Consider the following 115,343-nt stretch of genomic DNA (forward strand, 5'->3'; position numbering starts at 1 on the left):
GGCCACGGATCGCTGACTTCCAGCTGTTCTCCGCTCCAAGGATGGCGGAAGGACAATGCCTCGCCATGCAGGGCATGGCGGCCGGCAGCGCTGGAAGCCCAAACCGGACCGCCATATAGTTCATCCCCATACAAGGGATGACCCATATGGCTGAGATGAACGCGAATCTGATGCGTCCGTCCAGTCTCCAGCTGCACATGCACTAGGCTTCCGCCATGCAGTGCCTCGCGCTCGATGATTCGCGTCACGGCAGATTGTCCGCCGGGCGAGACCCGTCTGCGCGCAGCGTGATGCCGGTCGCGCCCAATCGGGGCATCGATCACCTTAAACGCAGGCGGCACGATGCCTTCAACGATCGCGGCGTAGTGCCGCGAGATGCTTTTTTCACGCATATTCTCGTCCAGGACTAACTGTGCGAACTCATTTTTCGCATACATCACCGGACCCGTTGTATCTTTGTCCAAGCGGTGAATATGGCGCACAGCCACATTTTCGCCGGAAGTGATATAATGCGCAGCTACGAGGTGATCCAGAGTTACACCAGTTCCACTGCCATCGGGATGTACCGCCAGCCCAGCTGGTTTATGAGCTACCAGGCAAAAATCATCCTCATACAGCACCTCAAGCTCTTCCCATATCGGTTCAAGCCCCGCTTCACGATCGGGAAAAAGCGCCAGCCGAAGCCGGTCGCCTTTCCACTGAATGCCTCCCTCGCGGCGTAACCGCAGATGAAGTTTCTCGGGCATGCCTACAGTTTCTAACAGCCACTTGTCAATCGTTGCTTGCGTATCCTCGGCTCCAGTAATGATTTTGCCGGGTGTTACCTCCAGCCACTCTCCACGCCGGGTCCAAGCGCCACCACCGGTTCTTTCTCCGGCTCCGATGCTCAAAGGGCCTTCAGGGCATTATAATGGCCCTCAATGGTATCATCAATATCTTGCTCACTATGTGCAGCCGATATGAACATCCCCTCAAACTGTGAAGGTGGCACACTGATGCCTTGGTTTACCATATGACCAAAATAACGACGGAAAAGATCCGTGTCACTGGACTTAGCCGTTTCAAAATTGATTACAGGTCCTTCAGTAAAGAATGGGCAAACCATCGATCCCACCCGGTTGATAGTGAGCGGAATGCCAGTCTCAATTGAATTCTTTTTCAAACCCGCTTCCAGACGTGCACCCAATTGTTCCAGACGATCATATACTTCCGGGGTCAACAGCTTGAGCGTAGTATATCCGGCTGCCATCGCCAATGGATTACCACTAAGTGTGCCCGCCTGATAAATCGGTCCAGTAGGAGCGATTTGCTCCATGATCTCTCTTTTGCCGCCATAAGCACCCACTGGAAGTCCGCCGCCGATAACTTTGCCAAAACAAGTTATATCCGGAGTAATCCCGAACAAGCCTTGAGCACAGCCACGATTAACACGGAAGCCTGTCATAACCTCATCAAAAATAAGCAGCGAACCATTGTCAGAAGTTAATTTACGAAGCCCTTCCAGGAAGCCTGGAAGCGGTGGAACCACGCCCATGTTGCCGGCAATCGGCTCTACGATCACTGCGGCAATCTCATTGCCAAAACGTTCGAAAGCAATCTGAGTGGACTCCAAATCATTGTAAGGAACCGTAATGGTATTCATTGCAACGCCTTCTGGGACACCCGGGCTATCCGGCAAGCCCAATGTAGCTACACCAGAGCCAGCCTTAATAAGCAGACTATCGGCGTGACCGTGGTAGGAGCCTTCAAATTTCAAGATTTTGCTGCGCCCAGTGTAACCACGTGCCAAACGAATCGCGCTCATCGTAGCTTCCGTTCCAGAGTTAACCATGCGCACGATATCTACAGATGCCACTCGTTCAACAACAGTTTTTGCCATTTCCGTTTCGAGTAGCGTTGGAGCGCCAAAGCTTGTCCCTTTTACCGCCGTCTCCTGCAATGCCTTCACAACCTCAGGATGCGCATGACCCATAATCAGCGGACCCCATGAGAGCACATAGTCGATAAAGCTGTTGCCGTCGATATCAAAAATTCGCGAACCTATCCCATGATCCACATAAATCGGAGTCAGACCTACGGATTTAAACGCCCGTACAGGGCTGTTCACCCCGCCGGGAATATATTGTTTTGCTTCATCAAAAGCCTTCCGGGACGCTTCCTCTTTACGCGCCATTGGCACATTACTCATGTATCTTCACTCCTATTCTCTTCTTGGTTACACAAGCTTGTACAAACATATATTAGCTGCCGCGATGTCGGTGTGATGAAGATTAGCCGCGCAGCCAGCGGGCTGCATCTTTTGCAAAATAAGTAATAATAATGTCCGCACCAGCACGTTTCATGCCCGTCAGCATTTCCAGCACAACGGCTTGCTCGTCGATCCAGCCTTGCAATGCCGCTGCTTTTACCATGGAATATTCTCCACTCACATTGTAAGCCACCAAAGGAAGATCAAACTGATCACGAATCGTACGAATCACATCTAGGTAAGCCAGAGCTGGCTTCACCATTAACATATCCGCGCCTTCCAGCACATCGGATTCTGCTTCACGGAGTGCTTCGCGCAGATTGGCAGGGTCCATTTGATATGTTTTGCGATTCCCGAACTGTGGTGCTGAATCCGCTGCTTCGCGGAAAGGGCCATAAAACGCCGAAGCATATTTGACCGAATACGACATAATCGGCACATGCTCAAAGCCGTTCTCATCAAGTCCCGCACGAATTGCGTGAACAAATCCATCCATCATGTTGGAAGGGGCGATAATATCTGCTCCAGCTTTTGCTTGGGATACCGCCGTACGAGTCAAAAGCTCCAGCGAGGCATCGTTGATAACATCGCCATGGACCACACCATTCACCGTATGCGTATGCACCATTCCACAATGTCCGTGATCCGTAAATTCACAAAGGCAGGTATCTGCAACGACCAACAGCTCTGGGTACCACTGCTTGATCAAGCGAGTAGCCTCTTGCACAATTCCATCCTCTGCAAAACCGGAAGAACCGATAGCATCCTTCGTCTCAGGAATCCCGAACAATAATACAGCCGGGATGCCTAGTGCGGCAATCTCGTCCACTTCTGCTTTTAACGTATCCAGCGAAAAATGATACACACCCGGCATCGAGCTAATCTCATTCTTCACACCTGTTCCATAAGTCACAAAAATAGGCTGTACCATATCCAGCACATTCAGTATCGTCTCCCGCACCATGCCACGAATTCCAGCAGAACCGCGCAAACGGCGGTGACGTGTAATTGGAAAGCTCATTTGTTCATCCTCCTGAAAAATAAAATATAAAACCAAATTATGTGTCTGGCAGCAAACTACAACTAGCCACAGCCAAGTCTAAATTAGCCGCAACCAAACCGCCGACCACTGGCTAACTACGTATAGTTGTAGTTTGTGCAACTATCTCGATGTTTTGTCCTAATTGTAAGCTTTAGTTGCATTCTCTACAGTTATTTATTACAAAAGTGCGAAGATTCCTCATTTAGCGGATATTTAATTGCACATACTACAACTAAACTCGGCTTTAGCTGATATATAGGAAATTTAATTGTATAAAGTACAACTAAACCTAAACCTCAAGCAGATCTGCTCACATTAACCTACTGCATATTCTCTACATACCAGTTAGTTTACAACCAAATATTATCCTCCGAACTCCATAAGTCACTACGTTCGGAGTTCAATTTATATGTTACTTGAAGGTAGCGATGTGGCACTTTTGAGCGTAGATATAACGGCGAGTAAACCAACAAATGTTAGTTAGTAAAAGTAACCGCGAACTCATTAATAACTACCCACTCACGTGTAACCACGAACTATTTAGTAACTATGAACAAACTCTAAACTCACATGTAACCACGAACTATTTAGTAACTACCAACACACATGTAACCACGAACTCACATGTACCTACGAACTATTTAATAACTACCAACTCACATGTAACCACGAACAAAACTCTAGCCTGTAATCTAACTAAATATAAGCTGAGCGCTATATTTCTACGCAGGCCCTGCCTTTCTCCTTTGAACAGCTACTACTCTCCCCGCAGAGTAATCAGCTTCTACCTTCCCACCAGAAAGTAAGCTAAGCACACCTGTAAACTATTGCTTCGTTCTATCCTCGATCCGAGCGCTACTGCAGCTGAGTCTCCGCATTCCAGCGGCAGAGCTCCTGCACCAAACCGTCTATGGTTGCCTCTTCAGGCAAGAGTCCCGGTGTCAGTCCCGCGTCTACCGCAGTCTGCTCCGTTAACGGGCCGATGCAGGCGATTTTCACATTTGCAAGCAGCGGGAGCGGATCTTCAAGCCCCATCCGTTTCAGGATGTGTATGAAATTACGCACGGTTGACGAGCTGGTGAAGGTTACCGCGTGAACGCGACCTTCCTCTAGCAGCTTCAGCAGCTCGACGTCATCCTCACCCGTGACAACCGTCTCATAGGTATCCACGTCTGTCACCTGAAGGCCAAGCTCTCTCAGCTTGTCCGGCAGCCAGTCCCGCGCCAGATCGCCGCGCGGCAATAGCACGTTCTGCCCCGGCAGCAGCTTGGGACCGAACGTCTCAATCAGACCTTCCGCCTGAAACTTCGCCGGAAGTTCCTCAGCAATCACCCCGCGCTGCGCCAGCGCGGCGGCTGTGCCTGGCCCCACCGCTGCAATACGCGCGCGGTGTAGCCCGCGAATGTCCGCCCCCAGCTCCGCCAAGTGGCGCCAAAAAAACTCCACGCCGTTCGGGCTAGTGAAGAATACCCAGTCGTACGATTCCAGCGCGCCAAACGCCGCTGCAATCTTCGCCTTCTTCTCTGCCCCTTCTGGCATGATCGTCTCGATCACCGGGAACTCGTAGGGTTCCCCGCCGAGTTCTTCAATTCTATCCACCAGCTCGCTTGCTTGGCTGCGAGCCCGTGTCACCACGATGCGTTTGCCGAATAACGGCATCGCCTCGACCCACTTCAGCTGCTCACGCTGCAGCACCACGTCACCGACGACGATGACTGCCGGCGGCTGAAAATCCGCCGCCTTCACCTTCGCCTCAATATCGGCGAGGGTTCCCGTCAGCGTCTCCTGATCCGCGCGGGTGCCCCAGCGCACAAGTGCCACTGGTGTTTCTGGCGGCCGCCCGTGCTTGATCAGCTGAGCGCTGATATAACCTATTTTAGCTACGCCCATCAGAAACACTAACGTTCCCGTGGCGTTCGTTACTTTATCCCAATGTATGGAATGATCCAGTTTATCCGGGCTCTCATGCCCGGTGATAATCGACAGGGAAGAGGCATGATCGCGGTGCGTAACAGGTATACCCGCATAGGCAGGTACACTGATCGCTGACGTGATGCCCGGTACGATTTCGTAATAGATCCCATTTTTGCGCAGCAGCTCCGCTTCTTCACCCACCCGGCCAAAAATCGTAGGGTCCCCACCCTTAAGCCGCACCACTGTTTTCCCCTGTAAAGCCAAATCAACTAACAATTGATTAATCTCTTCCTGCTTCATCGTGTGGCGATCCGGCAGCTTGCCTACATAGATCTTCTCCCCGCCGGGTTTCATGCATTTCAGCAATCTAGGACTTGCCAAGCGATCATACACCAGCACGTCGCTTTTTTGGATACACTCGAGGCCTTTCACAGTAATCAGCTTTGCGTCCCCGGGACCTGCACCTACCAAATAAACCTTCCCCGTCAATCCACTCATCCCCTAACGTCTGACAGTATCTTCTCCGCTCCTCTTGCAATCAGCTTTTTAGCGACTTCTTCGCCGAGCTGTACCGGGTCAATCCCCGTGCAAGTTTCTTTCAAAATCGTTGAACCGTCCGGTGTTCCCACCATCCCCGTTAACGAGATTACTTTGTGCTCAGCGGTAGCAGCTTTGGCGGCTGTGTCAAGCACCGCATGAGCACCAATCGGCACTTGGCAGCCGCCATTCAGCACGCCAAGGAACGTGCGCTCCGCCGCTACCGTCAATGCCGTATCGGCATCGTTGTATAATGCCAGCAGCTTCCGCAGGTCAGCGTCATCTGCGCGGCACTCGATGCCGAGTGCGCCCTGCCCTACAGCGGGCAGGCAAACCTCCGGCGGCAGGTAGGCGCTCACGCGATCCTGCCAGCCCATGCGCGACAGCCCCGCCGCTGCCAGCAGGATTGCGTCGTATTCGCCGCTCTCCAGCTTGCGCAGCCGCGAGTCAATGTTGCCGCGCACGGGCTCAATGACCAGATCAGGCCGCAGCGCAGCGAGCTGGCTGGATCGGCGTAGGCTGCTTGTGCCTACGCGTGCACCCTGAGGCAGCTCGTCTAGCGAGACGCCTCCGTTAGAGATCAAAACATCACGCGGATCGACTCGCTTCGGCACAGCACCATTGATCAACCCATCCGGTAGCTCGGATGGCATATCCTTCATGCTGTGCACCGCCATGTCGATTTCTTTTTCCAGCATCGCTTGCTCGATTTCTTTCACGAACAACCCTTTGCCGCCTACCTTGGATAAAGTAACGTCAAGAATGCGGTCACCTTTGGTGACGATCTTTTTCACTTCGAAAGTAAAACCAAAACCATGCTCCTCGCTAAGTCGCTCCAGATCAGCAATCACATGTCCCGTTTGCGTCAACGCAAGCGCGCTCTGTCTACTCCCCACTATAACCTTACGCATTTGTCCATTCCTCCTGGTAACGTTCGCCTCTTACTCTTCACCGCAGAACCTTGCACTAGAAATCCAAACCCAAACTAACCAATTAACTACTCTCACTCTAAAAAAGGCATTATTGCCTTTGAATTCGCTACTTCGGATAATTCCCGCCGAATTTGAGGCATTTTTGCCTTTCATAAGCTCCTTCGGCGATTGTTGCTCATTTATAGGGCATTTTTGCCTCTCTTTTTGCTAATTTGGCTGTTGTTGCTCAATTTAAAGGCATTTTTGCCTTTCTTTTAGCTCCTTCGACGACTGTTGCTTATTTTAAGGGCATTATTGCTTCTCTTTTAACTAACATGGTGGTTATTGCTCAATTTAAAGGCATTTTTGCCTTTCTTTTAGCTCCTTCGACGACTATTGCTCATTTAGAGGGCATTGTTACCGTACATTCCGCCATCCAAGCTACTTAAGCTCGATTCAACAGTATTTTTACCGTACATTCCGCCATCCCAGCCACTACGAGCCAACTCAGCCATTCATTATAGTTACTCAAAACCGCTCATCCACTTCATATCTTAATCTAACCCAATTTTCTAATCTTTACAGTGTCCACGCGCACTTTTACTCCACCCGTTGCTCAGCAATCCAAGCGTCCATATCCTCCGGGCTCCACGCTATGAAGGTACCCTTACTCATCTCGTTCAACACATCCAGCGTGCCAAGCTTCCGCAAAAGCCTTCCACGAACTTCAGCAGAAGGTTCTTTTTCCTTAATCCGGGTACGCATGGCATGCACAAAATCCAAATATGGCTCATACGCCGCATCCAGCGCTTTTTCAAGCACATTTTTGATCTTCGTTGCCGCAAGCGGGCCAGCACCCGAAGTAGATACAGCTACCGTCAAACGTCCCCTCCGAACCACTCCGGGCGTGATAAAGTTTCCCGCTTCCGCATGGCTGGCCACATTCACATGAATTCCAAGCCGTCTAGACTCCCGCGCAACCTCTTCATTAACCGCCCTATCGTTAGTGGCTGCATATACGAGAAAGGCCCCACGGAGATCTCCGGGAGCATAAGTACGGTCCATCCAGATCAGAAGACCTTTTTCAGCTAGAGAATCAAGCGGATCTGTCAAAGAAGGACTAATCACCTTAACCGCCGCTCCAGCTTCCAACAGCCCGCTCACCTTACGTTCAGCCACGACACCACCGCCAATAACCACACAGGGCAGCCCTTCACAATCCAGCATTATGGGTAAATAACGCGTCATGCCCTTCACTCCCCGCTCCAACCGTGAAAATCAGACCAAGAATTCAACAGAAAATTTAAGATAATAAAAGCATATCCTAAAATCGCCCAGCGAGCCATACTTACTCCACTTTTCCGCCCGGACTTCTTAAAGATAATATAAAATATGTAAATCCCAAGACCGATAAGAGTCGTTAATACTTTTAAATCCTTCAATAAAAGCGTCCGTCCCTCAGAAACTATAGATAAACCCGCCACCACCAGCGATATTCCCAGCAAAGGAGTGCCCACCAAAATAGCGGTATAAGAGTATTTATCTGTAGTCTCCAGGTTCGGCAAACGACGGATCCGGTCGCTCCATTTCTTGCTTTTGAGTCTAGTGTGCAGGAACAAGTACAATATTGCAAAAACCGTTCCTAACGTCAGTGCTGCAAAACTCAAATTTGCCAAAATCACATGCATCGTCAGCCAGCCATACACCGCACTCCAAGTCTCAAGCGTATGCCCACCCGCCGTCAGCCAGACCCGATTAAGCAGAAAAACACTAAAACCAGCCATACTGAGCAGCAAAATCGTAAACTCGCCTCCACGTGTAAAAGCCACCGCAAGCGAAGTCAGCACAATACTAAAAGCAAACCAAAACAAGAAATCATAAGGTGTAAAAATAGGCAGGCCTTTCTCCTGAGAGAAACGAATTCCAAGTCCTGCAACTTGCAAAAGACCCACAACAACAAGAAGCCCCGTGCCTAACCGCTTCCCACCCGGACTCCTTTTAAGGCAATCCGAGAAAACAAACAGCAGGCTCAGGGCATAGACCAGCAGAGCGGCATCATATATTCCGTTCAGCAGTTGCATATTATTCACCCACCCAGCAAGCCTGCCGGAGCAAGCGCCGTTTTAGGCACAGAGAAATCAGCGCTGCCAGCCGTACGTTCTCCAGAACTAGACTGCTTCACCGAGGCAATGTCTCCATCATCTGAATCGGATTTGAGCTGTTCCTGCAACGCAAAGATTTTGGAAAAATAATCAAGAGCTTCATTCCCTTGCTTACCGCCGGACAGCTCTTTAATTACATTGATCGGATCATGCATCATCTGGTTCACGATACTTTTAGTCAGGCGGCGGATCACTTTCCGCTGATGCTCGTCCAGCTCGGGCAGCTTGTTGAACAGACTCTCCATCGTTTCTTCATGAATCGTATTCGATTTATCCTGAAGCGCCCGGATCACCGGTCTTACCCCAAGCGTCTTGAGCCACAGCTGGAACTCATCCATTTCCTCGCTGATCATCACTTCAATCTTCGCAGCTTCACTTCGGCGCATTTCCAGATTATTCTCCACAATGCCCTCCAGATCGTCAATATCATACAAAAAAACATCCGGCACATTTGCCGCCGCAGGATCAATATCACGTGGTACAGCAATATCAATCATAAAAAGCGGCCGCGAAGGGCGGCGTTTCATAGCATGCGCTACCTTATCAGCCGTAAGCACATACCCGTCTGCTCCTGTCGAGCTGATCACGATATCTACTTCATTTAGAGTTGTTAACGCATCTTCAATCGTGCTCGGCTTACCCGAGAACTTCTCCGCCAATTCAATCGCACGCGACAGCGTACGGTTAGCGACAATCACTTCTGCCGCACCACTACTGTATAGATGCTTCACGGTAAGCTCGCTCATTTTGCCGGCACCGAGAATCAGCACTTTTTTCCCAGTAAACATGCCAAAAATCCGCTTGCCCAGCTCCACAGCCGCATAACTGACCGATACTGCGCTCTCGCCGATTGACGTTTCACTATGTGCTCTTTTGCCCAGCGTCACCGCTTGCTTGAACAACCGATTGAACCAAGTTCCAGTTACACCCTCAGCCTGAGCTGTGAGAAAAGAACTCCGCACCTGTCCCAGGATCTGCGTCTCCCCAATCACCATGGAATCCAGGCCGCAAGTCACGCGGAACAAATGCGCAATCGCCTGTTCGTCTTCATAAATATACATATGCTGAGCAAATTGCTCACTTTTCACACCAAACCATTGCTCCATAAAGCCGCGGATGAAATAACCAGCCATATGAAGGCGGTCCATCACCACATAAATTTCCGTACGGTTGCAGGTAGCTACTAAGACCCCTTCTAGCACACCCTTCGTCTTCATCAGTTGATGGAGCGCTGCCGGAAGATCACTTTCCGCAAAAGCAAACTGTTCCCGAACCTCCACGGGAGCCGTACGATAATTCAGGCCAACGACGACGATGTGCATCGATAGTTCACCATCCTAGTCTCTATAAGTTGCTGAAATCCAATTATATAAATTAATATCTTACATACCGTTCACTTTCACAACATCTCAAAACACTGTGTTAAGTATATCACACGAAAATAAGACTTTTTACAGATTTTTTGAACGCTTTATGAAATCCAGATAATAATTATTATAAATAAAAAACCGTAGGTTCGCTACGGTTAGGATGAGTTATTTTTAGCTAATTTATAAGGTTGTGATAGCAAAAAGGAAACATTAGGGCCTACTAGTTCTTAAAATCGTCAAAAATTCCGTTCTCCAAAAAAATAAGTCACTGCTCAGTGACTTAAAACTTCTCAGGTTTCTTAACTTTTATCGACGCTACTTCTCCACACTTTTTACAAAATGTGAAGATAACTGGTGAGCCAAAAGAGAAGGTTTTCCCAATAGGCATGACGTTAGCATATCCGTTGCTCATTTCGCCTTTAACGAATGTAGTTCAGAAGTCGCCGATGCTTAGACCAAACTTTAACCCAAACACGATTTTCATCATCCAGATAAAAACGAATATTCACTAATTTTAAAGGCGTCCATATCTCCTTAAAATAGTAATTTGGCATTTGGCGTCTCTCCCACGAGAATAATATTGATATAGTTATAAGTATAAAACTATTAAACAATATTGTTTGTCGTAATGCGCCTTAAGCCAAGATAAGAAAAAAACTGTTTTTGTCGGATTATAGTGTGAACGTTCTACAGCAGATTAGCGAAACCAGTTCTTAATCTGATCAAGAGTACTTTTTGCCTCCGGACCATTGTAACCAAAGGTGTTGCCGATCATTTTTACATACTCGTTGAACGTTGTTTCTCTACTCTTTCGGTCACTCCACCAGCGTTTAGCGTTATATCCTGATTCAGAACCCACATACGTCAGCTCAATCTCCGATTTTTTGTACACACGACCAAAAAGAAATTTCACCCTCCGCATGTGAAAGTCAGAGGAAACAACAATCGCAGATTTAAAACCGTATTCCTTCATTATAGGAAGAGTGTACTCGGCATTCTGATAAGTGCTATCCGCCGCGTTCTCGGTATAGATAACGTCCTGGGGTATGCCTAAAGCTAGGGCGGTTTGGACCATGTCACCCGATTTACTCGTTGCCTCTTTAGCATTGGAAAGAATTACATAAGGAGCATAGCCTGCTTTATATAACTCAGCTGCTTTTTCCACACGACCTTGGCCTCCGCTTAGGACAATGATGACATCGGCTTGCTTGGGAGATTCAGATAGAACTAAGAAACGGCCTGCACTGAATAAACCAGTAATTAACAATAGCAAGCATACGAAAAGGACAAATCTTTTATTCATTAAATTACCTTTTCTTTTCTTAACCGTTAAGTCGTGCATAAATCACTTATGCGATTCGTTACTAAGGATTTGTTGCCACCATTCAGCATTATCAATATACCATTGGATCGTCTGCGCAATTCCGGTCTCAAAAGTATAAGTTGGCTTCCAACCTAAATTCTCAAGTTTCGTTGGATCAATGGCGTAGCGTTTATCATGTCCTAATCTATCTGTTACAAATTCAATCAAATCTTCAGATTTTCCCAAGGTACTGATAATCGTCTTAACTACTTCAAGATTAGTTCTCTCATTATGACCACCCACATTATAAACTTCACCACTTACTCCTTCGTGCACGACAAGGTCAATGGCCGCACAGTGATCCCAGACATGGAGCCAGTCGCGAATATTTTTCCCGTCTCCGTATACAGGAACCTTCTCTTCATTTAATACTCTTGAGATGGTCAGTGGAATCAGTTTTTCAGGAAAATGATACGGTCCGTAATTATTCGAGCAGCGTGTTATGTTCATTGGTAAACCAAAGGTCTCATAATACGCACGGACTAGTAAATCAGACGCCGTTTTACTAGCACTATAAGGACTGTTAGGCTGCAAAGGTGTTTCTTCGGTAAAAAATACAGTAGGATCAAAATCGAGTTCACCATACACTTCATCCGTAGAGACATGGAGGAATTTAGTAATGCCGAATTTTTTAGCTGCATCCAGTAGTACCTGTGTCCCCATAACATTCGTACGAACGAATATCGCAGGATCACTAATTGAGCGATCCACATGACTCTCCGCAGCAAAATGAACAACATAATCAAATTTCTCCAACTCAAAAAGAGACAATATTGCCTCTCGGTCAGCAATATCAGCTTGAACAAACCGATAATTGGATTTGGACTCAATATCCTTATGTTTCGTTAGATCACCCGCATAAGTTAGCAAATCCAAATTCACAATATCATAATGCGGATATTTATCTACCATATACTGTACGAAGTTGCCTCCAATAAATCCGGCACCACCCGTAACCAGCATCTTTTGCTTACTCAATGAACGCACTCCCGATCTATTAGCTTTATTAGTTATTGTAAAAAAAATTCAAATTAGCATCTTTTAATAAAGGCGCCTTCTCATCCTTGGCAGATAATACAGGTGTAATATGAAGAGGCCATTCGATGCCAATAGAAGGATCATTCCACAGAATCCCCCCATCACATTCCGGGGCATAAAGCTCATCGCACTTATACTGAACCTCTACGTCTTCTGTTAGTGTCATGAATCCATGTGCGAATCCTTTTGGGATCAGCAGTTGCTTTTTGTTCTCAGCATTCAGTTCAATGCCGAACCATTTACTATAGGTAGGACTACCTTTTCTGATATCTACGGCTACATCAAAAATAGCACCACGTGTACAACGAACCAATTTCGTCTGTGCCTTGGGATGTAATTGATAGTGCAAACCACGTAATGTTCCTTTAGTCGCAGAGTAGGATTGGTTATCTTGTACAAACTCCATATCTATTCCATGCTCTTTAAACTTAGCTCCGCTATACGTCTCCATAAACCAACCGCGGTGGTCCCCAAAAACAGCCGGTTCAACGACTAATACGCCTTGCAATAAGGTTTCTGTAATTTTCATCACTGCCACACTTTCAGTTATTAGTATTGTATTTTACCTGTAGCTACTTTCATCAAATACTGACCATACCCCGTCTTACTTAACTTCTCCCCGCAATTCCACAAGTGTTCTTTAGTAATCCATCCATTAATATATGCAATTTCCTCCGGAGCGGCGATCTTGATTCCTTGATGATCTTCAATAGTCCGTACAAAGTTAGTTGCGTCGACAAGACTTTGATGAGTTCCTGTATCTAACCAGGTGAATCCCCGACCTAGAAGTTCCACATCAAGCTCACCAAGATTTAAGTAAGCTTCATTAATGGAGGTAATCTCCAATTCTCCACGTGAAGAGACCTCAACGTTCTTAGCAATCTCAATAACTCTGTTATCATAAAAATATAGACCAGTAATTGCGTAGTTAGATTTTGGCTGTGTTGGTTTTTCTTCTACGCTCAATACTTTACCTTCTTCATTAAATTCTACAACACCGAATCGCTCTGGATCTTGCACGTGATATCCGAACACCGTTGCTCCTTGTTGTTTTGAAGAAGCACGTTGCAACATCTTCCGCATTCCATTGCCATAGTAGATATTATCTCCAAGGATCATGGCAACTGAATCATCACCTATAAAAGATTCACCCAAAATAAAAGCCTGCGCTAAACCATCAGGACTTGGTTGAACTTTGTATTGTAATGAGATGCCAAATTGAGAACCGTCACCTAATAAGCTTTCAAATCTAGGCGTGTCCTCTGGAGTGGAAATAATAAGAATCTCTTTAATACCCGCTAGCATTAATGTGGATAGTGGATAGTAAATCATTGGTTTGTCGTAAATAGGTAAAAGCTGCTTACTTGTGACCATTGTTAATGGGTATAGGCGCGTACCGCTGCCACCTGCTAGGATAATGCCTTTCATAATAAGCCTCCACCTTTTATTCAATTTAGGAACGAAAGAATCATAAAATGTATTAATACACTAATCTATTATTAAATTTAAATCATCTAATTTACAAGTAGTATATTTATTTGAAATTCATTGATAATCGTTCAGAAACCCGAAAAATCACACAAATTTTTTCATTGTTGTAGTAATTATCTGCTTAAATAATTTAATTATCTTTCTATTAACAATAATTACTAACAGAAATAAAATTAACTCAATAAAAAATTCTTTAAACACAGTAAAATCAATAAACAATATAAATATTTGTATACTAATAAGCAATAAATTAAGCGTAATAATTCTGACATTAAGTTTCATATTGATATATTTTTTTGTATCATAATATCTTAAAACCCATACAACAAAAAAACTAATCATTGTTGAAATTCCGGCTCCGTTAGTACCCACTAAAGGTATGAAAATTATATTAGCAATTACATTCACTACTCCGCCAATCACTGAAGTTCTAAAGACTCCACCTGTTTGTTTAGCAGCTATATAATTCGTTCCTAAAAATCCCGAGAAACTAGAAAATATGATGCCAATTAATAAAAAAGGGACGAATTGCCAAGATTGATAGAACTCATTTGATACTAAAGTTGAAGTAATGAATTTTAAAACCAATAGAATTCCAGATGTTCCTAAAAATAATATCATTGAGAAATAACTAAATGTTTTAGAATAAAAATTCGATTTACCTTCATCGTTATATTCTTCGATAGCAGATAATTGCCAAGCTTGAAAAAAAACCGTATTCAATATAGAAAGTAGACTTGGTATTTTATTTGCAACTGCAAATAATCCATTTGCACTCGCTCCTACAAAAAAGAGAATGAAATATCGATTAGAAGCGTTTATTGTCCACCACATAAAAGCATTTGGTATGAGTGGTATACAGTAAACTAACATTTTTACAGTTATTTTTTTGTTTATTTTATCAAATCTAATATAACTTAATATTTTGGTGTAAAGTGTCAAATATAATATTGAAATTAGGTTTGCAATAATAATAGACAAAAAATATCCGTTAATACCCATGTTATATTTTACTAAGAAAATTATATTAAAGACTGCTGTAACCAATGTCATAATAATTCCATTCAAAGCGTACACTTTAATTTTACCAATTGCTCTAATGAATTGGGTCAGCAAAGTTTGAAAAGCTTGTATTATTAATATTGTATACATATATCCCAATAATCCACTTAGAACATTAAAATACATAAATATTGGATAAAATAATAAAGCAATTATAGAACCTAAAATTGTAATTATTAAGGCGTTTGTAAATACAACATCATTTGGATATTTTTTATCCATTACAAATCTTAATACAGCGTCAAATATACTTAAAGAAATAATCGGTAACAACAAACTACTGGTTGTTGTAATTATATCTATCGTGCCGTACTCCACTGCAGTTAAGTAATATGTATAAAGTGGAACTAAGAAAATTAAAATCAATTTACTTCCAAGGTTTCCAACGGCAAATATAGCAGAATTCCCAATTAATTTTTTGTATTTATTCAAATAGATTCACCACTCTTCAAACCTATAAATTTATCTAATTCCCAAAATTGTCTTTCAGATTTATCTAGAATGCTTTTGTTAACACCTTTGTTGTTTTCAAATTCAAACTCTATTTCTTCAATAGTTAGTTTATCTATTTCTTCAATAAAGGTCATTGAATTAGACAGATTATAATCTGAAATTATGTCTGAGGTTTTTTTACTATATATGATAGGGTAAAATCTGCTATTTAAAATGTAAGCTAAAATTAGTGAATGAAACCTACAAGTGATTAACTTTTCAATGGAAGATATCTCTTGAAGAAAACTTTCTATGTTGCCTTTATAAAATAATGTATGAGTATCAGCTTTATTGATCCTATTCAATATATCATTAATAATTTCTTCGTCTCCTTCTATCTGACAGAAAGAAATTAGTGTAACCCGATTTTTTTTTTCATTATAATGATTAATTATTTCCACCATTTTTTCTATATAAATTTCTTTATAATTCATTAAATCCAATCTATTTTCCAAAGAAATTAGGGATATACCAATCGAATTCTCAATCTTCTTTTGCGTGCTTGCTTCTAAGCTAAATATAATATCTGGTTCATTTCTAACATTATTTAATTCTGGGAACAACGAATAGGAATAAGAATCTCTGAAACATATATCCTCTAATTCCTTGAAAAGTTCATTATAACTCAGAACGAAATTTTCATCTTTATAAGGTCCGAAATTTGATCCAAGAACAAAATTCTTTTTGCCATTTGATTTAAACTTACTCCAAAGAAACCTTCTTCTTTCATACAGTTTTTTCCACCCTTTTATTTCCATGAAAATGGATCCACCGATGCTTACTGTAGCAGATAGATTTAATTTTCCCATAATATAATAGTGATAACTATTTAACAAATTTGTTCGAAATAGAACTGTATAAATGATTTTCGGCAATCTGATAAGTCTGACATTCTTATATTTACTTAGAAAATTTTTTTTATAAGCTTTATTTTGACAGAAAATATACCAAGTCACATTTGGATATCGTTCTAATATCATCTTCAAAAATAAGTCATCACCTAGATTTTCTGCCAAATATATTTCAAGTAATATTTTCATTAATTTTCTCCCTAATCCCTAAGAATTTAAATTCATCCTATGTAATTGTATTTAATCTCAATATTAATTTTCAAGTCATAAAATCCACTTTTTTATTTTTATAGTAACGAGTAATTAGATATCTATACATAGATTTATTTACATAAAACAAAGAATAGGCGAGTAGTTTAGCTTTTGATATTTTTTTTTCATTTAATAACTTTTTAGTCACCAAATTAAGAAAAGATACAACTTTTTCATATTCGAATTTATATTTTTTTTCCATTCTATGATATATGAGTACATTAAGAACACTAAAATATGAGGTGAATGCATAAGCATACGCTTCATTGACACTGCTTGTTTTTTTCTTTTTAATCTCTTCAATAATCATATCAGTGAATTTTAACATTTGAAAAACTTTTTCGTTGAAACCTATTTTTGTCGCTGATCCAATGCGAATGTAATAATGATATTTTGCTTCTTTGCAGCAGACTATAGTTTTAGAGTTTAGACAAGCTTCAAAAAGAAAAAAAGCATCCTCACCAACAGATAACCCAAGATCAAATTTATGCTTTATAATTTTCTTGTTAAAAACTTTATTACACACTGAATTACCAAATGTTTTCCTTTCCAGAAAAAAATCTGCACAATCTCTATCAGAATAGACTACACTATCATTTATCTGATGCTCTAAAATTATTTCAGTAGTACTATTCATAAAATAATTACAACATGAAATATCCGCCTTATAGTTTTCAGCGTTTTCAATAAGTATTTCAAACATATCAGGCTCAATCCAGTCATCACTATCTACAAAACCAATATATGTTCCAATTGAAGCGTCTAAACCAGTATTACGAGCAGACGAAACACCATTATTTTCAGTACTAATAATTTTTATACGGTTATCAATTGTTGCATACTTCTCGCACATACTTAAAGAAGCATCATTTGAGCCGTCATTAACTAAAAGCAATTCAAAATTTGTATAAGTTTGATTTAGAATACTCTCAATACAACGACTAAGGTATTGTTCAGAGTTGTAAACTGGTACAATGATGGTAATCACTTTATCCAATCCTCTCTTTTCTCTATTATTACTTATTTCCACATGCAGCATATTTTCGTGAATTACCGTTTAAACAATTGATGGATTGTATAAATAGGTTGAGAAAAAAGTCCTACTATAATTAACACAGATTTAAAATAAGTATTTATCCATTTTAATCAAACTGTTTAACAAAGATAAATATTAAATTATTATATTAAATTGTTCTCATATATAAGTTAACTAGTCAACTTATTTGAATGTTGAATACTGCCAAAAAAAACTATAGGGAACAACACCTTCTGACCCACTATTAAGCATGTAATAATAATAAAGGGTCAATAAAAAAAACATAGGCAAATATAATACACCACCAATACCCTTTAGTTTTATTAGTATTTTCGGAATAAAAATAATCATAAAAACACCAAAATAGTATGCCATCCGGCTAAATATAAATATCTTAGTACCAATTAAACCAATCACAACAGAAAATACCATGAAAATTGATAAATAAAACAATTCATTTCGATCAATTATCTCTAACAGTTTTTTTTCTTTTGCTAAAAAATAAATTGAGATTATAGCTAAACACAATTGGGATATCCATATAATATAAGTACCTCTGACAGCTTTTCCCGCAAAAAATTGCGTTCCTTGATATACGTCATAATGACTTAATAAATTTAAAATAATATTATTTGAAAACATTAATAGAAAACACAAACTAAACGAAATAATTGTTATGTAAATGAAATTTTTAGGTTTAGGTTTAATAAGCTTCAATGGCAAAATCAGTATAAATAATATTGAAGATAAATGAAACATTGAGGAGAGTAAAATAATTGCTAAAAAACTTTTGATTTTACCTTTTTTAAAAAAATAAAAAGAATTACATAATAATGCAACAGAAATGAATTGCCTTGATGCATTTAATGAGATACAAAAGTAGAAGGTAGTCAGAAATAAAAATGTTGTAATATATACATTATCAGAGTTGTAATATACAAATACTGCAAAAGCATAAATAATAATTGCACTCGTTAAGATAGTAATAGCTTGTGGATCTACTGTAAATCTAGACAAAATTTTATTCAGTAATAAATAACCATGTTCAGACCTATATACTTTAAATAGATTTGTAATGTCTATATTAGCTACAGTTGAAAATATTTGTTGATACTGTTTAGTGTCAGTACCAACATTTATATTTCTAAATCCGGATACAAAAAAAATGGATGTAAATGCTATAATTACGAATATTCTTTCCTTTACTCTATTACTTCCTGTCATATAAAATAATAAGCCTAATATAATTACAAAGGCCAAATTCATGAAATAAATGCTCATATAACTACTCCTTAATTTTATCTCTATATAAAAGTTAAAGATGCTTAATAACATTAAGTGTATATATCATAACTTTAATAACTTTATTTTCGAATACAATTGTATTGGAATTTTCACTAAATTGATATGTATACACAACAAACTCATTACAAATTTACGATTTAATGGCATAGGAGATTTTAATAAAAAAATATATTCACTTCTTAATTTTTGTGTTAGTTCTATTACTGTTTTATCTTTAAAGGATCTTTTATCAGTAAAACCATAAAAAGAAATTTTTGACAATAAAGAGAAATAAGATCTTGCTTGCTTCATTTTAGCGAGTTTTATAATCTCTTGATCACCAACTGTTAATGCTAATTCCACCATTTGATCTCCTACAATCAAAATTTCCAAATCTTTATTTTGGAATCCTCTTCTAGTAATACTTGCACCATCTTGAAAGTAGAAATAAGAAATTTTATTACTTTTAACATATTTTCTCGCTCTTTTAAGCAACATGAAATTCGTCGCTCCATCTTCATATAATTGTCCTTCGGGAAATCTTATCTCGTTAAACAAATGCCGTTTGTACAATTTATTCCATACAGGGAAATCTGCAATTCTTTTAGACATTCCTTCAAATAAATAATTATGTAAACTATCATTCCCCTCATAACATTTAATTTCTATTTTTGATTGTTTTATATTTTCCTCACCTTTTGATAGAATATATGAAACTGACGATACATCACAATCATATTCTTCTATTAAATTTAATAGGTATTCAAACATGTCATAGGTAATCCAATCATCACTATCAACAAAACCTATATACTCTCCCTCCGCTACTTCAATCCCAGCATTTCTAGCCGAACTTAAACCACCATTTTCTTTATGGATAACTCTTATTCTCTTATCTTGAGCAGCGAAAGAATCACAAATAATACCGCAATTATCAGGAGTTCCATCATTCACCAATATTAATTCAAAATCCTGATATGTTTGTGCAAGTATTGAATCAACACATCGTTTTAAATATTTTTCTACTTTGTATACCGGTACAATTATACTAATTTTCGGCACTATGTAATTTCCTCCATAAATAATCAATAGTCTATATACATCAATTTCATTAATTTGAGTTTTAAATCATCAAGATTCAATTACCATTCACTGTGGAGTCTAATTTTACTCTCCCTAATAAATGAATCGCAAATCACACAGAAGAATACCTAACCCACTTTTTTGTAATATCGTTATATTTTTTAACTACTTTTGCAGGAGATCCGACTGCAATACAATTTTCAGGTATATCTTTATTAACAACTGAATTTGCACCTATGATACACCCATTCCCTATACTAACCCCCGGTAAAATACATACATTTTCACCAATCCATACATTATTACCAATCGATACAGGTCTTGAAAAAATAGGTCTTTCATCTGGAGGAACATCAGGTGTAGAACTCAAGGAAGAATCAGAGTAGTTGCCATGACTAATATCACTTATAAATATTTTAGAAGCAAGTAAACAATTATTTCCGATTAAAACTTTCTCACCAGATGCAATATGGACATAATCACCAAATTTACATTTATCTCCTATTATAATTTTTTTGTTGCTTCCTGACCCAGAATCAAACATCTCAAACCGACAATTATATCCCGTTGTAAAACCCTGACCATAATCCAAAAACCTCTTACCTCTTACATATATTGGTCTCCGAACCAAACGTGCACCTTTATAAAAAATTCTAGTATAAATAAGAGAAATCATATTCTTTAATATTTCCCCTAATCCATAATTATTTACCATTATTCATACAACTCCTTGATTACGACATTCATTTTTTCATTAAATGCCACAGAGGAAAAAAAATCCTTAAATACTTTTTTGGTGTTTTTCCTCATTTCAACAAACTGTTCCAAATCAATATTTGTAATCTCATAAACTAATTCCTGAATATTTGTATCTGTAAGATTAAATCCTATTTTATATAGTTCCACAATTCCAGCAGTATCTGCTTGAATATTATTTATAATTGGTAAACCATGCTGGAAGTAATCAATTGACTTCATAGTTAGTCCAACGCAAACATCTTGCTTCATTATATTCAATCCAAAATGACATTGATCGAATATCAGTTGTTTCTCTGCTGCATCATAAAGTTTACTATGATACTTCACTAGCGCACCTGTACTATTAATTTCTTCAATAAGGAGGTTTCTATTCTCACCATCTCCAATAATATGAAGAGTCGTAGGCTTTACCTCATGCAAGGCTTTTATAAATTTTTTAATTAGTTGAATGTCAATTATATTATTTATTGAGCCTAAATAACATAGGTGAAATTCTCTTTCATTGAGAACAGAGTTATTTACAATTTTGATTTCTTTCTTTGCCAGGTATACTGTATCTTTTTTTGAATTTTTTAATAAATCTTTCAAAATTGATTGGTATAGATTACATTCTGTAATAATAAAATCAGCAAATTTCAAGCTATTATCTCGCATCAACCTCCAAAAAGTAAAAGGTGGAAAATACTTCATACTTCCAATCGGCATAGTTTCTGGCCAAAGATCAACTAAATCAAAAACTAATTTTACATCATTGTTATTTTTTTTATATTCACCAGCAAACTTAGCAATTGAATTTGCTGGAATAACCGCATATAACAATTCGGGTTTAAGATTTTCAACTAATTTAAATGCTTTTTTTGCATAAGCATAATGAGACCTTAATCTTGCTATTGATAAATTTTTATTATAAGTTCTTGTATTGACAAATATATATCCAGGCTTCTCTTCAATACGTTTCGACTTCTTAAAGTGCCTGAAATCCGATTGTATGATCGTCACTTCATCCCCTCTCTTGCAGAAGTATTCATGAAGTAAATCTATTCGATCTTCGTAGGTATCGAAGCAGGTTACAATAACAACTTTCATATCTATTGATTCTCCAGTTCAGTTGCCATAATTGATTCGCGCAAATTTTTTTTTCTATAATTCACTTTATATTCACTGATACTCTGCTCATAAACTAAATTCCCGAATATTTTATTTAAAACTTTAACATATCTTCTTAGAAGAAATAAAAAAGGATTAAATCCTTTTACTAACTTAATCTTTTTCCCATTTGTTTCAGCTATTATTTTCACCATCTCACTTGTATTTACATACTCATCGTTTTGTGGAAAAAATAATCCTTTTTCCTTATTTTCGATCATTAGTCTAATAAACTCACAAAGGTTATCTATATGAAGCATGCTACGCTGGTTATCAACGTTAGGGAATATTGGTGAGATACGGGATATTTTCGCTAATTTTAAATAATTTCCTTTAGAGCCCTTACCATAAATCATTGGTGGTCTAATTATCACTACTTTAAAATCATCACTCTCTAGAAGAGAAATACCTTCCTCTGCCTGAAGCTTACTATTACCGTAAAAATTTGATGGCTGAGGTTTCGTATTTTTATCTATTATTCTTTTCTTGTTGATATGGCTACTGTCACCATAGACGATAATACTGCTTGTGAAAATAAACTGCTTAACGTGTTCCTTTTTTGCCTTTTCCGCAACTTCAATCGCCAAATCACGATTAACTTTATAATATTGTTGCTCCATACTTGGATCAGTAGATACATGAGCAATTCCAGCAACATGGAGTACTACATCATAAATTGAAAAATCATGTTCCTTCCATTCCGTACCTCTAACCGATAGCTCCACAACTTCGTGTTGATCTGGCCATTGTTCCAGCCACTTTATAAAATTTGTACCCACATAACTACCTTTACCAGTTATTAATACCTTTCGTCTACTCATCTTATAAAGTTACTCCTTTAGTAGAAGACACTTCCTGTTTTGTTGTTCCTTCTTTTACACCATCAGACTTCAAAACACTTAGAATCGTCATAAAAAATACCTTTATATCAAACTTAAAAGAAAGACTTGCAACATACTCCCCATCCAGACTCGCCTTCTTCTCAATAGGTAACTCATCTCTACCATTAATCTGAGCCCATCCAGTCAACCCAGGTTTGATATCATTAGCTCCATATTTATCACGTTCAGCAATCAAATCATATTGATTCCATAATGCAGGACGAGGTCCCACGATACTCATTTCCCCTTTTAGGATATTGATAATCTGAGGTAATTCATCCAAGCTTGTTTTTCTTAGGAACTTACCTACTTTAGTAATGAAGAAATCAGGATCTTCCAGTAGATGCGTCGGCATGTCTTGTGGTGTGTCTGTACGCATTGTTCTAAATTTTAGTATGTAGAATTCCGATTTATTTTTACCTAAACGTTTTTGTTTAAATAATATAGGGCCCTTGGAAGTTGTCTTAATTGCGATCGCAATGATTAAAAAGACTGGCCATAACACTAGCATCCCAATTAAAGCTAATAGAAAATCTATGGTTTGTTTTGTGTAAACATAAGGTCTCATAAGTTCACCTGATCCTTTTAGTTACTATTTCTCCATATATGTAGATCATCTCTATGCCAAATGAGCATAGAGATGATCTTCTTACTACTCTCTTAATTCGCCATCTTCTCGGCTATATCTTTACCCACCTGAAGCTGTGCCTCAAATTCACTTTTATATTGACTGATAATCTCCGTACTATAGCCATTGCTGTTCAGTTTTTGTTCAGTGTCAGCAACTATACTATTGAAGCTAGCAGTAAACGAGGCCAGTTGTTGCAACCCTTTTTCTTTAATACTTTTTTTACTCGCTTCATCTGTCGCTCCAAGATACTCAAACCCTATACTCATTAATGTCGATTGACTTTGATTTTTAAGCGCCGTGAGTTTAGCTTCTGTATCACTAGTGATAGTTTCATATGAAACCTTTCCAGTTCCTGCAGAACCACCACCTGTTGCACCTGTTGTATCCGTTGGCGCTGGTGTCGCTACTGGAGATGGATCCTTACCATTGTTTGCAGATCCATTAGTGGCTTGTTCCTGATAAGCCTTGGAAGCTGCAGTAATGGTCTTCGTCTTCTGATCCCAGCTAATGTTATGACCTACAAATTCCGATAAAAAACGTAGAGGCACATATAAGGAACCATTCAGAATAAAGCTAGATTGGCCTGTAGGCAAAGCCTTGGTTGCACCGTTAAATACATAACTTGCCTTAACTTGATTGAGGGCAATATTCTTCGCTGCTGCTGAAGTACTATTCCCGTTCGTTGCATTCATTAGGTATTCTTTAATCACAACTAGCTCTGAGCTGTTAGGCTCTGCAACTGTAACTTTAACGTTTTTAGCATCCCAAGCTACACTTTTTTGCAAAGCATATGACATAAACCGCAATGGAACATACGTTGTATTGTTGTACATGAATACATACTGACCTTCTGGTGGCTGAATACTCACGCCGTCAAAAATCAAATTCACGTTCATACTTTGCACTTTAATCGTATTAGTTGCAGCCTTAGTCGTTGCACTTGGTACCGCCGCAGCTGCCGATACAGATATAGGTGCGGATGCTGTTAAGGGTGCTAAACCAATTGAAGCAATTAATGATAAAGCCACGACTGATAGTGTTGCTTTAGACATATTTATTCACTTCCCTTTTCTTTCGCTTTTAGTCGTTCTTCTTCAGCAATAATTTGGTCACGTGTTTTTCCTTGACTAACTCCGTACTTTTTAGCAATTTGAGATAACTCATTGTATTGCTCATCAGATACTTTACCGAGAATGATACTGCGTGCTTCTCGCTTTTCTTCTACGGTTAAGCCACCTTTGGCTAATTCTTTTAGGCGGTTAATATCAGATACGCTAAGTTGACCAAGTACAATAGAAGCCACATCTGCTTTATCTTTAATCGTTACATTTTCTTGAATTTGCTTAGCTTTATCCGTGGAGACCTGTGCTGTATAACCATCTGAAGGAGCATCTTTTTGTCCTGATGATGGAGCTTTGGTCGGTTCACTAGTAGTAGAAGCTGTTGTTTCTCCACTAGGTTTAGCGTTATTTTCACTGCTTTGATTACTACTTCCCTCATCATTTGCTGGTGGAGTAGTAGGCACCGCGGACTCTACAGGATCGACATTACTATCATCAACTGTATCAGTCGGTGCCGTTCCTTGATCTTGACCACCAACATTATCCTCAGATTCCAGATCAAAACCATCTGCCATTGAATTCATCAGCTTATCGACAGCATAATTCGCGGCGAACAAGCCGCCAACACCCAGTACTACAATAACTGACAGCGTCCATAAAAGGATCTTTTTCCATCGTTTGTTGAACACTTTATATCCCCCTTCATGAAATAGTTAGCTAATAGCAACTTGGGCAACGGGCTGCATCGGTACAATCTGATTGATTATTTCGCGTATAACTTCTGGTTCCTCAGCGAGAACACGTTCCAAACGTTTAAACTCCAGCTCTAACTGGTTCAGACTTATTACATTAGGTCTACCAATGAAGATTCTTCCATGATCTGTAGAACCTAGATTTTCTTCATCTGTAAGCAACTCTTCATATAACTTCTCACCCTCACGAATACCGGAGAAATGAATATCAATATCCTTATAAGGTTCATATCCAGAGAGCGTAATTAAGTCTTCCGCCAACGTTAGAATCTTAACCGGCTCTCCCATATCCAGAATGAACACTTCTCCTCCTTTGGCGAAAGAACCAGATTGGATGACAAGCTGAACAGCTTCTGGAATCGTCATGAAATAACGCACCATTTCTGGATGAGTCACAGTCACTGGCCCCCCGGCAGCGATCTGCTGCTTAAAGGCTGGAATCACACTACCACGACTGCCAAGAACATTCCCAAAACGCACAGCAGAAAACTTCGTTTGACTTGTAGTGTGCAGGCTCTGCACATACATTTCCGCAATCCGTTTAGTAGCACCCATTACACTGGTTGGGTTAACCGCCTTATCAGAAGAGATCATTACGAATCTCTCGGCACCATATTTATCTGCACAATCCGCAACATTTTTGGTGCCAAAAACATTATTTTTAATGGCTTCCGAAGGATTACGCTCCATTAAAGGAACGTGTTTATGTGCTGCTGCGTGAAAGACCACATGCGGTCTATGGCCACTGAATACATCCATCATCCGACTGCGATCCTGCACATCTGCTATCACGGTTACAATGTTCAACTCCGGAAAACTCTTACGAAGCTCCATTTCAATTGTGTAAATACTGTTCTCACCGTGTCCAAGTAACATTAGCTTGTCCGGACCAAAAGGAGCAATCTGCCGGCATAACTCTGAACCAATAGAGCCCCCAGCCCCCGTAACTAACACCGTCTTATGATGTACATAACCTAAAATACTGTTCAAATCAGCTACGATCGGTTCACGACCTAATAAATCTTCTACGCTAACATCCCGAAGTTTCTTAACTGATATTTTTCCAGCGATCAGATCATTAAGAGCCGGTATAATCTTCAGCTTTGCTCCAGTCTTTTTGGCAAGATTAATAATTTCAGAAATCTCAGTACGTGAAACAGAGGGCATGGCGATGATAATCTCATGAATTTCTCTTTCTTTCACAATAGCTGGGATAGCATATCGATTACCTAATACAGGAACACCCAATATATACATATGGTATTTATTCGCATTATCATCAATGAAACCGATTAATTTGGTATGTGCAAAAGAGGGTCCCATCATTTCCCGAGCAATTAATAACCCACAATCACCAGCACCTACAATTAGTGTATGGGTCTTAGTGTCTTTGTAATTGATTCGGTCATTATGAAGTACTCTCCATAAAAATCGAACTCCACCTACTAATAAAAGAATAGTCTCCATGGACCGAACTTCTATGGCAAGAGGTACTCTATCCGGCAAAATTAGATACGCCAGTGCAAATGAAAATAAAGACCCTACTACAATAGCTTTAGAAACCGATATAATCTCACCGATACTGGCATATTGCCACATTCTTCGGTAAAGACCGAAGTATATCAGGCTTCCACCAAATGCAAATGTTGCAATCAAACCAAATTGCAGCATCTGTACAACATATTCCTGAAGAGCATGGTTAGGGTACCGAAACAAATAAGATGTCACAATACTGAACCAAATGATCGCAAGATCAATGAAGAATAAAAGAATCACTCTAGATTTCGCTGTCATTTTCAGTGCCTCCAAAAATAACATTTTTAATTATGAATAAATCAATTTCCATAGTAGTAGTAATAGTACCCTTCACTAGCTTTACGTTTTACATTATTGAGAACAACGCCGAGCATTTTTGCACCTACACGATCTAGATTAGCTTTAGCTTTTACTGCGATATCGCGTTTTACCTTACCATAGCTGACAACCATAATAACGCCATCACTCTTCGAGGCCACAATTTGTGCATCCGTAACCGCTAATAGTGGTGGAGTATCAATAAGAATGACATCATACCGCTGACGCAAATCCTGTAAAAGAGTGCTCATCCGATTAGATGCCATCATTTCCGCCGGGTTGGGCGGGATTGGTCCAGAGGTCATGATTGAAAGATTATTAACACCGGAGTCTTGGACAGTGTCCTCAAGAACTGCCTGTTGAGACAGTAGGGAGGATAAACCAAAACGGTTGCTTAGTGTAAAAGTCTTATGTGCCGTTGGCTTCCGCAAATCGGCGTCAATCAACAATACTCTTTTATCTGCTTGTGCGTAAGCTGCCGCCAGGTTAGCAGATACCGTAGATTTACCTTCTTCCGGCCCGGAGGAAGTGACCATAATCACTTGAATAGTCTGATCTACAGAAGAAAAATCAATATTCGTGCGCAATGCGCGAAACGCTTCAGAGACAGGAGAGCGTGGGTTCGTAACGGTGATCAGATGGCGTTGTTTATTTGGAAGCTGTGACATGTTCGAGGTCCCCCGCCTTTCTGGATGATTGTTTCTGAGTTTGTGCGGCACCTTGCTTGCTTTCATCTTGACCCAATCTTGTAATCATAGCTATGGTAGGCAAACCAAGATACTTCTCAATATCAGCTTCTGTCTTCAGAGTGTCATCCATATATTCCAGCAGGAAGGCAATCCCTAATCCAATCATCAAAGAGACGATAAAAGCAATAGCCATGTTCAGTAAAACATTCGGTTCTACCGGCCTTGGCTCAACAGTTGGATTCACTTTAGCTTCATTCAGAATCGATACATTTTCCACATTAAATAGACTTGGAATTTCTTCCTTGAACACAAGTGAAATGGCATTCACGATTTCAGCAGCCCGCTGATAAGAATTATCTCGAACGACAAGTGTCATCACCTGCGTATTATTTACGGAACTCACATTAACCTTTTTTAATAGCTCTTCCGCAGTAATATTGAATTGCGGATAATCCTTTGTAACAATATCAAGGATGGCCGGAGTCTTAATAATTTCCTTATACGTATTAATTAATTGAATATTGGTATTAATCTGGTTTAAATCAAGCTGCCCCACCGCTGACTGCGTCGGTGTTTGGTTAACGATAATCTTCGTGGATGCCTCATATACCGGGTTTTTAATATACAGACTATATACACCAGCAATACCGCACACCAATACAACTATGCTGAAAATGAGCCATAGTCTCTTCCTGACGATCTGAAAATAATCGCGAAGATCCAATTCTTGTGATGACAAGTGAAATTACCCCCAAGCTATTTCTGAAATATTTCGATGCCTGTTCAAATCTTCCCTATTTGCAAAAAAATCGCCTCCTCTCACCTACATGAGAGGAGGCTGTATACTATAAGTTTTATTTACTTGAAGTTAATAGTACGGTAGATAATTACTGCTGCTTCAGCACGGGTAGCTGTATCGTTCGGGTTGAACTTGCCAGCATTTCCGATAACCAGGTTGTGGCTTGCTGCAAACGCTACGCCATCTCTTAGGGATGCGCTGATCTTAGCAGCATCAGAGAATTTGCTGATTGCAGTAGAATCTGTTTTTGCATCAGGATTGATAGATTTCAACGCACGGGAGATCATTGTTGCCATTTCTGCACGTGTAATAGTTGCATTTGGATCAAATTTGGCCGCACTGCGTCCAGTAATAATCCCTTTTTCTGCTGCAACTGCTACATATGGTGCATACCAAGCAGTTGAACTTACATCGCTAAAGCTTTGTACAGCAGAGTTGTTTTCCAGGTTAAGCGCACGAATCAACATTTTGGAGAACTCAGCACGAGTTACGTTGCTCTTCGGTGCAAATTTACCTGCTCCGACTCCTTCAATCGCACCTTTAGCAGCTACGACTTGAATTTGTCTACCAGCCCATGCTTGTACAGCAGCAATATCATTAAAGGAGACTTTATTCTCAAGTACTGCGTAAGAAGAGAATGTATCACGTGGTTCTACGATGAAATCTCCATCAAGAACTCCACCTTGGAATTGCAGGTCGCCGTATACAAGCTTACCAACGGAAAGCAATTCTTTATCAAGACCATCAGTATTCTTAAGTGGCAGTTTGATAGTAATTGGTTGTTTAAATGTGCTTTGTACTACACCGTTCACACTAAGTGTGAATTCATACACATCCGAAGCCAATTTCAGCTTGGTAACGGAAGTTACAACTTCTGGTTTAGCTGTAGTTACTGTCAATGAAATCGCTGTGCTGAATTGGCTTACAGGAATCGTTACAGTTACACCGTTGAAAGTAACGGCGATATTCGCAATACCTTTAGCTTTTGCAGCTTCAATAATGGCTTGGGAAAGTGGAACTTCAACTGTAGTAGCGTTTACTGTTCCCAGATTCAGGGTCAAAGTAAGACCAGTTTTACCAGGGTTCGCTGCAACTAGTTTATCAAATTCTTTAATTACATCAGCATCAACCAATTTCAAGGTTGCTTTACCGTCAACAATGCTTACGAGCTTAGATACGTCATAGATTCCTGGAGTTTGAACAGGAGCTACAGGCGTTGTAACACTTCCATTCCCGCTTCCACCGCTACCAGGACCGACTCCGCCGCCAGTACTAAATCCATAAGCTTTAACGTAAGCAACAGCAAGTGATTTTGCCGCAGGTTTTGCGGATTTAATATTATTGTTCAGGTTTTTCAATGTTTGCTTAACATCATTAGCAGTAACTCCAAGCTTGTTCAAAGCCTGACTTACTGTAAGAGCTCCTGCACCTGTAGTGTGGTTCATCACTTTCGCAATGGCTTCATCCAACAAAGTCTCGTAACCAGATTCAGATGTAAGAATTGCCAACAAATCTGCTGATGACTTGTTACCTACCAGTTCACGAAGTTCTGTTTCAATACTGCTCAAGAATTCAGCAACACTATCAACAGTAAGTCCAGACACACCCGCTTTAGCTGCAATTTTGCTTACCAAAGCAATGTTTTTGTCATCGTTACGGATCACTTGGATTCCGGAGAAGTCATTTCCATAGACATCGTAGACTACACTAGTAACGCTTTGGAACAATTTAAGTGATGTTTTTGTTTCTTCTCCATCCAGTGAAAGCTTGTTCAGTACTGGAGCAAAAATTTCTGTAAATTCTTTCTCACTCAGTGCTGCAACCTCAGTCTTCAAATTGTAGAGATAAACTGCATCTGTTGCGGTCAATTGTTTGTAAACAGCAAGAACCTTATCCTTAACTGCTGCACTGCTACTAACTGTAGCCGCAGATGCTGTGCCTACTGCTCCAAGGCTTCCCAACGGAAGACCCGCTACGGATGCTGCTACCATACTTGCTGCTAATGTTGATACTACTAGTTTCTTTTTCAAAGTCACTAAATATCCACCTCTTCTTATGTATTAAAATACTGTACTACCATAGACCTAGAACAATTCGCCCAAATGCTACGCTATTACGTATAGCATTAAATCACCCAATAAAACCCATTCTACCACTATTAGGTAGATTAGTCAGCCCTTTCGGAAAAAAAATCCAAACAATTTTTGTCGGTTTCCCCTTGTTTGTACGTGTTTTCCATGAATAACCTCGCCATTGGTCATAATTTGCTGAGCATTGCCGCGAACATAGTCACGCATCTCAGGGCCTAATTCTTTCTCCATAACCACATAAGCAGCGTTTAATCCAAAAGGACGATGAACACTGTCATGTGCATCAGAGGCCAACACATGTACTGCATTTCTACGGCATAGCTCCAGCGACAATCTCTGTAGCTTATTCCCGAAAACGCCTGCAAGACTCTGTGCGGTTACCTGTCCAAGTGATCCTAACTCTATCAATCTCTCTAGTTTAGAAGGATCAGCAGCTATTTCAGCATTGCGCTCCGGATGGGCGATGACCGGAACGAACCCTTGAATGATCAGCTCGTGGCAGATTTCTTCCATGTTACGTGGTACTCGTGAAGAAGGCATTTCCAGTAAAATATACCGCGAATCTGCAAGACTCAGCAGTTCCCCCCGCTCCAGATCATTCAGCAGATCACCGTAGATACGGATCTCTTGACCTGGAAGAACAAGCAGTGGATTACCAGCCTGACGAAGTCTCTCATTCATCATCTCCACAGCTTCTTTAATCTTGGGGGCATTATTCATATATTGACCGTTGGCATGATGTGGCGTGGCGATGACTGAAGTAATCCCTTCTCTGTGGGCGTCTTGCGCCATGGCAAGAGCAGCTTCCCAATCAGAGGCTCCGTCATCCAAAAAGGGTAAGATGTGGCAATGAATATCTATCATATGTTATCTATCGGTCCTTTTCCATAGAAATTTTAGTTTTATCAACAAAAAAATACAACCATTCCCACCAGGAATGGTTGCTTGATTTTAAATGAGTTCATATCTTACGCTTCGGTTGACTCCTCTTGCTGAGATTCATTTGCTATCATTTCAGCATCCTCTGAATCCGGAGATTCATTCTCAGAAGGGCGAATATACCCATCGATTAAGCCCCAAAGCTCGTCTTTGCCGAGACCAATTTCCGAGGAGAATGGAATAAAATTATCCCCTGGCAGCACGCCCAGCTCCTGCTTCATGGTCTTGATATGCTTTTGCCAGCGTGTCTTAGGAATTTTATCCGCTTTGGTCGCTACAACGCACATAGGAAGATCATAATGCTTCAACCAGTCGAACATCATCTTATCATTGCTGGTAGGCGAATGCCGCAGGTCCACAATAAGCAGAACAAGCTTCAACGTATCGCGCTCAGAGAGGTATTTCTCAACCATTTTACCCCACACCGCGCGTTGTGTCTTGGAGACTTTGGCATACCCGTAACCTGGAAAGTCAACAAAATACATGCTGTCTTCATTGATACGGTAATAGTTCATGTGTTGTGTCTTACCAGGCGTGGAGCTTGTCCGAGCCAGATTCTTACGGTTAATCATTCGGTTAATGAGGGAAGACTTCCCCACATTGGAACGCCCTGCCAGAGCAACCTCTGGCAAGGAATCATCAGGGTACTGATCAGGGCCAACGGCACTGATAATAAATTCGGCAATATTAACTTTCATAGGACTTCCTTTCTAATGCACACTACTCGGTGGCTCACTGCTAATTTCATTATGATGCTCAACTAACGCATGATGCAAGACCTGATCCATATTAGATACAGGTACGAACTCAACATCATTACGTACGCTCTCAGGAATATCTTTCAAATCCCGTTCATTGTCTTTGGGAAGAAGGATCTTTTTATATCCAGCTCGGTGAGCCGCAAGGGATTTCTCTTTCAATCCACCAATGGGCAGTACACGTCCCCGCAAGGTGATTTCACCTGTCATCGCCACATCCTTCGAAACATAACGTTTCGTGAGCGCGGAGATCAATGCGGTTGCAATCGTAATCCCTGCAGACGGACCATCCTTCGGAATTGCACCTTCCGGGATATGGATATGAATATCAATCTTCTCATAAAAATCGGGCTGGAGCCCCAGCTCCTCCGCCTTCGAACGAGTATAGCTGAATGCTGCCTGTGCCGACTCCTTCATTACATCGCCAAGCTGTCCGGTAAGGGTTAGTTTACCTGTTCCCTGCACAACCGTAACTTCGATCAGCAGTGTATCTCCACCGACCTCAGTCCAAGCTAGCCCAGTGACCGTACCGATCTGATCTTCAAGCTCAGCCATACCGTAACGATATTTAGAAGCCCCAAGATAATCCTTGATGTCGTCAGGAAGAATGACCACTTTCTCTTTTTCCTCAGACACGATTTGTTTCGCAGCTTTGCGGCATAATGCTGCAATCTGCTGTTCCAAATTACGAACACCGGATTCACGGGTATATTCGCGGACAATGCGTAATAAGCTATCGTCTTCGATAATCAGTTGATCTTCTGCAAGACCGTGGTTTTTCTTCTGCTTAGGTAATAGATAACGGCTGCCGATTTGCAGTTTCTCCAGTTCCGTATATCCCGGAATGAACAACATTTCCATTCGATCCAGCAAAGGACGCGGAATATTATGCACTACGTTCGCTGTTGTTACAAACATTACGTTCGACAAGTCGAACGGCAGCTCTACAAAATGATCACTAAACGTGTTGTTTTGTTCTGGATCCAACACCTCAAGCAGCGCTGAAGATGGATCTCCACGGAAATCCGCAGCCATCTTATCGATTTCATCCAATAGGATAACCGGATTAATCGTACCCGCCGTCTTCATGCCTTGGATAATCCGGCCCGGCATCGCACCTACATAAGTCCGGCGATGTCCTCGAATCTCCGCCTCATCACGTACACCACCTAACGAGATACGGACGAACTTGCGGTTGAGCGAGCGGGCGATGGAACGAGCCAGTGAGGTTTTCCCCACCCCCGGAGGACCTACAAGACATAAAATCGGACCCTTAAGCTTCTTAACCAGCTGCTGAACGGCCAAATATTCCAATACCCGTTCCTTCGGTTTTTCCAAACCGTAGTGATCCTCATCAAGTACCTGCTCGGCCTTTTTGATGTCAAGATCATCCTCTGTCTGTTCACTCCAAGGGAGACTAAGCAGCCAATCTACATAGTTGCGAATGACGCCGCCTTCCGCAGAGCTGACTGGCATTTTTTCCAGCCGATCGATTTCTTTCTCCATCTTTTCTTTCACACGTTCTGGAACATTTTTCTCTTCCATTAGCGTCCGCAGCTCTTCCGCTTCTCCTACCCGGCCTTCCTTCTCGCCGAGTTCTTTCTGGATCGCTTTCATTTGCTCACGCAAATAATATTCCTTCTGCGTCTTTTCCATCTGCTTTTTGACACGTTGATTGATCTTACGTTCAAGCTCCAGCACTTCACGCTCATTATTAAGAATATCAAGAAGCTTCTCCAGCCGTTTACTAACATCAATCGTCTCGAGAATTTCTTGCTTATCCTTAATTTTTAGCGATAAATGACTCGTAATGACATCCGCAAGTCGACCAGGCTCTTCTATATCGGATACAGCAGCGAGGGTCTCTGGGGTCACTTTTTTGGATAACGTAATATAGTGTTCGAACTGATTGAGTACTGTACGCATCAGCGCGTCACATTCTTGATCGCTATCTTCATCTTCCGGCAGCTCACGCGCCATAACCTCATAGTACTCATCATTATCGATATAATTAATAATTTCGGCCCGTTCTACACCTTCAACCAGTACACGTATCGTACCGTTTGGAAGCTTCAGCATTTGCCGCACATTGGCGACAGTACCGACCCGAAAAATATCGTCCTGACCTGGCTCTTCAATATTCACTTCCGACTGGGAACAAAGAAGAATCAAATTATCTTCAACCATAGCTTTCTCTAGCGCCCGAACTGACTTCTCACGGCCCACATCCAAGTGAAGAACCATGCTTGGGTACACAAGAAGCCCTCTTAGCGGCAATAAAGGAAAACGACGACCTTTTGTTTTATTTGTCATCATCGCTTTCGCACCTCCCATGGCTCTCAATTAATCTCATATGCATTCATTCTAACAAAAGCAGCCCCAAAACACCAACAGAGTCCTTAGATTTCAAGAAGAACCGACTTGCTTTTCCATAAATAGAGACAACGTTTCTTGTAGCATTTAAAAAGGAAGCAGCAGAATTGCCTGCAGCCTCCTTTATTTTACAGCGACAAATCTCACCTTATTCTTCGAATTAGGGATCAATTTAGTTTAACCCTTTGCAGATTCACCAGCCGCATCGGCCTTCAGGAGTGAAGGTGCAGCGGAGAACAGCTCTCCAGCAACTGCAGGCAACCTTACATCTGCTGTATCGGCACCAAACAGATGACGGAACACCTCTTCTACTGTTTCCATTGGAATAACGCGTAATGGCGCGAGGTCAGCGAAGAGAGACTGCCAGTTTTCTTTTGGAATAAGCACTGTAGTGGCACCAGCTTGAAAAGCAGCTTCTACTTTGGCAATTACACCGCCCACTGGCTTAACTCGACCATGGATGCCTATCTCACCTGTGATCGCTACCGTGTTATCCACGGGAAGTCCACGAATAGCGGAGACAATTGCTACTGCCATCGCTACTCCAGCAGAAGGTCCGTCAATCGGTGTACCCCCTGGGAAATTCACATGTAGATCATAACGATCGGGCTCCAGATTCATCGTACGCAGTACGGTCAATACATTCTCAACTGAGCCCTTTGCCATACTTTTTCGCCGAATCGTGCGGGAGCCTCCACCGATCTCTTCTTCATCCACCACACCTGTCACGTTCAATCTGCCTTGGCCGTTCACAGCAGGCGCTGCGGAAACTTCGATTTCGAGCAAAGTCCCCATACCCGGTCCATACACAGCAAGACCGTTCACTAATCCAATCTGTGGTGCCGAAGGAATCTTGCGTTCCGTACGCAGCGGAAGCTGGCTGCTGCCTGCCACCCATTCCACATCAGCAGCATTTAGTGTATCTCTCTGCTCAGTTAAAGCTAACCCAGCAGCCAGCTGGATCATGTTAACTGCCTCCCGGCCGTTGGTTGCATACTGTTGCACCACAGTGACTGCTTCCGGACTTGGTTTAAGCCCAATTTTCTGTATCGCGTCACGCGCGATGACGGCAATCTCATCCGGCAGCAGCGGGCGGAAATAAATCTCCATGCAGCGCGAACGCAGCGCAGGTGAAATCTCATCCGGAGAGCGCGTAGTAGCGCCAACTAGCCGGAAATCAGCAGGCAATCCATTTTGAAAAATATCATGAATATAAGCCGGAGTATTATTATCCTCCGAATTATAATAAGCGCTCTCTAGCAGGACCTTCCGGTCTTCAAGCACTTTAAGCAGCTTATTCATCTGAATAGGGTGAAGCTCTCCTATCTCATCCAGAAAAAGAATCCCGCCATGCGCCTTAGTGACCGCGCCCGGTTTCGGCTGTGGCACACCCGCCACACCCATGGCCCCTGCACCTTGATAAATAGGATCATGCACAGAGCCGATCAACGGGTCAGCAATACCACGCTCATCAAAACGAGCGGTAGTGGCGTCAATCTCTGTGAATTTAGCGTCACTTTTAAAAGGAGAAAGCACATTCTTTTTCGCCTCTTCCATGACAACACGCGCTGCCGCAGTCTTGCCCACTCCCGGCGGACCATAAATAATCACATGCTGCGGATTAGCGCTGCAAAGTGCGGCTTTCAGGGCGCGCAGCCCATCTTTTTGCCCGACAATATCTCCAATAGAAGCCGGACGTGTTTTCTCCGACAATGGTTTAGTTAATGTAATCATCCGCATTTTCCGTAACTTGTCTAGTTCCTTGCGCGACTCTCGTTCCACCGCTGTCTTATTTGTCTTCTGACCCCGCAGCAGATTCCAAAAGTATACGCCGATAACCAGCGCGAAAAAGAGCTGCACGATCATCACAACTATACTTAATTCCATAGGTCATCCTCCTGTTTCGTTCAGTCTACCTTTCCACCCTTGGCTACTATTAGGTAGTATAGCCGTTTCGGTAATTAGTAAACGCGAATTTGAGGATTTGTTGAATTGTTGCAGTAGGATAGACTCTGATAATTAACTATAAGGGCATTAATGAGTATGGGGAGTACGAATGTAGCTTAGATAATTTTAAAAAAAGGAGATTGTTGAGGAGGTTGGAGAGGAAGTTGGAGAGGAAGGAATGCGGAGGAGTGAGGAGGAGTGCGGAAGTAAAGGAGGGATGAAGAGATGAAGAGGAATGAAGGAGGAATGCGGAGAAATGAGGGAGAGATTAGTGGAAAGGGAATTTGAGTAACTGTGGTGTTAAGGGGAATCGTCATACTTAGTAACTGAGTATCGTGATCGGTGCTACGTGGGGGTAAGGAACCTAGTTGTGCGTAGCGCAAAGGGTAAGGGCGTCTGGAGTTTCCTGTAGACGTTTATTTTGTTGAGTTCGAGGAGGTACTTTTAGAAGCTGAGTTAGCTGGGGACGGTGAGCTACTTCTAGAGGCTAAGTCAGCTGGGCACGGTGAGCTTCTTTTAGAAGTTGAGTTAGCTAGGGACGGTGGGTTACTTCTAGAAGTTACGTCAGTTTACCTCTAAGATGCAGACTTAACTTAATTTGCTGAACATATCCGTTTGTATCTCCTATGTTCTTAGAAACATCCTATTCAGTACAAAAATCTAAGTATCATTGGTACCCAGCCAAATAATTAGGGAAATCCTCCCTATTTATCAGTGATTCACGACCTCAAAGCTGCCAATTAGGGAAATCCCCCCTGATTATTGGACGAATCACACATAAATGGGAGAAATGCTCCTTTTATTAGGGAGTTTTTCCCTAATAAGCTTGATTTTGAGCCATATCTCGCTTATTTCAGGGAGGATTTCCCTAATTGTTGCGTTTTACTTCATAACGGACTTCACATCGAGCTCCTTCACATACCTTCTTTTCAAATTTCCGCCTTCAGCAAAAGTCATGGCCAACATTGTTACGCCTATATGATCAGCCCCATCAAACCACTTCTGCTACACCTGCTCCATCAACCACTTTTACAACTTTATCCACTTCAAAACATTAGCTACGTCATCTACACCAGTTACATCAGCTACAATAGCACCACCAACTCCATAAGTTTCACCAGATACATCAATTACATCTAAACTGTTATATTAATTACTCTATAATTACTCTACATAAACTACTTCAATAATATAGCCTCCATCAGCCACCAGCCACCAGCCTTTACAAATATCAATCCCAGTAATAAAGAACATCACGAGCCAGCTTATACTCAACATTTTTGACGCCGATTCCCCTCTTCACAGGAGTAAGCCAGCCTTTTTCACAGAGATTCTTTAGCATCATGCGTACTGTTTTGGGATCTAGCGTGAAATAATCAGCGACTTCTTTAGGGCGTATCACCCCAGCTTGACGCACCACTAAACGCATGATTTCCTTCTCAGCGATTAGCAGTCTGCCACGCGGTGCATCTACAATTTGGTAGCGGCTTAGCGCCAAACGCAGCAGTGTAACACATAACTCAGGGCGCTGTTCAACATCATCATAGGCAAATGAAATTACTTGATAACCCATTCCGTACAGAAAAGTTTCACGATTTAGCTCATTACAATACTTCAGCCTATCCATGTCTCTTACATGAGCTGCATACCCTTTGATCTCAAACAAAAGCTTGATCGGCCCCGGCAAAAAAGCAAAATCAGCAAAATAAGCTCGTCTTTGTAAATCCAGCACCTCATACTCCGGATGAAGATTATTGAAATCACCACAAAGCGGCCACCAGACATTCTGCAAAAATAATTTCTCGGCGTGGCCATGCCCTCTCTCCAGCCTCCCCCGACGTTCGCCCGTTCTGCTTGCAAGATGCTGCGCAATAAATTTTTCATGGGCTTGTTCATAGTTCATGTTTACTCATCCCTTCCTCCAAAATGGAAATAAACGCAAAAAAAACGCCCCATGAGCCCCGGATATACCGGAACTGCACAGGACGTTCTTCGCCACTTAGGTCACTACTTACCTAACGTCGCCCAAAATTACTATACGATGCTAAGAAGTGTTTATACTATTATGAGATTGAAAATTCTTATAAATACCATTCAGACCAAGTTACTTCGATTGCACCGGAGGTGCAAGGTTAGCGTGGGCGCGGCCTGGGATTTCGCCCGTTGCCTCGTAAGCCACCACGATCGCATCAATTTCCTTCTTCAGCTCGTTTACGAGTTCAGCTTCAGGCACTTTACGGATCATTTGTCCGTAGCGGAAAAGCAAACCTTCCCCACGAGCGCCAGCAATACCGATATCTGCTTCACGTGCTTCACCAGGACCGTTAACAGCACAGCCAAGGACGGAAACTTTAATAGGCACCTTAAGCTTCGAAATGTATTCTTCCACCTCATTAGCGATGGAAAAAAGATCGATATCCAGTCGTCCGCAAGTCGGACAAGAGATCAGCGTCGCCGCGTTAGAGATCAGACCAAACGTCTTCAGCAGCTCACGCGCCACCTTAACCTCTTCAACCGGATCGGCACTAAGCGAGATACGCAGTGTGCTGCCGATGCCCATAGAGAGCAGTGCACCAATACCTGCGGAGCTCTTCACTGTACCAGCAAATAATGTGCCAGATTCTGTAATCCCCAAGTGCAGTGGATAAGGGATAACTTCCGCAGCCTGACGGTAAGCTTCGATGGCCATTGGCACATCGGATGCTTTTAGAGAAACGATAATGTCGTGGAAATCCAGTTCCTCCAGAATCCCAATATGGTATAACGCACTTTCTACCATGGCTTCTGGGGTTGGATATCCGTATTTCTCCAAAAGGTGATTCTCCAAAGAACCAGCGTTTACACCAATCCGAATCGGAATTCCTTTTTCTTTACATGCTTTAACTACCGCTTCTACCTTTTCGCGACGACCAATGTTCCCCGGATTAATCCGTACTTTATCGATGCCGTTCTCGATAGCCATCAACGCTAGCTTATAGTTGAAATGAATATCCGCTACGAGTGGGATATGAATCTGTTTCTTGATCTCCTTGATTGCGGCAGCCGCCTCTTCATTGTTGACAGTTACGCGTACTAGCTGGCAGCCTGCTTCCTCAAGCCGCAATATTTCAGCTACAGTAGCCTCCACATCAGCGGTTTTGGTTGTACACATGCTTTGAATCGCAACCTCGTTGTTTCCCCCAATAATGAGCCCGCCAACATTGACCGGACGGGTTTGGTGTCTCAAGAACATGATTTTTCTCCCCCATAACGCCAAAGCTCCACCCCTTCGCTCCCGCTAATGTGAAGCGGGATAAGCGGAAGAAAGGTGGAGACTGTGACATGTATTGTTAAGGAAAAGCGGCTTACGCGCTTTCCTCTTTCTTCTTGTCTTTCTTAAGGTTGAGCTCAGGCAAAGCTTTCTCCTGAACGACCTGTTCCGTGATCACACAATCCTTAATATCATCGCGTGAAGGAACTTCATACATCACATCGAGCATGATGCTCTCAATAATCGCGCGCAGTCCACGGGCTCCCGTATTACGTTTGATCGCTTCCTTGGCAATTGCTTCGAGTGCCAATGGTTCGAACTTCAACGCTACGTTGTCCATTTCCAGCAGCTTGATATATTGTTTAGTGAGTGCATTTTTAGGCTCGGAAAGGATACGTACAAGCGTATTCTCATCAAGCGGCTCCAAAGTCGAGATGACTGGCAGACGGCCTACAAATTCAGGAATAAGACCGAATTTGAGCAAATCTTCAGGCAATACCATCGACAAATATTCGCCAGGCTTCAGATCCTTTTGTCCTTCAACTGCTGCGTTGAAGCCAATGATTTTTTTACCGATACGGCGTTTAATCATTTGCTCCAGACCGTCAAAGGCACCGCCAACGATGAACAGGATGTTCGTCGTGTCGATCTGAATAAACTCCTGATGAGGGTGCTTACGTCCGCCCTGCGGAGGCACAGAAGCAACAGTTCCTTCCAGAATCTTCAGAAGCGCTTGCTGTACACCTTCGCCGGAAACATCACGAGTAATGGACGGATTCTCGGATTTACGTGCTACTTTATCAATTTCATCAATATAGATAATGCCGCGTTCGGCTTTCTCCACATCGTAATCTGCAGCTTGAATGAGTTTGAGCAGAATGTTCTCAACATCCTCGCCAACATAACCAGCTTCCGTTAAGGAAGTAGCGTCTGCAATAGCAAAAGGAACGTTGATAATCTTCGCCATCGTTTGTGCTAACAAGGTTTTACCAGAACCTGTTGGACCGAGCAAAAGGATATTACTCTTAGTCAGCTCAACATCTTCGATCTTGCTTTGGCTGTTCACGCGCTTGTAGTGGTTATAAACCGCTACAGAAAGAGATTTCTTCGCTTGCTCTTGACCGATTACATATTGATCCAAAATATCACGAATTTCCTTTGGTTTTGGAATATCCTTCAGATCAAGCTCTTCCTCATGACCGAGCTCTTCTTCCACAATTTCCGTGCAAAGCTCGATACATTCGTCACATATATAAACGCCCGGTCCTGCTACAAGCTTACGAACCTGCTCTTGTGATTTACCGCAAAAAGAACATTTCAATTGCCCTTTTTCATCATTAAATTTAAACATCTAACCACCCCTTTAAGATTTCATCGGTGAAGAAAGAACCTGGTCAATAAGCCCATATTCCTTGGCTTCTTCCGCGCTCATGAAGTTATCGCGGTCTGTGTCCCGTTCGATTTTTTCAAGGGGCTGACCTGTGCGATCTACATAAATTTGATTCAGCTTCTGTCTCGTCTTGAGGATCCAGTCAGTGTGAATCCAAATATCAGACGCTTGACCTTGAACACCGCCGAGCGGTTGATGAATCATAACTTCGCTGTTGGTCAGCGCATATCTTTTGCCCGGCGCCCCAGCTGTTAGAAGGAGCGATCCCATGCTTGCTGCCATCCCTACACAAATGGTTGAAACATCCGGTTTGATATATTGCATCGTATCGTATATACCCATGCCGGCTGTTACTGAACCACCGGGTGAGTTGAGGTACAAGTGAATGTCCTTCTCGGGATCATCTGCTGCCAAAAACAGCAATTGAGCAATAACCAGATTGGCGACATCATCGTCAATCGCACTGCTTAAGAAAATGATGCGATCCTTGAGCAATCTGGAATAGATATCGTACGAACGTTCTCCACGACTTGTTGATTCCACAACCATTGGTACCAGACTCATGCCACCAACCTCTTTTCTCTGTACAGATTAGTCTTATCGTTTCAGAAATATTTTAACACGTTCACGGCGCGATGTCATTTTTTCACTACAGTGGACAGTCCGCTGCTTGTGAATTGTGACGTTACCGCCCCTATTACCTTATTGCCATACGTTCATACGGATACCTATGTAGTCACATATATTTGCGGCCGAGGATAAAAATAAGGCACGTAACGAAACTTACGTGCCTTATCATATCTGTATGGAGGCCGTGTAACTTGGCCGTTCTAGGTAGTGTCAAGCTAAAACGCCTTCGGCGTCCTTTTAAGGACGGTAAGCGTTTATGCGAGAATTATAAGAATAAAGTATAAAGTGAAACTTATACCTTCTTATAATTTTAAAATATCCTACTCAGCTTTAGTGTCTTCAGCAGCTGGTGCTTCTTCTACTGCTTCAACTTCTACACTATTGCTAACAAGGAAATCAATGGTTTTACGCAACGAAAGCTCTTCGTTCAAGCTGCCCAGTGAACCGTTAGCTGCCAAGATGCTGCGAATTTCTTCTGGAGTACGTTTGTAAGCTTCAGCCATAGTAGCCAACTCTTCGTTAACTTCTTCTTCGGAAACTTCAATGTTCTCTTGTTTTGCGATAACTTCCAATACCAGGTTGTTGCGAACGCGTTTTTCAGCATCGCCTTTCATTTGGTTCTGCAAGTCTTCACGAGTTTGGCCGGAGAAGCTAAGGAACATATCCATGTTCATACCTTGTTGACGAAGACGAGTGTCGAAGTCACGAACCATATTCTCAACTTCACTGTTGATCATAGCTTCAGGGATTTCAACTTCAGCGTTAGCTGCTGCTTTATCAACAACTGCATTCTCACGAAGGCCTTTCAGTTCTTCCTCTTTACGGGATTCGAGTTGAGCCTTCAAATCTGCTTTGTACTCATCCAAAGTTTCGAATTCACTTACATCTTTAGCGAACTCATCATCCAATGCAGGAAGTTGTTTGCGTTTGATTTCGTGCAGCTTCACTTTGAATACTGCTTTTTTACCCGCAAGGTTCTCTGCATGGTATTCATCAGGGAAAGTAACTTCAACATCTTTGAAATCTCCAGTAGCCATTCCTACCACTTGCTCTTCGAATCCTGGAATGAAGGAGTTGCTGCCAAGCTCAAGAGAGTGACGTTCAGCTTTTCCGCCTTCAAACGGTACATCATCAACATATCCGTCAAAATCGATTACAGCGATGTCGCCGTTAGCTGCTGCTTCTTCTTCAACTACTACAAGCTCAGCATGACGTTCTTGCAGACGAGCAAGTTCAGCACTCAACTCTTCTTCAGTCACTTCAGCTTTTTGTACTGGAACTTCCAGACCTTTGTAATCGCCGAGCTTCACTTCAGGTTTAACCGTGATCTTCGCTTTGAAGATAAAGGATTGGCCTTTAGCAAATTGCTCAATATCAACTTCAGGACGGTCTACAGGGAAGATGTCAGTTTGTTCAACTGCTTCACCGTAAGCTTCAGGAAGAAGAATGTCGATTGCATCTTGGTACAAGCTTTCTACACCAAAACGGGATTCAAAGATCGGCCGAGGTACTTTACCTTTACGGAAGCCTGGTACGTTAGCTTTTTTAACGACTTTGTTAAAAGCTTTATCAAGTGCTGCTGTTACGCGTTCTGCGTCTACTTCTACTTCAAGAACTCCAAGGTTCTTCTCTATTTTTTCCCATGTTGCTTTCATATTATACTTTTCCCTCCAAAATATAGGTTCACAAGTTTACTTCAAATAATGATACAATCCACGCACAGAATAACCATTATATTATATACAACATTACTTTATTTATCAAGTAGAGAAGTCTTTACAAAACCCTTGAGAGCACGATAAGCTCCCTCAAATTGAAAGCGCATGCCGTCTGTGATGCCATACATTCCACGTGTCTCTTCCTCTTGTCGGGAGCCGTTTAAACTCTCAGAAACAAATTGGTGCAACGCTCCTGCCCAAATATCCAGCAAAACGTCTTCGCCTTCCAGCAATTTCCGATATTCATCCGACCCATAAATCGACATGATGAACTGGCCCCAGAGCTCTTGTGCAAAATAATACAGCGTAGGCTCATGCACCTCAGCCTGCCCGGCTACCCGCTCCAGCACATGACTCACCTGCGGAGGAAAATCCTCCGTCTGCAGTGGCACGCTCTCGATCTCTACAAGTACCTTTTCATGGCCGCGAATCAGCTTCACTGTTCCCTGCATCCCACGCCGCTTAAGCGTCTGCAAGGTCCGAAATTGCAGCAGTGGATGAACATTATCCCCCTGTAGCCAAGTGGTCAGCTCCTCGTCAACGCCGCCACCTTCCAGATAGGATAGCTGCTCTAGTGCAAGTATTGTCGCCTCAGACAGAGGCTCGTTCATCACCCGCTGCAGCAGCTTTTTGGGATACCCCGTATCCTCGTTCATTTTGGATTTGGCCAAAAAGCGGGCCATATCCTCTTCCCTTAAATCTTCGTCTTCGGGGTGAACAGCTCCCTCCGCATCTCCATTCTGGGACGCGTAAGGAAATGCCGTTTCGAGCCATTCCAGCAGGGACCGCCATTCCTCGTAATTTCGCTCTTCCTGTCCTTGACACTGCAGCAAAAAACGAAGCAGCTCCATCGCTTCCCCGTAGCGTTCACTTTCCAGCATCACCGTCAGCTGGATTTGATAATAGTCCAGTGTCTTGGGGAAAAGGACGATATTCTCTTTGGTGGCGGGGGAATCCGAATGTTTAATGAGGGCACCTCCTTATGTCTACTTATGTGAATGGAATCCTAACCATTATAAAAGTTATTAATACCTTAAGCTTCTTCCGAAACTTAATAATTGTAGATTATAGCATACCCCGTACTCTTTTTAAAAAACAGCTTGAAAAAAAACACCCCATATGATATGATAATTCCTGCTTGCTTTTCTGCCAGCAACCATGTCCCGGTAGCTCAGCTGGATAGAGCATGCGCCTTCTAAGCGCACGGTCGGGGGTTCGAATCCCTTCCGGGACGTCATATAGAAACAGCCTTCCTTCGGGAAGGCTGTTTCTGTGTTCAGGGGAGGGGTTGGGCGGAGCTCAGGGAGTCACTGGGACGAATAGACGACTGAATGACTGAGCTTAAAGATTCGCGGCTCTAGATTAGCCGAGTCTCAGGGGTTCATGGAACTTGGATTCGAAGCTCAGAGCCTGATGAAAACTTAGCCTCGTCGGAGCTCAGGATCCGATAGAGCTTAGCATTCGAAACTTAGAATTCAGTGAAAACCCATGCCTCGTCGGGCAATGAGTCGATGGAGCTTAACTTTTGATGCTCGCTCGGACTTGGTCACACTTAGAACTCATTGGGGCTCAAGGTTCTGTGAAGCTTAGCAATCGTTGATCAGTTTTTATGAGTCAGTTCCACATCATCCCCCGCCGCATTAGAACATTACGGCTAATTTTCCGGAGAAACGCCGCTACATGCTATCTAATTGCATTTTCTGCAACTAAAAGTACCCTTTTACCTCCAAAACTCGCTTTAATTGCATTTCATACACTTATATTCTCAGATTTACGCCTAGAATGGCCTTTTCACCATTTTTAACTGCACAAAGTACAATTAAACCCAAACAAACCTATCCCCCTTAAAAATAAGTGCATAAAGTGCAATTAAAAACCACTCACTACTCATCGACTATTACTCTTCACATTCCCATTTCTGATTTTTAAATATGGGAATTTTTTCAGTTTTCTATAAGCTAAGCGTGGCCAATCCAATTACTCAAAAGACACGCGCATTAGCAATTTTATCGATGGATGGAGCACCTTGTTTATTTAATCGGGAATAAAAAAACTGTTCACGGCGATTTCTCGCCGAGAGACAGTTTTTTATGCATGTCTTCCTATATTAGCGGAATCAGCGCCCTTTGCGGCGATTTCCGAGCCAGAGCGGAAAACGGAAGGCAAAGTTAATAAACAGAACTACAAATACGAGTACTGCCGCTGATTTGTCAGCGATTTGCCGCGCATCTTCTACAATTGCTTCAGATTGTACATACCATAGATGCACTGCCAGGGTTTCTCCCGGCGAGAACAGATTAAAGTCCCACATTTCGCCCGAGGTACTGAGGCCAGCGGTAAGGATAATAACCGCGGACTCCCCGAAGGCGCGCCCAGCAACGAGACAAATCCCAGTAACAATGGCTGACATTGCAACGGGTAGAACTACTGTGCGGATCACATGGAATTTAGTCATGCCCAGTGCATATCCAGCTTCACGCATCTCACCAGGAACAGCACGAATCGCTTCCTCCGTCACACGTGCAAGCATAGGCAGATTCAAAAGCGCCAAGCTTACCCCACCGCCAAGAATCGTCAGGCCGATTCCAAAATATTCAGCAAATATCGCAAGTCCAAGCATACCAAATACAATTGAAGGAACCGAAGAGAGAGCTTCTACACATATACGCAGGCCGCCTGTAAAAGCATTATCCGGAGCATACTCCGCCATATAAATCCCCGCACCTAAACCGATAGGGACGGAAATAAGCAGCGAGATGAACAAAATATAAAAAGAGTTGAAAAGTACAGGACCGATCCCGCCACCTACGTCAATCTCTTCAGGCTGTTTAATCAGGAAGTCAGGCCGCAGCGCTGGCAGACCTTTACTAAGAATCGTGAAGAGCAGCCAGAAGATTAGCAGCATAACTAAAGCCCCAAGCGTATAAAACCCTATAGTCGCCATCTTATTGCGTCTCTGAGCACGCGCTGTATGCTTTGTACTTGCGAATCCGTTCACGCTGCATCCCTCCTTTTTCTACCCAGCACGCGGATGATCAGAATCAGTACAAAGGAAATCACCAGTAGAAGAAAGGCCATCATATGTAGGGCATAATTCCAGGTTGATTCAAACTCTACATTCGAGATTTGCATAACGATGTTACTAGTCAAGACCGAAGCAGGTGTAAATAAGGTTTTCGCCAACTGTGGTGTGTTTCCGATAACCATAACTACAGCCATTGTCTCCCCCACAGCACGAGTCATCCCGAGAATGACCGCGGAGATAATTCCTCTGCTAGCCGCAGGCAAAACAACACGCATAATAACTTGCAGACGGGTAGATCCAAGAGCGTACGCAGCATCCCGATATTTGCGTGGAACAGCGACAATTGCATCATCACTGATTCGGCAAATTGTTGGCAGGACCATTAATGCGAGCACGAGGGCCGCAGCCAGTAATCCATCGCCCAAGCTCTCCCCACTAATTCTACGAAGAAATGGAAGTAATACCGTTAAGCCTAAATAACCATATACTATAGAAGGAATACCAACGAGCAAATCGAGCACCGGGCGAATGAAGGTCTTCATCCACTTCGGAGCAATCTCCGCACAGAGCACGGCCATACCCACAGAAATAGGTACTGCGATCAGCAGGGTCAAAGCCGTCAGTGAAAGTGTATTTACAATGAAGGCAGCAGCCCCAAAGGAGTCCTCTTCAGGCGTCCAGTTAAAAGAAAAGAAAAAGTCCGCAGGCGAGAGATGACCAAACAGAAGCAGCGCCGTTTTGCCGATAAATAGAATTACAAGTCCAAGCACGAAGCAAAGTGCAAGAATGCTGAATAAGAAATAAAAGCGGAATAATCGGTTGCTAAACATATGTCTACTGTGACGTTTGGAGTTGGCGCTAACTTCTGTAACGCCCTCCTTAACCTTAGTTGCCAGGTTGTGGACTGGTGCCCCCATACTTTCCCTCCTGTAAGCGGCCAACCCCGTATCAAAATCGGGGCTGGCCGCTGTTACCGTTCAATATGATCTTCAGATGTTATTAACCCTTCATTGCTGCGATCGGAATGAATTTTAGCTTTTTCAGAGAACCTTGTTGGAACTTTTTGCTTTGTACGTATTCGATAAATTCTTTAGTTGCGCCAGTAGGTTGACCTTTAGTCATGTAGTAACCATAAGCCCAAATCTTATAAGAACCGTTAATTACGTTGTCTGTAGTAGCTGCGATACCGTTGTGTTTCACTGCTTTTACGTCGCCACTTACATAAACAAGGTCGATATAACCGATGGAGTTAGGAGTAGTTCCTACTGCTGTTTTCATGTCGCCGGATGAACCTGTTTCTTTGTAGTTCTTAGCTTTTTTAACGATATCTCCGCCATCCAAGGCTTTAGCTTGATAGTTAACGCGGGTACCAGAACCGAAAGAGCGAGTGATGACAACGATATCTGCATCTGCGCCGCCTACTTCTTTCCAGTTGGTGATTTTGCCAGCGAAAATGCCTTTAAGTTGTTCTGTTGTGAGGTTATCTACACCCACATTTTTGTTTACAATCGTTGCAAAAGGAATAACAGCTACTTTGTTCGCTACCTGTCCGTCAAAAGCTTTGAAGCCTGGTACGTCGATGCTAGCATCCCAGTCGCAAGCGCCGATATCAGCGATGCCTTTTTTCACAGCTTGTGGTCCAGTTACAGAACCTTTACCAGATGCTGCGATTTTTACTTTAGGGTGCAGCTTTTGGAATTCTTTTGCCGCTTGCAAGGTCAATGGAAGAAGTGCGGTTGAACCGTTAACGGTGATTTTGCCACTAAGTGAATCTGCTGCTGCTGCAATCCCTGCAAAAGATGCGGTTACCGCGATTACGGCTGTTAAAGCCGTTACTGTTAATTTCTTGAAGATTTTCATTGTACTATTTTCTCCTCTCGGCTCTAGGCCGTTAAAATATGTTTGGGATAATCATTATTTAGTCAGTTGCAGCCCTTTACCGCCTTGGATAACCCATACGCTGTCGCCGCTCACAATCGCAAGCTTGCTTCCATCTTTAGATACAGATACTTCAGATACATCTTCAGTCGTACGGAACAGTTCGGTCTTTGCACCACTACCATCGATAGAATAGATCACTGTGCTTCCGTCTGCCGTAGTACCTGCCACTACCAAACCATTGCTAACGCCAGTGGACCAATTCACTTCGATATCAAGTGCAATATTAGTGCTGGTTGCGTCCGCTTTTACAAGCTTCAGGGTATTCTTCGCATTGCCGTCTGCATCTGCGCTCAGGTATGCCACATTTCCATCAGCCAAAATCTCTGGGTAAAGCTTGTTATCCGCTGTGGTTGTTAATGCAGCTGGTTTAGCATCTTTTGTAGCCAGATCAAGCTTGTAAAGCTGCTCTCCTGCCGAGCTAAAGTCTACCGTAAGAGAATCTTCTGTGCTGTCTGCATCATTTTTAGCAACACCCGTCAAATTAACGATATAAACGGCACTTTTTTCGTCAGCAGAAATGCGCAGTTCAGATTTATTCTCAACCTTGTCAGCCAATACGGATTTAACATCACCAGTCTCTACTGAGATTTTAGCGATTTTTTCTTGCTTGTCTCCTTGGATGAAATAAATGCTTTTCCCATCTTTGGACCAAACCAGATCTGTCTTCACGCTATTGTCGGTGCCTAGTGTTTTAACAGCTCCGCTAGACAAGTTAATCAGATTCAGCAAACCTTTCTCATCATTAAAAGCTCCCCACTGTTGATCCGGCGATACTGCAAAGTCCACCGCACTGTCATTTGACGAAAACACTTCATAGTTACCTGGTTCTGTACTGAATTTGATAAGCTGAGTAGTTTCAGCATCACTTTTGTTCGCAATCAGGTTACCAGCTGCCGTCCAGTGCAAAGTATCAAACAATCCTTCCGGACGTGCAAAGCTCAAAATCGTGCTAGCATCAGCGTCCAGCTCTCCACCTAATGCAATAACTAACTTAGTCAGCTCTACATAAGTTTTACCGTTATAAAACACTGGAGCCACTGTGAACGATTCGGAATTACCATCTACTTGATAGCTCTTTGAGCCTGTTTTGAGTTGCACATTATGTAGTCCTTTGCTGTCGTTAAGTTCAAACCCGCTTGTTCCCAGTACTACCTTAGCCCCAATTTCACCAGCTACCTGAGTCAGCGAGTAAAGCTTGTAACCACTGCTGTTAATGGTGTTAAACACAATCGGCGTTCCGTTTACGTTCCAAGTAGTTGTACCTTCTTTAACTGCTGTAACAGCAGCGACTTGATTGGTAGCTACAGATTTTACATTACTGCCGGTGCTAGCTGCAGATACACTTCCAACGCCTACTGTTGCAAGAAGTGCTGAAGCCAACGTTGCGCTAATCCATTTACTGTTTTTCAATTAGATTCACCCTTTTCGTATAGGTAACTGCTAATGTCATTTTCGTCTACAATTGTCAATTCTGTTGCAGAGGAATGTAATGGAAATATTAACTAGTATTCTTTTTTTAAAAAAATCAGGTATATTAGCTCATTTAACAATTTTCTTGCTCTAAACCAAATGAACTAAACAGCAAAAACAGCCTTTTTTCGTAAAAAGGTGCTTGGTGTGGCTACCTTATTTAGTTGGAGAATTGTTTGGGATTTGGTGAGACGTAGGGACTAATTTGAGATTGTAGGCGGGTGGGGGGAGCTTGTTGCCGAGGTGGGCGGGTGGAGTATATTGCAGAGGCCGCTTGGGTGTGTGGGGAAGCTTGTCGAGGAGGTCGATGGGCACTTGGAGTATATTGCAGAGTTCGCTTGGCGCGTGGGGGAAACTTGTTACTGGGGTCGATGGGCACGTGGAGTATATGTGGAGTTCGCTTGGGTGCGTGGGGAAGCTTGTTGAGGAGGCCGCTGGGCACTTGGAGTATATTGCAGAGTTCGCTTGGCGCGTGGGGGAAGCTTGTTGCTGGGGTCGATGGGCACGTGGAGTATATGTGGAGTTCGCTTGGGCGCGTGGGGAAGCTTGTTGCTGGCGAGAGTCTGCTATCAATTATGTGGCTGCTGCTTACGATTTAAAAACTACCTGGTCTGTTGGGGCGGTTTCTGCGTAAGGTTAGGAGATTCGGCTCATTGTGCGGGATTTATACCGTTCTTTTACTGACTTCAGTCGGATTGAGCTCTTTGTGAGGGATTTATACCGTTCTTTTGCTAACTTTAGCGGGATTGGGTACATTGTACGGGATTTATACCGTTCTTTAGCTTGATTTATCTAAATCATGCCTATTTTGTGGCATTTATGCCCTTCTTTTGTCTGGTTTAGGTAAGTCCGTGCTATTTTGAGGCATTTATGCCTCTCTTTTAGCTGATTTAAGTGGATCGACGCCATTTAAGGGCATTTATGCCTTTCTATTACCTAGTTTAGGCGGACTGACGCTATTTAGTGGCACTTTTGCCTTTTATTCAAATCATCTCTATATACATAGTAAAAGGACATGTTGAATTAACAAACGTCAATCGGGATTAAGCTAATACTGTGGGATACCTTTGTATAAAATATATGGTTTACAATTCCTAACTTTTGATGCACAGTAATGAGTGAGTACTCACTCATTATATAATTAGAGTGTTTAACGCAATGCAGTTCAACATCAACATCAACATCAACAACATCAACACCTTCTACACTTCTACACTTCTACGCTTCTCCCTACTACCTTCTACACCATCTACACCTTCTACACCTTCTACACCAGCAACATCTTCAACTTAAGTAAGTATCCCAGAACATTCAGAATCGAGGAGATAAACATGGGTTCAGAGATTCCAGTTATTTCAGTGAGCCATGTCGGGAAAGCGTTTGGAGAGAAACAGGTGCTCGAGGATATTTCGCTTCAAGTGGAACGTGCGGAAACCTTTGGCATACTAGGACCATCGGGCTCAGGAAAAACAACATTAGTGAAGCTGCTCACTGGTATCAATGAGGTAACCTCCGGCGAGGTGAAAATACTTGGCGTAACGATGCCTAAGCTGACTATGCTGCAACAGATTGGGTACATGGCCCAGTCTGATGCCTTGTACACGGAGCTTAGCGCGAAGGAAAATCTGGAGTTTTTTGCAGCGCTATATGGACTAAAGGGGGAGCAACGCTCCAAACGCATCACAGCCGTAATGGAGATCGTTAATTTACAAGATCATTTGCGAAAAAGAGTAGACCAATACTCCGGCGGGATGAAACGCCGCTTATCATTGGCGATCGCGCTGCTGCATGAACCGCCGTTGCTTATTCTTGATGAACCTACAGTTGGCATAGATCCGGTATTGCGGCTATCCATCTGGAAAGAACTAAAAGCGCTGAACCAGAAAGGCACCACCATTGTGCTGACCACGCATGTCATGGATGAGGCTGAAAAATGTGACCGGCTCGGAATGATCCGTGATGGCAAGCTACTTGCCGCCGACACGCCTGCCGGACTGCTGCAAGCCACCGGTTCAGCTTCTATTGAAGAAGCCTTTTTATATTATGGAGGTGTGCGTTCATGAGAATCCGAGCGATCACCTTAAGGATTTTGCGACAATTCATTCATGATAAAAGAACAATGGCATTAATGTTCATTGCACCACTCCTCGTTCTAAGCTTAATGAGCTTGGTCTTCAACGGTGACGCCTATGAACCAAAAATCGGTGTGTCCGGTGTACCTCTAAATATGTCAGCTGCGTTAAAAGAACAAAATGCCACCATCAAAGAATATGCCAGCGCAGAGCTGGGAAAAGGCGCTTTAGTAGAAGGAAAAATTGACGCTTTGATCACTTTGAACGGAACCGCCGGAGATTCGCAAGTTACGCCTCAAGTGCTGTTAGAAGGTAGCAACCCTACAGCCAATAAGGCAGTAATCATGACGCTGCAACAAATCTCCCAGAAGCTTCTTCCAAGCACAAAGGAACAATTACAGCCGCAGATCAGCTATCTTTACGGTTCTGAGAATATGAAGACGATCGACCGTTTCGGTCCCATTATGATTGGCGTATTTGTTTTCTTTTTCGTATTCTTGATTGCAGGTGTATCCTTCTTAAGGGAACGAACCACAGGCACGCTTGAACGCCTACTTTCGACTCCATTGAAAAGATGGGAGATTGTGCTCGGGTATGTATGTGGTTTCGGCATATTTACCGTTTTTCAGGCGCTATTGATCTCATGGTATTCCATACAGATTCTTGGCATTATGATGACAGGCAGCTTTGGTTACGTATTGCTGATCACATTACTCCTATCGATGACAGCGCTGACGTTGGGCACACTGCTGTCGGCTTTTGCAGCCAATGAGTTGCAGATGATACAGTTCATTCCACTCATTATAGTGCCACAAATCTTCCTCAGTGGATTATTCCCGCTTGATACCCTTCCACTGTGGCTCCAGCGCGTTGGCCTCGCTACACCGATCTATTACGGATCAGAAGCTCTGATGGACATTATGGTCCGTGGCAAAGGATGGAGCGCAATTGCACTGGATGTCTATGTACTAATAGGATTTTCGCTGCTATTTATGCTGCTGAATGTATTGGCACTGCGCAAGCATCGCAAAATGTAACTTCACAAAAGCTGTTATCATTGAAACAAAATGAATCAAGCATGGAGGGTTATTGTAATGAAAGAGGAAGTTTCTACGGAACAAAATATAGAAGAGCAGTGGATAGAAGAGCTGCTGACCCTTGGCAAAGACGAGAAACTGACACCGAAGCAGATTTCTATTCTACAAGCGGCGATTGAGGTGTTTTCCGAAAAAGGATACTCTGCGACATCCACGAGTGAAATTTCTCAGAAGGCGGGCGTGGCGGAGGGAACGATTTTTCGCTATTACAAGACTAAAAATGATCTGCTGCTTGCCATAGTAGGTCCTACCATGAGTCGCATGCTTGCGCCTTTTGTGCTGCGGAATTTCAACGGCGTGCTTGATATGCCCTACGACAGCTTCGAGGAGTTCCTGCGGGCATTTATGATCAATCGGCTGGATTTCGCCCGCAAGAATTTTAAAATTCTTAAGATTCTTATTCAGGAGATTCCTTTTCAGCCAACAGTTAGAGCGCAGTTTGTAGAGAATATTCTTAGCAAAATACTGGAGCGCGTGATTGATATTGTTGAACATTTTAAGGAAAAGGGTGAAATCATCGAGGTGCCTACACCCACACTTATACGCTTCACACTCTCGTCTGTCGTAGGTTATTTGATGAATCGCTTGCTGCTGCAGCCAGATAAGGACTGGAACGACGAGGAAGAAATCAACCTGACGATCGCTTTTATCATGCATGGAATAAGTAAAACAACACCCCCTATTTGATGCGCACGCCCGTTCTGTTATCATAAGTACTATATTAAATTCGGACTTTTCGAGATCAAGTTATGAGGAAGGAATTATGTTATGGGCTTTAGTGTATCAGAACGGGTAATCAAACTGCTGTGCGGCAAGTCTATTTTTGAAAAAGGATTAGCTTATTACCAAACTGAAAGTGTCGATATAATTGAAGTTGAAGAATACAATGACTCCATTCCAGATTTGCCCCGCTCTCGATATGAAGCCATTGTTCAGGGGGCGATCGACTATGAAGTTATGGTGGTCATTGATATTGATGGGGATGTCCAGGCAGAGTGTAATTGTCCAGCCTACTCCCATGGGGGGCCATTCTGTAAACATATCGCGGCTGTGCTGATCAACGTTGACGCCCTTAAAACTGGCCGAGATCGTTCAGAGCCTACCGGAGCTTCGCACCTGTCCTCTATAGAAGATACTGAGATTCTAACCCCACGTATTTTTACAGATACTGCGCAAGACAACGGGGGAAAGTCCAGAGATCAACAGCTCGTGAGCAGCCTACTGGGGATGTTCAGCAACCATACACCGCGTCCTAGCGGTACGGGGGCTTTTGTAGATAACAGACTTCCTCTAAATATAGAGTTTACATGCAAGCCGTTCACTTATAGTTACAGCCACACCATGCTGGGTATAGAAATGAAAGTCGGTCCAAAACGTCTATATATTGTTCAGAAAATAAGGGGATTTCTAGAAAGCGTACACCGCGGAGAATCCTTTGAGTTCTCGAAACATTTTATCTATGATCCTGCCATTTACAGCTTTCGGAAGGAAGACAATGTTGTTCTACAGAAGCTGATTGATATTGTATTAAATGAAAAAATGTACCGCGATAACGTAACTCCTTACTCACCTTATGGGGGAAGTATTGGGGGAGATCGTTTGCTGGCCGTCCCTCCTTTTTTCTGGGAGTCGCTTCAGCCTGCGCTTTCAGAGGTCTCTTCGGTATTTTTGCAACAAGAAGAGGTGCTGTACGAAGGCATCCTTGTGTCTAATGAGGCGCCTCCACTCAGCTTTGAATTTGAACAGGCAGAAGAGGATGGATATCATCTGGATATTCAAGGACTTGAGCAGATTTCGGTCTTAGAAGATTACGGGATAGTACTATCGGAAGGTAAGTTGCTGAAGCTATCCCCTCAAGAATGCATACGCCTTGCTGAAATGAAAAAAATGCTGGATTCCTCCCGCCGAAATGGTATCGATATTGCCACCGAGCAAATGGAGTCTTTTATGGACAAGGTTATTCCTGGTCTGAAAAAGCTAGGCAACGTCCATATCGCCGATTCCATCGCGGATCGGATTGTCCAACATAGGCTTATCGCGAGACTTTATCTGGACCGTGTGAGAGATCGGCTGCTCGCCGGACTAGAGTTCCAATATGGTGACATTGTGATCAATCCCTTAGATGAAAAAGCCCATGTTCGCGGGACGAATTTGATTCTTTTGCGAGACGGGGAGGGAGAAGCCCGCATTCTGGAGCTGATGGAGCACGAATCCTTCGCTAAAACTGAGGGCGGATATATTATGACAGACGAAGAGGGCGAGTACGATTTTTTGTACCATACCATTCCGCTGCTGGAACCGCTGCTTTCGGTCTATGCGACCTCCGCAGTCAAAGCAAGACTGTTCACGAGCACTACACCCCCAAAGGTGAGCATTAGTTGGAATGAAAAGACGGACTGGCTTGATTTTAAATTCGATATGGGCGGGATTCCAGAAGCTGAGATTGTTATGGTTCTGAAATCCCTGCAGGAAAAACGCAGATACTACCGCTTGCCTGATGGGGCCCTGCTACCACTGGAGAGCGAGGAGCTTCAAGAAATCATTACCTTTATGAATGATATAGGCATCCGGGAAGGTGAGATCAAAGGGGTGGAATTTTCTCTGCCCGTTGTTCGCGGGTTACATTTGACCTCCACGGATGCTAAGAGTGACTCCATTAAGCTGGGCAGATCCTTTAAAAGGTTACTTGCGAACATGCGGAATCCTGAGAATCTTGATTTTCCTATACCTGACAATCTGGTTCCTGTGCTAAGGGATTATCAACAGTATGGGTTTCAGTGGCTGAAGACGTTGGCCCATTACCGTTTTGGTGGTATTTTGGCGGATGATATGGGGTTAGGCAAAACGCTGCAAAGTATCGCTTTTCTCCTGTCAGAACTTCCAGAGATCCGTCAGAATGGACTGCCTGCCCTAATTGTCGCTCCTGCGTCTCTCACTTATAACTGGCTTAATGAGCTTAAAAAATTCACACCAGAGATCAAAGCTGTCATTGCAGACGGTAGTCTAATTGAACGCGGGCGGATTTTAAAAAATACAGCAAAAGCTGATGTAATCATCACTTCTTATCCGTTGCTTCGCAGAGATGTTCAGCTGTATGCTAAAAAGTCTTTTCATACCCTGATTCTCGATGAAGCACAAACTATAAAAAACCATACTACACAGACAGCCCAAGCTGTAATGGCGCTTCAAGCCCGGCACCGTTTTGCACTTACGGGTACTCCCGTGGAGAATGCGTTGGAAGATTTATGGTCCATTTTCGGCACCGTGTTCCCTGGGTTGTTTCCAGGCAAAAAAGCTTTTCATGATTTACCAAGAGAAACGGTTGCGAAGCGGGCGCGTCCCTTTTTGCTGCGGCGCTTAAAGAGTGATGTGTTAAAGGAACTTCCGGACAAAATCGAATCCGTACAAGCATGTGAACTGCTGCCGGAGCAAAAAAAGTTATATGTAGCTTATCTCGCCCGTTTGAAAAAAGAGGCGCTTAAGCATTTGACCCAAGATAGCTTCGGCAATAATAATCGGATCAAAGTTCTGGCGGGACTAACTCGTCTGCGCCAGTTGTGCTGCCACCCTGCTCTTTTTGTCGATGGATATGAAGGAAGCTCTGCTAAATTCGAGCAGCTGCTCGAAATTATAGAAGAATGTCGCAGTTCGGGTAAACGTATGTTAGTATTCTCACAATTCACAGAGATGCTCGGCCTGATTGGACGTGAACTAGGATATCAGGGCATTCCATACTTTTATTTAGATGGTCAAACGCCTGTTTCTCAACGAGTAGATTTATGTAATAAATTTAATGAAGGAGAGCGTGATATTTTCTTAATCTCCTTAAAGGCCGGCGGGACCGGGCTCAACTTAACTGGGGCAGACACTGTAATCCTTTACGATCTTTGGTGGAACCCTGCCGTCGAGCAGCAAGCTGCGGATCGGGCTCACCGTATCGGGCAGAAAAATGTAGTGCAAGTAATTCGTCTCGTCACCCAAGGCACCGTAGAGGACAAGATGTATGAGCTGCAGCAGAAGAAAAAGAACTTGATCGATGAGGTCATCCAGCCAGGTCAAGAAAGCTTGTCTACCCTCACAGAGCAAGACATCCGGGAGATTCTAATGATCTAAATAACAACGTTGGAGAAAAAATCAGGATATCCTGCAGCCCATAGGGCTATCGGGATATCCCTTTTTCTTCAGATTATGCGATTGTAACTCCTGCACTAGCATAGCCAGCAACAGTTGTTGCAACGTCAATGCCAGCCGTGACCGTCGAAGTGAAGACCAACAACAAGCGTTCTCCCACAGTTACAGGGATGCTCAAACCTGTGGTATTACCACTGCTAATAGTTCCAAGAGCAATTAATCCTGTAAGCGGAGGACTTAACGTAACTAAAGCCCCAGGTACTGCTGTGAAGGTATTGTTAGGTGTAGTAGATCTGTATAATTGAGCCGTGATTGTTACCGTAGTCCCCACTAAACTAACGGAAGCTGTCGCACTGAAATAGGCTGCCATAGACGTAATCGTTCCAGTTCTAGGGACCGAGAACGCAAAGTTCAGCAAGGTTCCAGCCGCTCCGGTGAGATCTATAGTACCGCCTGTAATACTGATATTGGTTGCACTGCTACCAAAACCAACTGCACTTGAAGTATTCAAAAGCCCCCCTAATACAGTGGTCATTGCTACTGGAAGACCAGAAGAATATGGAATAATTGCACCTGAACCAGTAGCACCTGTTGCTCCAGTTACACCAGCACCTGTTGCTCCCGTTGCTCCAGTACTTCCTGTCGCTCCAGTTACACCAGCAGTTCCTGTCGCTCCAGTTACACCAGCGCTACCCGTCGCTCCCGTTGCTCCAGCACTTCCTGTCGCTCCAGTTACTCCAGCAGTTCCTGTTGCTCCCGTTGCTCCAGCAGTTCCTGTTGCTCCAGTTGCTCCAGCACTTCCTGTCGCTCCCGTTACGCCAGCACCTGTTGCTCCCGTTGCTCCAGCAGTTCCTGTTGCTCCGGTTACGCCAGCACCTGTTGCTCCCGTTGCTCCAGCACTTCCTGTCGCTCCCGTTGCTCCAGCAGTTCCTGTCGCTCCAGTTACACCAGCACTACCTGTCGCTCCCGTTGCTCCAGCACTTCCTGTCGCTCCCGTTACGCCAGCAGTTCCTGTCGCTCCCGTTGCTCCAGCACTTCCTGTTGCTCCCGTTGCTCCAGCAGTTCCTGTTGCTCCGGTTACGCCAGCACCTGTCGCTCCCGTTGCTCCAGTGCTTCCTGTTGCTCCCGTTGCTCCAGCAGTTCCTGTTGCTCCGGTTACGCCAGCACCTGTCGCTCCCGTTGCTCCAGTGCTTCCTGTTGCTCCCGTTGCTCCGACGCTTCCTGTCGCTCCAGTAGCTCCAGCACCTGTGGCTCCGGTTTCGCCAGTACTTCCTGTCGCCCCCGTTGCCCCTGCACTTCCTGTCGCTCCCGTGGCTCCAGCACCTGTGGCTCCGGTTACGCCAGCACCTGTCGCTCCCGTTGCACCAACGCTTCCTGTAGCTCCAGTAGCACCTGTAATTCCTATATTTTCTCCATATAATTCAGAGTAGACAAGGCGATGAGCAGTCACTAATTGACCTGTGCTACTCTTCCCCCAAACTGAAATTTGAATGGGATCATCAATCGTAATAGGTGTTGTGAATAGAAATTCAAATGAATCAAAGTTTGCATAATAATCCCTATTAACCACTTGATTAGGAGCTAAATTAACCTGTTCACTTACATATAAAGTTCTTGTCCCATTCATATAATAGCCTTCGACTTGAACCGTTGACGGAGTATCATCACTCTGATTGACAATTTTAAGAGTAACAAGCTGAGTAGGTCTTACACCGCCTACCAGATTATTTTCTATAGGACCAGTAGATAGTTGACTCAATTTTCAACACCTCATTTTTTATGAATTTTAAAATACGCTTATTATTTGAATTGCGAAAATCAAATCAACCGAACAAGATTCTCCTCAATAGCTTTGTAAAAAACGTGGTTTTATCTATAATCATTCCTCCTACCTACTCTAAGTTGATAATCTATGAGCCTAGAAAATTAGTTCCTATTTTTTGGCTCTTTATAGTATTATTCTTATTTTGAATTAAGGTGTGGACATCCATTTAAAAACTACTATTACACATATTTGATTTATTAAAATAAGCTAAAAATCTGTAATGGTTTAATAGAATAAGAATCTAATAAGCAACGTTCCAGTCGACTTATAACATATGCCAACAAAACAGAGGGTAACCCGAGAGCCACACTAACGGCTACCGAATTACCCCTGTTATAAACACTGAACTTGAAGATAAATAAGCTTAAGTTAATTCATGAACAGACCAGACGATACCTGCTGAGTTCGCTCCACCCAAATTCAAAGGAACCGTCAAACCATTTGCCACATAGAACAAGCCAATCACATCACCTGCGGTTAATGCAAATTCTCCAGCTAGCGTCACAGTACCACTTCCCAAAATTGCTCTCAAATCTAATATAAGCGCTACATTCACATCAAGTACTGGGAACAACCCACTTACCAGATTTGTTGCAGTAGGAGAAGTTCTCTGAACTACGAAAGCCGGATTAACTCCAGCACCAAGACTGATAGAAAGTGAGGCAGTTGTGGAATAATTGATAGTCGCTTCAATCGAATATCTACCAGTTGTCGGAATGGTATAATTTCCACCAACTTCGTCGAAAGACGGGCTATCATAAAAAGGTGTTGTCACAGTCCAGCCAGTTAATTGTGTAGATGTGGAAATTGCCAATGAGGGTTTGAAAGCAGAAAACCCTTCTTGTTGAATATTCGGACCTGTTGCTCCAGTTACTCCGGTAGCTCCGGTAGCTCCGGTAGCTCCGGTTACACCAGCTATTCCAGTCGCTCCTGTTACTCCAGCTACTCCTGTTGCTCCCGTTGCTCCTGCTACTCCCGTTGCTCCAGTCGCTCCAGCTTCACCCGTTGCTCCGGTTGCCCCAGCTACTCCTGTTGCTCCAGTTGCTCCGGTTACTCCTGTTTCACCCGTTGCTCCGGTTACACCAGCTACTCCTGTTGCTCCGGTTACACCAGCTACTCCTGTTGCTCCAGTTGCTCCTGCTACTCCAGTCGCTCCGGTCACTCCAGCTTCACCCGTTGCTCCGGTTACACCAGCTACTCCTGTTGCTCCGGTTACTCCTGTTTCACCCGTTGCTCCAGTTACACCAGCTACTCCTGTTGCTCCTGTTGCTCCTGCTACTCCAGTCGCTCCGGTTACTCCTGTTTCACCCGTTGCTCCGGTTGCTCCGGTCACTCCTGTTTCACCCGTTGCTCCGGTTACACCAGCTACTCCTGTTGCTCCTGTTGCTCCAGCTTCACCCGTTGCTCCGGTTGCTCCAGCTACTCCCGTTGCTCCGGTTGCTCCAGCTACTCCTGTCGCACCAGTCGCACCAGTCACTCCATCGGCTCCGGTCGCTCCTGTGGCACCCGTTGCTCCATCGGCTCCCGTTGCTCCAGTTGCACCAGTCACTCCATCGGCTCCGGTCGCACCAGTTACTCCGTCTGCTCCTGTAGCTCCAGTCTCTCCTGCTCCGGTAGCACCCGTTGCTCCAGTTGCTCCGTCTGCTCCCGTTGCTCCCGTTGCACCCGTAGCTCCAGTCTCTCCTGCTCCGGTCGCTCCCGTTGCTCCATCGGCTCCCGTTGCTCCTGTTGCACCTGTAGCTCCATCTGCTCCTGTCGCCCCTGTCTCTCCTGCTCCGGTCGCTCCTGTAGCACCCGTTGCTCCGTCTGCTCCCGTTGCTCCAGTTGCACCTGTAGCTCCATCTGCTCCTGTTGCCCCAGTCTCTCCTGCTCCGGTAGCACCCGTTGCTCCATCCGCTCCAGTTGCTCCCGTTGCACCAGTCGCACCAGTCACTCCATCTGCTCCTGTTGCCCCTGTCTCTCCTGCTCCGGTCGCTCCTGTGGCACCCGTTGCTCCATCGGCCCCCGTTGCTCCAGTCGCCCCAGTTACTCCGTCTGCTCCTGTTGCCCCTGTCTCTCCTGCTCCAGTCGCTCCCGTTGCTCCGTCTGCTCCCGTTGCTCCTGTTGCACCTGTAGCTCCATCTGCTCCTGTTGCCCCAGTCTCTCCTGCTCCGGTCGCTCCTGTTGCACCCGTTGCTCCGTCTGCTCCCGTTGCACCAGTCGCACCAGTTACTCCATCTGCTCCTGTTGCCCCAGTCTCTCCTGCTCCGGTCGCTCCTGTTGCACCCGTTGCTCCGTCAGCTCCCGTTGCACCAGTCGCACCATCTGCCCCTGTTGCACCTGTCGCCCCAGTCTCTCCTGCTCCGGTAGCACCCGTTACTCCATCCGCTCCGGTTGCACCAGTTGCACCTGTAGCTCCATCGGCACCTGTTGCCCCAGTCTCTCCTGCTCCGGTCGCTCCTGTTGCACCCGTTGCTCCATCCGCTCCCGTCGCCCCGGTTGCACCAGTTACTCCATCTGCACCTGTTGCCCCAGTCTCTCCTGCTCCGGTCGCTCCAGTTGCTCCGTCTGCTCCCGTTGCACCAGTCGCCCCAGTCACTCCATCTGCCCCTGTTGCACCTGTCGCTCCAGTCTCTCCTGCTCCGGTAGCACCCGTTGCTCCATCGGCTCCGGTCGCTCCCGTTGCACCAGTCGCACCGGTCGCACCAGTTATCCCTTGCGTTACACCAAGCAATTCTGCATGTACAAGTCGATGGGCAGTCACAATCTGGCCAACGCTATTTTTTCCCCATACTGAGATTTGAATCGGATCATCTACCAGACTTGTAGTTGTAAAAATAAATTCAAACGCATCAAAATCGGCATAATAATCACGTGTTATAACTTCATTAGGTGCTACATTTATCAGCTCGCTGACATATAAAGTTCTTGTCCCATCCATATAGTATCCTTGAACAAGAGCCATTGATGAATCAATGTCACTTCGGTTATCAATTTTGACAGTAACATGCTGAGTAGGTCTTACACCCCCTACCATACTATTGTCTATCGGTCCGGTAGATAAATAACTCAATTTCTCATCACTCCTTTAACGTTAACTGTGTCACAAAAATAATTATTAAATTAATACTGCCTGCTTCTCCCACGCAACTATGCGATGAGGATCTACCAATGCCCCCGAGTTCTGTTTTCCCCAGACTGAAATCCCAACCTCTGCTTCAACTGCTTCTACTGTTGTAAACATAAATTCAAATGCGTCCAAGTCGGCAAAATAGTTCTTAGTTAAAACTTGATTAGGTGCTAGATTTACTGTTTCATTCACATACATCGTTCTTGATCCGTTAAGAAGGAAACCTTGAATAACTAGATTATAAGGATTAAGAGAATCCCGATTAACTACTTTTACGGTTACCAGTTGCGACGGTCTGACCCCTAGGATTGGGCTGTTATCTATAGGTCCAGTAGAAAAGATAGCCATGTTTTATTCACTCCTCCCTTCCACTACAAATTGAAAGATTAGTGGCTCCGTATAGTAATATTCCTTGGCTTGAGTTAGCGTGTGGACTGTTGTGCAAAGGAACAGCTGGTCCTATAACAAGACAGCCTTCTTTTTCCAAATTTATAATCTACTAATCTGATAAGCTAACAACAAAGAGCAACCAAGATTGTTAAGAAGCTAACCACTATTGCTTTTTATGAAATATTAGGTATACTGGTAAAAATTAATTAAGCATCGATGAGCGGGAGAGTAATTAACGAGATCTAGTCCTCAGCGAGCCGGGAGAGTGTAAGCCGGTACAGATCCCTTTAATGAAGCGCACCCGTGAGATGGACTTCTGAACCTTAGTAGGAAGTCCCGGCTGAAGGCCGTTATCCCGTAAGGTGGCTGAACAACTTGTTCAGCAACGAGAGTGGTACCGCGAGCGCTAAAGCCCTCGTCTCTTTTGAGACGAGGGCTTTTTTGTATTTTCAAAGGAGGGTATACCATGTTAAATCAAATCATCAAAGACGGAATCGAGCACAGTGTACAACGTGTATTCAATACCTTAGGAGCTGACTATCCAGAGGACATTGCCATTCTGATCGAACAGCCAGCAAATCTAGAACATGGTGATTATTCATGCAATATCGCTATGCAGCTAGCCAAAACTCTACGTAAATCCCCAATGGTCATAGCAGAATTAGTGAAAGCAGAGCTTCAATTCCAAGGGCGCTTCGCCGGTCTTTTACAAAAAGTTGAAGTCGCTGCTCCCGGATTTATCAATTTGTATATGAATTGGCAAAGCTGGGCTGAACATTCCTTTGAACTGCCTGCCAGCACTGGGGAAAAAGTCATCATCGAGCACACTTCTATCAACCCCAACAAAGCCGCTCACGTAGGTCATCTAAGAAACGCCTGTATCGGCGATACTCTAGTCAGAATTATGAAAAGAACTGGGTATAACGTAGAGGTCCATAACTACATTGATGATCTCGGCAATCAGCTGGCGGATACAGTTGTTGGATTATTAAATATATCTTTAGAAGGGGAACACCAACGTTTCGGTGATTTTTGCTGGGATCTTTATGCCAAAGTGAACAAAGAATATGCGCTGAACCCTGAGATGACACATAAGCGCACAGATATACTGCACTCCCTTGAACAAGGGGGCGGTAACGAAGCCTGGCTGGGCAACCTTGTAGCTGAACGCATCGTTAGAGAGCATGTAGAGGAAATGAAACATTTTGGAATTTATTATGATTTGCTGGTATGGGAGAGCAGTATTTTAAAAGAGGGATTTTGGGCAGCCGCAGCTGAGCTGCTGAAGCAGACAGCCGTTTTTGTACAAGAGACTGAAGGTAAACTCGCAGGCTGCTGGGTGCTGAAGCAAGGAACAGAGGCTAACATTGGAGCGGATTCAGAGGAGCATCAGCTCGATAAGGTGCTGGTGCGTTCGAATGGGATTTTAACGTATACAGCCAAAGATATTGCCTATCATCTCTGGAAATTTGGTCTTTTGACCAAAGATTTCTCCTATAGCGAATTCTCGTCCGGTTTATGGACAACTGGATTAACTGGAACCCAAGAATCTTATGGGCAGGCGGACAGAGTCATCAATGTGATCGATTACAGACAGGAATATCCACAACAGATGGTTAAGCAAGCCTTAGGGGTACTAGGTTATAACGAGCAAGCAGACAAACTCCATCATGTGAGCTATGGTGTTGTATCTCTTAGTCCCGCTTCGGCGGCCGAGCTGGGTATAGATATTTCAGAAGGCAAATCTTCTTATGCTATGTCCGGACGTCAGGGAATCGGGATTAAGGTAAGCGATCTGGTGGAGCTTATGGAACAGAACATTGAGCACTCACGTTCCGATAAAGACGGCCTCTCCAGCCGATTGATTGCCACTGCTGCGATTCGCTACTATCTGCTGCGGTTTAATTTAGGAACGGAAATCGTGTTTGATTTCAAACAGGCTACCGAAATATCCGGCAATACCGGAGTTTATCTGATGTATACTTTTGCGCGTGCGACAAGCGTTTTGAGTAAAGCTACGATCCCAATCCTTACAGCTGCCGCACAGCTTCAGTTCCCTTCCGAATTGGAAAAAGCAGAGCTTGCGCTGCTAAGACAGCTAAGCCTCTGGCCCGAGATATTACATTCAGCAAGTATAGAGTTAACGCCAAATACGCTCTGCACTTACGCACATACCTTAGCTACACTGTTCAACAACTTCTATTCTGCATGTCCGATTCTAAAAGGCGATCCAGCTACGATCGAATTCCGCCTCTGGCTCACTTCAAGATTCAAAGACATCTTGGGAGATGTGCTCGAAGTGCTTGGGTTACCGACACCGAGCCGAATGTAAAAAACACAAAAAAGGCAATCTCCGCGCTTAACGCGGAGATTGCCCTTCTATATATATGTTACTTATAAATCTCTATCACATTTCCAGCTTCCGTGCTGAGACGATCAAAGTCCGCACGTTTGATGCGAACACCACCACTACGATAGCGGTTAGGTGTACCTTCTGTTTGCACTTCCGTACCGTTGATAGTAATTTGACTAATCTCACGACCTGTAAGGTGATAGATAAAGTCTACCTTAGTGCCTGCATATTCAAAACTAAAGTGCATTCCATCCAGCGAGTCCGGCAGAATAGGGTCAACAATTAAGTCTCCACCTTCCGTACGGATCCCCAGTGCATTCGAGATTAACTGGTTCATATAGATCCCAGGACCGCTGGAATAGATTCTCCAGCCACCTTTAACAGCTACGTCACCATTGCGCAGTTTATCGAAATTCTCCTGTGCCTCATAACGGGTGTTAAATTTACCATCCGAGCTACTGAAATAGGAGTTAGCTTGACGTAGTTCAGCGTTTGGCACCACATCGCGGATTCCGATCGGATTAATCGCTGCCAGACCCTTCCAGACCTGATCGGTTTTACCGAGCTTGGCCATAGCCTCTACATAACGGATATGTGCATGCACATACTGAAGTCCAATTTCCCGGCCAAAGTTAGCCGCTTGCTCCGCACGTTTGAAATGAGTGCTGACCCCGCCAACATATTGAGCTGGACGATTCATCAGACGCACACCGTCAGGGCAGAATAGTTTATCCTGAATGACATCATAGTGTGCTTCGGCCTGTTCCGGAGTAAGCAGCTCACTGATCATACTGCGCGTCATAGGCAGCAGACGGTACTGAATACCTGTTTCTGTGTCACTTGGGTGCACCATAAGCTTAATCTGCTCAGGGTCCTCCATATACAGGAAGCCAGGAATCACTTCGGATTGAAGCATATGAGTATGGAAATCCTTACGGATTCCTTCCACCATCGCCTTCAGTTCCTCTGCCTCAGCTTGATCAACTGAACGAAGCACCTCTGAGAACTGATTAAGTGTCTGATAGGTAAGTGCCACTGTCCAACTGCTGACCATATACTGCTTCAGCTGTGGATTTGCAGGCTGGAGCGTATCATCCCAGTCTCCATCACCGTAAGAAGACAGATGTGTGTCATGCAGGAAATGATCCTTAATATAAGCAATTTCCTTCCGTGCGTGATCCAGCAACGTCGCCTTTTCTTCTGTAAAGTCAAAGCTGTGCTTACGGGTATACGGTACTGTTGCTCCCAAGATGCTGTAATCCTGAGTTACTGCCAAGTAGTCTCCAAGCACCTTAAGCGGCCATACAATAATATCTCCATGACTTTCTTCTTGTTGTATCTTCGTGTATTTATCAAACATGAACCACTGTGGCCAGTTGCCATCATCTTCATATTGATGACTATACAGCGTCAGCAAAATTTCACGAACCTGTTCGTATTTTTGCGTAGCCATGAAATATTCCACAGGTCCCTGACATACATCCCGGGTTCCCCAAGCAGCGCCACCATATTGCTCTAAACCATGTGGAACCGAATAGTGAACCAGCATGTTATGTGTGTACCACCAAGTCAGAGCGTTAACCTTAAACAGTTCACCTTCTGTTCCGTCCCCAAGCGTCAGGCGGAAGCCATTCATCACACCAGCATAAAACGCGCGATAAGCAGAAATCTCTTCCTCAGCTGAACGATTTCTTGGAGCAAGTGACTTACCATCCAGAAGGCCTTGAATATTCAAGGTCCATTCACTGCTGGCAGACAGCTCCAGTACTGCTAACGGTGCTTCAGTTGGTTGAACCGGAGAGACAAGTCTACCTTCATCCTGCAGAGTTAACTCCGCACCCTGTACCTGTAATTTATACTGTAAGTCGGGATATTCACCAGCACTTAGTGCGCTTCTGTCAGCGGAGAAGATTACTGCTCCACCTTCTTGCTTAGATTGATATGGAAGCTCGTATTCATTAACGTTCATGGTGATTTGATTAGTGACTAAATAACGATAAGCTCGTCCGCTTTCCGAACGCACATTCAGGAATATCTCCGGCGAATCTTCGGTGGTGTAGTTCGTAATAATGAAGCATTCACCATCTGTTCTGTAATACCAACGAGCATAGTTGAAACCAACCTCAAATAGAGAAGGCATGGTCAGCAAACGATATTCACCGTTCCACTCTACATAAATGCGTTGTCCTGAAGCTTTTGGAATGTTAAGCGCATTTCTTGGATTGGACATTAGCTTGTTGAAATTGGTATTTCCAATTACCACTTGGGAGTTAAAGATCCCGTACATATAAGAAGTTGTTGTGATGACCTTATCATTAAGTCGAGCGTTATCCCCACTCATCAGGATATGGCCGTGTGGCCGTTCTACGCGCATTTCTTTCTCTTTTAATACTACGTGCTCATAATTCTCCGTGAAAAAGGAAAGTAGTGTGTCTCCTTCTCTCTCCTCCTGATAACGAATCGGAAACAAGACCTCGATCTCTTTCTCTGTCAGCGAATCTGCAGCCAGCGGTGCTCCCAGCTCCTTCGAGAAGAAAGAACGTTCAAGTGCTGCTTCAGCTTCTAAAGGTAAATCTTTAACAGCATCCCAAGCCGCAGCAATATCATTAGCAAATTCTAGCGCAGTGATCGCTTCTGGATGATCTTGCTTAAACAATCCGTAGAACACAAACCGTGTTTCCCCGCTCAGCTTCACCCGTTCCGATTGCAGCGCAGTATATGCGAATTCATATTGATAGATCTCATTACTTAATTGCTCACGACCCAAGCTCTCTGGTTGGTTGGTTTCTTTATAGGACAGTCCAAAGAATTGAAAACCGTCTGTTGAGAAGCTTGTTGCCTTGGTAAGTGAACCCTGTTGCAGATATGGGAATTTCCCGCCCTGCGGCTGATTCTGTCTAGAGCAAACAACGTACCCGTTGGATTGATCCTCAAATACCGCATGATCGATATACTGTGACAGGTAAGCTTCATTACTGCGGACAGCGGCGATATCAGCAATCCCTACATCCTGTCCGTACACGAGATCTACCTCTGCATTTTGTCCAGTAAGCTTCACATCCCAGAACCAAGCTCCTCCTGCAGTAGGGGTGAAAATAACTTGATATTCAATATTTTCCGCAGTACCTTCCCAAACCAAACGGTTTCCAGCCTTACGTACAGTGCTTGAAGAATGAATGCCCAGCAAAGGAATGGCTTGAATGTTTCCATCATTGTGCACTCGCAAATATAGATTGGATAATGAACCATCCACAATGCTTGGCAGCAATTGATTGATCATTGTCCGTTCGTGGAGGACTTGGAACAAGTCCCCGCTGTTTGTAAAAGTGAAGGATAGATCCCCGGCGTTTAAACGGATGTTAGTATTCAAATTAGTAGTCATATTATACACTTCCTCCATTACGGCGTTACTGCCGTATATATTCTACTTATGCTAATGTTAAGCAAAAATCCCGTTCTTTAACCTCATTGCTGTTCGAACCGACGAATAATTTAAATCGTCCCGGATCGCTGCTAAAGCTTAGATCGCTATGATAGTAACGAAGCTGCTGTTCGGTAAGTGTAAAGGTCACTTCACGACTTTCCCCTGGTGAGAGGTTGATTTTGGCAAAATCCTTCAGTTCCTTCATCGGTCTGACGACCTCTCCGGAAATGTCTCGGATATACAGCTGCACTACCTCTTCCCCATCTACTTCTCCAGTATTGGTCACCGTAACTTTTATTTCAATAGGCTGATTTTCAGTCATAATTTCACCGGACAGAATTGGTTCACTATAGCTAAATGACGTATAGCTCAGTCCAAAACCAAATGGCAAAAGCGGCTCATTAGGAATATCCAGGTATTGCGAGACATAACGTTTGTCGGCACCCGGAGCATGAAGTGGGCGTCCAGTGTTGAAATGATTGTAATAGACTGGAATCTGCCCAACGGATACCGGGAAAGACATCGTTAATCTTCCTGAAGGATTCTCATCTCCATAAAGTAGACTGGCAATTGCCGCTCCGCCTTCACTGCCCGGGAACCAAGCTTCCAGAATGGCATCTGCATGCTCGTACACACCGGCCAAGTCTAGTGGACGTCCATTAAACAACACCACCACGATAGGCTTATTCAGCTGTTTCAGACGTTGTAAAAGCTCAAGCTGCGCTTCCGGCAAACGGATATCTGAACGGCTGCCCGCTTCTCCACTCATCTCTGAATGTTCACCAAGCGCCAGTACAATCACATCAGCTTGCTTAGCAGCCGCTTCCGCCTCCAGCCACTGTTCCTCTGTAAAGCTATCGACTCCAGAACCTTCTGCAACAGTAATCTTACCCGCACCTGCGCGAGCTTGAAGTGCTGGTGCAAGACGGCTTGCCTCTTCCGTTGAACCCAACCACGACCACGGTCCAAGAATATCTCCGCTAGTAGCAAACGGTCCAATTAGCGCAATCCGTTGCTCTGCAGCAAGCGGCAGAACCTGATCATTCTTGAGCAGTACGCAGGATTTAGCCGCCAACTCACGCGCCGCATTTCGATGATCTTCACAGAAGATTACCTCACGCTCTTTCTCGACGTCAGCTCCGCGGAACGGATGCTCGAACAAGCCCAATCTTTGCTTCAATTTCAAAATACGAAGCACAGCTTCATCAATAATCTTCTCATCTACTTGTCCATCTGCAACAAGTGCCGGAAGCTGATGAACGTAACAAGCCGTCATCATCTCGATGTCTACACCAGCTTTGATGGCTTTAAGTGCTGCCTCAGCCTCATCCTCGGCGACACCATGTGGGATCAGTTCCTTCACTGCACCCCAATCCGAAATCAATACGCCATCAAACCCCCATTCCTCACGAAGCAGCTGGCGAAGCAGCTTGACGTTGCCGCTTATCGGAATCCCATCAATCGTATTAAATGAAGTCATGACCATTTCTGCACCTTCATCCAGTGCTGCACGATAGGCCGGCAGATAATATTCACGCAGCTGCCGTTCCGATAAATCCACCGTATTATAATCACGACCGCCTTCGGATAGACCATAGGCAGCAAAGTGCTTAATACAAGCCGCCAGACGATCCACATCACCAGTCAAGTCGCTTCCTTGAAATCCGCGCACAAACGCACGGGCAAACCTACCATTCAAATATGGATCTTCTCCTGTAGATTCCATTACTCTTCCCCAACGTGGGTCCCGTACAAGATCCGCCATTGGCGCATAAGTAACGTGCACACCGGAGACTGCCGCTTCTTTAGCCGCAATCTCGGCGCTCAGCTCTGCGCGATCCATATCCCAAGAGCAGCCAATTGCCAGCGGGACCGGAAAAATCGTCTTGAAGCCATGCACAATATCCGCCATCATCAGCAAGGGAATGCCCAATCTATTTTTGCGTAAATGGGCTTCCTGAACCGCGATGACTTGCGCTGCACCTGATAGACCAAGTACAGAGCCGCTGCTCTCGATCATGTGGTCCGTAATTCCCATGGATGCCATAGGGCCAGTGATTTGTCCTCCATCCTCTGCCCCTTCATAGAAATTAGCGGCTAGCTGCTGCAATTGTGCAATCTTTTCTTCAAGCGTCATCTGGTTCAACAAGGTAGTCAGTTGCTGCTCATTCATTTCAAATCCTCCATTGTTCAATTCTGCCGATGCCTATGAATGGAAAAACCCGTGTGCAAGAATTGCACGCGGGTCCTGTAGGTTCATTCCTACATGCATAGGGCGAAAGCTATTTTTTTAGATTGTTTAGTTCATCTAGAACCGGCTGAACGAGGGATTGTTTGCTCTTAACCCATTCTTTCCAGTTCGCCTCTAGATCGCCTGGTTTCAAAATCAGGTTAGTGTATTCTGTAGCATAGTCAAAGGAAGCCTGATTTTTAGCCTTGGAATCATACAACTGGTAGTCCCAGTCATATTCAGCCGTTGCTTTGTCTTTTAACGCAAGCTCAGCTTTTTCCTTGAACAGTTCTACAGAACGATCGCGATATTCTTTTTTGATCGCAGGGTTCACGACACTAAAGTCATCCGCCAAGACATACAGTCCTTCAAAACGGTTCGGATATTTCTTATCCAATGTTGTTCCTTCAGGGAGTAGGCTGATTAATTCGCCATTTTCGCCTTTTTTCCAGTCTGTTCCTTCAAAGCCCAAGTTAACAGTCAATTGACCTTCTTTACTTGTTGTATATTCCATGAAGTCCATAATCCGTTCAAATTTCTCTTTGCTAATATCTGGCGAGAAGATTACAGCAGACCAGAAGTTAACTTGATCAAGGTTACGATATTTACCGTCATCGCCAAGTACAATAGCTGTGTGTACTAGGTCATCACTATTTACACCTAGGTTATCTTTCATTTTAACGTCCATGTCTTTTCTGTAAGAAGCCAAACCACCTAGACTCGTAATACCGGAAACACCGTTAACTGTGAACTTTTGGCCAGATTCACCATTTTTCCAAGTATAAAACTCAGGGTGCAGTAATCCTTCTTTATAAGTAGTTTGAAGTTCTTTCAGTGCCGCTAACGTTTCATCGTTGGCTGGACCCCATTGGTATTTGCCATCTGCATCTTTATAGAATGCTGACTCTACTCTGGAATGCACGCTATTAGCCATTACAATATTAGTCAAAGCATCGTTGATGTCATAAGAAATAGGAATGAGTTTATCTCCTACCTTGCCAGGGTCTTTCTCTTTAAGCAATCTAGCAAATTCCATCAGTTCTGTAGTAGTGTAAGCATCCTTCAATTCAAAACCAACGGCTTTAGCCCAGTCAGAACGCAGAGCAATTACTCCGATTTGGTTAATGAGCGGATCTGCCGGCTTGTTCTCAAAGTATACCGGTCTTGGCAGAACATAAGTGCCACCTACCGCTTTCTCCAATTCATCGCCAAGTCCTGTCAGCTTATAAGCGGCTGCCACATTCGGCCAGCGTTCTTTCCAGTCATCTGGCAGCTTGTACAGCAGCCCTTGATCAATGTAATTAAGCGCATCACCGTGAACATAGTTCCAGCTTGCTACGTCAGGAAGATCACCAGAGTTAATCCATAGGCGAAGCTTCTCAGCCCATGAATCCCATTCAATATAGTTGTAATCCCATTTAATATTGAACTTATCCGTAAAATATTTATGATACACGTTATCAAAATCAGATTCTGTTGTCTTAATGGTACTGGCTAACGAAATCTTCAACTCATCTTTATATCCATCTGTTGGATTGCCTGAATTTCCGCTATTAGCATTGTTGTCTGAGCTTGAGCATGCTGCCAACATGATTGGAGTAAGACATAAAACACCGGCAAGGATTGACTTTACAGATTTTCTTTTTAAAATATTCATTTTGTCCTCCTTAAATTGTGTGACTGACCCTCTTTTATATGGATAAATCATAAACCACTAGGTCTTGATAGCCCCTGTAAGTACCCCTTTGGCAAAGTGCTTTTGGAGCATTGGGAAGAAACACATAATAGGAACCATGGTAACGAATACTGCCGCCATTTTCATACCCATGGAGAATGATTGTTTACCCACTGCGTCAACACTTGTGGCATTCGATGCATTCACTTGGGCTTCCATAATGATAGATCGCAACACGTTCTGCAGTGGCATCTGATCCGCTTTCCGCAGGAAGATCATGGCGTCATACCATCCATTCCAGAAGGCTACTCCGTAGAACAATGTGATGGTAGCTACGATTGGAGCAGATAATGGCAGGACTACAGAGAATAGGATTCTCCATTCCCCAGCACCATCAAGTCGCGCAGATTCCATCAGGGACTCAGGCAGACTGCTAAAATAGTTCGACATCAGAATCAGGTTAAACGCACTGAAGCTTCCAGCCAGAATAACTGACCAAAGGTTGCCTGTCAGATGCAGATCCTTCATCACCAGGTACAAAGGTACAATCCCGCCATTAAAAATCATTGTGAACAGGACAAGCATAAAAATCAGCTTTTTACCCGGGAATTTATTGCGGCTAAGGCCGTAAGCCATACTTGTCGTTAAGAACAAGCTAAGCGGGAGTCCTAAGATTAAGATCTTAAAGGTATTCCAATACCCTGTCCCGATCCGCCCATCAGCAAAGAGTGCCCGATAGGATTCCAGTGTTGGGTTCTTCGGAAATAACATCATAGGGTTATCAGCGTATTCTTTTTGCGTAGAAAAAGAAATCATAATGACATTCCAGAATGGAATAAGAATGGCCAAAGCGCCTACACTCAGAATTACGAAAATCACATAATCCATAGCGGTCATTTTTTTATGGTCTTGCATAATGGTCAGCTTTTTTTTACTCATACATTTGCACTCCTTTCTTACCGGAATAAACCGTCTCCGCCCATAAGTTTGGCAGCTCTGTCTGCCAGAATCAGCAGAATCATATTAACAAGTGAACGGAACAAACTGACTGCAGTGGAGAATGAAAAGTCTGTTGAAGACTGGAACGTGATTCGGTAGATATACACATCTAGTACTTCCGAGACGTTTTTCGTTGCAGCGTTGCTCAAGTTAAAGATTTGGTCAAATCCAGATGACATCAGGCCACCGACAGAAAGGATAAACATAATCGTAATCGTCGGAAGAATGTTAGGCAGAGTAATGCGGAACATTTGCTGCAAGCGTGTAGCACCATCAATCTGTGCGGATTCATATTGGTCTGTATCAATACCAGAGATAGCGGCCATAAAGATAATGGCTCCCCAACCTGCTGATTTCCAGATATCCGTAAGATACAACATCGGAACGAACATTTTTTCAGAACCCAGGAAGTTAATGCCTGTCCCGCCAAACATTTGAATGAGGCTGTTGACCAGACCATCATAGGAAAGCACATTGATAACAACCCCGGATACTACGATCCATGACAGGAAGTTCGGAAATGTGAACACCGTCTGTAAAGCTTTTTTGTAACGATTCATGCGCAGTTCATTCAGCAGCAATGCCAATATGATTGGAAAAGGGAACTGAATAATCAGCTTACCGATGTTAATGGTTAACGTTCTCCATACGGCGTCAATAAAAGCCGGGTCACGGAACACATAGGTGAAATTCTCGAATCCGCTCCATGGGCTGCCCCAAATTCCTAAATTCGCTTTAAAATCTTTAAAAGCCAGAGATAGACCACCCATCGGCAGATAAGCGAATAGGAAAAGCCACACTAGTCCAGGAAGCACCAGAGTATAGACCATTCTGTTCTTCCAGACTTCTCTTAGGAACAGTTGGAATCTGCTGTCGTTCATTTTTTTAGCCGGTATTGCAACTTCGGATTTCAATTTGCATCTCCTCACTCTGCTTATGTCTTTTAGTTGTACAAGAAATCAAAGGTTGTCTTCAGATGTTCCTCCCAGAATCGCCATTCATGAGTTCCAGGGGTCTCAACATACTGAAATTCATAAGGGGTCGTCTCCAGGTAAGCTGCGAATTCCCGATTCATCTCCACAAACGGATCTTCCGAACCACAGCAAGTCAGAATCGAAGGCAGATTACGTTTATCGTCGACCAATTTAGCGGCTAAAGCGTACAGATCCTGATCCGGTTTAATTTGTAAGCGTTTTCCAAAAGTACCCGCCATCTCCCTCGCCATGTCCTTGGACATTTGCGGATCGTTTAATCGTTTCTGGAGATCGGTAACTCCTGATAACGAAACCACTTTGCTGTAACGCTCGGGATAGGTAAGTGCACATTTCAGAGCGCCATACCCGCCCATCGATAAACCAGCGATATACGTCTTCTGCGGATTATCATCCAACCTCATCATTCGGCCACAAAGCTCGGGAAGCTCATGGGTCACATAGTGGAAGTAATCCAGTCCGTACTCCATGTCTGTATAATAGCTCCTGTTTACTTGGGGCATTATGACTGTACAACCATATTGACTTGCATACTGCTCAATAGTAGTCATCCTGTGCCATGTACTGGCGTTATCACCAGCACCATGCAGCAGGTAGAGCGTTCCTCCAGACATGTTGCCTGAATCGACGGGGGAGATAATACTGATGGTCGTTGTCATTCTCAAGGTAGGAGAGCCTGTCTCAACTGTTAATAATGCCATGAGTTATCTCCTTTTCGTTCTTATTCATTTGTTTATTTTCTTGCAAGATCCCCGCTTAACCAGTACAGATTCGAATACCATATGTTTGTTTTGCGAATCACCTGTGATCAGGTCAAACAAAATTTCAACACTGGCCTTCGCCATATCCACTCCGGGTTGGCTGATCGTATCCAGAGATGGATGATAATATTCTGCCATTTCAATCCCGTCGAATCCGATAATCGAAACATCATTTGGAATTGATAAGCCCAAGGACAATAACGCCTTAGCCGCCCCAATGGCAATCGTATCTGATGCAGCAAAAACAGCAGTGATATCTTTTTTCTTATTGAGCAGACGTTTGGTAGCTGTAAAGCCTGAGCTTGGACTATATTCACAGTCCTCTACCATTGAAGGGTCGTACTCAATTCCATGCTCCTCAAGCGCCTTGATATAACCCATAAGCCGCCGGTTACCTGTTGTATTTTGCACCAGAGGAAATCTGGCCAAAAAACAGATATTGCGATGTCCTAATGAGATTAAATAGCTGACAGCCTTATAAGATTCCTGAAGATCATCAATGATCACGCTTGAAAAAACAGCAGGATCGACTTCTTTTGTAGTCGTGATGGTAGTCAGAACAAATGGAATTTTTAATTGTTTGAATTTATCTTCGGAATGATCATACGTTCCGCCCATAAAAATTACGCCATATAGATTTTTTTCTTTTACAAGCTGTAGAGCGATATCGATCTCGTCTACTCCATCTTCTACATGCTGGATCATTAGCGGACATCCCCGTAGGTTCACCTGACGTTCAACTTCTTTGATCATGTCGGCAAAAAACGGGTTTGAGATCCCTTTTACCATTAGCGCTATGGTATTGGATCGCGTTTTTTTCAAGTTGCTCGCATTACCGTTTGGAATATAGTTATGTTCTCTAACAACCGCCATCACTTTAGCTCTAGTTGTATCGCTTACAACACCGCTATTATTGATTACTCTGGAGACTGTGGCGATACCCACGCCTGATAGCCTTGCAATATCTTTGATATTCATATTTACCTTGCTCCACTCCTATGATGAGTCCCCCCTTCACCCGATGAAAATCAGGTTGTGGAAACGCATGAAATGATGGGAAACGTTTCCCACGACATCATTTTGAGTCCTTAGCGCGTTTTTTTCGCTTACTTCGTCCATTATGAACAGGTAATTTTTATAAGTCAACTAAAAAGGCAAAAAAAATTGTGATTCATCACTTTTTATTTGGTTAAAATTACAATAAGTCTATAGTTATTCAATCTACAAATTAGAAATAATTGGTATTTATATATCAAACAATAGTTTTCCTTGTTTTATTGACTTTAAAATAAGAATGGAATACCATCAATTTAGCGATTTTTATCGCAATAACAGAAAACGTTTCCACTCATTTTTCTAGTTTTTCTTTTTGTCACTTCGCTATCCTAGCTAGGAATATCAAGAGAAAGAAGGACTCTTTTTATGTTGAACATGGCTCCATTCGCAGCTAAGGCTCGTGAACGAAACCTGAATATTTTCAATGTTCGTGTGCTTCAAAACGGAAACCTTGTGGGAAAACTGGATCTCACGGAGGATATTCGGCGCTTGCAGCATTCCGTCAGCAAGTCTTTTACTTGTATGGCAGTAGGTTTTGCCATTGATGAAGGGAAGCTGACACTGGAAACAACGCTTAAAGATGTTTTTCCGGAGTATGCCTCTCCTCTTAAACCAACACCTCCATCCATGCAGCCCGGGGATATAACTTTGTTCGATTTGCTGCGAATGAGTACAGGGCACGACTCCCCTCCATTTTGGGCTGAAGAGAGATTAGCCTTGAAGGATAAAAATTGGGTGCAGCATTATTTGGCTCTGACTTTAGACAGAGCTCCCGGAGAGAAATTTACATACAGCAGCGGAGATACCATTATGATCTCTGCAATGGTGCAAGCCCGCGTCGGGCAAACCGTAAAGGATTATCTGGTACCTCGTTTGTTTGCACCTCTGGGCATAAACAATGTCGATTGGGAAACAACACCTCAAGGGGTAACCCTTGGCTGTGCCGGACTTCAGATTAACACGGAAGAGTTAAGCCGGTTTGGACAGCTGCTTTTACAGCAAGGAAAGTGGCAGGGCCAGCAACTAATTCCCGCAGCATGGATCGATTTTGTTACACAAAAACAGATCGATAATGATGGAAACGGCGACTGGGGAGAAGGATACGGCTGTCAATTCTGGCTCTGCTCCCACGACGCTTACCGTGCCGATGGCGCTCATGGACAATTCTGTCTTGTGGTGCCGGACGCTCAAGCAGTCATTGCAATTAACAGCATGGAAGATAACATGCAGGGAATCCTGGATACCGTCTGGGAGGAAATCTGGCCGCTTCTTTAGGAGCGGTCTTTTTTTATGGCTTGAGGTTAGCGTGCGCATAATGGGTAATTTACATTCTTCGGCGATTAGTACTTAACACCGCCAAGTAACCAGCGCTGTCTCAGGCTGAGGAGGCTTGCGGACTCAGATGACGTTATTTACTCTTTTATCGCCTTTTGAGCAACGTTTCGGACTCCAGTGCAGCTATTCCTGAGAAAGCGACTCATTTGGGGCACGTTTGGCACCAATAGCGACGATGGAGTCCGATAAAATCGCAAATCCCGCACTTTTCAGCATTTAAGGTCCTCTGGGTCCGATAGCTGCTGCATATGTGCAAATGTGGGCTAGATGATGGAAGTTTGATGTTCAACGATGATAAGTAACTAAACACGCCCAAGCGTTCACACCAATAAATGCTCAAACCGTAAGTCCCCACCGCCTACAAATAGCTCAACCCACCAAGTAACCAGCAATACTTAGACTGAGGAGGCTTGCGGACTCAGATGACGTTATTTTCTCTTTTATCGCCTTACGAGCAACGTTTCGGACTCCAGCGCAGCTATTGCTGAGAAAGTGGCTCATTTGGGGCACGTTTGGCATCAATAGTGACGATGGAGTCCGATAACATCGCAAATTCCGCACTTTTCAGCATTTAAGGTCATCTGGGTCCGATAGTTGCTGCGTATGTACAAAATATAAGTAACTCATCACACCAAGTAACCAGCACTTTCTGAGACTGAGGAGGCACGCGGACTCAGATGACGTTATTTACTCTTTTATCGCCTTTTGAACAACGTTTCGGACTCCAGTGCAGCTATTGCTGAGAAAGTAGCTCATCTGGGGCACGTTTGGCATCAATAGTGACGATGGAGTCCGATGACATCGCAAATTCCGCACTTTTCAGCATTTAAGGTCATCTGGGTCCGATAGTTGCTGCGTATGTACAAAATATAAGTAACTCATCACACCAAGTAACCAGCACTTTCTGAGACTGAGGAGGCACGCGGACTCAGATGACGTTATTTACTCTTTTATCGCCTTACGAGCAACGTTTCGGACTACAGTGCAGCTATTGCTGAGAAAGTAGCTCATTTGGGGCACGTTTGGCATCAATAGTGACGATGGAGTCCGATGACATCGCAAATGTGGCACTTTTCAGCATTTAAGGTCATCTGGGTCCGATAGTTGTTGCGTATGTACAAATGTAGGCTAAGATGCTGGAAGCTTGATGTTCAATGATGGTTAGTAGCTAAACACGCCCAAGCGTTCACACCAAGAAGTACTCAAACCGTAAGTCCCCACCGCCAAACATGCCATGCAGTCAACACCAATAGATGTACAACACCAAGTAACCAGCATTACTCAGACCGAGGAAGCTCGCGGACTCAGGTGACGTTATTTACTCTTTTATCGCCTTTTGAGCAACGTTTCGAACTCCACAGCAGCTATTCTTGAGAAAGTAGCTCATTTGGGGCACGTTTGGCATCAATAGTGACGATGGAGTCTGATAACATCGCAAATTCCGCATTTCTCAGCATTTAAGGTCATCTGGGTCCGATAGTTGCTGCGTATGTACAAATGCGGGCTAGATGCTGGAAGTTTAATGTTCAACGATGACTCGAATTTCGACGTTTAGATCAAGAAGGAAGACAAAGCACCCCGTGTGTGACCTCGAACTAAAACTCGCGCACGCAAAAACAGCCTTCCCGAAGGAAGGCTGTTAATTGACGTCCCGGAAGGGATTCGAACCCCTGACCGTGCGCTTAGAAGGCGCATGCTCTATCCAGCTGAGCTACCGGGACATATAAGAAATAAATACTATGTATTGACGCAACGATATTTATTATACCTTATTCAGCGGATTTTTCAAGTCAAAACAACTTAGAAAAATAATAAAAGTGTTTCCGGTGCAGCTTTTTCACACATCAGCGTAACCACAGGAAATGAAAAAAACGGCATTTCTGCCGTCCTTTTCAGCCATTCCAGTGTGCGTTTTACAAACCTTCGCTATTTACTCCAGCTTTCGAAAACGCTTCTCCAGCTGCTTTTTTAAATCCCCAAAAGTGAGTAATTCTCGTTGAAACTTGGAATGCTCATCTTCTGGCGACATGAAGTTACTGCCTGTAAATGCACTTGAGGTCACATCTTGAAAAGCGTCATGCATATTGTTATCAAACCAATCGGTGGAGGTATCAGCATCATTAGTCAGAATACGGACAATCTCATATCCTTCTTCACGCCGATCCTCAACGATATACACCAAAAGCGCAGGATCACTAACAGCACCCGGCAAAACACCCACTTCTGCACAAGGCGCACCATCGTACTCCATCATTCTGCGAATTTTGGCGTCTTTAATATAATACACCTGTCATCCTTCCCTCCTGGCAAATTCCCCTCTCCCCTAGTGTTCGGATAAGGACATACATTTTATGCCTTCCTTCGGCATATATCTGTATTACTTGGCAAAAAAGTAAGGACAACAATCGCACAAAAGAGAGGATGAACCATCATGTGCGGAATAACCGGATTTATCCAGTGGCGCGGAGATCTCACTCAGCACTCGCAGCTGCTGGTCAAAATGACTGAAACTTTAGCAAACCGCGGCCCCGATGCAGCCGGAACCTGGATCTCAGGCCCCTGTGCTTTCGGTCACCGCAGACTTAGCGTTATCGATCCGGAGAACGGTGCCCAGCCCATGATCACCCGCCATGAGGAACAGGTATACGCGATTGTTTACAACGGCGAATTATATAACGCCCTCGAACTCAAACAGGAACTTAAGCAGCGAGGGCATCAATTCCGCACCCAGTGCGATACAGAAGTGCTGCTGCATTCCTATATCGAATGGGGGCCGGATTGCGCAGAGAAGCTCAATGGAATCTTTGCTTTTGCAGTATGGGACGGTCTTCGGGACCAAGTCTTTTTTGCACGTGACCGTTTAGGTGTGAAACCCCTGTTCTATAGCAAGGTTGATGACGTCCTAGTTTTTGGCTCAGAGCCTAAGGCGTTGCTGCAGCATCCCAAGGTACAACCAATCGTGGGTCCTGAAGGTCTCGCAGAAATCTTCATCATCGGTCCAGCGCGTACACCGGGTCATGGTGTTTATAAGGATATGCAAGAGCTTCGTCCAGGTCATGCTATGATCTATAGCCGTGAAGGTCTGCGCAGTTATGCCTATTGGAAGCTGGAGAGCGCAAAGCATACTGACAATGAAGCAGAGACAGCCGCTAAGGTGCGTGAACTGCTCCAAGATACACTCGAACGCCAACTGGTCTCAGACGTCCCTGTTTGCTCTCTTTTGTCGGGAGGGCTGGATTCCAGTGCGCTGACGGCACTTGCAGTGGATTACTACAACCGGAATGGTCAGGGACAAGTGGATACTTATTCCGTAGACTATGTAGATAACGACAAACATTTCAAAAGTCATACTTTCCAGCCGGGAGCAGATGGGCCGTGGATTAAACGAATGGTCGATGAATTGAATACAAACCACCACTACATCTCGTTCGATACCCCGGAGCTTGTAGAAGCGCTGGATAATGCATTGTACACTAGGGATTTACCAGGGATGACCGATGTGGACTCTTCTTTGTACTTATTTTGCCGGGAGATTAAAAAGAACGCGACAGTAGCTATTTCCGGTGAAGCGGCGGATGAGATTTTTGGGGGATACCCTTGGTTCCACCGTGAGGAAATGCTCTCCTCAGGCACTTTTCCTTGGTCAGTTGCTCCGAAAATGCGTGCAAGTCTACTTTCCCCAGAAATTAACGAGTGGATTCGTCCACTGGAATATTTGGGTGACAGATATAGTGATGCGGTGGCTGAAGTTCCGAAATTGGATGGAGAAACAGGAAAACAAGCACAAATGCGCGTAATGTCCTATCTGAATATCACCCGCTTCATGCCTACTCTGCTAGACCGTAAAGACCGAATGAGCATGGGCGCAGGGCTAGAGGTACGTGTTCCTTATTGTGATCACCGACTCGTTCAATATGTATTTAATATTCCGTGGGAAATCAAGAATCTGGGGGGCCGTGAAAAAGGGATTTTGCGTAAATCTCTTGAAGGCATTCTTCCAGACGATGTGCTCTACCGCAAAAAAAGCCCTTACCCCAAAACTCATAATCCTGCCTATTTAAATGCGGTACGAACTCAGGTATTAAACATTCTGGATGACTCCACTTCACCCCTACTTCCGCTAATTGATGCTGCCAAAATCCGTGAGATCGCCGCTTCCCCGGAATCCTCAACCAATCTGCCTTGGTTCGGCCAGCTCATGTCCGGTCCTCAGCTGTTTGCTTACCTCGCCCAAGTGGATCTCTGGCTGCGTAAATATAACGTCTCCATCCAATAAGCGCGTAGAGAACTGAGGTAATCGACAAGCCAAACAGCAAGTCCCCGTATCCGGTGGCTTGCTGTTTGGCTTGTATTTGCAATGATTACTCTACGATCTTATCTGAACGATCTTTAAAAGTTAAAGTTGTCCGGGTCCGGGCCAAATCGATGGTCTTTGTTCAAGCCCTCGATAGCTTTGACATCCTCGTCACTAAGCGTAAAGTCAAAGAATCCGGCATTCTCCTTGATTCGATCCGCATGTACGGATTTAGGAATCGTAATGACACCTTGCTGCAAATCCCAGCGAAGTACAATTTGAGCAGGGGTCTTGCCATACTTCTCAGCCAACTCTTTTAAGAGCGGTAGATCAAGATTCCCCTGCATTAATGGACTCCATGCTTCAAGCTGAATACCCTGTTCATTGGCATATTTCAGCAGCTCGCGCTGAGTCAACAGCGGATGGAATTCCACCTGATTCACCACAGGCACCACTCCGGTATCCTCGATGATATCTTTCAGATGATGAACCTGAAAATTGCTCACGCCGATAGATTTGATGAGGCCTTCTTTTTGCAGATGAATTAAGGCCTTCCATGTCTCACGATATTTCCCTGCCACCGGCCAGTGTATGAGATACAGATCTAGATAGTCCAGACCCAGCTTGCGCCGGCTATCCTCGAACGCTTTTAGCGTAGATTCATAACCTTGATCAGGATTCCGTACTTTAGTTGTAATAAACAACTCATCCCGGGCCACTCCACAATCACGAATAGCTTGTCCTACGCCTTCTTCGTTATTGTATCCGGCTGCCGTATCAATACTGCGATATCCTAATTCCACTGCGGTTTTGACCGCATGAATAACCTCTTCGCCATCTTTAGTCTTATACACGCCAAGACCCAGCCACGGCATGGTCACCCCGTCATTTAAAGTAGGACCACCCGAGAACGGTGCATTCAATTCACTCATCGCTTAACCCTCCAAGCTTATTGTTATTTCGTTAAACATACTTAACCTATTTATCCACTTAAGAAGCAAACGCTACCATAAAAAGTATAGCAGATGGCTTCATCATTCCCCAAATCCTTATAAAAAAACGGAGGCGTAAGCGCCCCCGCTCTTCTTTATTTCTCAATTAGTTTGAAATCATCAAAATGGAATTCAGGAGAAACAATACAGGATACCAGCGTCGGCTCTTTGCCTAACGAGCGCGCGGCCTGCCATACTCCCGCTGGAACAACCACTTGTGGCTGCTGGCCTGCAGCAATATCGAGACCCAGAATAACTTCCTGCACATCCTCAGGCTTATCTCCATTACCTCCGAGACTTAGCACGATTGGACTACCGGAATGCCACAACCAAACTTCATCGGACAATACAGTATGCCAATCAGATTGTTCGCCTTCGTGAAGTAAAAAATAAATTGAAGATGCCGAATGACGTGATCCAGAATAGCTATCGCCTAACACTTCCTGCGAAATTTCAAATTCCGAATTCCAAAGTCTTTTGTACCAACCACCCTCAACGTGAGGCTGTAATCCAAGCAGTTCAACTAGCGGTGAAATTTCTTTTTGCGTCACAGTAGCTTCTCTCCTTCAAAGTTAGCATGAACAACAATAGCTTCTTATGCATAAGGTTGTTTTTGCTTTTTACTTTAACGGAATAAGCTCGAATTGTAAAATCTATTTACTGTCCTTGCTCGCTTTGAAGACTTCTGCAATCGCTCCAAGACTTCCCAGCGTTTCAACAGCGCTTGTTGGCAAGAACACTTTATTAGCAGGACCTTTGGCAATCTCAGCCAGAGCCTCGAAGGAACGATAAGCCAGAACATGCTCATCCAGACCTGCCGAACGAATTAGCTCAATGCGTGATTTTTCTGCTTCTGCCACGGCTTGAATCGCTTTAGCCTCACCGTGTGCTTCCAGCTCTTGCGCCTGGCGAGAACCCTCCGCTTGACGGATACGCGCTTCTTTATCGCCTTCTGCTTTTAGAATCTTACTTTGTTTATCCCCTTCAGCGCGTAGGATCATATCCTGCTTGGCAGCTTCCGCCTCCAAAACAATGGCACGTTTGCTCCGCTCTGCTTTCATCTGCTTATCCATCGCTTCCTGAATATCCAATGGCGGTTTGATATCGATAACTTCCACACGCTCGATCCGTACGCCCCACTTCTCAGTAGCTTCATCGAGAGCAAGACGGATATCCGTCGAAATCTTTTCCCGTCCAGACAAGGTCTCATCCAATTCCAGCTTACCGATGATTTGCCGCATTGTTGCCGTCGAAATGTTTCTTACCCCATACACATAATCAGAAATACCATAAGTAGCTTCCTCTGGTCCAACCACCTGGTAGAAAATAATCGTATCAATCTGCACCTGCACGTTATCCTTTGTAATTACCGTTTGTGGAGGTACATTCGCTTGTTGAATCCGTAAATCATGGTACGTGCGCACCTGATCAATTACAGGAATCAGAATGTTCAACCCCGGTGTCAGCAGACGATTAAATTTACCGAGCCTTTCCACTACGCCTACCCGTTGCTGTGGTACGATTTTGACTGTTAATGCCACAAAAACTACGACCACTACAATAATAATTGCGATAATTGCCCATTGCATTAGTTCATTTCCCCCCATCGTTCTACTTCGATAATCGTCGTGCCTCTTTTCACTACTCTTACAACCTCATCCTTGCCCAGATTCTGATCAGAGCTCGCGCTCCACGTATCTCCGCCTACCTTCACTTGCCCGTAACGTCCCTGCTCTATCGGCTCAACAACTACTCCTTGCCTACCGATGATTTCTGTACCTGTATCCTTGAACCCACGTGAATGGCGAAATCTTGAAACCAGTGGTTTCGAGAATATAGTCAGACCAAGTGCGACCAGTGATCCGAGGACCACCTGAAACAAAATGGCTTCGGGAACAATCAGCGACACCAAACCTGCGGCCAAAGCACCAATACTAAGCCACAATAAATAAAAAGTAAGCGTCATCATCTCAACAACGAACAGGACACCGGCTGCGATCAGCCAAAACACCCACACAACCATCGGTGAGCCCACCACCTTCCGTATGATACTACTATAACGAAAAGAAACATCGATGCGTTGCATAGTTCCATAAATAAATATTTCAGGCATGTATATGATTTATATTCATTACATCGGTGGTTATGTGTTTCTTCATGAGTTTCTTGATAAAAGGCGACTATACAAATCCAAAAGGGTTCACTTTTTGAAGAGTCACTATAAATTAGAAAATTCTCCCCCTATATCACCTGATTTTATCCCTAGCGCAATTGCAAGCTATGCTTGAGAATAAGAGTTACCATCACCCATTTATATCTAATTCATCCTAATTATCCAACTTCCAAACAACCTCCTCTATTCATTCAAACCATACACAGCATGTTACATCTTTTAAAATCCAAGAAACAGCAGCACACAAAAAGCATAAAAGAAAGCGCTTACTGATTGGGTAAGGCTTGATTTGGACCGCTGCTTTTTTGCTGCTGAATCTACGAATTGAACTTCAATAGAATGATAGGGACGCCAAGGGTGATGGTGCACTACAACCGACGGGAGGTGAAGGTCAGGACATCTTGCCGAAAAGAATTTCGAACTACACTTTGAATCTAGGAGGTAGAAATTCAATGATCTTCACGAAAAAAGCTTCACGCAAAACCTTTGCAATTGCGATGATCGCCGCGCTTGTTCTGACACTCTTTTCCACCCTGGGCGGCAGTCCCAAAACAGCCAACGCCGCACAGGATTACAAACTGGTTGGTTATTACGCTTCATGGGCCGCTTACGGGCGTGCTTACAATGTAACTGATATCGATCCCACCAAAATGAATGTCATTAACTACGCTTTTGCGGATATTTGTTGGAATGGCATCCATGGCAATCCCGACCCCACCGGACCTAATCCGGTGACCTGGTCTTGCCAGAATGAGCAAGGCCAAGCCATCAGCGTTCCGAACGGTACGATTGTTCTTGGTGACCCGTGGATTGACACTGGAAAAAGCTTCGGGGATGACAAATGGGATGATCCCATCAAAGGTAACCTGAAGCAGCTATGGAAGCTGAAGGAAAAGAACCCGAACCTGAAGACCCTAATCTCCGTTGGGGGCTGGACCTGGTCGAACCGTTTCTCGGATGTAGCTGCGACAGCTGCGACCCGTGAGGTTTTTGCCAATTCCGCGGTTGATTTTATTCGAAAATACAAGATGGACGGCGTGGATCTCGACTGGGAATATCCAGTAAGTGGTGGACTCGCAGGCAATAGCTACCGTCCTGAAGATAAAGAAAACTATGTACTGCTGCTGCAAAAAGTTCGCGAAAAGCTGAATACAGCCGGCGCGGCGGATGGAAAAACCTATCTGCTGACCATTGCTTCCGGGGCAGGACCAACGTATATCAACAATAATAATCTGGCCGGCATTGCTTCCGTTGTCGACTGGATCAATATTATGACCTATGACTTTAATGGGAGCTGGAACACCACCACCGGACATAATGCTCCGTTGTACTATGATCCCGCAGCTTCCACTTCGGGCTTAACCGAACCGCAAAATTTTAACATTGATAAAGCGGTAACCTCCTATCTTGCGAATGGTGTACCTGCGAACAAGCTTGTACTTGGCATGGCTTTTTACGGTCGTGGTTGGGGCGGAGCTCCTGCTTCAGGAAACGGCCAATATCAGGTGTCCGCTGGCATCTCACCAACGGGTACATGGGAAAAAGGCAGCTATGATTTCTATGATCTCGAAGCCAATTATATCAACAAAAACGGTTATACCCGCTATTGGAATGATACATCCAAAGTGCCTTATCTCTATAATCCAACAAATCAAACCTTTATCAGCTATGACGACGTAGAATCCTTTGGCCACAAGATCAGCTACCTGAAGTCCAAAGGTCTTGCAGGTGCTATGTTCTGGGAAACAAGTGGTGACCGGAACAAAACACTAACCAATAAACTAAACGCCGATCTTGGTGGCGGAGTGGTGCAGCCGACACCGACACCATCCACATCACCAACACCTACACCAACTGCAACCGCTACACCTACTGCAACTCCAACTGCAACACCAACACCAACGCCAACTGCAACCGTGACGCCAACCCCAACGCCTACACCGGGACAATGTTCGGCAGCGACCTGGGGTGCAACAACCGTATACACTGGCGGACAGCGTGTCTCCTACAATGGCTCAGTCTATGAAGCCAAATGGTGGACGCAAGGGGATCGTCCTGATCTTAGCGGAACTGATGGGGTCTGGAAATTCATCAGCGTATGCGGAACAGCGACACCAACACCAACTGCAACTGTGGCCCCAACTTTAACACCTACGGTAGCACCAACGCCTACCGCAACCGTTGCACCTACGCCTACTTTAGCGCCAACGCCAACTGCAACCGTTGCACCTACACAAACTCCTTTACCTACCGCTACGCCTACTTCGGAAGGGTCTAGCTGGGGAACAGGCGTTGCGTACAAAACAGGTGATGTCGTCGCTTATAACGGAAAAACATATACCTGCTTGCAGCCCCACACTTCACTTCAGGGCTGGGAGCCAGCCACCACACCTGCGCTATGGAAGCTCAATTAAAGACTTGCAGGAAGCATCGTTCCTGAAATAACATTATCCCCCTTTGGAGGTATATTAAATATGATTGCAAAAGCACGTGCTAAGCGCAAAATATCCATAAGTTACCTTGCTGCGCTAATGAGCCTAATCGTTCTGGTTCCACTTTACACCGGGACAGGTGCATCCTTACCAGTGGCCCATGCCGCGGAAACAACACCTTCCGCTCCCGCTCCAGCAGCTGATCACCCTCGTAAAATCGTTGCTTACTTCCCAGAGTGGGGCGATCAGGAGAACAAAGGATTTTACACCGTAGACAAGATTCCGTGGGATAAAATTACCCATATTAACTACGCCTTCGCCAAGGTAAATCCTCAAACGAACAAGATTGATCTCATGGACCGTACAGCTGCAATCGAAAAAGACTATCCCGGTCAGCTGACCACCCTGCCTTTTAAGGGGCATTTTAACCAACTGGTTAAGTACAAACAGCTCTATCCTGATGTCCGCACCCTGATTTCTGTTGGCGGCTGGTCGGGTTCCGGAGGGTTCTTCAACATGGCGAATTCAGAAGCCGGGCGAGAAGCTTTTGCCAATAGTGTTGTGGATTTTCTGCGTACCTATCAGTTCAACGGAGTAGACATCGATTGGGAGTACCCTTCTGGCACTGGGCAGTCCGGTAATCCTAACGATTTTGCCGTGGCAGAACCGCTGCGTACCGTAAATTACAACAACTATGTTCTTCTTATGAAAAAACTTCGCGAAAAGCTCGATCTGGCAGGTTCACAAGACAATCAGAAATATGACCTGACCATTGCGGCCACCGCCTCTTCCTGGATTCTTGGGGGCATGAAGCTTGGGGAAGCCAATCAGTATTTAGACTGGGCGAACCTTATGACCTATGATTTCCATGGGGCTTGGAATGGATATGTTGGGCCGCATTCTGCACTGTACCCGGATTCCCGCGATACTGAAACTGCTGCGCTGGGTACTCCGGTTCTGAATACCGACTGGGCGGTCCGATACTATCTTGGAACGCTTCCTCCGGAAAAAATCGTGATCGGAGTTCCTTATTATTCACGAGGCTGGAAAAATGTGAATGGAGGCATCAACAATACCGGCCTTTACGGCACAGCTCCGACAACCGGTGGGGGAGCAGATGGCCAATACGGGATCTGGAATGATCCCGCACCAGAGCAGCCTGCTGGTGCAAATCCGATCTGGCATGTGCTAAATCTGCTCAAAGATCCAGCGAATAAGCGTTACTTCGATCCTGTTACCAAAACACCGTACTTATTCAATGCAGACAAGAAGATTTTTCTTACGTATGAAGATAAGGAATCTCTTGGCTACAAGCTGGATTACATCAAGCAAAAAGGCTTGGGAGGTATGATGTTCTGGGAACTAACGGGCGATTACTCTGAGCAGAGCGATGGCACTTATACGTATGGCAATTCTCTGACCGATTTTGCCTATGATCAGCTGAAGACAGCCTCGCCGCCGGGCGGAGCTCCTAAGCCGCAGTTGCCTGAACCTAAAAACTTCAACCTCAGCTTCAGCGGCGCCTATGATCATCCGAACTATACCTATTCATTAAAAATAACGAACAATACCGGCACCGATATTTCCGGTGGCTGGAAGCTGGAGTTCGACCTGCCAACAACTACAACCCTAACCTCGGCATGGGGAGCCGGTAGCGTTGAGCAAATCTCCACGGCCTGGGATTTCAACCGCTACCGTATTACAGGTACAGCTACTCAAACTATTGCGAATGGAGCTTCACTTGAAATTCCGGGTATGATGAAGCTGAACTTTTCAGGCGGTCCACAGCGAATCACCCTGAACGGAAACTCGTCCCAACAGGAATACGATAAACTGTACGGAGGCATTACACCTACGCCAACACCGTCTGCATCACCGACACCGACACCGACACCGACGACTACACCAACAGCAACACCAACGGCAACACCAACGGCAACACCTACAACAACACCGACTCCGACGGCAACCGTGACGCCAACGCCAACTGTAGCGCCAACACCTACTCCTACGCCGGGACAATGTTCGGCAGCGACCTGGAATGCGGCAACCGCATATACTGGCGGACAACGCGTTTCCTACAGCGGCTCACTCTATGAAGCCAAGTGGTGGACACAGGGAGACCGTCCCGATCTTAGCGGACCGGACGGTGTCTGGAAATACATCAGCGTGTGTGGAACAGCAACGTCAACACCAACGGCAACTGTAGCTCCAACAGTAACACCGACTTCGACACCTACGGTGGCACCGACGCCTACTGCAACCGTTACTCCAGCGCCTACGGTGGCACCAACGCCCACCGCAACCGTAACACCCACGCAAACTCCATTACCGACTGCTACACCTACTTCGGGAGGGTCTAGCTGGGTAACAGGAGTTGCCTATAAAGTAGGTGATGTCGTCGCCTACAGTGGAAAAACGTATTCCTGCTTGCAGCCTCACACTTCACTTCAGGGGTGGGAGCCAGCTTCCACCCCTGCTCTTTGGAAGCTGATATAATCCGGTACTTTCCTTGATTCCAACAAGGAGAACATCCCATTATTAGTGCAGAGGCATTCTCATCCTTTGGGGCTTACGTTACGGACCCAGTTGACGTTATTTACAAATTTCAAGCCTTTGGAGCTGTGTATCGGACTCCAGTGCTGCTATTCCCTATAAAATGCTTCTTTCGGGGTGTTTTTCGTGCCCATAGCGACTTTGGGGTCCGTTCGAATCTCAAATATCGGATAAAGCTGCGTTTAAGGTCAGCTGTGTCCGGGTAGCCGCTTCATACGGTTGAATGTGCTAGAATCGAACGAAGTTTGATGCTTTGTTTAAGGGGAAGGAATAAAAAACGGGGGTGCCCAGCAGCCATTTTGCGGCTTTTGGACACCCCCACTTTTATATAAAAATCTATTCCTGCGATAGGCCGCCTTCGGCTGCCAGTTTTTTCTCCAGCTTTGCCGTCAGCAGTCGCAGTGCAGTTCCTCGATGGCTAATCTGCTGCTTCTCTTCCAGCGTAAGCTCGGCCATAGTTTTTTCATGTTCAGACAGATAAAATAGCGGGTCGTAACCGAAACCGCCAGCACCTGATGGTTCTGAAGTAATCCAACCTTCGACCGCACCTTCTGCGGTTAGCTCCTGCTTGGAAACTGGATCGTACAGCGATAAAGTACAGACGAACCTAGCCGTGCTCAACAAAGGCTGATCTGTGTCTTCCCCCTGTTTCAATCTCTCTAGCTCGCTAAGCAGCTTCAGGTTATTTTCCCCATCCGTAGCGTCTTCACCGGCAAAACGTGCAGAGTACACACCCGGTCTGCCATCCAAAGCATCTACACAAAGACCCGAATCATCAGCGAGTACCGGAATTCCAAGTGCATCACCTACGGCTTTGGATTTTTTAAACGCATTCTCTGCAAAAGTAGCCCCGTCTTCCACCACATCGGGCAGATGCGGATAGTCATACATACTCTTAACTGTCAGGCCCAGCGGGGCAAAAGCGTGCTCGAATTCGCGCACCTTCCCCTTATTCTTCGTTGCGACAATGAGAATATTGCCCTTGGAATTCATGTTACACCTCTTGGCCCGGCTGGCCGGAAGGGATTTTCAGAGCAATCGCTCCGAGCGCTTCTTTTTGCGCCGCAATCAGTTCATAAATTCCCTTCTCACCTAGACCTAATAATAGGTCCAGCTCTTGACGCGAGAATGGTCTTTCTTCGCCAGTCCCTTGTACCTCAACAAAAGCACCGCCGCCGGTCATGACTACATTCATATCCACTTTGGCTTTAGAATCCTCTTCATAATTCAGATCGAGCAATGTTTTATCTCCTACAACACCTACACTAATTGCTCCCAAAAAGTCTGTTATAGGAAAAACAGCCAGCTTGTGCTGTAGTGCAATTTTATTAATAGCAAATGCCATGGCAACAAAAGCGCCTGTTATCGAAGCCGTCCGAGTTCCCCCATCCGCCTGAATCACATCACAATCCAGCGTAATACTGCGTTCACCTAACGCTTGTAAATTCACCACGGAGCGAAGCGCACGGCCGATCAGCCGCTGGATCTCCATTGTACGTCCGGTAAGTTTACCGCGTGCAGCTTCACGTTGATTACGGGACTGGGTGGCCCGAGGAAGCATCGAATATTCGGCAGTTACCCAGCCTTTTCCTTGTCCTTTAAGAAACGGAGGCACTTTTTCCTCTACAGTAGCCGTACAAATAACTTTGGTGTCTCCCATCTCAATGATCACGGAGCCCTCAGCATATTTATTCGTTTGGGTCGTTATTGTCAGCGGCCGTAATTGGTCGTCAGTTCGCCCGTTTGATCTCATCTTTTCTGCCTCCTACATCGTATAGCTAATAGTTTAGTGTGAGTCCCGTTTCCCTGTTGTTCATTGCGGCAGTTCACCGTTCGGGACGTTACGTCTTTTTGAGCAACTTTTATTCTACCAAAGAGGAGGCACAAAAGCATCTTTTAAACCTTAGAAGGTCATTCTATAACGGGAGCTCGTTCAAAAATTCAGGTGCAGAAACAGGTTTGCTATAATCCACATTGTCAGTGTCAGTAATCGATTGTTTGCCGTTCAAACGAATTTGAACCAGAGCATCTTCCGTATTTTGCGCAACAGTCAGAACAACCGATTCCAGCAATTCGGCAGGAACTTCCTTCCCATCTGCGAACATATCGTCAGTCAAGGATACAGTAACAACACCGTTTTGTCCGGCTTCAACCGAATCAAGTGATGTGCCCTGTGTCATAACCATTTCCAGACCGTCTCCGGATTCAGGTCCCGCAATCAGTTCATTGATAGCAGCAGTCAGCTGCTCTTGCCCTGCGGGTACAAAGCGCGTAACCGGAACATAATATTGGATACCGTCAGGAGATGTTGTGGAAAAATAAACAGTAACCGCACTAGAGTTCATCAAAGATGGACCTTGTTTTGGCAGGTTAATGCCCATTGTGCGGGACAGCGGGCGATCCAGCGGAGTGCCTTGAAGCGGCATTTCCGTAAGCTTTTTACCATCTACCCAGAACTGCACACCTTTAATGTCATCTTGACCGGTAAGTGTCCAAGTGATCGCTTCAAGGATTTTGCGTTCATCCGCAGCATCATAGTTGTTAAATTCCGAATTGAACTCAACAACTGCCAAATTCGACTTGTCTACCGTAATGCTTTGCACCTCAGTTCCAGCTGGTAGAATGCCTTGGAAACCTTCTGGCAATGAGGACGCATATTCTCCCTTATTCACTAATGCCATTAAAGAGTTCTTGAGCGTGCTGGAATCTTTGCTTTTTGGCAGATTTAACGACACTGGAGCGAGTAAGCCGTTTCCATCTTCCAAATATACGGTCGTCCGGTCACCGGAAACCGTTGCTTTATCCGTTGCTTTAGCGGTTTTGGTGCTGTCCTTCACAACTGCTTGTGCATCATCCTGAGCCACTGGACCAAATACACCTGAATCCAAAGTATTATTTCCCTCTGTCTGTAACATCTGCGCTTCAACCTCAGGTGGCGGAGCATCAATCGATGCTGATTCCGAACCGAACAAGCCACAACCGGACAGTGCCAGTGGAACTGCGAGTAGGCAGACTGCGGAAATCCCGCGGATTTGTTGCATTGTTTTCATCATTTATTACCCCTTTCAAGGTTAGATAGCATTTGTACTGCTATGTATACGAGACCTTTGTCCAAAAAATAACAACTGCTTATCCTAAATTGTTGGAAAAGCCTGTGCGCTTTATTTTCAGGTTAGGTTGGATCTAGATTTTAATTCACATAGACTCCGTTTTCTGGACAAATACTTTTTCTAAACGTACAATCTGAGATAACACCAGCGCTTAACATCATGCTAACGAACGTTGTAATGCAAAGACTTAACTTACGAGGTGACTAATCATGGCTGATGAACCAATCGCAAAAATACCTTACAGTCTGAACAGCAAGGCAGTCGCAGATGCGACCAAAATGTGGTTGAATAAGCGTGGAGTAAACCTGCAGGAAATCGCAGAGCTCGTTATGTTTCTGCAAAAAAAATATTATCCAAACTTAACGATGGAAGAATGTGTCCATAACGTTGAGATGGTACTCAGCAAACGAGAAGTGCAAAATGCGGTACTTACGGGCATTCAATTGGACATGCTCGCGGAGGAGGGGAAGTTGTTTCCACCGCTTCAGGATATGATCGAAAATGATGAGGGATTATACGGAGTGGATGAGATTCTGGCTTTCTCCATCGTAAATGTATATGGCAGCATTGGCTTCACCAACTATGGTTATGTGGACAAGCTTAAGCCAGGCGTTCTTGAACGGTTGAACGACAAAAACACCGGGCAGATCCACACCTTCCTCGACGATATCGTCGGCGCGGTAGCCGCTGCAGCTAGTAGCCGAATCGCACACCGTAAGCAAGCGGAGCGTGAGATAGACCTCGAACTTCCGCATTCACCTGAGGATCGCGAAGAAGCTGCAAGGAAACTTGCAGAACATGAAAAACAACCGGAGTAACCGGTGTTTTGGGTACACTCTGAGAATTAAAAAGCGATTGTTTCGTAACCCTTGCGGGTTATGAGACAATCGCTTTTTTTAAGGTTGGGTTGGGACAGTTTTAGGGAAAAACTCCCTAAAAAATACCGAAAATCGTTCAAAACCTAAGTTATTAGGGAATTCTTCCCTAATAACTCTACGAAAACCTTAATTTATAGCTACATTCGTAGATTATTAGGGAGAAATTCCCTAATATCCGCTCTACACCCCCACAAACCTCGAAAAACAGGGAGAAATTCCCCAATTAGTCAATACCAACACTTAGCTACTCGGCAAGATGTGTTTCTACCCACGAATAGCGGCATCTGAGTCCGAATGATCTGTGTGAAGCATGAGTAAAGTAATCAAATATGAATCCGAATGCTCAGCGTAACGCATGAGTAAAGTAATCAACTGGTAGTTGGTAATGCGATCGGACTCAGGTGACCCTATACTCACATATCCCCTTTGATTTGGACACTTTCGGACTCCAGAGTCGCTATTCACTCAAAAATGACCAATAACTACCCTCTGCACTAGCAATAACGCCTCTCCGGTCCGATACTCACCTCAAAAGTCTCAAAATCCACGAATAAGCTGCATCTGAGTCCGAATGATCTGTGTAACGCATGAGTAAGTAATCAAATCTGAACCCGAATGATCAGCATGATGCATGAGAAAAGTAATCAAATGGTAGTTTGGTAATGCGGTCGGACTCAGGTGACCCTATACTCACATATCCTCTTTGATTTGGACACTTTCGGACTCCAGAGTCGCTATTCACTCAAAAATGACCAATAACTACCCATTACTCTAGCAATAACGCCTCTCCGGTCCGATACTCACCTCAAAAGTCTCAAAATCCACGAATAGCGGCATCTGAGTCCGAATGACCAGTGTGACGCATGAGAAAAGTAATCAAATGTTAGTTTGGTAATGCGATCGGACTCAGGTGACACTATACTCACATATCCCCATTGATTTGGACACTTTCGGTCTCCAGAGTCGCTATTCACTCAAAAATGACCAATAACAACCCTCTGCACTAGCAATAACGCCTCTCCGGTCCGATACTCACCTCAAAAGTACCAAAACCCACGAATAGCGGCTTCTGAGTCCGAATGATCTGTGTGACGCATGAGTAAAATTATCAAATCTGAGCCCGAATGATCAGCATGACGCATGAGTAAAGTAATCAAATGTTAGTTTGGAAATGCGTTCGGACTCAGGTGACGCTATTTCCATAAAACACCCTTGTTTTAGTGACTTTCGGTCTCCAGAGTCGCTATTGACTCAAAAATGACCAATAACAACCCTCTGCACTAGCAATAACGCCTCTCCGGTCCGATACTAACCTCAAAGTCCCAAAATCCACGAATAGCGGCATCTGAGTCCGAATGATCAGCATGACGCATGAGAAAAGTAATCAAATGTTAGTTGGGTAATGCGATCGGACTCAGGTGACACTATTTCCATAAAACACCCTTGTTTTAGTGACTTTCGGACTCCAGAGTCACTATTCACTCAAAAATGACCAATAAGAACCCATTACTCTAGCAATAACGCCTCTCCGGTCCGATACTCACCTCAAAAGTCCCAAAACCCACGAATAGCGGCGTCTGAGCCCGAATGACCTGCATAACGCATGAGTAAAGTAATCAAATGTTAGTCCAAATGATCAGCGTGACGCATGAGTATGTAATCAAAGGTTAGTTGGGTATTCGATCGGACTAAGGAGCTCAATATTCATATAAATAGCACCGAATTATACTCTCTACCTAGTCACTAAAACCAAAACCCAAAAAAGAGCAGTCCCAATAACACAGGACTGCTCTATACCTCTACTAGATCATAACCTTCACATCTCAATTCATTTCATCATTCATCATCATCGCTCATCATTCATTTCATCACTCTTCGATCGCGCTAGAAACTCTAACTAACATGGTCACCAGCACTTTCAGATGCTGCAAACAATATAGCACCGTCCGCCTCTATCATCACTGCCCGCTCCCGGCGCATCAACTCCGCTAGATGCGCCAGTGTCTCACTCATCGCAAAGCGCATCTGGTGAACGGTGGTTACCCGGCTGCGAAAAAGAATTTCGCAGACGGCGAAGCCGCTCAGCGGGCCGTTTGCGAGCAAGGCTGCCGTGGTATCCAGCCGCTCCTCATGATGAGCGAGCAGGCTGCTGACCCGATGCGCGAAGCCCGTGAACGGTTCCCGATGACCCGGGAACGCCATGCTGACCGGGTAGCTCCCCAGCTCCCGCAGCCCCTGAAGAAACGTCTGCAGCGGCTGTGGATCGCTGCCTGGAAGCAGGCTGACATTGGGCGAAATCTGCGGCAGCACAGCATCGCCGCAGATCATTTGCCCGCTGCCCGCATGATAGAAACTCACATGTCCCGGTGCATGTCCGCCAGTTACAATCAATTTCCATTCACGGCCACCCATCCCGAAAGGCTCTACCTTATTCAGATAAGTTACAACCGGCTGTGGCTCCACTTGCGCGTCAAAGCTCTCCAAATGCGCTTTAATTCCACTCGACCATTCCTCCGACATTCCGTGTCTGATGAAATATAACGGCAAAACTTCATTGATATCCGTGTTACCGCCCCACATCAACATCGCTTCGGCATGAGCACGTTCAGTCATCCATACTTTACATCCGGTCTGCGACTGCAACCATCCCGCCAATCCATAATGATCGGGATGATGATGCGTTACGACGATATCCCGCACGTCCTTCCACGACAATCCCAGCTCCTGCAGGATCGCCTGCCAGCATTTTTCTGTCTCCGGGCTACGCGGACCCGGATCGATAATAGTAATTCTGCCATCCTCATCGGGAAGAATATAGCTGTTCACTTGACGAAGCGGCGAGTCCATGGGTACCGAGACCTGAAGAATGTTCTCGTCCCATGAAGTGATATCCGCCTTAGACATGGTGCGATCACCGCCTTTGAATCTTTTTCCTGATACCATTACGATCGAATTCCACTAAAAATCATCCGCGTGGAGCTTTCTGCATTATAAACCTCATCTTCATAGCTGCCATGCACAGCTTCGAGCTGTAAACCCGCTTCCTCGATCATTCCGCTGAATTTCTCCAATGAATACAGCTTCACACGTTCATGATATTGACGAGATGTAGAATCATTTTTAGAGGTTAAAATGATGTCCTTCTTCACATACCCATCCTCGATCCGCCGCGACTCATCAATCAGATTCTTTCCATCCTCGCGGGTAGAATGCGGCACCAGATGACGAATCACATACGCAGGGTTCAGATAATCAATAACAAACTTGCCACCCGGCTTCAACATCCGATAGATTTCACGCAAAACCTTTACCTGCTCCTCATCCTCTTCAAAATAACCAAAGGAAGTGAACAGATTAACCACAGCATCGAAACCTCCTATTAACGGTAGGTCCCGCATGTCAGAACGCAGCCAAGTTACCTGCTCCGCTCCTTTTTGAGATCTTGCCTCACGCAGCAATACCTCTGATAAATCTACTCCAGTTACCTCGTACCCTGCTTCCGCAAGCGCCAGTGAATGACGTCCCATCCCACAACATAAATCCAGCACTTTGGAGCCTGGCGGTAGTCCCAGCCACGAGATCATTCGTTCAACTTCTTTACGAGCTCCACCAAAGTCTCGATGTTTGTATACGACCAGATAATCCTCTCCGAAGCTCTTTTCATACCATTCAGTCATGTTGTCTCTCCTCCCACAGGCGTCTTCCTGTAACTCCACTCTATGTATGTTAATGTATCGCCATTGTACAGTCTTTTACTCACAAACTCAAAGAAGAGTTGTCACAGTGGAGCGCTCAGCCCCTTCATGACAACTCATTCCTGTAGCTTCCCTTACACAAGCTGCTGCAAATATACTCGTGCTTCATAAGGACGAAGTTTAAGCGGTTGGATCTGCTCATCTTTTTCCACGGAATAATTAGAAATTAACAGCTCAATATTGTCTGGTTGGAACTCCGCTGGCCATTCGAATACAGGCTCTCCATCATAAAAATTCAGAATAACCAGCAGCCGCTGATCTTCTAATGTCCGAGTATACGCATATATCTCTGTATGCTCTGCGAGCAGCAGCCCGTAGGCTCCATAAACGATGACTTTGTGTTTTTTTCTCAGGGCAATCAGCTGTTTATAGTAGTTGTAGATGGAATCGGGATCTTTAATCGCATTGCCAGCGTTGATCTCCATATAGTTGGAATTTACTTCAATCCAAGGAGTCCCCGTCGTAAAACCACCTGCGTGACCATCGTCCCACTGCATCGGGGTGCGGGCATTATCCCGGCTTTTATGATGAATGGCAGACATAATCTGCTCTTCTGGAACGCCGTTTTTTCGCTTTTCTTCATAATAATTAAGCGTCTCTACATCCCGGTACTCATCAATGGATTCGAAACAGACATTCGTCATTCCAATTTCTTCGCCTTGATAAATATAAGGTGTGCCTTCCAGCATGTGAATGAAGGTCGCTAGCATTTTAGCCGAAGGAATCCGGTAAAAAAGGTCGTTCCCAAACCGGGACACTGCGCGCGGCTGGTCATGGTTGCAGAGATAATTCGCATTCCAGCCTTTGTCATGCAGAACCGTCTGCCAATTACTCATAATCTTTTTCAGCTCCAGTAGACTCCATGGGACGACATCCCATTTCCCACTACCTGCCGAAGCGGCATCCAGAAACATATGCTCAAACTGAAAAGTCATATTCAGCTCCCGGCGACCATCACCTACATAATCAAGCGCCTGCTCCGGTCCAAGTCCTGAAGTCTCTCCTACCGTCATAATATCGTAGAAATAAAGCACTTTATCATATAAATTCTGTAGCAGGGTATGCACATCTGCCAGATTGGAGAACATTCCATAAGCCCTTACGGTAGGTGTTCCACCTGGATTATCCGCATCCGGGTAACCTTTCGTCTTCACGATATGTGCAATGGCATCAAAGCGGAATCCGTCCACACCCTTCTTCAGCCACCATTCCACCATCTCATGCAGCTTATCAATGACCACCGGATTCTCCCAGTTCAGATCAGGCTGATATTTGGAATAGAGGTGAAGGTAATATTCATCGGTCCGCGGATCATGCTCCCACACCGAGCCACTGAAATAAGACTCCCAGTTATTCGGGGGACCTCCATTTTTTCCTTTTCGCCAAATATAGTAGTCCCGTTTCGGATTGTCCTTCGACGATCTGGATTCAACAAACCATGGGTGCTCATGTGACGTATGGTTCAGAACCAAATCCATCATCAGCTTCATCCCACGTGCGTGCATCTCCCTCAGCAAATGGTCAAAATCATCCATCGTGCCAAATTCCTTCATAATGTCACAGTAATCACTGATATCATAACCGTTATCATGGTTTGGTGATTTATAAATTGGGCAGACCCAAATCACGTCTACACCTAAATCCTGCAGATAATCCAGTCTGGATATGATTCCTTGCAAGTCTCCAATCCCATCTCCGTTACTATCCATGAAGCTAATCGGATAAATTTGGTACACGACACTCTCTTTCCACCATTTCGGGTTCATTTCTCGGTTACCTCCTATTTAGCTATATGTAGAGTTTAACCACACAAAGCCTAGTAGATAACAATTTACCCCTACTTCCCTAGTCCCTTTTGATATTGTGAGGGCGTAAGTCCGGTCCATTTCTTAAAAGTAGCACTGAAGTGGCGTTCTTCCCCATAGCCCACTAACTTTGCAACGGCGTACATTTTTAAGTTTTGGCGGAGCAGCTTTTTTGCCTCTTCTACCCGGTATTGATGCAAGTAATCGAGAAAATTCACACCCAGCTCCTGGCGGAACAGTGAACTTAAATAAGTATTAGATACATAAGCTTCCTTCGCAACATACTCCAGAGATAGATTGGTATTATATTTGTTACGGATGATCTCAAGCGCTGTAACTACTGTTCGATGCAGAGGGCGATGTTTAGAAAAAGCCTCCACCACATTCTGCATGATCTTATTCAGGATCGTAGATAATTCTTCCAGCGTCTCGATCTGTGGTGCCTGCTCCATCCAATTGACCAAATGCTGCTTCCATTCAAATCCAGCTACTTGTTTTTCCTGCGCAAGCCTCTTAAGGCGAACGACAAAAGCGGTTGCCCGAATATTCACCTCCTGCTTGAGGCATCCGGGGTTTCCGCGAAAACGTTCCAGCCATTGCTCCAGCAGATCGAGGGCAAGCTCATTACTTCCTGCACCTACTGCCACAAGCATCTCATCCTCCAGCACATTTAATTCAGGATCATCTAAAATCCCGATCTCCTGTACGCCACCCCCAATAACTCCCGAGCCTTCTGTATAAAAATAAACGCCGCCTTTCCCATTCAGAAAGCGGGATTCCATGGCCTGAAGCGCTTCTTTATAAGACAGGTGAGCTTCCGAAATATCCGCACGACAGGAGCCTACAGCAATACTGATTGACAGCTTGAGGTATTTCTCCAGGTTGCTTTGCAGCATCCCGATCTGCTCTTTCAAATAGATGGGGGTTCGGTAAGACTTGCGGGAATCCGTTCCAGCTAAACCACTGCCGATCCAGAGCAGGAGATTGCCATCATGAAAGGTCTCTATTTTTCCTTTATAGATAGGAGACAAGGTCTCACTAATAATATTTAGGGCCGCGTAACGTAAAAGTACAAAATCCTGTCCAGACCCACCGGCAGAGGGAGGATCAAAATCAAAGCTGACCAGCCCAATCTGCGGACCTTCGTGACTAATAGCCATAGCTAACTCACCGATCAGCTCCTGCCGCCGCTCCAGCGGAACCGGAGGATGATGAATCCATTGGGACAGCACTTGGCTTTTGACAAGCGGTGCATTTTTATGCCAGGAACGATCTCTTTTTAGCTGCTCATTCTCCTGACAACGCTGCCTTTCAATTAGCTCCTTAGCCTTGAGTACCGTCTTCAGAATTTCCTCCGGCCGGCACGGCTTCAGCACATAATCGACAACCCCCAGCGCAATCGCTTGTTTCGCATAAGAGAACTCATTGTAGCCAGATAAAATAATCGAGCGAAAGTCGTAACCGCGACGCCGTCCAGCTTCGATTAGCTCCAGACCATTCATCTGCGGCATGCGGATATCCGTTAACAATAAATCCGGCTGTTCAGACTCCATCAGAGCCAGCGCTTCACTTCCGTTCCCCGCTTCGCCCATTACCTCAATCTGATGCGAATTCCAGTCAATCATATTGACGATACCCTCACGGATGGTGTCTTCGTCTTCAGCAATCAGCAGCTTCAGCTTCATCATTTAGGGACCCTCCACAGTGATATGAATGATAATACGTGTGCCTGCTCCTTCTACACTCTCTACTTGCAATGAGGCTCCGGCAAAAAACAAAGCTAAACGTTCCTGTACATTCGAGAGCGCAAACCCCGAACGTCCAGCATTCTCCTCTTCCTCCGAGATAGAGCTTCCTCTCGCTAAACGCTGATGTAGCTCCTGAAGTCTTTCCGGCGTGATTCCCACCCCGTTATCTTGAACTTCGAGCACAATGGTCCTATCTTTGCGGAAGGCGCGAATCGAGATGAGTCCGCTTCCAGCCAGTGGCTCGATCCCATGAATCACTGCATTTTCCGCCAGTGGCTGGAGCAGCAGCTTAGGAACTGTGAAATCCTTGATACTCTCATCCAAGGTAATTTCGAACTCAAAACGTTCTCTAAACCGATTTTTTTGCAGGAACAAATAATTCTTTACAAGCTCTACTTCCTGTTCCAATGTAAACGTATCCCGCCCATCATTTAAGCTCAGCCGGAATACTTGAGAAAGCGAATAGACCATATCCGCTATTTCTTTGTCGCCCTTCTTCTCAGCTTCCCAACAAATCGTATTCAGCGTGTTATATAAAAAGTGCGGCCTGATCTGTGCCTGAAGCGTTTTCAATTCTGCTTCCTGCTGCTTCAGTTTGGAGGCATATACATCATTGATGAGCGATTTGATCCGCTGAACCATTAGATTATAACCATGGCCCAAGAGACCAATCTCATCATTTCCTTCAAAAAATACGCGCTGCGTGAAATCCCCTGTCTGGAATCTGCGCATGGAGCGGGAAAGCTTTTTCAGCGGTTTCGTTATTGAGGCGGCGGCGAGCCAGGTAACCATTAAGCTAACTGCTAAGCACAGAAAAGCGATCGTCACCGTGACCTGTGAAATCTGCCCCAGCTCTTTGACAAGCTGCCGTTTGGAATGCACCACCACTACATACCAACCCGTCGTTTCTGACTGCAGATGCGAGACAATCCACTGTTTGTGATCCGCTGTAGACTCCAGTCTCTGCTCTAGGTTCAACTTAGGATCGCTGTCCGCAAAATACGGAAGATCAAGATCTCTTTTGCCGATCCAGCTCCGGTTAGAAGCCGTAATGATGAGCCCGTCTCGATCTACCACAAACATATCTACATCATCTTCAGAGTTGTCTAGATATTGGCTTCCAATCTTACCAGCATCGACCCCGATCACCGCTAGCCCTGCCGGTTTTAAAGTATATACATTCTTGATAATTCTGGAAAGTACAATCTTATGATAATGATCACCAACAAATATGCCATCCGTGGGTCTGGACAATCCAAAGGTTGGACTGCCTGCGGCTTCAACGGCTTCCTTGTAGTACGAGGTTTGGACAAAGTTAGAGAACTTCATGCCAGTCGTCAATCCGGCTTGGTTCGCAGCAAAAGGCTCCGCCCCGTTATTCTGGTCTTCCAAAGAGTATAGAATCAGGGATTGAATCGAATTGCCAGCGACCATCAGGTTGGTGACCGTTTTAAATACGGAATTACGTTCTTTTTGTGCTTCTGACGACACTAAGAGCCGCTGCACACTTTCATCCAGAAAGAGTGTATTGGAAAAAGAAATCATTCCCCTCACCATCTCATCAATCTGCTCTGCTGTTTTCCGGGTCAGGTGATCCTGTGACTGTTTCATTTTCTCCACCACCTGCTGCGAAGAAATCTGATAGGAGTTCCACCCCATAGCAAATATAGTCACGAGAAGCAGCGGCACAAACCATAATAACAGCTTAAACTGGAGCGGAAGATGGCGATAACGGCTTAATAAGCGGATGTTTCGATTCATGAGAACCACCTTCATGTATAATCAATAAATGTGTAAACCAAGTATAACTGAAATCATTAAACCCTGAACCAGCTTTTTACAATCACTGAAAAATGCCTACATAGTTCTTAAATATGGACCATGTTTCTATCGGTCATAAACTCTTAAGATGGGGATGCAAGAAGAAACGACATTGTCGTCCTCGTTTGATGACAGCCGTTCTCGTGGAAATATATCTCATAAAAAAGGTGGGTTTTTGATGAAAGGTAAAGGAATAAAGCTAGCACTTATGAGTCTAATGCTACCAGCTCTGCTGGCAGGCTGCGGTGGCGGAAATAACAATGCGAAAGCTACCAATGCACCTACAAATGACAAGGCCGAAGCTACTGCCGAAGCAACAGCTAGTGCAGGGGAAAACACACCCGCCGAAAAAATCACACTGAAGTTCTTCACCGCGCTCGCGGATCGGGCCAATGGTTCAGGTAAGGTAGAGCAAGACATTATCGATGCTTACATGAAAGAGAACCCTAACGTCAAGATTGAAGTGGAAGCGCTTCAAGATGAGCCTTACAAATCAAAAATCAAAGTGTATGCCTCCAGCAATCAGCTGCCTGATATCATTCAAGCCTGGGGTCAGCCCTCCTTCCTGAGTCCGCTGCTGGATAACGATCTGCTGCTTGAACTGAACAGTGCTGACTTCGAAGGTAATCAGTTTGTGTCCGGATCCATGGACGGTTTCAGTAAAGACGGTAAGCTTTACGGCTTGCCGCGTGGTGCCGACTACATGGTGATGTACTATAACAAAAAAATATTTGCTGACAACGGCATCGAGGTTCCAAAAACAACAGATGATTTGCTTGCCGCCGTCAAAACACTTCGTGCCAAGAAAATTAACCCGATCGCTATGAATGGTATGGACGCTTGGACACTGCCTATCTGGTATGAATTTGTAGCCCAACGTCAGACTGGCGATTTCAATACAATGGATGAAGCTGTGGCACGTAAAATATCCTTTACAGATCCTAGTCTGGTTGCAGCTGCAACTGAAATGCAGCAATTCGCCGATGCTAAAGGTTTTGCCGATGGCTGGCTGACTGCCGATTATGGTGCTGCACGCAACTTGTTCGGACAAGGGCAAGCTGCCATGTTCTTTATGGGCGCTTGGGAGTCGGGTCTGGCAACAGACGAGAACTTCTCTGAAGAATTCCGCAATAACGTAGGTGCTTTTGCTTTCCCAGCTTCAGCTAAAGGTAAAGCAACCGATGATGCCGCTTGGTATGGTGGTGGATATGCAGTCAGCAAAAACTCCAAACATGCTGAAGCCGCTGTTGATTTCTTGAAATATTTCTTCGCTCCAGAGCATTGGTCTAAAATGCTATGGCAAGCTGGCGCGGGTACACCTGCGCAGCAATTCGATCAATTCCTAACGGGTAACGAAACCCAGCTGCAAAAAGAATTGATTGAAGTGTTCAGCTCCATGACCTCTTCCAGCGGTACTCCACTGCAGGATGTGGGTGACGATGAGTTCAAGCAAAAGGTAATGGAGGCGCATCAAAGCCTGCTATCTGATGCGATTACCCCTGAAGAATTCGCCAAAGCACTGGATGCTGCATCCGATAAATTCGCTGGTAAATAAACCAGAGAACTACAAAAAACATGAACCTTAGCGCTCCTGAAGTAAGCTTATAGATGGCAGTGCGCAAACCCCGGCTTCCCCCAGAGGCCGGGGTTTTGTTTTCGAAAAAATGTATACACCGATCTGAAATTTACGGCATGTTCCGGTGCCTGGCTTCCCGTTACGATGGTAATAGATAGATTACTCTTTAAAAGGACGGAGATTTCCATGCACAGAGTGTTAAGCGACAAAAAAGCGATATTCTTACTCATCGCACCTGGACTGTTCCTATTTGCTTTTATGATCTGCATCCCTATCTTCATGAGCGCTTATTACGGTTCTACGGATTGGGGCGGAATCGGCAAATACAATTTCATCGGCTTTGATAACTACCGCGAAATTCTATTTCATGACAAAGTGTTCTGGAGATCGCTGGTCAACGCCCTGCTCCTGACCGCCGCCACTGTATTTTTACAACATCCCTTTGCCATTCTCATGGGGATATTCCTAACCAATTCCGGCAAATACGAAAAAATATTCCGGACGATCTTTTTTATCCCCGCTGTAATTTCCGTCGTCGTTACAGCCAAGCTGTGGACCGGAATTTTCCATCCGAACTACGGACTGCTTAACAAGCTGCTAAGCGGAGTTGGATTGGATGCACTTACACATGATTGGCTCGGTGATCCAAAGACGGCCATCTGGTGCATCATCATTGTTGTTATGTGGCAAGGCTTTGGGTATGCACTGCTGCTGTATTATTCAGGTCTGCAAGGCATTCCGGAAGATTTAAGCGAAGCCGCAAGAATCGATGGCGCCAACAACTTTACCCTCTACACGCGTATCATCATTCCGCTGCTTTCGCCGATGATGCGGGTTGCCATCATCATTGCCGTCACCACCTGTCTTAAGCAAATGGAAACCGTATTCTTAATGACCAACGGTGGCCCTGCAAATAGCACACAGTTCCTAGGGAACTATCTGTACAAAACCGCCTTCTCATCATCGCTATACGGCTATGGTAATGCCATTTCCATTCTGTTTATTGTGTTCTGCCTGATCCTAACCGTTATCCTCAACAAGATTTTAAAGAAAGATATCGGAGAATTTTAAAGAAACCCTGTAACCGGAGGAAATCCTATGAATAATTCCTTATCGCCTACCGCTTCACCCCCTAAGCTAAACCTTCACAAACAAGAACGCAGAAAGCCTACAACTGGCAAAATCCTAATGATGGTGTTCCTATGTATCATCGCGTTGATTCAGTTATTTCCGCTTATTTGGTTGATCGATTATTCCCTGCTCAAGAGCGGTGAGTTCTTTGGAAGCTCATTTCTGAAATGGCCCTCTCCACCCCAGTGGGAGAACTATCGAAACGCTTTTACCTACGGGCGTGTGCCACGTTATTTCGCCAACAGTCTTATCATTACAGTGATAACTGTTATGCTCTCTGCGCTGGTGTCCCTGATGATGGGATATGCGTTTACCCGGATGAAATGGAAGCTAAGTGGCATTGTCCTCTCTCTAATCATGTTAGGCATGATCATCCCGATTCACGCCACATTGCTGCCAAACTTCATTCTGTTTAACAAGCTTGGGATGCTGAACAATATGTACACATTGATTTTGCCTTACTCAGCCATTGTCATCCCCATGAGTGTCCTGATTATGACCGGGTTCCTGGAGACCATCCCACGGGCTATTGAAGAGTCCGCCGTTATTGATGGCAGTGGCATTTACGGGTTAATCTTCCGTATCATCCTGCCCATCACCAAACCCGCGCTGGCAACCATCTGTGTGCTCAACTTCATCAGCACGTGGAATGAATTCATTATGGCGAACACCTTCCTCACCTCGGAAGATCTTAAGACAATTCCCTTCTCCATTATGAAATTCACTGGTGAGTATTCATCCAACTATGGTGCACAGTTCGCGGTTATGACGATCATCGCTATCCCAACCATCCTGATCTACCTGCTCTTCACAGAACAGATGACCAAGGGAATTACCGCTGGAGCGGTTAAGGGCTAACACAATAAACTTAATCCTAACAACATTAAAAGGCTGACAAGACAGGTTTCGTACCCGTCTTGTCAGCCTTTATTCATTCTTACTAATATCTCTTACGGTCGTTGCCAATCCTCCCTCAGCCATTCAACCAAGAGGAGCTCTGGCACATTCACTTTATTAACTTCGGCATAGTCTCTCACCCGTTCAAGCAAACGTCCCGCGGTTCCAGCACTAACCTCTAAACCATGTGCGTTCAGAACATGCATGATTCCACCACTTCCGGAATGTTTACCTAACACAAAATGATGTGCTCTCCCCACCTCTGTGGGATCAAAGGTCTGGTAGGTGGCTGTTTCTTTCAACAAACCGTCAACATGTATCCCAGATTCATGTGTGAAGGCGAGTGATCCGACGATTGGTTTGGCATCGCCGACACTTCGGCCCGAGGCTGTGATCACCCTATCCGCCAGCCCCTTCAAACACTCCGGACGTACGCTGCTCTCTCCGCCATAAAGATAACGCCAAGCCATTACTACTTCTTCCATTGCTGCATTCCCGGTACGTTCACCAATCCCTGCTACCGTAGTGCTTGCCCAGACCGCACCCGCGGCAATACCGCTAAGTGTGTTTGCAGCCGCAAGACCAAAATCATTGTGGCAGTGTACCTCAAGCTCTACATCTACAGGAACAGCACTAAGTAATGTGCTTACCCGCTCTGCCATTTGACCCGGATGATGAGCAGATACCGTATCTGCATAACGGAACCAACGAATGCCTTCTTTATATAATGTATTTACCAGTTCAACCAGGTACTCCATACTTGCCCTTGAAGAGTCCTCCATCCCCACCGACACAGTCATTCCTAGCCGTTGGCCATATTCCGTCGCATGCAGTAATCTTGTCAGACCTTTGGCAGGTGTTAAACCTAGCTTACCTTGTAATTGAATTTCCGAGACAGGGATCGATACATGACTCCAGTTCACACCCGTCGCCCAAGCTTTGTCGATATCACTTTCCAAAGCCCGATTCCAAGTCATCATCTTCATAGGTAGACCTAAATCAGCGATAGCCGCAATATCTTCTTGCTCTTGCTTGCCCATGGCAGGAATTCCTACCTCTGCTTGCTCCACTCCGCATTCCGACAGCAACCTTGCGATTTCCAGCTTTTCTTCCCTCGTGAATGAAACTCCAGCCGCCTGTTCACCATCCCTAAGTGTCGTGTCACATAGCCTGAGACTTTTCACGGTTTACCTTCCTCTCCGCAGCAAGTGCAATTCGGATTACGGGTAATATGGACGCTGTAACAGGCGAAGTCGAGTGAATTGAAGCGATGCATTACGCCCGCATAAGTCGTCCCTACCCTTGTAACCCATTTTACGGCTTCCAACGCAGCCAGACAACCCGCAATTCCGGAGGTTGCTCCCAATACTGGAAAGCCAAACGGTTCCCATTCTGGATTCACATCCGGATAAAGACACTCTAAGCAAGGGGTTTCACCAGGTATAACCGTTGTTAGTGAAATCTCAAATCCATACATCGCCGCCTCTACCATTGGCGTGCCGGTTTCTACACATAGGCGGTTCAACGTATATCTTTCCGGAAAATCATACCGTGCATCAATCACTATATCGGCTTGTTCTACCCAAGGTTTTGCCATATTATATTCAATCTTCGAATTAAATCCTTCCATTTCAACATTTGGATTCAGACGTTTTAGCTGCTGAATGGCTGTGCTCATCCTTTCCATACCTAAATGATCACTGTCCATCAATATCTGTCGATTTAAATCTGGAGGCACAATGTTTCCTTCATGCGCCAAGATCAGCTTGCCGATTCCGGCAGCAGCTAAATAAAGTGCGGCAGTGCCTCCAAGCCCTCCAATTCCAGCAATCATCACTGTAGCTTCTTTTAGCGCTTTCTGCCCGCCCTCTCCAAGCAGCTTCAATTGGCGAGCGTATCGTTCCAGTTCGGTGCCGCCTATAAGCTGCTCCATGTTGCTCCCTCCCTGTGGCTGAGCTGCATCATTGGAATCTAACCCTCCAGACCATCCGTTCCATAAAGAGCTGTCATTTCATTAAATTTATCCATAAAGGCTAACCCTTCTTCTACACAAGCAACGCCGTAGCGAATTACTTTCTCCTCAGAGGTAAAAGGAAACGGAAAACCTGCTCTCAAGCTTTTTAACACAAGAATAATCCGATCACTATATAAAAGAGCACGCCCAAATCCTTCCCCGTTTATTTCAGATGAACTCTGAACCAGAACCCCACTCTTCTCCTCGATCACGCCCGCCACCGCCTGAAACAAGAGAGGAACCTGCAAACGGACTTTTGGAGAAACCGCGCAGTTAAAATCAGATTTGTTCTTATCTTCAGCGGAAGCGAGAAACAATCGTTCGATCTTCTTCTGTGGTGAAAGAGAAGCATGTCTTCCAAAAAAGTCTTCTGTATCAAGCAATTGACACAACCGCCGTATGAACATCTTTGCTATATCTTTATCCAGCTCTTTCTCCGTGGTTCGACTACGGCGGTTTAATACTGCCGCTTCCGGAGCAACCCGGCCCATTAATGCAGCACTCTCATTAGCTATGGGATCCATCTACACTCGCCCCTTCCGCTTCATTTTCAGCATGTAATACCTTGGCTAGCCACATCGGTGGTTTGCCCTGTAGCATTTCAACAATCCGCTTCACTTGCTCATCAATAGGACTGCCTGGTGGAACCTTTACCGGCATAATTTTACGACGTGTGACTCTTGCCGCTGCTGAGGCTCCAATCTGCATGATGAATATTAGTGTGCAATCCTCTACCACCTCCAGACGACTCTCTATTTTGCCTGCTTCATCCTGATTGAGAATCGTTGGCAGTTTACGAAGATCTATAAGCTCCCCGCCACTTTTGGTAACTTTATAAATTGCGAACATCGGACTCTGCCCAAAATGGGCATTCACTCTAATTCCATCCTCTGTAGCGAATGCTACTTTCACGATGTTCCTCCTCCCTTCGCATTAACAGATTCGCCGCTTTATTCGTCCACTCCATCGCTCCCCGATACCCTACAGAAGTGGCCATATAAGCACCAAGCTCATTCCAAACGGGAAATCCAGCCGCCATAAATGCTGCATCTAACCGCGCCGCTCCATTTATCCCATGTGAGTTACCGATCCATAAATCTGCACCTTTACCCAAAAACTCAACATCATCCAGATCACCGACCCATACCTCTCGTTCCATCTCAACCACCAAAGGAGTTTCATAGGAAGTGACCAGGGCCTTTTGCTCCACCCCCAGCTCTTCGAGCCAAGAAGATACGGTATACAAATGATCTGGCTCCAGCGCAACAAGTGCAGACATTCCCGCAAATTGAAAATGAGCATCCAGCATGCTATCCAATAAATTCTCTCGTTGCCAGCAATAACGAAGCTGTACCGGCTCCCCGCTAATTTGATGCAGAAATTGCAAAATATCATCCGTTGCTTTAAGCCCCATAGCACTCTCGAATACTTTGTAGGGAGTTCCCAGCGCATTATGCAGTCTTCTAGCTGGACGCTCCATACTTCCGCCGATGGCAAGGGTTAGACCCGAATGCAAGCTTTGCAGCATCGAATCTAGAGGCACCCCACCTCTTGTTAGCGGTGAAAATCCTGTCAGCAGATGCCCAGACAAAGAGGTCGATATATCAGGTACAGCAATTACCTCAAAACCGAAGGAGGATATCATTTCTTTCAGCTCCATCACATCACCCGGCGTCAGAAACGATCCCGGCAAGAGGGTAATCTGACGTGAATTCACACTCCTTGAACCCCGATGGCCTACCTGCTGAATCATCTCATCAAGCATCGCCTCCACGGTAGAACTGAACCCCGATTCCAATGAACCACGAAAGTCAGGTAAGGTGACGGAAAAAGCAAGCCCACCCCGCATGTTCCGCTCCCTTTTATAGGTCTTGAGCATGGATTGATAATCCACTCCAGCCACATCCGTCAGCTCAGTCCCAATAATGCCTATAATGTCTGGTCGGTGTTTACTGAGTATGGTATTTAGAGCTTCCTCTAAATTACGATTCGCATCAAAGATTACATCCATCTCCTGCAAAGCAGAGGTCTGTACGGCTATTGGCTCGCGAAAATGCCGGGTAAGCAGCGCCTTCGGAAATGCGGAACAACCTTGCGCGCCATGCACAATAGGCAATGCCTTGTAGCAACCCTGAAATGCCAGTACGGAACCAAGGGATTGACCGATTTTGATTGGATTAACTGAAGTAGGTTTACTCCTTTTGTTAACGGTCATAGGAAGGTTCCTCCTTATCCCAGGGAGCGGCACTGGCAGCCAGCTTCCAGATTGGATTAGCAAGAGAATACGTCAGCTCCTTAGCCAGCCTTAGTAAACCTTCGTAACCAGCATAGGCCTTGTGTCTTTCTTGATTAATATCGATAAACGGAATCTGCTCTTTCATTGCCACATACATATTCCGTCCGCCAGCAATCATAATATCTGCCTTACGATCCCGGACGGTTTTGATAATTCGGCTTGCCCCGCCCTCCGGGATATATTCGGTGTCATCACCAACACGATCCGCTATACGCCGTATATCATCTTCCGTGCTTTTGTTCGTGCCTACACCTACCACCTGAACGCCTAACTCCTTCAGCGCGGAAATAATCGACCAGCTTTTTACTCCACCCGTATAGAGAACTGCTTTCTTTCCTTTAAGCAGCTTGCGGTAGGGCCGCAGCTCCTGAATCAGTCTGCTTTCCTCTCGTTCCGTCAACCGATCCACACGCCGCTCCATCTCACGGTCATTCAGCAAATAAGCCATTTGACGTAAGGAATAAGTTGTCTCCTTGGCCCCATAGAAGGAGCCTTCGAAATAAGGAATGTGGTATCTTGCCTCCATTTCTTTTGCCAGACCTAACAATGCACGGCTGCACACAACCATATTCACTTTTGCATGATGTGCCCATGTAATTTCCTTATATCTTGCATCCCCTGTAATTCTGGACATTAGCGTAATTCCAACACTCTTCATTAATTTCTCGATATCCCAGATTTCACCCGCGATATTGTACTCCCCAATCAAATTCACACCTAAAGGAGTCACCATTTCTGGTTCACCTGTGCCAATGACATATTGTAGCAGCGCTTCACCAGCCAGCCGATTTCCAAGATTCTTACTGCCTACGAATCCGGGGCTGTTCACGGGGATCACAGGAAGCCCCAATCTGCCTGCCGCTTCCTTGCATACCGCATCCAAATCCTCGCCAATCAATGCTGTCACACAGGTCGCATATACAAATATTGCCGGAGGCATAAAGCGCCCGGCAATATAGTCAATGCTATCTTTCAGTTTTTTTTCTCCACCAAAAATAATATCGTTATCGTTGAGATCTGTAGTGAATCCGTATTGTGAAAGCGAAGGCCCGCTTGACAAAGCCCCTCTACTTTCCCAGCTATTCCCGGCACAAGCAGCCGGCCCATGGACAAGATGCGCAGCATCCATGATCGGCAGCAGCGTGATTTGGGCTCCGTCGAAGGAGCAGCCCCCAGCCGCTTCGCCCGGCTTGGGGCGTGGACATGGTTTCGATTTCGGAGTTAAGCTCCCGCAAGCTTGCGCGTCGAATACATCGTTTCTGATGGACTCCATCGTACCACCTCCCGTAACTGAATACTCCTTACGCTTAAAATGCTCAGTTATTCAGTGTCACTACGATAAATATTGGACTTCCGGCCGCTCCCCAACGCTCGGCTCCGTATGAGGACGAGCGAATGAATCGGAAGTATACATTCGGCTTAACGTTCTCCTACTAACGAACAAGATCGTGGTTGAAGCCAGATGAATCCTCATCCAACCCCTGCAGGATTGTATTTACTATAGTAGTTAACAAATTCAAGGCACCTTGATAACCGATAATCGGATAACGATGCAGATGATGGCGGTCAAAGATAGGGAAGCCTACACGGATCAACGGTACGTCGGCATCTTTGGCAGCAAATTTAAGATGAGAGCTTCCAATGGCCAGATCCACAGGATCATCAATTAGCAGAGAGCGCATATGCCACAAATCATTTCCGATATGAACCGTTGTTTCTGCTCCGTAGGGGCTGGCAGCAAGCAGAGCTTTCGCTTCTTCTTTAAATCCGTTTTCCCCATTAGAGCACACAATATGAATAGGCTCTATACCGACTTCCAGACAGAATTCAATCAGGCCGATCAGCAAATCCGGATCGCCAACTAAAGCCACTCGTTTGCCATGCAGATAAGGGTGGCTATCGAGTAAAGCATCCACTACCCGGCCACGTTCTTCCACAAGCTCAGGCGGAATGGGCAATCCCGTTAATTCACTGATAGACTCTATTAGCCGATCTGTGGCATGAATGCCCAGCGGAGTCGACATCGCAACGGTCTGTTGTTTCCATGTGCCGCTGATGTATTCCAATGTTTTTTTGACAGAATATTTCTGAAGTGAAAGAGTTCCCAACGCATTAGCTGCCTTCGGCACATCCGCCAGCTTCGTTCCCCCATAATAATAGGAATATTCTCCCGTAGCCGGGGAATCAAAATTTCCGCTGTGGTCACCAAGGAAGGTGTAGCCTGTATCAAACGCGGCAAGGATTTTTCGAATTTCCGCAAAATTCCCCGTATAAGGCTCAAACCCTAAAATGACATTCAGCTTCTCTCCAGTTCCCTCTCCACTGCCAGGGGTAGCTTCAATCCCAGAGCGGATGAACAAGGTACTGAGGATAGACTTTAACATGGAATCGTAACCTGTAATATGTGATCCGGAAAAACTTGGCGTGTTGGCGTAGGGCACTGGAATTTCGTTCGAAATTGCACCCTTCTGGCGGGCATTGGATATAAAAGCCTGCAGATCATCCCCTATAACCTCAGCCATACATGTAGTGGATACAGCTATCATCTCTGGCTTATAGAGCGCCACACTATTTTCAAGACCATCAATAAGATTGTTCATCCCTCCAAACACCGCACCATCTTCTGTCATAGAGGAAGAAACTGCGGGGGTCGGCTCCTTGAAATGACGGCTTAAATGACTACGAAAATACGCAGTGCAGCCTTGAGAGCCATGTATAAACGGCAGAGTTTTCTCGAATCCCAGCGCAGCCATCAAGGCTCCTAGGGGCTGGCATGCTTTATGAGGATTAACTACCAGTGAGGTGCGGGCAAAATTCTTATCCTTATATTCAGACGACTTCGAGTAGGCTAATGCTTCTGCTGTCTCTTGCTCACTGCAGGGTGCCTCGAATGCTTTTTTCCCTTCACGTTGCTTCACATAGGGTTCAGTTTGAAATAATGTATTGTAATCTGGGATCTCCAGTTTGTCCTTCATACGCCCGCCTCCTTTTTAGGGAGTGATCCTGTTTTCCCTGAATTAATCAAGCTCCACACTGGGCTGTTAATGGTCATGTCCATGTCCTTAGCAAAAATCTTAAACCCATCATAGCCATGGTAAGGACCACTATAATCCCAAGAGTGCATTTGCCGGAAAGGAATACCCATCTTGTGATACACATATTTCTCCTTCACACCCGAGCCCATCAGATCAATATCAAGTCTTTGCGCAAGCTCTTCCAGCTCGTAAGCGGTTGGATCATCGTAAATAATAGTGCCTTCCGGAAGTTCAGGAAATGTCTTCTCGTAATCATCCTTGTGAGCGAACTCATAACCTGTGCCCACTACCTCCATCCCCAGATCCTCATAAGCCCCCAGTGTATGGCGGGCACGTAATCCGCCTACCAGCAGCATGACCTTTTTACCTTCCAGCCGGGGTTTAAATTTAGAGATTATCGCCTCCATTTGTGGCGTGTACTTAGCGATGACTTTCTCGCAGTTTTCCTGAATATATTCATCAAACCTTGCGGCGATGGCTCGAAGGCTTTCAGCGGTTTTGGTCGGCCCGAAAAAGTTGTATTCCAGCCAAGGAATCCCATATGCTTTCTCCATCGTCGTTACCATATAGTTCATGGAGCGATGACAGTGAATCAGATTGAGCTTCGCCTTATGCGCAATCGCCAATTCATTGATGGTTCCATCCCCAGACCACTGCGCAATAACACGCAGACCCATTTCCTCCAGTAAAATGCGTGAAGCCCAAGCGTCCCCACCGATGTTATAATCTCCGATAATATTAATATCGTAAGGACCACATTCCGCAAGCTCCTTCTTCCCCATCAGAAAATCACGGATCGCATCGTTAGCAATATGATGACCCAAGGATTGGCTAACCCCACGGAACCCTTCACAACGAACGGGAATGATCGGGATACCTAGCTCGATAGACATTTTTTTGGACACCGCTTCAATATCGTCTCCGATTAGCCCCACAGGACACTCTGATTGGATCGAAATTCCTTTAGCCAGTGGGAACATTTCTTTAATTTCACGGCAAATGACTTCAAGCTTCTTGTCACCGCCAAATACAATATCTGTCTCCTGAAAATCACTCGTCACCTGCATAGCCGTAAAGTTATCAATGCCCAGTGTTCCGTTGGCATAATTCCGTCTTGTTCCCCAGCTATATTGCCCACAACC

The 115,343-nt window shown here is 44.7% G+C and carries 87 protein-coding genes, 2 tRNA genes and 1 other annotated feature (2 of these 90 only partly in view); of the genes, 16 read left to right on the forward strand and 73 right to left on the reverse strand.

The window, feature by feature from the left end:
• The 37 genes from MHI15_RS07930 to MHI15_RS08110 form a co-directional block, all read right to left on the reverse strand.
• A protein-coding gene (locus tag MHI15_RS07930) for an RluA family pseudouridine synthase (protein ID WP_254848830.1) crosses the window boundary here: on the reverse strand, positions 1–890 show its 5' portion. 46 nt of this gene lie to the left of the window's left edge; 890 of the gene's 936 nt are visible here — the first part of the coding sequence; the start codon lies at positions 888–890; the stop codon falls past the left edge of the window.
• Positions 887–2,188, reverse strand: coding sequence for a glutamate-1-semialdehyde 2,1-aminomutase (gene hemL / locus MHI15_RS07935; RefSeq protein WP_370511266.1), 1,302 nt, complete (start codon positions 2,186–2,188; stop codon positions 887–889). The genes MHI15_RS07930 and hemL overlap by 4 nt, the downstream gene beginning before the upstream one ends.
• An 82-nt stretch (positions 2,189–2,270) precedes the next feature.
• Complete coding sequence (gene hemB, locus MHI15_RS07940) at positions 2,271–3,269, reverse strand: porphobilinogen synthase (RefSeq protein WP_076129402.1); 999 nt, start codon at positions 3,267–3,269, stop codon at positions 2,271–2,273.
• Positions 3,270–4,145: 876 nt separating this feature from the next.
• Positions 4,146–5,693, reverse strand: a complete 1,548-nt coding sequence (gene cobA / locus MHI15_RS07945; protein WP_076280025.1) for a uroporphyrinogen-III C-methyltransferase — start codon at positions 5,691–5,693, stop codon at positions 4,146–4,148.
• Between the two features lie 5 nt (positions 5,694–5,698).
• Positions 5,699–6,652, reverse strand: coding sequence for a hydroxymethylbilane synthase (gene hemC, locus MHI15_RS07950; RefSeq protein ID WP_076129403.1), 954 nt, complete (start codon positions 6,650–6,652; stop codon positions 5,699–5,701).
• Between the two features lie 600 nt (positions 6,653–7,252).
• Positions 7,253–7,900, reverse strand: coding sequence for a precorrin-2 dehydrogenase/sirohydrochlorin ferrochelatase family protein (locus tag MHI15_RS07955; RefSeq protein WP_341164300.1), 648 nt, complete (start codon positions 7,898–7,900; stop codon positions 7,253–7,255).
• 5 nt (positions 7,901–7,905) lie between these two features.
• The gene (gene ccsA, locus MHI15_RS07960; RefSeq protein ID WP_076129405.1) at positions 7,906–8,733 is read right to left on the reverse strand and encodes a cytochrome c biogenesis protein CcsA; all 828 of its coding nucleotides are present in this window, start codon (positions 8,731–8,733) and stop codon (positions 7,906–7,908) included.
• A 5-nt stretch (positions 8,734–8,738) separates the two neighbouring features.
• A complete protein-coding gene (hemA, locus tag MHI15_RS07965; RefSeq protein WP_076186087.1) occupies positions 8,739–10,136 on the reverse strand; it encodes a glutamyl-tRNA reductase in 1,398 nt (465 codons plus the stop codon).
• A 745-nt stretch (positions 10,137–10,881) separates the two neighbouring features.
• Entirely contained in the window at positions 10,882–11,487 is a 606-nt protein-coding gene (locus MHI15_RS07970; protein WP_179088795.1) for a YdcF family protein, read from the reverse strand.
• Positions 11,488–11,529: 42 nt separating this feature from the next.
• Positions 11,530–12,525, reverse strand: coding sequence for a dTDP-glucose 4,6-dehydratase (gene rfbB / locus MHI15_RS07975; protein ID WP_076194495.1), 996 nt, complete (start codon positions 12,523–12,525; stop codon positions 11,530–11,532).
• A gap of 28 nt (positions 12,526–12,553) precedes the next feature.
• Positions 12,554–13,114: a dTDP-4-dehydrorhamnose 3,5-epimerase gene (gene rfbC, locus MHI15_RS07980; protein ID WP_076129409.1), complete on the reverse strand. Its 561-nt coding sequence runs from the start codon at positions 13,112–13,114 to the stop codon at positions 12,554–12,556.
• A gap of 20 nt (positions 13,115–13,134) precedes the next feature.
• Entirely contained in the window at positions 13,135–14,013 is an 879-nt protein-coding gene (gene rfbA / locus MHI15_RS07985; protein ID WP_036685112.1) for a glucose-1-phosphate thymidylyltransferase RfbA, read from the reverse strand.
• Between the two features lie 147 nt (positions 14,014–14,160).
• Positions 14,161–15,570, reverse strand: a complete 1,410-nt coding sequence (locus MHI15_RS07990) for a lipopolysaccharide biosynthesis protein (RefSeq protein WP_341164301.1) — start codon at positions 15,568–15,570, stop codon at positions 14,161–14,163.
• A complete protein-coding gene (locus MHI15_RS07995) occupies positions 15,567–16,670 on the reverse strand; it encodes a polysaccharide pyruvyl transferase family protein (RefSeq protein ID WP_341164302.1) in 1,104 nt (367 codons plus the stop codon). Before MHI15_RS07995 ends, MHI15_RS07990 begins: the two co-directional genes overlap by 4 nt.
• A 70-nt stretch (positions 16,671–16,740) precedes the next feature.
• Positions 16,741–17,763, reverse strand: a complete 1,023-nt coding sequence (locus MHI15_RS08000) for a glycosyltransferase family 2 protein (RefSeq protein ID WP_341164303.1) — start codon at positions 17,761–17,763, stop codon at positions 16,741–16,743.
• 189 nt (positions 17,764–17,952) lie between these two features.
• Positions 17,953–19,050: an EpsG family protein gene (locus MHI15_RS08005; RefSeq protein WP_341164304.1), complete on the reverse strand. Its 1,098-nt coding sequence runs from the start codon at positions 19,048–19,050 to the stop codon at positions 17,953–17,955.
• 66 nt (positions 19,051–19,116) lie between these two features.
• The gene (locus MHI15_RS08010) at positions 19,117–20,118 is read right to left on the reverse strand and encodes a glycosyltransferase family 2 protein (protein WP_445668002.1); all 1,002 of its coding nucleotides are present in this window, start codon (positions 20,116–20,118) and stop codon (positions 19,117–19,119) included.
• Between the two features lie 130 nt (positions 20,119–20,248).
• Positions 20,249–20,851 (reverse strand): DapH/DapD/GlmU-related protein, encoded by a 603-nt coding sequence (locus MHI15_RS08015; protein ID WP_341164306.1) that lies wholly within the window; start codon positions 20,849–20,851, stop codon positions 20,249–20,251.
• Complete coding sequence (locus MHI15_RS08020) at positions 20,851–21,981, reverse strand: hypothetical protein (protein ID WP_341164307.1); 1,131 nt, start codon at positions 21,979–21,981, stop codon at positions 20,851–20,853. Before MHI15_RS08020 ends, MHI15_RS08015 begins: the two co-directional genes overlap by 1 nt.
• Positions 21,982–21,983: 2 nt before the next feature.
• Positions 21,984–22,862, reverse strand: a complete 879-nt coding sequence (locus MHI15_RS08025; protein WP_341164308.1) for an NAD-dependent epimerase/dehydratase family protein — start codon at positions 22,860–22,862, stop codon at positions 21,984–21,986.
• Position 22,863: 1 nt separating this feature from the next.
• Positions 22,864–23,490 (reverse strand): sugar transferase, encoded by a 627-nt coding sequence (locus tag MHI15_RS08030; protein ID WP_038573056.1) that lies wholly within the window; start codon positions 23,488–23,490, stop codon positions 22,864–22,866.
• 92 nt (positions 23,491–23,582) lie between these two features.
• Positions 23,583–24,605 carry a copper amine oxidase N-terminal domain-containing protein gene (locus MHI15_RS08035; protein ID WP_341164309.1) on the reverse strand — a complete coding sequence of 341 codons (1,023 nt, stop codon included), beginning with the start codon at positions 24,603–24,605 and terminating at the stop codon, positions 23,583–23,585.
• A 2-nt stretch (positions 24,606–24,607) separates the two neighbouring features.
• Positions 24,608–25,303 carry a hypothetical protein gene (locus MHI15_RS08040; RefSeq protein ID WP_341164310.1) on the reverse strand — a complete coding sequence of 232 codons (696 nt, stop codon included), beginning with the start codon at positions 25,301–25,303 and terminating at the stop codon, positions 24,608–24,610.
• A gap of 24 nt (positions 25,304–25,327) precedes the next feature.
• The gene (locus tag MHI15_RS08045; protein WP_076279994.1) at positions 25,328–27,160 is read right to left on the reverse strand and encodes a polysaccharide biosynthesis protein; all 1,833 of its coding nucleotides are present in this window, start codon (positions 27,158–27,160) and stop codon (positions 25,328–25,330) included.
• Between the two features lie 41 nt (positions 27,161–27,201).
• The gene (locus MHI15_RS08050; protein WP_036685074.1) at positions 27,202–27,888 is read right to left on the reverse strand and encodes a CpsD/CapB family tyrosine-protein kinase; all 687 of its coding nucleotides are present in this window, start codon (positions 27,886–27,888) and stop codon (positions 27,202–27,204) included.
• Positions 27,869–28,648 (reverse strand): YveK family protein, encoded by a 780-nt coding sequence (locus MHI15_RS08055; RefSeq protein WP_036685072.1) that lies wholly within the window; start codon positions 28,646–28,648, stop codon positions 27,869–27,871. Before MHI15_RS08055 ends, MHI15_RS08050 begins: the two co-directional genes overlap by 20 nt.
• Positions 28,649–28,767: 119 nt before the next feature.
• Entirely contained in the window at positions 28,768–30,744 is a 1,977-nt protein-coding gene (locus MHI15_RS08060) for an S-layer homology domain-containing protein (RefSeq protein ID WP_076129426.1), read from the reverse strand.
• Between the two features lie 135 nt (positions 30,745–30,879).
• Positions 30,880–31,662 (reverse strand): tyrosine-protein phosphatase, encoded by a 783-nt coding sequence (locus MHI15_RS08065; protein WP_076129427.1) that lies wholly within the window; start codon positions 31,660–31,662, stop codon positions 30,880–30,882.
• Positions 31,663–31,766: 104 nt separating this feature from the next.
• A complete protein-coding gene (gene yihA / locus MHI15_RS08070; protein ID WP_036685063.1) occupies positions 31,767–32,435 on the reverse strand; it encodes a ribosome biogenesis GTP-binding protein YihA/YsxC in 669 nt (222 codons plus the stop codon).
• Between the two features lie 12 nt (positions 32,436–32,447).
• On the reverse strand, positions 32,448–34,811 hold the full coding sequence (gene lon, locus MHI15_RS08075) for an endopeptidase La (protein WP_076129428.1): 2,364 nt from the start codon (positions 34,809–34,811) through the stop codon (positions 32,448–32,450).
• A gap of 234 nt (positions 34,812–35,045) precedes the next feature.
• Positions 35,046–36,755 (reverse strand): ATP-dependent protease LonB, encoded by a 1,710-nt coding sequence (gene lonB, locus MHI15_RS08080; RefSeq protein WP_038573063.1) that lies wholly within the window; start codon positions 36,753–36,755, stop codon positions 35,046–35,048.
• A 1,291-nt stretch (positions 36,756–38,046) separates the two neighbouring features.
• The gene (locus MHI15_RS08085; RefSeq protein WP_339188253.1) at positions 38,047–38,718 is read right to left on the reverse strand and encodes a BlaI/MecI/CopY family transcriptional regulator; all 672 of its coding nucleotides are present in this window, start codon (positions 38,716–38,718) and stop codon (positions 38,047–38,049) included.
• Positions 38,719–38,919: 201 nt separating this feature from the next.
• A complete protein-coding gene (gene ispG / locus MHI15_RS08090) occupies positions 38,920–40,047 on the reverse strand; it encodes a flavodoxin-dependent (E)-4-hydroxy-3-methylbut-2-enyl-diphosphate synthase (protein WP_036685055.1) in 1,128 nt (375 codons plus the stop codon).
• Positions 40,048–40,159: 112 nt separating this feature from the next.
• Positions 40,160–41,416, reverse strand: coding sequence for an ATP-dependent protease ATP-binding subunit ClpX (clpX, locus tag MHI15_RS08095; RefSeq protein WP_036685052.1), 1,257 nt, complete (start codon positions 41,414–41,416; stop codon positions 40,160–40,162).
• A gap of 12 nt (positions 41,417–41,428) precedes the next feature.
• Positions 41,429–42,019 carry an ATP-dependent Clp endopeptidase proteolytic subunit ClpP gene (gene clpP, locus MHI15_RS08100; protein WP_076129430.1) on the reverse strand — a complete coding sequence of 197 codons (591 nt, stop codon included), beginning with the start codon at positions 42,017–42,019 and terminating at the stop codon, positions 41,429–41,431.
• A 386-nt stretch (positions 42,020–42,405) separates the two neighbouring features.
• Entirely contained in the window at positions 42,406–43,740 is a 1,335-nt protein-coding gene (gene tig, locus MHI15_RS08105) for a trigger factor (RefSeq protein ID WP_076303255.1), read from the reverse strand.
• Positions 43,741–43,838: 98 nt separating this feature from the next.
• Positions 43,839–44,684, reverse strand: a complete 846-nt coding sequence (locus MHI15_RS08110; protein ID WP_036685042.1) for a hypothetical protein — start codon at positions 44,682–44,684, stop codon at positions 43,839–43,841.
• A 279-nt stretch (positions 44,685–44,963) separates the two neighbouring features.
• Between MHI15_RS08110 and MHI15_RS08115 the strand changes: the two genes are divergently transcribed.
• Positions 44,964–45,037 (forward strand) — tRNA-Arg (locus MHI15_RS08115).
• 882 nt (positions 45,038–45,919) lie between these two features.
• Here the strand turns inward: MHI15_RS08115 and pstA are convergent.
• From pstA to MHI15_RS08135, 4 genes are all read right to left on the reverse strand, one after another.
• Positions 45,920–46,747, reverse strand: coding sequence for a phosphate ABC transporter permease PstA (pstA, locus tag MHI15_RS08120; protein ID WP_081386384.1), 828 nt, complete (start codon positions 46,745–46,747; stop codon positions 45,920–45,922).
• A 50-nt stretch (positions 46,748–46,797) separates the two neighbouring features.
• Entirely contained in the window at positions 46,798–47,745 is a 948-nt protein-coding gene (gene pstC, locus MHI15_RS08125; RefSeq protein WP_076306857.1) for a phosphate ABC transporter permease subunit PstC, read from the reverse strand.
• Positions 47,746–47,827: 82 nt separating this feature from the next.
• Entirely contained in the window at positions 47,828–48,688 is an 861-nt protein-coding gene (locus MHI15_RS08130) for a phosphate ABC transporter substrate-binding protein (protein ID WP_038573065.1), read from the reverse strand.
• A gap of 54 nt (positions 48,689–48,742) precedes the next feature.
• Positions 48,743–50,179 (reverse strand): stalk domain-containing protein, encoded by a 1,437-nt coding sequence (locus MHI15_RS08135; protein WP_076129434.1) that lies wholly within the window; start codon positions 50,177–50,179, stop codon positions 48,743–48,745.
• Between the two features lie 292 nt (positions 50,180–50,471).
• Here MHI15_RS08135 and MHI15_RS08140 point away from each other — a divergent pair, with 292 nt between their 5' ends.
• From MHI15_RS08140 to MHI15_RS08165, 6 genes are all read left to right on the forward strand, one after another.
• Positions 50,472–50,873, forward strand: coding sequence for a hypothetical protein (locus MHI15_RS08140; protein ID WP_341164311.1), 402 nt, complete (start codon positions 50,472–50,474; stop codon positions 50,871–50,873).
• Between the two features lie 512 nt (positions 50,874–51,385).
• Positions 51,386–51,532: a hypothetical protein gene (locus tag MHI15_RS08145; RefSeq protein ID WP_341164312.1), complete on the forward strand. Its 147-nt coding sequence runs from the start codon at positions 51,386–51,388 to the stop codon at positions 51,530–51,532.
• A 38-nt stretch (positions 51,533–51,570) separates the two neighbouring features.
• On the forward strand, positions 51,571–52,302 hold the full coding sequence (locus MHI15_RS08150; RefSeq protein WP_076306859.1) for an ABC transporter ATP-binding protein: 732 nt from the start codon (positions 51,571–51,573) through the stop codon (positions 52,300–52,302).
• Positions 52,299–53,348 (forward strand): ABC transporter permease, encoded by a 1,050-nt coding sequence (locus MHI15_RS08155; RefSeq protein WP_036685018.1) that lies wholly within the window; start codon positions 52,299–52,301, stop codon positions 53,346–53,348. Before MHI15_RS08150 ends, MHI15_RS08155 begins: the two co-directional genes overlap by 4 nt.
• Before the next feature lie 57 nt (positions 53,349–53,405).
• Entirely contained in the window at positions 53,406–54,095 is a 690-nt protein-coding gene (locus MHI15_RS08160) for a TetR/AcrR family transcriptional regulator (RefSeq protein ID WP_076220316.1), read from the forward strand.
• Positions 54,096–54,176: 81 nt separating this feature from the next.
• Entirely contained in the window at positions 54,177–57,521 is a 3,345-nt protein-coding gene (locus tag MHI15_RS08165) for a DEAD/DEAH box helicase (protein WP_341164313.1), read from the forward strand.
• A 73-nt stretch (positions 57,522–57,594) separates the two neighbouring features.
• Here MHI15_RS08165 and MHI15_RS08170 read toward each other — a convergent pair whose 3' ends face one another.
• From MHI15_RS08170 to MHI15_RS08180, 3 genes are all read right to left on the reverse strand, one after another.
• Entirely contained in the window at positions 57,595–59,298 is a 1,704-nt protein-coding gene (locus MHI15_RS08170; protein WP_341164314.1) for an exosporium glycoprotein BclB-related protein, read from the reverse strand.
• Between the two features lie 430 nt (positions 59,299–59,728).
• Positions 59,729–62,416, reverse strand: coding sequence for a beta strand repeat-containing protein (locus MHI15_RS08175; protein WP_341164315.1), 2,688 nt, complete (start codon positions 62,414–62,416; stop codon positions 59,729–59,731).
• Between the two features lie 45 nt (positions 62,417–62,461).
• Complete coding sequence (locus MHI15_RS08180; RefSeq protein WP_341164316.1) at positions 62,462–62,821, reverse strand: hypothetical protein; 360 nt, start codon at positions 62,819–62,821, stop codon at positions 62,462–62,464.
• A gap of 249 nt (positions 62,822–63,070) precedes the next feature.
• Positions 63,071–63,289 (forward strand) — a binding site (T-box leader).
• 40 nt (positions 63,290–63,329) lie between these two features.
• On the opposite strand from MHI15_RS08180, the gene MHI15_RS08185 reads away from it, so the two are divergent.
• Positions 63,330–65,195 carry an arginine--tRNA ligase gene (locus MHI15_RS08185; RefSeq protein ID WP_341164317.1) on the forward strand — a complete coding sequence of 622 codons (1,866 nt, stop codon included), beginning with the start codon at positions 63,330–63,332 and terminating at the stop codon, positions 65,193–65,195.
• Between the two features lie 58 nt (positions 65,196–65,253).
• On the opposite strand, the gene MHI15_RS08190 is transcribed toward MHI15_RS08185, so the two are convergent.
• The 7 genes from MHI15_RS08190 to MHI15_RS08220 all read right to left on the reverse strand — a co-directional run bounded on the left by MHI15_RS08190 (position 65,254) and on the right by MHI15_RS08220 (position 76,275).
• Positions 65,254–68,598 carry a GH36-type glycosyl hydrolase domain-containing protein gene (locus MHI15_RS08190; RefSeq protein ID WP_341164318.1) on the reverse strand — a complete coding sequence of 1,115 codons (3,345 nt, stop codon included), beginning with the start codon at positions 68,596–68,598 and terminating at the stop codon, positions 65,254–65,256.
• A 46-nt stretch (positions 68,599–68,644) separates the two neighbouring features.
• Positions 68,645–70,813, reverse strand: a complete 2,169-nt coding sequence (bglX, locus tag MHI15_RS08195; protein ID WP_076129209.1) for a beta-glucosidase BglX — start codon at positions 70,811–70,813, stop codon at positions 68,645–68,647.
• A gap of 109 nt (positions 70,814–70,922) precedes the next feature.
• Complete coding sequence (locus tag MHI15_RS08200) at positions 70,923–72,527, reverse strand: extracellular solute-binding protein (protein WP_076129208.1); 1,605 nt, start codon at positions 72,525–72,527, stop codon at positions 70,923–70,925.
• A gap of 57 nt (positions 72,528–72,584) precedes the next feature.
• Entirely contained in the window at positions 72,585–73,484 is a 900-nt protein-coding gene (locus MHI15_RS08205; protein ID WP_036686985.1) for a carbohydrate ABC transporter permease, read from the reverse strand.
• 17 nt (positions 73,485–73,501) lie between these two features.
• The gene (locus MHI15_RS08210) at positions 73,502–74,425 is read right to left on the reverse strand and encodes an ABC transporter permease (RefSeq protein ID WP_036687012.1); all 924 of its coding nucleotides are present in this window, start codon (positions 74,423–74,425) and stop codon (positions 73,502–73,504) included.
• Positions 74,426–74,487: 62 nt separating this feature from the next.
• Positions 74,488–75,237: an alpha/beta hydrolase gene (locus tag MHI15_RS08215; RefSeq protein WP_076281898.1), complete on the reverse strand. Its 750-nt coding sequence runs from the start codon at positions 75,235–75,237 to the stop codon at positions 74,488–74,490.
• Between the two features lie 24 nt (positions 75,238–75,261).
• Positions 75,262–76,275, reverse strand: a complete 1,014-nt coding sequence (locus tag MHI15_RS08220) for a LacI family DNA-binding transcriptional regulator (protein WP_076142395.1) — start codon at positions 76,273–76,275, stop codon at positions 75,262–75,264.
• Between the two features lie 444 nt (positions 76,276–76,719).
• Between MHI15_RS08220 and MHI15_RS08225 the strand changes: the two genes are divergently transcribed.
• A complete protein-coding gene (locus MHI15_RS08225) occupies positions 76,720–77,628 on the forward strand; it encodes a serine hydrolase domain-containing protein (protein ID WP_076305678.1) in 909 nt (302 codons plus the stop codon).
• 1,707 nt (positions 77,629–79,335) lie between these two features.
• Here MHI15_RS08225 and MHI15_RS08230 read toward each other — a convergent pair.
• Both MHI15_RS08230 and MHI15_RS08235 read right to left on the reverse strand, forming a co-directional pair.
• A tRNA-Arg gene (locus tag MHI15_RS08230) sits at positions 79,336–79,409 on the reverse strand.
• Between the two features lie 209 nt (positions 79,410–79,618).
• A complete protein-coding gene (locus MHI15_RS08235) occupies positions 79,619–79,975 on the reverse strand; it encodes a hypothetical protein (RefSeq protein WP_036686975.1) in 357 nt (118 codons plus the stop codon).
• Between the two features lie 144 nt (positions 79,976–80,119).
• Between MHI15_RS08235 and asnB the strand changes: the two genes are divergently transcribed.
• Positions 80,120–81,964 carry an asparagine synthase (glutamine-hydrolyzing) gene (asnB, locus tag MHI15_RS08240; RefSeq protein ID WP_076129204.1) on the forward strand — a complete coding sequence of 615 codons (1,845 nt, stop codon included), beginning with the start codon at positions 80,120–80,122 and terminating at the stop codon, positions 81,962–81,964.
• Between the two features lie 113 nt (positions 81,965–82,077).
• On the opposite strand, the gene MHI15_RS08245 is transcribed toward asnB, so the two are convergent.
• The 4 genes from MHI15_RS08245 to MHI15_RS08260 form a co-directional block, all read right to left on the reverse strand.
• Positions 82,078–82,914, reverse strand: a complete 837-nt coding sequence (locus tag MHI15_RS08245; protein WP_036686969.1) for an aldo/keto reductase — start codon at positions 82,912–82,914, stop codon at positions 82,078–82,080.
• 155 nt (positions 82,915–83,069) lie between these two features.
• The gene (locus MHI15_RS08250) at positions 83,070–83,525 is read right to left on the reverse strand and encodes a cupin domain-containing protein (RefSeq protein WP_036686965.1); all 456 of its coding nucleotides are present in this window, start codon (positions 83,523–83,525) and stop codon (positions 83,070–83,072) included.
• Positions 83,526–83,627: 102 nt separating this feature from the next.
• Complete coding sequence (locus MHI15_RS08255; protein WP_076129203.1) at positions 83,628–84,563, reverse strand: SPFH domain-containing protein; 936 nt, start codon at positions 84,561–84,563, stop codon at positions 83,628–83,630.
• Positions 84,563–85,087 carry an NfeD family protein gene (locus MHI15_RS08260; RefSeq protein ID WP_248549552.1) on the reverse strand — a complete coding sequence of 175 codons (525 nt, stop codon included), beginning with the start codon at positions 85,085–85,087 and terminating at the stop codon, positions 84,563–84,565. The genes MHI15_RS08255 and MHI15_RS08260 overlap by 1 nt, the downstream gene beginning before the upstream one ends.
• 512 nt (positions 85,088–85,599) lie before the next feature.
• Here MHI15_RS08260 and MHI15_RS08265 point away from each other — a divergent pair.
• Together MHI15_RS08265 and MHI15_RS08270 are read left to right on the forward strand one after the other, a co-directional pair.
• On the forward strand, positions 85,600–87,561 hold the full coding sequence (locus MHI15_RS08265) for a glycosyl hydrolase family 18 protein (protein ID WP_341164319.1): 1,962 nt from the start codon (positions 85,600–85,602) through the stop codon (positions 87,559–87,561).
• A gap of 60 nt (positions 87,562–87,621) precedes the next feature.
• A complete protein-coding gene (locus tag MHI15_RS08270) occupies positions 87,622–90,078 on the forward strand; it encodes a glycosyl hydrolase family 18 protein (RefSeq protein WP_341164320.1) in 2,457 nt (818 codons plus the stop codon).
• Positions 90,079–90,471: 393 nt separating this feature from the next.
• On the opposite strand, the gene MHI15_RS08275 is transcribed toward MHI15_RS08270, so the two are convergent.
• From MHI15_RS08275 to MHI15_RS08285, 3 genes are all read right to left on the reverse strand, one after another.
• Positions 90,472–91,128 (reverse strand): XTP/dITP diphosphatase, encoded by a 657-nt coding sequence (locus MHI15_RS08275; protein ID WP_076220464.1) that lies wholly within the window; start codon positions 91,126–91,128, stop codon positions 90,472–90,474.
• 1 nt (position 91,129) lies between these two features.
• The gene (gene rph / locus MHI15_RS08280) at positions 91,130–91,888 is read right to left on the reverse strand and encodes a ribonuclease PH (RefSeq protein ID WP_036686952.1); all 759 of its coding nucleotides are present in this window, start codon (positions 91,886–91,888) and stop codon (positions 91,130–91,132) included.
• A gap of 163 nt (positions 91,889–92,051) precedes the next feature.
• A complete protein-coding gene (locus MHI15_RS08285; protein ID WP_179088341.1) occupies positions 92,052–93,185 on the reverse strand; it encodes a GerMN domain-containing protein in 1,134 nt (377 codons plus the stop codon).
• 269 nt (positions 93,186–93,454) lie between these two features.
• On the opposite strand from MHI15_RS08285, the gene MHI15_RS08290 reads away from it, so the two are divergent.
• Positions 93,455–94,063, forward strand: coding sequence for a phosphatidylglycerophosphatase A family protein (locus tag MHI15_RS08290; protein ID WP_076129198.1), 609 nt, complete (start codon positions 93,455–93,457; stop codon positions 94,061–94,063).
• A gap of 1,953 nt (positions 94,064–96,016) precedes the next feature.
• On the opposite strand, the gene MHI15_RS08295 is transcribed toward MHI15_RS08290, so the two are convergent.
• The 5 genes from MHI15_RS08295 to MHI15_RS08315 all read right to left on the reverse strand — a co-directional run bounded on the left by MHI15_RS08295 (position 96,017) and on the right by MHI15_RS08315 (position 103,192).
• Entirely contained in the window at positions 96,017–97,027 is a 1,011-nt protein-coding gene (locus tag MHI15_RS08295; RefSeq protein WP_341164321.1) for an MBL fold metallo-hydrolase, read from the reverse strand.
• Positions 97,028–97,065: 38 nt separating this feature from the next.
• Complete coding sequence (locus MHI15_RS08300) at positions 97,066–97,800, reverse strand: class I SAM-dependent methyltransferase (RefSeq protein WP_076279956.1); 735 nt, start codon at positions 97,798–97,800, stop codon at positions 97,066–97,068.
• A gap of 152 nt (positions 97,801–97,952) precedes the next feature.
• Positions 97,953–99,644: a glycoside hydrolase family 13 protein gene (locus tag MHI15_RS08305; protein WP_076129196.1), complete on the reverse strand. Its 1,692-nt coding sequence runs from the start codon at positions 99,642–99,644 to the stop codon at positions 97,953–97,955.
• A gap of 71 nt (positions 99,645–99,715) precedes the next feature.
• Positions 99,716–101,371 (reverse strand): response regulator, encoded by a 1,656-nt coding sequence (locus MHI15_RS08310; RefSeq protein ID WP_076281904.1) that lies wholly within the window; start codon positions 101,369–101,371, stop codon positions 99,716–99,718.
• Positions 101,372–103,192, reverse strand: coding sequence for a sensor histidine kinase (locus MHI15_RS08315; RefSeq protein ID WP_076186346.1), 1,821 nt, complete (start codon positions 103,190–103,192; stop codon positions 101,372–101,374). It lies immediately after the preceding gene.
• Positions 103,193–103,430: 238 nt separating this feature from the next.
• On the opposite strand from MHI15_RS08315, the gene MHI15_RS08320 reads away from it, so the two are divergent.
• The 3 genes from MHI15_RS08320 to MHI15_RS08330 all read left to right on the forward strand — a co-directional run bounded on the left by MHI15_RS08320 (position 103,431) and on the right by MHI15_RS08330 (position 106,817).
• On the forward strand, positions 103,431–104,807 hold the full coding sequence (locus tag MHI15_RS08320) for an ABC transporter substrate-binding protein (RefSeq protein ID WP_076129193.1): 1,377 nt from the start codon (positions 103,431–103,433) through the stop codon (positions 104,805–104,807).
• Between the two features lie 207 nt (positions 104,808–105,014).
• Complete coding sequence (locus MHI15_RS08325; RefSeq protein WP_036679565.1) at positions 105,015–105,899, forward strand: carbohydrate ABC transporter permease; 885 nt, start codon at positions 105,015–105,017, stop codon at positions 105,897–105,899.
• Between the two features lie 27 nt (positions 105,900–105,926).
• Positions 105,927–106,817, forward strand: a complete 891-nt coding sequence (locus tag MHI15_RS08330) for a carbohydrate ABC transporter permease (RefSeq protein WP_081386630.1) — start codon at positions 105,927–105,929, stop codon at positions 106,815–106,817.
• Positions 106,818–106,909: 92 nt separating this feature from the next.
• Here the strand turns inward: MHI15_RS08330 and MHI15_RS08335 are convergent, their stop codons facing one another.
• The 8 genes from MHI15_RS08335 to nifD form a co-directional block, all read right to left on the reverse strand.
• The gene (locus MHI15_RS08335; RefSeq protein WP_076186351.1) at positions 106,910–108,040 is read right to left on the reverse strand and encodes a homocitrate synthase/isopropylmalate synthase family protein; all 1,131 of its coding nucleotides are present in this window, start codon (positions 108,038–108,040) and stop codon (positions 106,910–106,912) included.
• The gene (locus MHI15_RS08340) at positions 108,037–108,789 is read right to left on the reverse strand and encodes a HesA/MoeB/ThiF family protein (RefSeq protein WP_076279960.1); all 753 of its coding nucleotides are present in this window, start codon (positions 108,787–108,789) and stop codon (positions 108,037–108,039) included. The genes MHI15_RS08335 and MHI15_RS08340 overlap by 4 nt, the downstream gene beginning before the upstream one ends.
• Before the next feature lie 38 nt (positions 108,790–108,827).
• Positions 108,828–109,394 carry a DUF269 domain-containing protein gene (locus MHI15_RS08345; RefSeq protein ID WP_076279961.1) on the reverse strand — a complete coding sequence of 189 codons (567 nt, stop codon included), beginning with the start codon at positions 109,392–109,394 and terminating at the stop codon, positions 108,828–108,830.
• Positions 109,378–109,782, reverse strand: a complete 405-nt coding sequence (gene nifX, locus MHI15_RS08350; protein WP_076146356.1) for a nitrogen fixation protein NifX — start codon at positions 109,780–109,782, stop codon at positions 109,378–109,380. Before nifX ends, MHI15_RS08345 begins: the two co-directional genes overlap by 17 nt.
• Complete coding sequence (gene nifN, locus MHI15_RS08355) at positions 109,748–111,085, reverse strand: nitrogenase iron-molybdenum cofactor biosynthesis protein NifN (protein WP_076186360.1); 1,338 nt, start codon at positions 111,083–111,085, stop codon at positions 109,748–109,750. Before nifN ends, nifX begins: the two co-directional genes overlap by 35 nt.
• Positions 111,075–112,439: a nitrogenase iron-molybdenum cofactor biosynthesis protein NifE gene (gene nifE, locus MHI15_RS08360; protein ID WP_312149182.1), complete on the reverse strand. Its 1,365-nt coding sequence runs from the start codon at positions 112,437–112,439 to the stop codon at positions 111,075–111,077. The genes nifN and nifE overlap by 11 nt, the downstream gene beginning before the upstream one ends.
• 160 nt (positions 112,440–112,599) lie before the next feature.
• The gene (gene nifK, locus MHI15_RS08365; protein WP_341164322.1) at positions 112,600–114,141 is read right to left on the reverse strand and encodes a nitrogenase molybdenum-iron protein subunit beta; all 1,542 of its coding nucleotides are present in this window, start codon (positions 114,139–114,141) and stop codon (positions 112,600–112,602) included.
• On the reverse strand, positions 114,138–115,343 hold the 3' portion of the coding sequence (gene nifD / locus MHI15_RS08370) for a nitrogenase molybdenum-iron protein alpha chain (protein WP_076129186.1). Its footprint extends 258 nt past the window's final position; 1,206 of the gene's 1,464 nt are visible here — the last part of the coding sequence; its start codon lies off the right edge, out of view; its stop codon occupies positions 114,138–114,140. Before nifD ends, nifK begins: the two co-directional genes overlap by 4 nt.

Origin of the sequence: Paenibacillus sp. FSL H7-0918 (assembly GCF_038007025.1) — a bacterium.
GTDB lineage: Bacteria > Bacillota > Bacilli > Paenibacillales > Paenibacillaceae > Paenibacillus_AQ > Paenibacillus_AQ odorifer.

Excerpts from the sequence above, each read along its gene's own strand:
- rfbC (WP_076129409.1), bottom strand. The coding sequence starts at position 13,114 with ATGAAAATTACAGAAACCTTATTGCAAGGCGTATTAGTCGTTGAACCG.
- MHI15_RS08130 (WP_038573065.1), bottom strand. The coding sequence starts at position 48,688 with ATGAAAATCTTCAAGAAATTAACAGTAACGGCTTTAACAGCCGTAATC.
- MHI15_RS08290 (WP_076129198.1), top strand. The coding sequence starts at position 93,455 with ATGGCTGATGAACCAATCGCAAAAATACCTTACAGTCTGAACAGCAAG.
- MHI15_RS08045 (WP_076279994.1), bottom strand. The coding sequence starts at position 27,160 with ATGACAGCGAAATCTAGAGTGATTCTTTTATTCTTCATTGATCTTGCG.
- MHI15_RS08340 (WP_076279960.1), bottom strand. The coding sequence starts at position 108,789 with ATGGAGCAGCTTATAGGCGGCACCGAACTGGAACGATACGCTCGCCAA.
- nifE (WP_312149182.1), bottom strand. The coding sequence starts at position 112,439 with ATGGAGTCCATCAGAAACGATGTATTCGACGCGCAAGCTTGCGGGAGC.
- MHI15_RS08150 (WP_076306859.1), top strand. The coding sequence starts at position 51,571 with ATGGGTTCAGAGATTCCAGTTATTTCAGTGAGCCATGTCGGGAAAGCG.
- MHI15_RS08185 (WP_341164317.1), top strand. The coding sequence starts at position 63,330 with ATGTTAAATCAAATCATCAAAGACGGAATCGAGCACAGTGTACAACGT.
- MHI15_RS08035 (WP_341164309.1), bottom strand. The coding sequence starts at position 24,605 with ATGTCTAAAGCAACACTATCAGTCGTGGCTTTATCATTAATTGCTTCA.
- ccsA (WP_076129405.1), bottom strand. The coding sequence starts at position 8,733 with ATGCAACTGCTGAACGGAATATATGATGCCGCTCTGCTGGTCTATGCC.
- rph (WP_036686952.1), bottom strand. The coding sequence starts at position 91,888 with ATGAGATCAAACGGGCGAACTGACGACCAATTACGGCCGCTGACAATA.
- MHI15_RS08205 (WP_036686985.1), bottom strand. The coding sequence starts at position 73,484 with ATGAGTAAAAAAAAGCTGACCATTATGCAAGACCATAAAAAAATGACC.
- MHI15_RS07955 (WP_341164300.1), bottom strand. The coding sequence starts at position 7,900 with ATGACGCGTTATTTACCCATAATGCTGGATTGTGAAGGGCTGCCCTGT.
- MHI15_RS08255 (WP_076129203.1), bottom strand. The coding sequence starts at position 84,563 with ATGCAATGGGCAATTATCGCAATTATTATTGTAGTGGTCGTAGTTTTT.
- ispG (WP_036685055.1), bottom strand. The coding sequence starts at position 40,047 with ATGTTCTTGAGACACCAAACCCGTCCGGTCAATGTTGGCGGGCTCATT.
- MHI15_RS08245 (WP_036686969.1), bottom strand. The coding sequence starts at position 82,914 with ATGAGTGAATTGAATGCACCGTTCTCGGGTGGTCCTACTTTAAATGAC.
- MHI15_RS08110 (WP_036685042.1), bottom strand. The coding sequence starts at position 44,684 with ATGCTGGAAAGTGAACGCTACGGGGAAGCGATGGAGCTGCTTCGTTTT.
- MHI15_RS08200 (WP_076129208.1), bottom strand. The coding sequence starts at position 72,527 with ATGAATATTTTAAAAAGAAAATCTGTAAAGTCAATCCTTGCCGGTGTT.
- yihA (WP_036685063.1), bottom strand. The coding sequence starts at position 32,435 with ATGAAAGTTAATATTGCCGAATTTATTATCAGTGCCGTTGGCCCTGAT.
- MHI15_RS07970 (WP_179088795.1), bottom strand. The coding sequence starts at position 11,487 with ATGAATAAAAGATTTGTCCTTTTCGTATGCTTGCTATTGTTAATTACT.
- tig (WP_076303255.1), bottom strand. The coding sequence starts at position 43,740 with ATGAAAGCAACATGGGAAAAAATAGAGAAGAACCTTGGAGTTCTTGAA.
- MHI15_RS07995 (WP_341164302.1), bottom strand. The coding sequence starts at position 16,670 with ATGAAAATATTACTTGAAATATATTTGGCAGAAAATCTAGGTGATGAC.
- clpP (WP_076129430.1), bottom strand. The coding sequence starts at position 42,019 with ATGAGTCTGGTACCAATGGTTGTGGAATCAACAAGTCGTGGAGAACGT.
- MHI15_RS08270 (WP_341164320.1), top strand. The coding sequence starts at position 87,622 with ATGATTGCAAAAGCACGTGCTAAGCGCAAAATATCCATAAGTTACCTT.
- MHI15_RS08190 (WP_341164318.1), bottom strand. The coding sequence starts at position 68,598 with ATGACTACTAATTTGAATACTAACATCCGTTTAAACGCCGGGGATCTA.
- pstC (WP_076306857.1), bottom strand. The coding sequence starts at position 47,745 with ATGGGGGCACCAGTCCACAACCTGGCAACTAAGGTTAAGGAGGGCGTT.
- MHI15_RS08305 (WP_076129196.1), bottom strand. The coding sequence starts at position 99,644 with ATGAACCCGAAATGGTGGAAAGAGAGTGTCGTGTACCAAATTTATCCG.
- MHI15_RS08065 (WP_076129427.1), bottom strand. The coding sequence starts at position 31,662 with ATGATAGATATTCATTGCCACATCTTACCCTTTTTGGATGACGGAGCC.
- MHI15_RS08210 (WP_036687012.1), bottom strand. The coding sequence starts at position 74,425 with ATGAACGACAGCAGATTCCAACTGTTCCTAAGAGAAGTCTGGAAGAAC.
- MHI15_RS08315 (WP_076186346.1), bottom strand. The coding sequence starts at position 103,192 with ATGAATCGAAACATCCGCTTATTAAGCCGTTATCGCCATCTTCCGCTC.
- MHI15_RS08320 (WP_076129193.1), top strand. The coding sequence starts at position 103,431 with ATGAAAGGTAAAGGAATAAAGCTAGCACTTATGAGTCTAATGCTACCA.
- MHI15_RS08005 (WP_341164304.1), bottom strand. The coding sequence starts at position 19,050 with ATGAGCATTTATTTCATGAATTTGGCCTTTGTAATTATATTAGGCTTA.
- MHI15_RS08310 (WP_076281904.1), bottom strand. The coding sequence starts at position 101,371 with ATGATGAAGCTGAAGCTGCTGATTGCTGAAGACGAAGACACCATCCGT.
- MHI15_RS08225 (WP_076305678.1), top strand. The coding sequence starts at position 76,720 with ATGTTGAACATGGCTCCATTCGCAGCTAAGGCTCGTGAACGAAACCTG.
- MHI15_RS08050 (WP_036685074.1), bottom strand. The coding sequence starts at position 27,888 with ATGTCACAGCTTCCAAATAAACAACGCCATCTGATCACCGTTACGAAC.
- MHI15_RS08285 (WP_179088341.1), bottom strand. The coding sequence starts at position 93,185 with ATGAAAACAATGCAACAAATCCGCGGGATTTCCGCAGTCTGCCTACTC.
- asnB (WP_076129204.1), top strand. The coding sequence starts at position 80,120 with ATGTGCGGAATAACCGGATTTATCCAGTGGCGCGGAGATCTCACTCAG.
- MHI15_RS08165 (WP_341164313.1), top strand. The coding sequence starts at position 54,177 with ATGGGCTTTAGTGTATCAGAACGGGTAATCAAACTGCTGTGCGGCAAG.
- MHI15_RS08015 (WP_341164306.1), bottom strand. The coding sequence starts at position 20,851 with ATGGTAAATAATTATGGATTAGGGGAAATATTAAAGAATATGATTTCT.
- MHI15_RS08160 (WP_076220316.1), top strand. The coding sequence starts at position 53,406 with ATGAAAGAGGAAGTTTCTACGGAACAAAATATAGAAGAGCAGTGGATA.
- lonB (WP_038573063.1), bottom strand. The coding sequence starts at position 36,755 with ATGGAATTAAGTATAGTTGTGATGATCGTGCAGCTCTTTTTCGCGCTG.
- hemA (WP_076186087.1), bottom strand. The coding sequence starts at position 10,136 with ATGCACATCGTCGTCGTTGGCCTGAATTATCGTACGGCTCCCGTGGAG.
- MHI15_RS08260 (WP_248549552.1), bottom strand. The coding sequence starts at position 85,087 with ATGCCTGAAATATTTATTTATGGAACTATGCAACGCATCGATGTTTCT.
- hemL (WP_370511266.1), bottom strand. The coding sequence starts at position 2,188 with ATGAGTAATGTGCCAATGGCGCGTAAAGAGGAAGCGTCCCGGAAGGCT.
- MHI15_RS08180 (WP_341164316.1), bottom strand. The coding sequence starts at position 62,821 with ATGGCTATCTTTTCTACTGGACCTATAGATAACAGCCCAATCCTAGGG.
- MHI15_RS08155 (WP_036685018.1), top strand. The coding sequence starts at position 52,299 with ATGAGAATCCGAGCGATCACCTTAAGGATTTTGCGACAATTCATTCAT.
- clpX (WP_036685052.1), bottom strand. The coding sequence starts at position 41,416 with ATGTTTAAATTTAATGATGAAAAAGGGCAATTGAAATGTTCTTTTTGC.
- MHI15_RS08295 (WP_341164321.1), bottom strand. The coding sequence starts at position 97,027 with ATGTCTAAGGCGGATATCACTTCATGGGACGAGAACATTCTTCAGGTC.
- rfbA (WP_036685112.1), bottom strand. The coding sequence starts at position 14,013 with ATGAAAGGCATTATCCTAGCAGGTGGCAGCGGTACGCGCCTATACCCA.
- MHI15_RS08345 (WP_076279961.1), bottom strand. The coding sequence starts at position 109,394 with ATGGATCCCATAGCTAATGAGAGTGCTGCATTAATGGGCCGGGTTGCT.
- MHI15_RS08330 (WP_081386630.1), top strand. The coding sequence starts at position 105,927 with ATGAATAATTCCTTATCGCCTACCGCTTCACCCCCTAAGCTAAACCTT.
- MHI15_RS08085 (WP_339188253.1), bottom strand. The coding sequence starts at position 38,718 with ATGAACTATGAACAAGCCCATGAAAAATTTATTGCGCAGCATCTTGCA.
- nifN (WP_076186360.1), bottom strand. The coding sequence starts at position 111,085 with ATGACCGTTAACAAAAGGAGTAAACCTACTTCAGTTAATCCAATCAAA.
- MHI15_RS08215 (WP_076281898.1), bottom strand. The coding sequence starts at position 75,237 with ATGGCATTATTAACAGTTGAGACAGGCTCTCCTACCTTGAGAATGACA.
- MHI15_RS08325 (WP_036679565.1), top strand. The coding sequence starts at position 105,015 with ATGCACAGAGTGTTAAGCGACAAAAAAGCGATATTCTTACTCATCGCA.
- MHI15_RS08275 (WP_076220464.1), bottom strand. The coding sequence starts at position 91,128 with ATGAATTCCAAGGGCAATATTCTCATTGTCGCAACGAAGAATAAGGGG.
- pstA (WP_081386384.1), bottom strand. The coding sequence starts at position 46,747 with ATGGCGACTATAGGGTTTTATACGCTTGGGGCTTTAGTTATGCTGCTA.
- bglX (WP_076129209.1), bottom strand. The coding sequence starts at position 70,813 with ATGAATGAGCAGCAACTGACTACCTTGTTGAACCAGATGACGCTTGAA.
- nifK (WP_341164322.1), bottom strand. The coding sequence starts at position 114,141 with ATGAAGGACAAACTGGAGATCCCAGATTACAATACATTATTTCAAACT.
- MHI15_RS08030 (WP_038573056.1), bottom strand. The coding sequence starts at position 23,490 with ATGAGACCTTATGTTTACACAAAACAAACCATAGATTTTCTATTAGCT.
- hemC (WP_076129403.1), bottom strand. The coding sequence starts at position 6,652 with ATGCGTAAGGTTATAGTGGGGAGTAGACAGAGCGCGCTTGCGTTGACG.
- MHI15_RS08300 (WP_076279956.1), bottom strand. The coding sequence starts at position 97,800 with ATGACTGAATGGTATGAAAAGAGCTTCGGAGAGGATTATCTGGTCGTA.
- lon (WP_076129428.1), bottom strand. The coding sequence starts at position 34,811 with ATGATGACAAATAAAACAAAAGGTCGTCGTTTTCCTTTATTGCCGCTA.
- hemB (WP_076129402.1), bottom strand. The coding sequence starts at position 3,269 with ATGAGCTTTCCAATTACACGTCACCGCCGTTTGCGCGGTTCTGCTGGA.
- MHI15_RS08265 (WP_341164319.1), top strand. The coding sequence starts at position 85,600 with ATGATCTTCACGAAAAAAGCTTCACGCAAAACCTTTGCAATTGCGATG.
- MHI15_RS08020 (WP_341164307.1), bottom strand. The coding sequence starts at position 21,981 with ATGAAAGTTGTTATTGTAACCTGCTTCGATACCTACGAAGATCGAATA.
- MHI15_RS08025 (WP_341164308.1), bottom strand. The coding sequence starts at position 22,862 with ATGAGTAGACGAAAGGTATTAATAACTGGTAAAGGTAGTTATGTGGGT.
- MHI15_RS08220 (WP_076142395.1), bottom strand. The coding sequence starts at position 76,275 with ATGAATATCAAAGATATTGCAAGGCTATCAGGCGTGGGTATCGCCACA.